General features: G+C 69.2%; 107 protein-coding genes, 3 tRNA genes and 2 pseudogenes (1 of these 112 cut by a window edge). 63 read left to right on the plus strand and 49 right to left on the minus strand.

Annotated features, from left to right (window positions below):
- Positions 1 to 705: 705 nt before the first annotated feature.
- Positions 706 to 798 (minus strand) — tRNA-Sec (locus tag WEF05_04150).
- Between the two features lie 93 nt (positions 799 to 891).
- Between WEF05_04150 and WEF05_04155 the strand changes: the two genes are divergently transcribed.
- Positions 892 to 1,716, plus strand: coding sequence for a prolipoprotein diacylglyceryl transferase family protein (locus tag WEF05_04155; GenBank protein MEX1101089.1), 825 nt, complete (start codon positions 892 to 894; stop codon positions 1,714 to 1,716).
- Between the two features lie 3 nt (positions 1,717 to 1,719).
- On the opposite strand, the gene WEF05_04160 is transcribed toward WEF05_04155, so the two are convergent.
- The gene (locus WEF05_04160; protein MEX1101090.1) at positions 1,720 to 2,475 is read right to left on the minus strand and encodes a DUF2071 domain-containing protein; all 756 of its coding nucleotides are present in this window, start codon (positions 2,473 to 2,475) and stop codon (positions 1,720 to 1,722) included.
- A 98-nt stretch (positions 2,476 to 2,573) separates the two neighbouring features.
- Here WEF05_04160 and WEF05_04165 point away from each other — a divergent pair, with 98 nt between their 5' ends.
- The gene (locus WEF05_04165) at positions 2,574 to 3,377 is read left to right on the plus strand and encodes an HAD-IB family hydrolase (protein ID MEX1101091.1); all 804 of its coding nucleotides are present in this window, start codon (positions 2,574 to 2,576) and stop codon (positions 3,375 to 3,377) included.
- Between the two features lie 249 nt (positions 3,378 to 3,626).
- Here WEF05_04165 and WEF05_04170 read toward each other — a convergent pair whose 3' ends face one another.
- The 4 genes from WEF05_04170 to WEF05_04185 form a co-directional block, all read right to left on the minus strand.
- Positions 3,627 to 4,931, minus strand: coding sequence for a M15 family metallopeptidase (locus tag WEF05_04170; GenBank protein ID MEX1101092.1), 1,305 nt, complete (start codon positions 4,929 to 4,931; stop codon positions 3,627 to 3,629).
- Positions 4,928 to 6,844 carry a hypothetical protein gene (locus WEF05_04175; GenBank protein ID MEX1101093.1) on the minus strand — a complete coding sequence of 639 codons (1,917 nt, stop codon included), beginning with the start codon at positions 6,842 to 6,844 and terminating at the stop codon, positions 4,928 to 4,930. Before WEF05_04175 ends, WEF05_04170 begins: the two co-directional genes overlap by 4 nt.
- Positions 6,834 to 7,430: a sigma-70 family RNA polymerase sigma factor gene (locus tag WEF05_04180; protein MEX1101094.1), complete on the minus strand. Its 597-nt coding sequence runs from the start codon at positions 7,428 to 7,430 to the stop codon at positions 6,834 to 6,836. The genes WEF05_04175 and WEF05_04180 overlap by 11 nt, the downstream gene beginning before the upstream one ends.
- A 139-nt stretch (positions 7,431 to 7,569) precedes the next feature.
- Positions 7,570 to 7,851 (minus strand): hypothetical protein, encoded by a 282-nt coding sequence (locus WEF05_04185; protein MEX1101095.1) that lies wholly within the window; start codon positions 7,849 to 7,851, stop codon positions 7,570 to 7,572.
- A gap of 107 nt (positions 7,852 to 7,958) precedes the next feature.
- Here WEF05_04185 and WEF05_04190 point away from each other — a divergent pair, with 107 nt between their 5' ends.
- From WEF05_04190 to WEF05_04245, 12 genes are all read left to right on the plus strand, one after another.
- Complete coding sequence (locus WEF05_04190) at positions 7,959 to 8,819, plus strand: hypothetical protein (protein ID MEX1101096.1); 861 nt, start codon at positions 7,959 to 7,961, stop codon at positions 8,817 to 8,819.
- A gap of 85 nt (positions 8,820 to 8,904) precedes the next feature.
- The gene (locus WEF05_04195) at positions 8,905 to 9,981 is read left to right on the plus strand and encodes a hypothetical protein (protein MEX1101097.1); all 1,077 of its coding nucleotides are present in this window, start codon (positions 8,905 to 8,907) and stop codon (positions 9,979 to 9,981) included.
- Positions 9,982 to 10,082: 101 nt separating this feature from the next.
- On the plus strand, positions 10,083 to 11,102 hold the full coding sequence (locus WEF05_04200) for a glycosyl hydrolase (GenBank protein ID MEX1101098.1): 1,020 nt from the start codon (positions 10,083 to 10,085) through the stop codon (positions 11,100 to 11,102).
- A 284-nt stretch (positions 11,103 to 11,386) separates the two neighbouring features.
- Positions 11,387 to 12,649, plus strand: a complete 1,263-nt coding sequence (locus tag WEF05_04205) for a CpaF family protein (GenBank protein ID MEX1101099.1) — start codon at positions 11,387 to 11,389, stop codon at positions 12,647 to 12,649.
- Positions 12,646 to 13,500 (plus strand): type II secretion system F family protein, encoded by an 855-nt coding sequence (locus tag WEF05_04210; GenBank protein MEX1101100.1) that lies wholly within the window; start codon positions 12,646 to 12,648, stop codon positions 13,498 to 13,500. Before WEF05_04205 ends, WEF05_04210 begins: the two co-directional genes overlap by 4 nt.
- Complete coding sequence (locus WEF05_04215) at positions 13,500 to 14,363, plus strand: type II secretion system F family protein (GenBank protein MEX1101101.1); 864 nt, start codon at positions 13,500 to 13,502, stop codon at positions 14,361 to 14,363. Before WEF05_04210 ends, WEF05_04215 begins: the two co-directional genes overlap by 1 nt.
- Positions 14,364 to 14,381: 18 nt before the next feature.
- Positions 14,382 to 14,600: a DUF4244 domain-containing protein gene (locus WEF05_04220; protein ID MEX1101102.1), complete on the plus strand. Its 219-nt coding sequence runs from the start codon at positions 14,382 to 14,384 to the stop codon at positions 14,598 to 14,600.
- Positions 14,593 to 14,988 carry a TadE family protein gene (locus tag WEF05_04225; protein ID MEX1101103.1) on the plus strand — a complete coding sequence of 132 codons (396 nt, stop codon included), beginning with the start codon at positions 14,593 to 14,595 and terminating at the stop codon, positions 14,986 to 14,988. Before WEF05_04220 ends, WEF05_04225 begins: the two co-directional genes overlap by 8 nt.
- Entirely contained in the window at positions 14,985 to 15,374 is a 390-nt protein-coding gene (locus tag WEF05_04230) for an Rv3654c family TadE-like protein (protein ID MEX1101104.1), read from the plus strand. Before WEF05_04225 ends, WEF05_04230 begins: the two co-directional genes overlap by 4 nt.
- Before the next feature lie 63 nt (positions 15,375 to 15,437).
- Positions 15,438 to 15,836 (plus strand): DUF5318 family protein, encoded by a 399-nt coding sequence (locus tag WEF05_04235; protein ID MEX1101105.1) that lies wholly within the window; start codon positions 15,438 to 15,440, stop codon positions 15,834 to 15,836.
- Between the two features lie 86 nt (positions 15,837 to 15,922).
- A complete protein-coding gene (locus WEF05_04240) occupies positions 15,923 to 18,154 on the plus strand; it encodes a transglycosylase domain-containing protein (GenBank protein MEX1101106.1) in 2,232 nt (743 codons plus the stop codon).
- The gene (locus WEF05_04245) at positions 18,151 to 18,546 is read left to right on the plus strand and encodes a GNAT family N-acetyltransferase (GenBank protein ID MEX1101107.1); all 396 of its coding nucleotides are present in this window, start codon (positions 18,151 to 18,153) and stop codon (positions 18,544 to 18,546) included. Before WEF05_04240 ends, WEF05_04245 begins: the two co-directional genes overlap by 4 nt.
- Before the next feature lie 423 nt (positions 18,547 to 18,969).
- Here WEF05_04245 and WEF05_04250 read toward each other — a convergent pair whose 3' ends face one another.
- The 5 genes from WEF05_04250 to WEF05_04270 form a co-directional block, all read right to left on the minus strand.
- Positions 18,970 to 21,078 carry an ATP-binding protein gene (locus WEF05_04250; GenBank protein ID MEX1101108.1) on the minus strand — a complete coding sequence of 703 codons (2,109 nt, stop codon included), beginning with the start codon at positions 21,076 to 21,078 and terminating at the stop codon, positions 18,970 to 18,972.
- 114 nt (positions 21,079 to 21,192) lie between these two features.
- The gene (locus WEF05_04255; protein ID MEX1101109.1) at positions 21,193 to 21,831 is read right to left on the minus strand and encodes a response regulator transcription factor; all 639 of its coding nucleotides are present in this window, start codon (positions 21,829 to 21,831) and stop codon (positions 21,193 to 21,195) included.
- A 67-nt stretch (positions 21,832 to 21,898) separates the two neighbouring features.
- Positions 21,899 to 22,060 carry a hypothetical protein gene (locus WEF05_04260; protein MEX1101110.1) on the minus strand — a complete coding sequence of 54 codons (162 nt, stop codon included), beginning with the start codon at positions 22,058 to 22,060 and terminating at the stop codon, positions 21,899 to 21,901.
- Positions 22,061 to 22,155: 95 nt separating this feature from the next.
- Positions 22,156 to 23,568, minus strand: coding sequence for a glycosyltransferase 87 family protein (locus tag WEF05_04265; protein MEX1101111.1), 1,413 nt, complete (start codon positions 23,566 to 23,568; stop codon positions 22,156 to 22,158).
- A gap of 53 nt (positions 23,569 to 23,621) precedes the next feature.
- Positions 23,622 to 23,993: a VOC family protein gene (locus WEF05_04270; protein ID MEX1101112.1), complete on the minus strand. Its 372-nt coding sequence runs from the start codon at positions 23,991 to 23,993 to the stop codon at positions 23,622 to 23,624.
- Positions 23,994 to 24,089: 96 nt separating this feature from the next.
- Here WEF05_04270 and WEF05_04275 point away from each other — a divergent pair, with 96 nt between their 5' ends.
- From WEF05_04275 to WEF05_04285, 3 genes are read left to right on the plus strand one after another with little or no spacing between them, the layout of a single operon-like run.
- Positions 24,090 to 24,872, plus strand: coding sequence for a MerR family transcriptional regulator (locus WEF05_04275; GenBank protein MEX1101113.1), 783 nt, complete (start codon positions 24,090 to 24,092; stop codon positions 24,870 to 24,872).
- Positions 24,869 to 25,570 carry a ubiquinone/menaquinone biosynthesis methyltransferase gene (locus WEF05_04280; protein ID MEX1101114.1) on the plus strand — a complete coding sequence of 234 codons (702 nt, stop codon included), beginning with the start codon at positions 24,869 to 24,871 and terminating at the stop codon, positions 25,568 to 25,570. Before WEF05_04275 ends, WEF05_04280 begins: the two co-directional genes overlap by 4 nt.
- An 8-nt stretch (positions 25,571 to 25,578) precedes the next feature.
- On the plus strand, positions 25,579 to 26,802 hold the full coding sequence (locus WEF05_04285) for an isochorismate synthase (protein ID MEX1101115.1): 1,224 nt from the start codon (positions 25,579 to 25,581) through the stop codon (positions 26,800 to 26,802).
- Positions 26,803 to 26,812: 10 nt separating this feature from the next.
- Here the strand turns inward: WEF05_04285 and WEF05_04290 are convergent, their stop codons facing one another.
- From WEF05_04290 to menB, 8 genes are read right to left on the minus strand one after another with little or no spacing between them, the layout of a single operon-like run.
- A complete protein-coding gene (locus WEF05_04290; GenBank protein MEX1101116.1) occupies positions 26,813 to 28,033 on the minus strand; it encodes a spermidine/putrescine ABC transporter substrate-binding protein in 1,221 nt (406 codons plus the stop codon).
- 23 nt (positions 28,034 to 28,056) lie between these two features.
- Positions 28,057 to 28,635: an XRE family transcriptional regulator gene (locus tag WEF05_04295; protein ID MEX1101117.1), complete on the minus strand. Its 579-nt coding sequence runs from the start codon at positions 28,633 to 28,635 to the stop codon at positions 28,057 to 28,059.
- Positions 28,635 to 29,105 (minus strand): VOC family protein, encoded by a 471-nt coding sequence (locus WEF05_04300; GenBank protein MEX1101118.1) that lies wholly within the window; start codon positions 29,103 to 29,105, stop codon positions 28,635 to 28,637. Before WEF05_04300 ends, WEF05_04295 begins: the two co-directional genes overlap by 1 nt.
- Entirely contained in the window at positions 29,102 to 29,845 is a 744-nt protein-coding gene (locus WEF05_04305) for a glucose 1-dehydrogenase (GenBank protein MEX1101119.1), read from the minus strand. Before WEF05_04305 ends, WEF05_04300 begins: the two co-directional genes overlap by 4 nt.
- Entirely contained in the window at positions 29,846 to 31,255 is a 1,410-nt protein-coding gene (locus WEF05_04310) for a hypothetical protein (GenBank protein MEX1101120.1), read from the minus strand.
- Positions 31,256 to 31,283: 28 nt separating this feature from the next.
- Complete coding sequence (gene menD / locus WEF05_04315) at positions 31,284 to 33,032, minus strand: 2-succinyl-5-enolpyruvyl-6-hydroxy-3-cyclohexene-1-carboxylic-acid synthase (protein ID MEX1101121.1); 1,749 nt, start codon at positions 33,030 to 33,032, stop codon at positions 31,284 to 31,286.
- A 1-nt stretch (position 33,033) separates the two neighbouring features.
- Positions 33,034 to 33,963 carry a 1,4-dihydroxy-2-naphthoate polyprenyltransferase gene (locus WEF05_04320; GenBank protein MEX1101122.1) on the minus strand — a complete coding sequence of 310 codons (930 nt, stop codon included), beginning with the start codon at positions 33,961 to 33,963 and terminating at the stop codon, positions 33,034 to 33,036.
- Complete coding sequence (gene menB, locus WEF05_04325) at positions 33,960 to 34,772, minus strand: 1,4-dihydroxy-2-naphthoyl-CoA synthase (GenBank protein ID MEX1101123.1); 813 nt, start codon at positions 34,770 to 34,772, stop codon at positions 33,960 to 33,962. The genes WEF05_04320 and menB overlap by 4 nt, the downstream gene beginning before the upstream one ends.
- 53 nt (positions 34,773 to 34,825) lie before the next feature.
- On the opposite strand from menB, the gene WEF05_04330 reads away from it, so the two are divergent.
- Positions 34,826 to 36,013, plus strand: a complete 1,188-nt coding sequence (locus WEF05_04330) for a fatty acid--CoA ligase family protein (protein ID MEX1101124.1) — start codon at positions 34,826 to 34,828, stop codon at positions 36,011 to 36,013.
- Positions 36,014 to 36,033: 20 nt separating this feature from the next.
- On the opposite strand, the gene WEF05_04335 is transcribed toward WEF05_04330, so the two are convergent.
- The 10 genes from WEF05_04335 to WEF05_04380 all read right to left on the minus strand — a co-directional run bounded on the left by WEF05_04335 (position 36,034) and on the right by WEF05_04380 (position 43,929).
- Entirely contained in the window at positions 36,034 to 37,347 is a 1,314-nt protein-coding gene (locus WEF05_04335) for a hypothetical protein (GenBank protein MEX1101125.1), read from the minus strand.
- Positions 37,344 to 38,219 carry a signal peptidase I gene (locus tag WEF05_04340; protein MEX1101126.1) on the minus strand — a complete coding sequence of 292 codons (876 nt, stop codon included), beginning with the start codon at positions 38,217 to 38,219 and terminating at the stop codon, positions 37,344 to 37,346. The genes WEF05_04335 and WEF05_04340 overlap by 4 nt, the downstream gene beginning before the upstream one ends.
- A complete protein-coding gene (locus WEF05_04345; protein ID MEX1101127.1) occupies positions 38,216 to 38,800 on the minus strand; it encodes a TasA family protein in 585 nt (194 codons plus the stop codon). The genes WEF05_04340 and WEF05_04345 overlap by 4 nt, the downstream gene beginning before the upstream one ends.
- Positions 38,797 to 39,321 (minus strand): hypothetical protein, encoded by a 525-nt coding sequence (locus tag WEF05_04350; GenBank protein ID MEX1101128.1) that lies wholly within the window; start codon positions 39,319 to 39,321, stop codon positions 38,797 to 38,799. The genes WEF05_04345 and WEF05_04350 overlap by 4 nt, the downstream gene beginning before the upstream one ends.
- A gap of 99 nt (positions 39,322 to 39,420) precedes the next feature.
- Positions 39,421 to 40,005 carry a TasA family protein gene (locus WEF05_04355; GenBank protein MEX1101129.1) on the minus strand — a complete coding sequence of 195 codons (585 nt, stop codon included), beginning with the start codon at positions 40,003 to 40,005 and terminating at the stop codon, positions 39,421 to 39,423.
- A gap of 396 nt (positions 40,006 to 40,401) precedes the next feature.
- On the minus strand, positions 40,402 to 40,986 hold the full coding sequence (locus WEF05_04360; GenBank protein MEX1101130.1) for a TasA family protein: 585 nt from the start codon (positions 40,984 to 40,986) through the stop codon (positions 40,402 to 40,404).
- Between the two features lie 201 nt (positions 40,987 to 41,187).
- Entirely contained in the window at positions 41,188 to 41,862 is a 675-nt protein-coding gene (locus WEF05_04365; protein ID MEX1101131.1) for a response regulator transcription factor, read from the minus strand.
- The gene (locus WEF05_04370; protein ID MEX1101132.1) at positions 41,859 to 42,623 is read right to left on the minus strand and encodes a HAMP domain-containing sensor histidine kinase; all 765 of its coding nucleotides are present in this window, start codon (positions 42,621 to 42,623) and stop codon (positions 41,859 to 41,861) included. Before WEF05_04370 ends, WEF05_04365 begins: the two co-directional genes overlap by 4 nt.
- A gap of 75 nt (positions 42,624 to 42,698) precedes the next feature.
- Complete coding sequence (gene panB, locus WEF05_04375; protein ID MEX1101133.1) at positions 42,699 to 43,490, minus strand: 3-methyl-2-oxobutanoate hydroxymethyltransferase; 792 nt, start codon at positions 43,488 to 43,490, stop codon at positions 42,699 to 42,701.
- 82 nt (positions 43,491 to 43,572) lie between these two features.
- On the minus strand, positions 43,573 to 43,929 hold the full coding sequence (locus WEF05_04380; protein ID MEX1101134.1) for a hypothetical protein: 357 nt from the start codon (positions 43,927 to 43,929) through the stop codon (positions 43,573 to 43,575).
- Positions 43,930 to 44,269: 340 nt separating this feature from the next.
- Between WEF05_04380 and rpsF the strand changes: the two genes are divergently transcribed.
- The 5 genes from rpsF to WEF05_04405 all read left to right on the plus strand — a co-directional run bounded on the left by rpsF (position 44,270) and on the right by WEF05_04405 (position 46,661).
- On the plus strand, positions 44,270 to 44,557 hold the full coding sequence (gene rpsF, locus WEF05_04385; GenBank protein ID MEX1101135.1) for a 30S ribosomal protein S6: 288 nt from the start codon (positions 44,270 to 44,272) through the stop codon (positions 44,555 to 44,557).
- Positions 44,558 to 44,626: 69 nt separating this feature from the next.
- Complete coding sequence (gene ssb / locus WEF05_04390) at positions 44,627 to 45,073, plus strand: single-stranded DNA-binding protein (protein MEX1101136.1); 447 nt, start codon at positions 44,627 to 44,629, stop codon at positions 45,071 to 45,073.
- Positions 45,063 to 45,341, plus strand: a complete 279-nt coding sequence (gene rpsR / locus WEF05_04395) for a 30S ribosomal protein S18 (GenBank protein MEX1101137.1) — start codon at positions 45,063 to 45,065, stop codon at positions 45,339 to 45,341. Before ssb ends, rpsR begins: the two co-directional genes overlap by 11 nt.
- Positions 45,338 to 45,793, plus strand: a complete 456-nt coding sequence (rplI, locus tag WEF05_04400) for a 50S ribosomal protein L9 (GenBank protein MEX1101138.1) — start codon at positions 45,338 to 45,340, stop codon at positions 45,791 to 45,793. Before rpsR ends, rplI begins: the two co-directional genes overlap by 4 nt.
- A gap of 112 nt (positions 45,794 to 45,905) precedes the next feature.
- A complete protein-coding gene (locus tag WEF05_04405; protein ID MEX1101139.1) occupies positions 45,906 to 46,661 on the plus strand; it encodes a class I SAM-dependent methyltransferase in 756 nt (251 codons plus the stop codon).
- Here WEF05_04405 and WEF05_04410 read toward each other — a convergent pair.
- The gene (locus WEF05_04410; GenBank protein MEX1101140.1) at positions 46,658 to 46,930 is read right to left on the minus strand and encodes a hypothetical protein; all 273 of its coding nucleotides are present in this window, start codon (positions 46,928 to 46,930) and stop codon (positions 46,658 to 46,660) included. The genes WEF05_04405 and WEF05_04410 overlap by 4 nt on opposite strands.
- Positions 46,931 to 47,151: 221 nt before the next feature.
- Here WEF05_04410 and WEF05_04415 point away from each other — a divergent pair, with 221 nt between their 5' ends.
- The 5 genes from WEF05_04415 (at position 47,152) to WEF05_04435 (ending at position 56,381) form a co-directional block, all read left to right on the plus strand.
- Positions 47,152 to 48,270 carry a PilT/PilU family type 4a pilus ATPase gene (locus tag WEF05_04415; protein ID MEX1101141.1) on the plus strand — a complete coding sequence of 373 codons (1,119 nt, stop codon included), beginning with the start codon at positions 47,152 to 47,154 and terminating at the stop codon, positions 48,268 to 48,270.
- Positions 48,267 to 52,247 carry an AAA family ATPase gene (locus WEF05_04420; protein ID MEX1101142.1) on the plus strand — a complete coding sequence of 1,327 codons (3,981 nt, stop codon included), beginning with the start codon at positions 48,267 to 48,269 and terminating at the stop codon, positions 52,245 to 52,247. Before WEF05_04415 ends, WEF05_04420 begins: the two co-directional genes overlap by 4 nt.
- A 262-nt stretch (positions 52,248 to 52,509) precedes the next feature.
- A complete protein-coding gene (locus tag WEF05_04425; GenBank protein MEX1101143.1) occupies positions 52,510 to 55,122 on the plus strand; it encodes a replicative DNA helicase in 2,613 nt (870 codons plus the stop codon).
- 37 nt (positions 55,123 to 55,159) lie between these two features.
- Positions 55,160 to 55,888 carry an endonuclease III gene (gene nth / locus WEF05_04430; GenBank protein ID MEX1101144.1) on the plus strand — a complete coding sequence of 243 codons (729 nt, stop codon included), beginning with the start codon at positions 55,160 to 55,162 and terminating at the stop codon, positions 55,886 to 55,888.
- A gap of 64 nt (positions 55,889 to 55,952) precedes the next feature.
- Entirely contained in the window at positions 55,953 to 56,381 is a 429-nt protein-coding gene (locus tag WEF05_04435; GenBank protein ID MEX1101145.1) for a DUF5684 domain-containing protein, read from the plus strand.
- Between the two features lie 14 nt (positions 56,382 to 56,395).
- On the opposite strand, the gene WEF05_04440 is transcribed toward WEF05_04435, so the two are convergent.
- A tRNA-Gly gene (locus WEF05_04440) sits at positions 56,396 to 56,469 on the minus strand.
- A 144-nt stretch (positions 56,470 to 56,613) separates the two neighbouring features.
- Here WEF05_04440 and trpD point away from each other — a divergent pair.
- Together trpD and dcd are read left to right on the plus strand one after the other, a co-directional pair.
- Positions 56,614 to 57,684, plus strand: coding sequence for an anthranilate phosphoribosyltransferase (gene trpD, locus WEF05_04445; GenBank protein ID MEX1101146.1), 1,071 nt, complete (start codon positions 56,614 to 56,616; stop codon positions 57,682 to 57,684).
- Between the two features lie 11 nt (positions 57,685 to 57,695).
- A complete protein-coding gene (dcd, locus tag WEF05_04450) occupies positions 57,696 to 58,262 on the plus strand; it encodes a dCTP deaminase (protein MEX1101147.1) in 567 nt (188 codons plus the stop codon).
- 21 nt (positions 58,263 to 58,283) lie between these two features.
- Here the strand turns inward: dcd and WEF05_04455 are convergent, their stop codons facing one another.
- From WEF05_04455 to WEF05_04465, 3 genes are read right to left on the minus strand one after another with little or no spacing between them, the layout of a single operon-like run.
- Entirely contained in the window at positions 58,284 to 61,211 is a 2,928-nt protein-coding gene (locus WEF05_04455) for a HEAT repeat domain-containing protein (protein ID MEX1101148.1), read from the minus strand.
- A gap of 28 nt (positions 61,212 to 61,239) precedes the next feature.
- On the minus strand, positions 61,240 to 61,944 hold the full coding sequence (locus WEF05_04460; GenBank protein ID MEX1101149.1) for a response regulator transcription factor: 705 nt from the start codon (positions 61,942 to 61,944) through the stop codon (positions 61,240 to 61,242).
- 11 nt (positions 61,945 to 61,955) lie between these two features.
- Positions 61,956 to 63,227: an ATP-binding protein gene (locus tag WEF05_04465; protein MEX1101150.1), complete on the minus strand. Its 1,272-nt coding sequence runs from the start codon at positions 63,225 to 63,227 to the stop codon at positions 61,956 to 61,958.
- 380 nt (positions 63,228 to 63,607) lie between these two features.
- Here WEF05_04465 and dnaK point away from each other — a divergent pair, with 380 nt between their 5' ends.
- The 6 genes from dnaK to WEF05_04495 all read left to right on the plus strand — a co-directional run bounded on the left by dnaK (position 63,608) and on the right by WEF05_04495 (position 71,077).
- A complete protein-coding gene (gene dnaK / locus WEF05_04470; GenBank protein ID MEX1101151.1) occupies positions 63,608 to 65,461 on the plus strand; it encodes a molecular chaperone DnaK in 1,854 nt (617 codons plus the stop codon).
- Complete coding sequence (locus tag WEF05_04475) at positions 65,458 to 66,060, plus strand: nucleotide exchange factor GrpE (protein ID MEX1101152.1); 603 nt, start codon at positions 65,458 to 65,460, stop codon at positions 66,058 to 66,060. The genes dnaK and WEF05_04475 overlap by 4 nt, the downstream gene beginning before the upstream one ends.
- 16 nt (positions 66,061 to 66,076) lie before the next feature.
- A complete protein-coding gene (dnaJ, locus tag WEF05_04480) occupies positions 66,077 to 67,252 on the plus strand; it encodes a molecular chaperone DnaJ (GenBank protein ID MEX1101153.1) in 1,176 nt (391 codons plus the stop codon).
- Positions 67,253 to 67,271: 19 nt separating this feature from the next.
- Complete coding sequence (locus tag WEF05_04485) at positions 67,272 to 67,712, plus strand: helix-turn-helix transcriptional regulator (GenBank protein ID MEX1101154.1); 441 nt, start codon at positions 67,272 to 67,274, stop codon at positions 67,710 to 67,712.
- Position 67,713: 1 nt separating this feature from the next.
- Entirely contained in the window at positions 67,714 to 70,311 is a 2,598-nt protein-coding gene (gene clpB, locus WEF05_04490; GenBank protein ID MEX1101155.1) for an ATP-dependent chaperone ClpB, read from the plus strand.
- 64 nt (positions 70,312 to 70,375) lie between these two features.
- Positions 70,376 to 71,077, plus strand: coding sequence for a LemA family protein (locus tag WEF05_04495; GenBank protein ID MEX1101156.1), 702 nt, complete (start codon positions 70,376 to 70,378; stop codon positions 71,075 to 71,077).
- Positions 71,078 to 71,084: 7 nt separating this feature from the next.
- Here the strand turns inward: WEF05_04495 and WEF05_04500 are convergent, their stop codons facing one another.
- Both WEF05_04500 and WEF05_04505 read right to left on the minus strand, forming a co-directional pair.
- The gene (locus tag WEF05_04500) at positions 71,085 to 72,053 is read right to left on the minus strand and encodes a hypothetical protein (GenBank protein ID MEX1101157.1); all 969 of its coding nucleotides are present in this window, start codon (positions 72,051 to 72,053) and stop codon (positions 71,085 to 71,087) included.
- Between the two features lie 88 nt (positions 72,054 to 72,141).
- Positions 72,142 to 73,443 carry an MFS transporter gene (locus WEF05_04505; GenBank protein ID MEX1101158.1) on the minus strand — a complete coding sequence of 434 codons (1,302 nt, stop codon included), beginning with the start codon at positions 73,441 to 73,443 and terminating at the stop codon, positions 72,142 to 72,144.
- 127 nt (positions 73,444 to 73,570) lie between these two features.
- On the opposite strand from WEF05_04505, the gene WEF05_04510 reads away from it, so the two are divergent.
- The 18 genes from WEF05_04510 (at position 73,571) to WEF05_04595 (ending at position 91,679) form a co-directional block, all read left to right on the plus strand.
- Positions 73,571 to 74,485 carry a DUF2090 domain-containing protein gene (locus tag WEF05_04510; protein MEX1101159.1) on the plus strand — a complete coding sequence of 305 codons (915 nt, stop codon included), beginning with the start codon at positions 73,571 to 73,573 and terminating at the stop codon, positions 74,483 to 74,485.
- Positions 74,486 to 74,513: 28 nt separating this feature from the next.
- A complete protein-coding gene (locus WEF05_04515) occupies positions 74,514 to 74,717 on the plus strand; it encodes a dodecin family protein (protein MEX1101160.1) in 204 nt (67 codons plus the stop codon).
- The gene (locus tag WEF05_04520) at positions 74,718 to 75,707 is read left to right on the plus strand and encodes an NAD-dependent epimerase/dehydratase family protein (protein MEX1101161.1); all 990 of its coding nucleotides are present in this window, start codon (positions 74,718 to 74,720) and stop codon (positions 75,705 to 75,707) included.
- Between the two features lie 116 nt (positions 75,708 to 75,823).
- Positions 75,824 to 76,984, plus strand: coding sequence for a phospholipase D-like domain-containing protein (locus tag WEF05_04525; GenBank protein ID MEX1101162.1), 1,161 nt, complete (start codon positions 75,824 to 75,826; stop codon positions 76,982 to 76,984).
- Positions 76,985 to 77,031: 47 nt separating this feature from the next.
- Positions 77,032 to 78,306, plus strand: coding sequence for an adenylosuccinate synthase (locus WEF05_04530; protein ID MEX1101163.1), 1,275 nt, complete (start codon positions 77,032 to 77,034; stop codon positions 78,304 to 78,306).
- A gap of 4 nt (positions 78,307 to 78,310) precedes the next feature.
- Positions 78,311 to 79,600, plus strand: a complete 1,290-nt coding sequence (purD, locus tag WEF05_04535) for a phosphoribosylamine--glycine ligase (protein MEX1101164.1) — start codon at positions 78,311 to 78,313, stop codon at positions 79,598 to 79,600.
- Positions 79,597 to 80,073: an AIR carboxylase family protein gene (locus WEF05_04540; protein ID MEX1101165.1), complete on the plus strand. Its 477-nt coding sequence runs from the start codon at positions 79,597 to 79,599 to the stop codon at positions 80,071 to 80,073. Before purD ends, WEF05_04540 begins: the two co-directional genes overlap by 4 nt.
- 82 nt (positions 80,074 to 80,155) lie before the next feature.
- The gene (gene purB / locus WEF05_04545) at positions 80,156 to 81,475 is read left to right on the plus strand and encodes an adenylosuccinate lyase (GenBank protein ID MEX1101166.1); all 1,320 of its coding nucleotides are present in this window, start codon (positions 80,156 to 80,158) and stop codon (positions 81,473 to 81,475) included.
- Between the two features lie 2 nt (positions 81,476 to 81,477).
- Complete coding sequence (locus WEF05_04550) at positions 81,478 to 82,422, plus strand: phosphoribosylaminoimidazolesuccinocarboxamide synthase (GenBank protein MEX1101167.1); 945 nt, start codon at positions 81,478 to 81,480, stop codon at positions 82,420 to 82,422.
- Positions 82,419 to 82,679, plus strand: a complete 261-nt coding sequence (gene purS, locus WEF05_04555) for a phosphoribosylformylglycinamidine synthase subunit PurS (protein MEX1101168.1) — start codon at positions 82,419 to 82,421, stop codon at positions 82,677 to 82,679. Before WEF05_04550 ends, purS begins: the two co-directional genes overlap by 4 nt.
- Positions 82,680 to 82,689: 10 nt before the next feature.
- Positions 82,690 to 83,391: a phosphoribosylformylglycinamidine synthase subunit PurQ gene (gene purQ / locus WEF05_04560; GenBank protein ID MEX1101169.1), complete on the plus strand. Its 702-nt coding sequence runs from the start codon at positions 82,690 to 82,692 to the stop codon at positions 83,389 to 83,391.
- 2 nt (positions 83,392 to 83,393) lie between these two features.
- Complete coding sequence (gene purL, locus WEF05_04565) at positions 83,394 to 85,601, plus strand: phosphoribosylformylglycinamidine synthase subunit PurL (GenBank protein ID MEX1101170.1); 2,208 nt, start codon at positions 83,394 to 83,396, stop codon at positions 85,599 to 85,601.
- Positions 85,602 to 85,689: 88 nt separating this feature from the next.
- The gene (locus WEF05_04570) at positions 85,690 to 86,196 is read left to right on the plus strand and encodes an RNA polymerase sigma factor (GenBank protein ID MEX1101171.1); all 507 of its coding nucleotides are present in this window, start codon (positions 85,690 to 85,692) and stop codon (positions 86,194 to 86,196) included.
- The gene (locus tag WEF05_04575) at positions 86,193 to 86,816 is read left to right on the plus strand and encodes a methylated-DNA--[protein]-cysteine S-methyltransferase (protein MEX1101172.1); all 624 of its coding nucleotides are present in this window, start codon (positions 86,193 to 86,195) and stop codon (positions 86,814 to 86,816) included. Before WEF05_04570 ends, WEF05_04575 begins: the two co-directional genes overlap by 4 nt.
- A gap of 67 nt (positions 86,817 to 86,883) precedes the next feature.
- Positions 86,884 to 88,602, plus strand: coding sequence for a PAS domain-containing protein (locus tag WEF05_04580; GenBank protein MEX1101173.1), 1,719 nt, complete (start codon positions 86,884 to 86,886; stop codon positions 88,600 to 88,602).
- 33 nt (positions 88,603 to 88,635) lie between these two features.
- Positions 88,636 to 90,093: an amidophosphoribosyltransferase gene (purF, locus tag WEF05_04585; protein ID MEX1101174.1), complete on the plus strand. Its 1,458-nt coding sequence runs from the start codon at positions 88,636 to 88,638 to the stop codon at positions 90,091 to 90,093.
- A 22-nt stretch (positions 90,094 to 90,115) separates the two neighbouring features.
- The gene (gene purM / locus WEF05_04590) at positions 90,116 to 91,129 is read left to right on the plus strand and encodes a phosphoribosylformylglycinamidine cyclo-ligase (GenBank protein MEX1101175.1); all 1,014 of its coding nucleotides are present in this window, start codon (positions 90,116 to 90,118) and stop codon (positions 91,127 to 91,129) included.
- 151 nt (positions 91,130 to 91,280) lie between these two features.
- Positions 91,281 to 91,679, plus strand: coding sequence for a response regulator (locus WEF05_04595; protein MEX1101176.1), 399 nt, complete (start codon positions 91,281 to 91,283; stop codon positions 91,677 to 91,679).
- A gap of 21 nt (positions 91,680 to 91,700) precedes the next feature.
- Here the strand turns inward: WEF05_04595 and WEF05_04600 are convergent, their stop codons facing one another.
- The 5 genes from WEF05_04600 to WEF05_04620 are packed head-to-tail and all read right to left on the minus strand — an operon-like array spanning position 91,701 to position 95,214.
- Complete coding sequence (locus WEF05_04600) at positions 91,701 to 92,105, minus strand: hotdog domain-containing protein (GenBank protein MEX1101177.1); 405 nt, start codon at positions 92,103 to 92,105, stop codon at positions 91,701 to 91,703.
- 13 nt (positions 92,106 to 92,118) lie between these two features.
- Entirely contained in the window at positions 92,119 to 92,340 is a 222-nt protein-coding gene (locus WEF05_04605) for a hypothetical protein (GenBank protein MEX1101178.1), read from the minus strand.
- Between the two features lie 24 nt (positions 92,341 to 92,364).
- Entirely contained in the window at positions 92,365 to 93,282 is a 918-nt protein-coding gene (locus WEF05_04610) for a cobalamin-binding protein (GenBank protein MEX1101179.1), read from the minus strand.
- Positions 93,279 to 94,250, minus strand: coding sequence for an alpha-ketoacid dehydrogenase subunit beta (locus tag WEF05_04615; GenBank protein MEX1101180.1), 972 nt, complete (start codon positions 94,248 to 94,250; stop codon positions 93,279 to 93,281). The genes WEF05_04610 and WEF05_04615 overlap by 4 nt, the downstream gene beginning before the upstream one ends.
- Positions 94,243 to 95,214: a thiamine pyrophosphate-dependent enzyme gene (locus tag WEF05_04620; protein MEX1101181.1), complete on the minus strand. Its 972-nt coding sequence runs from the start codon at positions 95,212 to 95,214 to the stop codon at positions 94,243 to 94,245. The genes WEF05_04615 and WEF05_04620 overlap by 8 nt, the downstream gene beginning before the upstream one ends.
- Before the next feature lie 196 nt (positions 95,215 to 95,410).
- Here WEF05_04620 and WEF05_04625 point away from each other — a divergent pair, with 196 nt between their 5' ends.
- Entirely contained in the window at positions 95,411 to 96,217 is an 807-nt protein-coding gene (locus tag WEF05_04625) for a hypothetical protein (protein MEX1101182.1), read from the plus strand.
- Between the two features lies 1 nt (position 96,218).
- Here the strand turns inward: WEF05_04625 and WEF05_04630 are convergent.
- A tRNA-Phe gene (locus WEF05_04630) sits at positions 96,219 to 96,294 on the minus strand.
- Between the two features lie 383 nt (positions 96,295 to 96,677).
- Between WEF05_04630 and WEF05_04635 the strand changes: the two genes are divergently transcribed.
- Positions 96,678 to 100,904 carry a hypothetical protein gene (locus WEF05_04635; GenBank protein ID MEX1101183.1) on the plus strand — a complete coding sequence of 1,409 codons (4,227 nt, stop codon included), beginning with the start codon at positions 96,678 to 96,680 and terminating at the stop codon, positions 100,902 to 100,904.
- A gap of 382 nt (positions 100,905 to 101,286) precedes the next feature.
- On the opposite strand, the gene WEF05_04640 is transcribed toward WEF05_04635, so the two are convergent.
- Positions 101,287 to 102,153, minus strand: a complete 867-nt coding sequence (locus WEF05_04640) for a hypothetical protein (GenBank protein ID MEX1101184.1) — start codon at positions 102,151 to 102,153, stop codon at positions 101,287 to 101,289.
- Positions 102,154 to 102,228: 75 nt separating this feature from the next.
- Positions 102,229 to 102,654 carry a maleylpyruvate isomerase N-terminal domain-containing protein gene (locus tag WEF05_04645; protein ID MEX1101185.1) on the minus strand — a complete coding sequence of 142 codons (426 nt, stop codon included), beginning with the start codon at positions 102,652 to 102,654 and terminating at the stop codon, positions 102,229 to 102,231.
- Between the two features lie 694 nt (positions 102,655 to 103,348).
- Between WEF05_04645 and WEF05_04650 the strand changes: the two genes are divergently transcribed.
- The 4 genes and pseudogenes from WEF05_04650 (at position 103,349) to WEF05_04665 (ending at position 106,043) form a co-directional block, all read left to right on the plus strand.
- Complete coding sequence (locus WEF05_04650) at positions 103,349 to 103,717, plus strand: hypothetical protein (protein ID MEX1101186.1); 369 nt, start codon at positions 103,349 to 103,351, stop codon at positions 103,715 to 103,717.
- A gap of 418 nt (positions 103,718 to 104,135) precedes the next feature.
- Positions 104,136 to 104,484 (plus strand): annotated as a pseudogene (locus WEF05_04655) (spermidine/putrescine ABC transporter ATP-binding protein).
- A gap of 128 nt (positions 104,485 to 104,612) precedes the next feature.
- Positions 104,613 to 105,713: a Zn-dependent alcohol dehydrogenase gene (locus WEF05_04660; protein MEX1101187.1), complete on the plus strand. Its 1,101-nt coding sequence runs from the start codon at positions 104,613 to 104,615 to the stop codon at positions 105,711 to 105,713.
- A gap of 18 nt (positions 105,714 to 105,731) precedes the next feature.
- Positions 105,732 to 106,043 carry an aldehyde dehydrogenase family protein gene (locus WEF05_04665; GenBank protein MEX1101188.1) on the plus strand — a complete coding sequence of 104 codons (312 nt, stop codon included), beginning with the start codon at positions 105,732 to 105,734 and terminating at the stop codon, positions 106,041 to 106,043.
- 62 nt (positions 106,044 to 106,105) lie between these two features.
- Here the strand turns inward: WEF05_04665 and WEF05_04670 are convergent, their stop codons facing one another.
- Both WEF05_04670 and WEF05_04675 read right to left on the minus strand, forming a co-directional pair.
- On the minus strand, positions 106,106 to 107,737 hold the full coding sequence (locus WEF05_04670; protein ID MEX1101189.1) for an NAD(P)/FAD-dependent oxidoreductase: 1,632 nt from the start codon (positions 107,735 to 107,737) through the stop codon (positions 106,106 to 106,108).
- Positions 107,738 to 108,020: 283 nt separating this feature from the next.
- Positions 108,021 to 108,488, minus strand: coding sequence for an Lrp/AsnC family transcriptional regulator (locus WEF05_04675; GenBank protein ID MEX1101190.1), 468 nt, complete (start codon positions 108,486 to 108,488; stop codon positions 108,021 to 108,023).
- Between the two features lie 152 nt (positions 108,489 to 108,640).
- Between WEF05_04675 and WEF05_04680 the strand changes: the two genes are divergently transcribed.
- From WEF05_04680 to WEF05_04690, 3 genes are all read left to right on the plus strand, one after another.
- Positions 108,641 to 110,278 carry an NAD(P)/FAD-dependent oxidoreductase gene (locus WEF05_04680; protein MEX1101191.1) on the plus strand — a complete coding sequence of 546 codons (1,638 nt, stop codon included), beginning with the start codon at positions 108,641 to 108,643 and terminating at the stop codon, positions 110,276 to 110,278.
- 57 nt (positions 110,279 to 110,335) lie between these two features.
- The gene (locus WEF05_04685) at positions 110,336 to 110,716 is read left to right on the plus strand and encodes a VOC family protein (protein ID MEX1101192.1); all 381 of its coding nucleotides are present in this window, start codon (positions 110,336 to 110,338) and stop codon (positions 110,714 to 110,716) included.
- Positions 110,717 to 110,791: 75 nt separating this feature from the next.
- The gene (locus tag WEF05_04690; protein ID MEX1101193.1) at positions 110,792 to 111,967 is read left to right on the plus strand and encodes an aminomethyltransferase family protein; all 1,176 of its coding nucleotides are present in this window, start codon (positions 110,792 to 110,794) and stop codon (positions 111,965 to 111,967) included.
- 94 nt (positions 111,968 to 112,061) lie between these two features.
- Here the strand turns inward: WEF05_04690 and WEF05_04695 are convergent.
- From WEF05_04695 to WEF05_04705, 3 genes and pseudogenes are all read right to left on the minus strand, one after another.
- A pseudogene (locus tag WEF05_04695) lies at positions 112,062 to 112,472 on the minus strand (FAD-dependent oxidoreductase).
- Between the two features lie 438 nt (positions 112,473 to 112,910).
- Complete coding sequence (locus WEF05_04700) at positions 112,911 to 114,275, minus strand: NAD-dependent succinate-semialdehyde dehydrogenase (GenBank protein ID MEX1101194.1); 1,365 nt, start codon at positions 114,273 to 114,275, stop codon at positions 112,911 to 112,913.
- Positions 114,276 to 114,623: 348 nt separating this feature from the next.
- On the minus strand, positions 114,624 to 114,814 hold the final stretch of the coding sequence (locus tag WEF05_04705; protein MEX1101195.1) for an FAD-dependent oxidoreductase. 961 nt of this gene lie beyond the right edge of the window; only the last 191 of its 1,152 coding nucleotides appear in the window; the start codon falls outside the window, past its right edge; the stop codon is at positions 114,624 to 114,626.

The following is a 114,814-nucleotide window of genomic DNA, read 5'->3' on the forward strand; positions in this document are numbered from 1 at the left end:
CACGTGCGCTGTCCGATGGAGGTCGTCTCATCGCTTCGGCGCGTGATGCGCGCGCTACCGCGAGCCCGGCGGATCTTGGATACATGCGAAGGAACCGCAGTCGGGGGCGGATGCCGGGCCAGTTCCGCATCCGGGTCAGATACCTGGACCGTTGTACGCCTTGGTTCGATCAGCTCACCTGCTCGCGGGAGGAGGTGAGACAGCTGCTCGCTGGATCGGGGCTCGGACTCGTGAAGTTCATCCCCGGTCCCGATGGTCGATTCACGATCGTCTGCGAAAAGGATGCATGAACGAGACCAGGGGTTGACCCAATCGCCATCAGCGAGACGCGTCGTCGCATCACCCAGCGATCCTTCAGAAGGCCGGGGGCTTACCAGGAACCCTTAAGGCCAGTCGGGGATCGCCTCGGACCGCCTCCAGCTGTTGAAGCCAGCGCTACTTCGTGATCACGGTGTGGAGTTCGCGGAACGTCCGCCGCGGCGTTATGCCTTCAGGTAGCATCGGCGCGACGTTGTTGGCGAACCAAGTACCTTCAGGCGCGGGAGGGGATCACCGCTTCCGGGACCGACATCTCCCCGACAAGTGCTTCGGCGAGCGCAGCCCCGGCGGGAGACTTCGCCGGGGAATCGCCACTGGCCCTTGATCCGCCCGGGCAGGAGTGGAGTCCCGCGCGGGACTCCACATCCTCATATTCGATTTCTCCCCGCGGAGGCGGACGGGAATCGAACCCGCCGGGGAGCTTTCGCCCCCTCACCGGTTTTGAAGACCGGGGGGCCCACCAGGAACCCTGACGCCTCCGCGGGCAGACTACCCGCCGGCCGTCGAGCCTCGTTCGCGCGTGGCCGCGTACCATGAGTGGCGCTCGGTCCGAGTCCGGGCGCCTTCGCATCGATGATCCCCTATAGGACGTTCCCGGAGATCGACCTAGGCCCGTTCTCGATCAAGACGTTCGGGCTGTTCGTCGGCGTGGGCATCGCGGTCGGGGTCTGGGTCTTCCTCCGGTTCGCTCGGCGCAAGGGCCTCGACACCGAGGCGCTGACCTCGCTCGCCTGGCGCGTGGTCGTGTTCGCGCTGATCGGCTCGCGGCTGCTGTTCGTCCTCACGCACCTGGATCAGTTCACCGACGATCCGCTCTCGGTGTTCGCGGTCTGGGAGGGAGGCCTGCAGTTCTCCGGCGGGTTCCTTGCCGCGCTCGTCGTGATCTGGCTGTGGCTCCGCAAGCATCCCGAGGTGCAGGCGCTGGTTCTCACCGACGGGATGGTGCTCGGTCTCGTCCCGGGGCTGATGCTGGGCCGCTGCGGCTGCTATGCCGTGGGGGAGCACTTCGGGGGCGAGACGTCGTTCTTCCTCGGCACGGAGTACCGAGGCGGCGAGACTCGAGAGGGGCCGATCGTCCCCGGCACGACGATCCACAACACCGCGCTCTACGAGATCCTGTTGCTGATTCCCCTATTGATCCTGCTGTGGCAGATGAACAAGCGCGGGGTGAAAGAGGGCTGGATCACGGCGACGTTCCTGGTCTGGTACGGGACGCAGCGGTTCCTGACCGACTTCCTGCGCGCCTACGACAAGACGGTGCTCGGACTGACCGGCGCGCAGTACATGTGCGTCGGGCTGGTCGCGGTCGGTGTCGGCTTGATGGTCAACCTTCGGCGCAAGGGCCGCGACGAGTCCGTGACCCCGGACCCCGTCGACCCGAGCGCCGCCACGGTCTGACGCTCAGGCCGGGGAGGGGAGCGCGTCGTCGCGGCGGTGCGCCTTCCGCGCGAGGAACGGGCGGCTGACCGCGACCTGGATCCCGGGCGAGTGATGCACGAGCGGGTCCCCGTCGGGTGAGGGCAGACCGGCGACGGTGACGAGGTCGTCGCGGAGCTCGAGGACCTTGGCGCTGCGCAGTCGCCACGAAGGATGATCGGCCAGCGCGTACGAGAGCCCGAGCGGCGACAAGGTGTACAGGCGGAACCGTGCGGTGAGGAACCGGTCGAGGTCGCTCTCGACGATCCGGTCGCCCAGCTCGACGTCGACGATCGTCTGCGCGCCGACAGGTCCCGGCCACCGACGCCGCGACTCGTACCGGACGCGATGCGGCTCGCGGTGCACGTCCATCTTCGCCCACATGTACGGCAGGCGGTAGCCGACGCGCGCCGACAGCACGGCCGCGAGCCGCGAGGCCTCCAGAGAGAAGAACCAGATCCCGCGTTCACCCTCGGGACCGACGACGTAGGTGCGCACGTTCGTCTCGGGGAACGTCGAGAGCCACGGCAGCGCACCGAACCGTGGCGCCTTGACCACCATCGTGAAGGGAACGAGCGAGACCCACGCCGAGCCGTCGAACGTGTCCACCTCGAGTCCCTCGGGTAGCAGCGCCTGGACGATCTCCGGCTCGTAAGGCCAGTGGAGGAACGTCAGCCGGTTCCACTCCATCTCCATGACGGGACGCCGCACAGGGATGGGCTCGGGTGTCCGATAGGCCATGGGGGCAGTCTAGGGGGGTGGGTCCGAGGGGTGAACGGCGAGGTCGCGGGGGGTGAACCTGCACGGGTTCGTCGCCGATACCCCCTACCATGGGAATGATGGAGGCGGCGTTCTTCGATCTCGACAAGACGATCATCTCCACGTCCAGCTCGCTCGCGCTGTCGCGACCGATGTACCGGGCGGGGATGGTCTCTCGCTCCGCGCTCGTGCGCGGGGCGTACGCCCAGCTGGCCTACCTGCTCGTCGGCGCCGACGAGAAGAAGGTCGACAAGCTGAAGGACAGCCTGCTCGCGATGACCCGCGGGTGGAACCGGGCCGAGGTGGAGCGCCTCGTGCACGACGTGATCATCGACGTGATCGACCCGTTCGTGTACATGGAGGCCCTCGACCTGATGGAGCTCCACCGCGCGCAGGGCCGCAAGATCTACATCGTCTCCAGCTCGCCGGAAGAGATCGTCCGTCCACTCGCGCGTCACTTCGGCGTCACCGGCGTGATCGCGACCCGGGCCGAGGTCGGTGAGGACGGTACCTACACCGGCGAGCTCGCTTTCTACTCCTACGGGGCGAGCAAGGGCGAGGCGATCCGAGAGTTGGCCGAGAGCACGGGGCTCGATCTCGAGGGCTCGTACGCCTACTCCGACTCCAGCACCGACATCCCGATGCTCGAAGCGGTCGGCAATCCGGTCGCGGTCAACCCCGATCGCGAGCTGCGTCGCACCGCCGAGGCGAGGGGCTGGAAGATCCGCGACTTCCGCCGTCCGGTCCGCCTGCGGACGCGGATCGCGTCGCGCGTTCCCCGGCCGAACCCGCCGATCGCCGCCGTCGTCGGCGTTGCCGCCGTTGCCGCGATCCTCGGCTGGGTCGTGCTGCGACAGCGGCTCACGTCCCGCCGCACCGCCTGACGGCGTCGCGGCCTGTTCACCCACGCGCGTACGCGTTCGCGCCCTCGGGCAGACGGGTGTATAACGGGATCAGGCCGTGAAAGCGGTCAGCGAAGGGAGCAGAAACCCACGCGCGTCCTGCCGCGGGAGGCATGCTCGGGTTCCCGGAGGACCTCGGTCTGGCCGGCGCCCGAGCAAGTGCAGATAAGCGCATGATCGCTGCTCCCTTCGCGCACGTCGGGGCTCGTCCACGTGCGTGGACGTCAGGGCTCAGCCGTTCTCCGTCGGGTCCACGTCGTCGTGCCATTCGAAGTGGTTCCCGTCCGGCGTGATCCACCGGCCACCCCACGTGAATCCCCACTTCTCCATGATGCGGACGAGCGCCGTGGGCTGGTGCGGTGTGGTTCCGAACTCGTTCCCCGCGAGGTTGAGGTCGACGGCAACCCCCCAGGAGTGATGCGAGATCGCGGAGTTGGCGACGTTGAGCATGAACTTGGGCACGAAGCATCCGTGCTCGGTGCGGATCAGATCCTGGAGACCGCGACGTTGCAGTTCCTCGAGCACGCCGATCAGCTGGGGGAACACGTCCTCATGGCACTGGATGTTGCCGACGATCGGCAGGCGACGCTGCTCGATGTGTTCCTTCGACCATCGGCCGTCGATGTCGAGAGACCCGGGCGCACCGGGAAGTGGGCGCGCCGCGAACTCCCCGAACTCGAGCTTGAACATGACCGGTGGCAACACCGCGTCTCCGTGGCGCGGGTAGAGGGTGTCGCCGAACTCCCTGACGAGCAGAGCGGCCGAGGATCCGACCACGGGACGGATCGCGCGCTCGATCGTCGGCACGGAGGGGGAGCCCTTCGGGTCCAGCAGCGCGTACCGCTCCTGGATCGCGCCGATCCGCATGCCCACGTCCTCGGCGACCATCAGCTCGGTCGCACCGACGAGATCGTCGGGGAGCACCGCGGCGATCCGGACGGGGATCTGACCGGTCGAACTCGGTCCCGTGTGCTCCTCGTACGGGCGCATCTCGATCGTTCCGCCCACCCCGATCCCGCGGACACGCGCGCTGCTCTCGCTGATCACGCCCTCACCCGCCTCCAGACGCGCGACGACCGGTTTGTACGCGACCGGGAGGAACGCCCCGAAGTCGGCGGGGTCGACCGCGCTCGCCTCGAGCGGGATGTCGAAGGGCGCACGCGGGTCGTCAACGAGCTTCCCGTCGGCGTCGAACGAACGGGCCATCCAGGTGGTGTCGCTGCGGACCACGGCGACGGCGTCGATGCGGCGGATGTCGCGCACGCCGGTTTCGAACCCACCGGGCAGGCCCCCCGAGGTCCAGGCGAAGAACAACGACGCCGGCAAGGGAGAGGTCTTCGTCGCGCGCTTGGGGGCCGCCGGAACCGTGATCCCCGGGTGCGTGTCGCTCTCCGGCGAGGTGACCGCCCGAGAGGAGGGGTCATCCGGCGCTGTTCCGGTGCTCTGCACAGCGAGCGAACCCGTGGCTCCGACGACGAGTCCGGCCACACCGGCGGCTGCGACGATCGTCCACAGGCGGGATCGACGACCGGTCATGCGATCGGTCCCGGCTCGAACGCCTCGGCCAGCCCGACGAGCCTGGGCAGCGGCTCGTCCGGCGCGGACACCGAGTAGCGATACCCGTCGCGCACCCACTCGACGAGGTCGAGCGAGGCCGTGTAGCGGCCGGGCAGGGAACTCACCCGCTGCGCGTCGAGCAGTGCGGGGGGCAGGGTTCCTCCACGTTCGATCGTGACGTCGATCGGGGGACCGGTCAGCGCGTCGTCGGGGCGATAGAAGAAGGTGGCACCGGTCCCGGTCCGTGCCGCGCCGGTGACGCGGTAGCCGCCGGGCAACGCGTCGAGGGGGAGCACCGCCGGCGTGCCACCGAGTTCGTCGAGGGCCCGTTCGGGACGCAGCCTCGTCAGCTCGAGCCAGTCCTGCGGGACGGGCCGCCCGCTCACGCCCAGCGCCGTGGCGGCGCGCAACAGCCGTTCGCGAGGCAGGTTCGTCTCGAGCACGAGGTCTCCCTCGTCGGTGTGCACCGCGAGACGGCGCCCGATCGGATCCGAGCCGGGCTCGAAGTAGCCAACGCCGGCGCCCTCCATCTCGACGAGCTCGGCCTCAACGGCGTCGACTCCGCCGAAGAGGTCGGGACCGTTCCAGTCCTGCGTGTGGGCGACGGTCAGCCAGGAGAGCCCACGGGAGTAGGCGACGACGAGCTGACGGCCATCGCCGGTCGGCCCCGCGGGTGCGGTCGCCGCGCGGTAGGGCTCCGGCTCGAGCCCGGCCGCCTCGGCCACGTCGTCGACGCCGACGCGCAGCAGGCCGCCGAGCTCGTCGGTCGCGACCGGCTGCGCGCGCTCGCTCGAGCGGTCGCCGCGCGGCTCGACGTCGAAGCGGGTGGGGTCGACCTCGGTACCCACCGACCGAAGCGCGAGGATGAGGATCGCCTCGTTGGGCCGGTCGTTCGCGACCCCCGCGCGCTGCGCCCAGATCTCGCGGTCGGATCCGCGCGAGGGGAACACCTCGATCCGCACGGGGAACCACCCCGTCCGGTCGAGCCAGATCCGCACCCGGTCGGCCGGGTAGAAGGGCCGCCAGCGGAACGCTCCCGTGGCCTCACGGAAGGCGAACAGCGGCTCGGCGCGCTCGAAGGGTACCTCGACGAGCACGGCGTCGCGGCCCTCGACGGTTCCGCTCCGCAGGACCCGGAGCCCCTCCGTCCCTCCCAGGGCGTTGACCGGCAGCACGATGTCGGACGGGAGCGTCGATGCGGTCGAGAACGGCGGACGGTCGGTGACGACGGTCGTGACGTCCTCGCACTCGGGGAACCCGCTCGCGCAGTCGTAGGTGGACGTGATCGACGCATCGGGCGTTCCGACGTAGGTGAGATCGTTCGGTGGGATCTGCGCGTCCGTCAGGAGGCCCGGCCTGGTCGTCTCGTCGACCTCGAGGCGGAACCGATCCGGCGCGATCAGCCAGGTACGAAGTCCGAAGGTCCGTACCTGGGGCGACGCGGCCCGGTCGACCTGAACGACGCGGTACCGGGCACGGAGCTGCTCGAGTCGTGCCGCGCGTGCGAGGACCTCGGTCCGGACGTCGAGTGCGGCTGCCGCGGGCTGTCCTCCACCCTCGCGGGGAAGGGGACCGCCGACGACGAGGCTGCCGGCGATCAGACCGATCACGAGCGCCGCCGCGATCGCCGGAAGGAGCCGCGCGCGCGGAGCCGAAGGCCGCCGCGGGACCTCGGTGGTGGTGATCCGTTCCATGATCGGATCGACGAGATCGGGAACCGGCTCGACCGCGTGGATCCGCATCGCCGAACGCAACCGCTCGGCGCGGGTCGCGAACGCCTGGCACTTCCCGCAGGCCGCGAGATGCCGCTCGAGGTCGTCGATCTCGGGGACGGGCAGGTGCTCGCCGTCCATCCGCTCGGAGAGCGCGGTCTGCGCGCGGTCACACCGCACCGGTGTCTCCTTCGTCGGGTTCGTCCAGGGTCAGCGCCTCGCACATCGCCTTGCGCGCGCGGTGCATCCTGCTCTTCACGGTTCCCACGCGCACCTGCAACACGTCGGCGGTCTCGCGGTAGCTGAGCCCGTAGACCTCGATCAGCAGGAACGGCTCGCGGTGCTCCTCAGAGACCGCGTCGAGCGCCGTCTGCAGCTCGACCCGCGCGGCAGCGTCGCCGGTGGCGACCGGCGCCGAGCCGGAGACCGACGCGGGGTCGGGATCCAGCAGGTCACGCTCGGCGCGCTGGCTGCGTGCGCGCAGCGCGTCCATCGAGCAGTTGCGGCAGATCCGCAGCAACCAGCTCGAGAAGCGGCAGTCGCCGCGGAACGAGGAGAGGAAGCGGAACGCCCGCAGGTAGGTCTCCTGCGTCACGTCCTCGGCCATCGGCCGTTCGCGGGTCAGGTGCAGGGCGAACCGGTAGACCTCGGCCTGGCTGGCGCGCACGAGCTCCTCGAACGCGCCGAGGTCACCCTCGCGGGCACGGTCGAGCACTCGTGGGTCGGGATCTCGCACGGGGGACGTCACCTTTGGCCGGTCGTGCACGCCAAGCCTAGTGGGGCTCGCTCTCCATGAGTACCTGCATGAGTACCTGCATCGGCATCGAACGAACGACCCTTCGTGCCTCGGAAAGGTTCCCACAGGGGTGCCGGCGATGACCGTCCCGCCCGGGGGACCAGGCTGCTCAGCGCTGGTGGCGCCGGGATGCGGGGTGTTCGAGCAGGTCGGCGAGCCGTTCTGCGCGCACGAGCGCCTCGTCGGCGCGGCCCTGGTGGACCGCCCCGGTGATCGCCAGGAGCTCGGTTTCGACGCGCGGGTCGACCGAGCCGTCGTCTCCGGCAGCCTTCCGGACCGCCGGATCGAGCCGGCGGACCGTGCGCTCGAGCCTGGCCAGGGCCTCGGAGAGGGCGGCGCCCGCGCGCCCGCGCCGCTGCAGCCACTCGTCGATGCGTACGACCTGACCCATGAGCCGAATCGTAGACCGCCTCTGTGACACGCCCGTGCAGGCCGGACGGAACCGGGGCGGGGCCCGGTGGGTCGTTCCTGCGAGCCGTCGTCCGAGGAGGCACCGTCGTGCGTGGACCCGTCCGAGACACTGTTCGAGCAGCGGTCCGCGCCGCCGTCGCGGCGGCCGTCGCGGGAGCCGTCCTGGCACACGCGGGGCCGGCGGTCGCCGGAGGCTCGTTGCTCGAGACCGGATCGACCTCGCACGCGGTGGGAGAGACCGTCACCGCCCGGGCGGAGTTCTGCCGACGCGGGCAGTACCACGGCACGCTCGCCGACGGACCGTTCTTCACCTACCTCGTCCCCGAGGACGCTCGATCGGGTCGTGACCCCTCACCCGACGCGATCGCCGTGGGGGAGCTCGTGATCTCCGAGGGCGGGGAGTGCACCCACATCGCGCAGACGACCTTCACGGTTCCGGACGTGGCGGCCGGCTGGTACGCGATCGACTACTGCAACGACCCGTGCACGATCGACGGGATCTACGAGGTGGTGCACGCCACCGGGTTCTGGATCGCCGACACGCCGGCGCAGGCCGCGATCCTGATGCGGGTGGATCGGCTGCGCACCCAGGTCGACAGCCTGCGGCTCCGGGCTCGGCGCAACCGTCAGGCGGCGGTCGAGCTGAGCGCCACCCGGCGCGAGCTCACCGACGTGCGTTCGCGACTCGAGGAGGCGCAGTCCGAAGCGACCTTCGTCGAGCAGCAACTCTCCGATGTCCGACGTCGCAACATCGAGCTGCGATCCAAGCTCGACGGGTCCCTCGTCGCTCCGAACGGCCTCGCCTCGGGCCTCGCGATCGCGCTCGTGGTGTTGCTCGTGGTCGCGCTCGTCCTGCTCGTGCGCCGTCGCGGCGGGAGGAGCGGGTCGGACGGTCACGACAGAGAATCGGCCGGTTCGGGGATGGTTCCGTCGCCTCGTTCGGGCTAGCGTTCTCCCCGCGCCGGGTTCGGCCCGGCGTTCCTCTCCCGACGAGTGGTACGCGCACGTCCGCCGTGCGCCGTGAGGGGGAGGCATGGACGAGGTCGCACGGGTCGTGCTTGCGGTCGAGACGCACGACGTCGCCGAACAGGTGATGCACTACCTCGATCGCACCGGAAGAGCGCGGGTCGTCGCGACCGCGACGGACGAACGACAGCTCGAAGACGCTCTGCGCCAAACCGATCCCGACGCGGTCGTCGCGTCCCCCTCGCTCGCGCGCAAGGGGACGGGCGCCGGTCCTCCGGTGTTCGCGCTCGACACGCGCGAATCGGTTGCGTCGCTGCGCGCGGCGATCCGCGCGGGTGCGGCCGGCTATTTCCTGTGGCCCGACGAGCGGGACGGTCTCGCGGGCGCGACCGCCCGGTTGCGGTCGACGGGCGGCAACGAGGGCTCGCGCGCGACGGTCCTGGCGGTGCACGGGCCGCGTGGTGGCGCCGGTGCGACGTTCCTGGCGACCCACCTCGCTGCGGCGTACGCGCGGGCCGGCAGCGACTGCGTCCTCGTCGACGCGGATCCGCTGTTCGCCGACGTGACGACGGCCCTCGGCGTTCCCGACGACCCACCGCCGCGGACGATCGCCGACCTGCTGCCGATCGTGGACGAGCTCACGCCCGAGCACGTGGGGGAGGCGCTGTGGCGTCACGACGCGGGGTTCCGGGCGTTGCTGGCGCCCGACATCGAGACGGCGCTGCGGATCGCTCCTCGCGAGCTCCGGGCGATCGCCTGGTCGGCGGCGCACACGGGCGAAGTGGTCGTGCTCCACCTGTCGCGCGAGCTGGGTGAGACGGCACGCGCCGCGCTCGAGCACGCGGATCGCGTGCTGCTGACGATCTCGCTCGACGTGCTCTCGTTCCGTGCGGGCCGACGCGCGATCCAGGCGCTCGACGAGCTCGGCTTCCACGGACGGTGCGACGTGGTGGTCAACCGTGCCCGGCGCGGCGACCTCACGCCCGCCGACGTCGAGCGCGCGTTCGGCTGCGCTCCCCTGGCGGTGCTGCCCGCCGACCCCGCCGTGCCCGGCCTGCAGGATCGCGGCGAGCTGCTGCCCGCCCGGACACGTCTGTCCCGGGCCCTCGACGGGCTCGTGGCCACGATGATCGAGGATCGATGAAACAGAGGTGCAGGTCAGAGCCCTTCATGTGCCGAACACCCAGGGCCGCATCCGCCGAAGGTCCGATGCGGGATGTCCCCCGGGCGCAGTAGTCTGCCCGGATGCGCCCCCGTGCTCTGCTCGCCGCCATCTTGTCCCTCGCCCTGCTCGCCGCAGCGCTGTTGCTGCCCACGAGCGCGGGTGCCGGCGTCGTCGAGCCGCACGTGATGTTCGGGACGAACTCGAAGCGCTCGGACGTGGACGACATCAAGGGGAGCATCCTCAAGAGCGAACAGCAGCTCGGACGCACCTTGGCGGCCGTCCGGATCTACGACAACTGGGACACGAAGTTCCCCAAGGGGATCCACAAGTGGATGCGCGACGGCGGCCGCACGATGTACCTGTCGGTCAAGTCCGAGAAGGAGAACGGTGTCGACGTTCCGTGGCGTCAGGTGGCCGACGCACCGAACGGCTCGGAGATCCACCTGAACATCGTCCGATGGGCCCGCAAGATCCGCAACTTCGGCGACGTGGTACACGTCACGTTCAACCACGAGCCCGAGACCCGCCACAACGACCACCTCGGGGACCAGGACGACTACATCGATGCGTGGCGCCGGTGGGTGAAGGTGTTCCGCAACCAGAACGCGGACGACAACGTCGTGTTCACCTGGATCATGACCGACCACGCCTTCCGCGTGCCGCAGACCGACAACCGGTTCGCGAAGAAGTGGTACCCCGGGAACAAGTGGGTGGAGGAGATCGGCGCCGACGTCTACAACTGGCACGAGTGCCGCCCCGAAGAGGACATTCCCTGGCGCACCCCCCAGCACGTCGCTGAAGGCTTGCGGTTGTTCGGTCTGCAGCACCCGAACATCCCGATCTCGATGCCGGAGTTCGCCACCGTCGAGGACCCGGCCACCCCCGGGCGCAAGGCGCAGTGGATCCGCGACTTCGAGGACATGCTGCAGACGCCCGAGTGGAGTCAGCTCACCACCGCGATCTACTTCAACCGCAAGGGAACGGCCTACCCGACGTGCGACTGGTCGTTCGATTCGTCGCCGAGCTCCCTCACCGCGATCACCGAGCTGGCCAACGACCCGTTCTTCGGCCGCTCGGAGAGCATCAACTACCCGGGCTGAACCGCGATCACGCGGACGCTCGGAGCAGCACGCCGAGATGGTCGCGCATCACGCGTTCGAGTTCTTCCGCGCGAATGGGGCTCGAACGATCTGATCCATCCCCCGAGCGCCGTCGCGAATCGGTCACCTTGGTGATTGTCCGCCGGCGGGCCGGGCCGGTAGCGTTCCGCCTGCGAACGGATCGTGCAGCGGCGACCCGTTCCGCTTCCCTCCCTCTCGCTTCCCCGTTCGATCTACTCGTGGACGGCCCGCACGATCGCGGGGTGGATGAGGAGGGGTTCTGAGTGGCGCAGCGCCTGGTCGATGTTCGACGCGACCTGCACGGCTTGTTGCTCGAGCGCATCGACGTCGGGCAGCTCGAGCACCTGTCGCGCGCCGAGCGACGGCTGACGGTGCGGGAGCAGGCGCTCACGATCCTGCGCGGCGCCGGACACATCCTTCCGCACCGGGAACTGACCCGGGTCGTCAACGAGGTCTCCGACGAAGTCGTCGGGTTCGGTCCGATCGAGGCGCTGCTGCGCGATCCGGACGTGACCGAGGTCATGGTCAACGGGCCCAACGACGTCTACGTGGAGCGGAAGGGGCGGCTCGAGAGGGCGCCGGATGGACTATTCGAGGGGGAGGAGTCCGTCCTGCACCTGATCGAACGCATCGTGGGACCCCTGGGCGTCCGGGTCGACGAATCGTCGCCGTGGGCTGACGCGCGACTGCCGGACGGCAGCCGGGTTCATGCGATCGTGCCGCCTCTTTCGCTCCGCGGTCCGTGTGTGACCGTTCGGAAGTTCACAGCCGTTCCACTCGAGGCCGATGAGCTCGTTCGCATGGGAGCGATGGGACCGCGGATGCTCGCGTTCCTTTCCGCCTGCGTGCGGGGACGGATGAACGTCATCGTATCCGGAGGGACGAGTTCCGGGAAGACGACCCTGCTCGGCGTGCTCTCGTCGTTCATCCCGGACGACGAGCGGCTGATCACGATCGAGGACGCCGCCGAGCTGCGCCTCGCGCAGCCTCACGTCGTCGCGCTGGAAGCTCGGTCGGCGAACGTCGAGGGCAAGGGCGCCGTGACGATCCGGGATCTCGTTCGCAACGCGCTTCGGATGCGTCCGGATCGGATCGTCGTCGGCGAGGTCCGGGGTGGCGAAGCGCTCGACATGCTGCAGGCGATGAACACCGGACACGAGGGTTCCCTGTCAACCGCGCACGCGAATTCTCCGCGTCACCTGCTCTGGCGCCTCGAGACGATGGCGATGATGTCCGACGTAGACCTGCCGGTCGCGCATATCCGGGCGCAGGTGGCGTCGGCGATCGACGTCATCGTCCACCTCGCCCGGCTTCGGGACGGGCGCAGAGTGGTGCTTCGGGTCGCCTGTGTCGAGGGACTGGTCGACGGCGAGCCGGACCTGTGCGAGCTGTTCTCGTTCGAGCCGCGACGCGGTCCGCGCGGAGGGTTCGTCGCCACGGGAGCGGTTCCCACCCTCTCGCGGACCCTGCTCGAGCGTGGGCAGACCGTCGACGGGTGGATGTTCGGGGCGGGGGTCGACGCGTGATCGCTGCTGCCGGCGCCGCGGTGCTCGCCGGGTCGTCGGTGCTGTGCATCCGGGCGGCGTTCCGCGCCGGCGAGCGAGCGCGTCTCATCGATCGCGCCCATGCCGGCCGGTCGGTCGGCGTCCGTGAAGGAGCCGTTCCCGGATCGGTCATGAGCGTAGTGCGGGATCGCGCCGACACGTGGGCGCCTGCGCTGTCGTGCCTCCTCGGCCTCGCCGTCGGGGTGGTGCTCGCCGGGGTGCCGGGGGCGATCGTGGGTGCCGGTGGGGGCCTCGCGTTCACGGTCGCCCTCCGGCACCGGCGAACCGCTCGGAACCGGTCGCGGCTCGAGGAACAGCTCGTGGACGGTGTCGTTGCCCTCACCGCAGGGCTGCGGGCCGGGATGTCGGTCCCCCAGTCGCTCGAGTACGCGGCCGACGAGTGCGACGCCCCGCTCGGGCCGAGTTTGCGTGCCGTCGTCGATCGCGCATCGATGGGCGAGCCGTTCGGGACCGCGCTCGCGGCATGGGGCCGCGAGCACGGCGGTGGGGACGCGCGATTGGTCGTCGGCGTCCTCGGGATGCACCGGCGTTCGGGTGGGGACCTCCCCGGCGTCCTCGATCGTCTGGCCGCCACGCTCCGCGATCGTCGCGCGGCCGCTCGGGAGCTGCGGTCCCTCACCGCGCAGGCGAGGATGTCGGGTGCGATCCTCGGGCTGCTCCCGATCGGTTTCTTCGGGTTCCTCGCCCTCACGGCGCCCGACGACCTGTCGGTGGCGCTGGCTGCTCCCGCAGGCCGCGCCGCGATCGCGGTCGGGTTCGTCCTTCAGGGGGCCGCGTTCGTCTGGATCCGGCGACTGCTGCGGGTGGCCTGATGGGGATCGTGATCGTCGCCGCATCGATGCTGGCCGTGATCGCCGGCGTGTCGCTCGCCGCGGCGCTGATGACCGCACGCGAGCCGGCGATCCTCGCACGAGCGATCGGCTCCCCGGCCGAGGCGACGGCATCGCTCGAGCCCGCGCCTCGTCTGGACCCGGTCGGCCTGCTGCGACGGCTCGGAGACGCTCCCGGCGCGGCGTTCCTGCGGGTCTCGCCGGGTCTCCAGCGGTCGCTCGACCTCCTCGGTGAGGCGATCGATCCCGCGCTGATCCGCGGAGCGCGCGTCGCGGGCCTGGTTGCCGGCGTGGTCCTGATGATCGGAACGGGCGATCCGTTGCTCGGCGCCTCGGTGGCCATCCTCGGGGTGGCCGCTCCGCCGCTCGTCGTTGCCCGCATCGCGCGCTCGCGTATCCGAAGGATCGACCTCGAGGTTCCACAGTTGCTCGACCTCCTGGCCGCCGCCTCGCATGCCGGGCTGGCAGGGCCGCTCGCCCTCCGTCGTGCGGTGGACGCGATCGAGGGCCCGCTGGCGGACGAGCTGCAGCGGGTGCTCCGGGGGGTCGAGCTCGGCGGCCGTTGGCGCGACGAGCTCGCGTCGCTCGCGGCGCACACGGGGCTGCCGGACCTCCAGCGCGCCGTGGCTGCTCTGACCCGCACCGAACGGTTGGGGGCCTCGCTGGCCGATGCGGTTACCGACCTCGCTGCCCGCGTACGCGAGTCCCGGCGTGCGGAGACAACGCAGCGAGCTCGCACCGCACCCGTGAAGATGCTGTTCCCGCTCGTGTTCCTGGTCCTGCCTGCGTTCCTCCTCCTCACCGTGGTGCCCGTGCTCTTCAGCACGGTGCGTTCTATCGGCTGACTAGAAGGAGGGATCCGCATGCTCGCAGCGTTCGTGATCGCCGTGCTCGCTCGTCTCCATACGCTCGTGGTGCCGCGCGAGGTGGGCGGAGAAGATGGGCAGACCACCGCTGAGTACGCGCTGGTGATCCTGGCGGCCGCCGCGGTCGCCGTCGTGTTGATCGTGTGGGCGCGCTCGTCGGGCAAGCTGCCAGCGTTCTTCGACGGCATCATCGATCAGGTGGCGGGGAGTGCCTGACCGCCACATCCGCCGGGGGCGCGAGCGCGGGTCGGCCACGGTCGAGTTCGCGCTCGTGCTCCCGATCGTCCTGGCGATGGTGCTCGCCCTCGCACAGATCGGCCTCCTCGCGCGCGATCGCCTCACGCTGGAGTACGCCGCGAGGGCGGGGGCGCGCGAAGCAGCGGTCTCGGTCGACGAAGCGAGTGTTCGCGCGGCCGTCGACGGGGCCGCTCCGGACCTCGGAACGAGCGTTTCGATGACGATCCGACGGCCCGGATCGGTGGGTGATCCCGTAACGGTCGACATCACCACCGATCGAGCGATCCTGGTTCCGCTCGTGGGGTGGCTCTTCCCTTCGTCGGTCGCCATGACGGCGAGCGCGACGATGCGTCAGGAGGTTCCGTGAGCGCGAACGGCGAGCGCGGCTCGGTGACGGTCGTCGTTGCCGCGATCCTCACCGGCGTGCTCGTCCTCGGCCTCGGGGCCGCTGACCTCGCCCGCGTGCTCGCCACCGCCGGCCGAGCGCGCACCGCGGCGGACGCGTCGGCGCTCGCGGCCGCCCAGGAGCTCGTGTTCCCGAGCGGACCGGCCCCCGGCGAGATCGCGGCGACCTATGCCAACCACAACGGTGCGGGCCTCGACGCCTGTTCGTGCGAGCCGGGATCGGCCGAGGTCACGGTGCGAGTGTGGGTCCCGGTGGGCCCCCTCCTGTTGTTCGGCGACGACCGGGTCGTGCATCGAACGGCCCGGGCGGAAGTAGTGCTTCCGCCCCCTGAGGAGGTCGTTCCCTGAGGGCGCATATCGGGCGGACGGCGGACGCGCGAGTCACCGATCGCGCGTACAATCGCCCCCACGATGGGCACGAAGAGATGGAGCCCGAAGCGCACCGGCAACGCCCGCCCCCTGGGCGTCGTCGACTACACGTTGGCCAAGCGCGCCCTGCTGCGCGACGCGGCGCGCGGGCTGCTGGGGCTCACCGACCTGACCGACGCCCACCCCGAGCTGATCCGGGCGGCCAAGCACGTCGGCGAACCGACACGTCACGACTGTCCCGTGTGCGGCAAGGAGAAGCTCGTCCTGCTCGCTTACGTCTACGGCGACGATCTCAAGCACAACAACGGACGCGTCTGGAGCCTGCAGACCGCGCTGCGCATGGCGGCGGCGCACGTCGGCTCGTGCTGCTACGTGGTCGAGGTCTGCAAGAACTGCCGCTGGAACCATCTCTCCGAGGCCTACACGGCTTCTGTCGGCTGACCTCGATCGTCCCCCCGCCACCGGAACGCCACACCCGTGTTCCCAGGATGCGACCCGTCCTCGCAGGTCGCCGGTAGGATGGGTGCGTGGCAGCGGAGACCCCAGTTTCCCGCGCGCCCTCGCGCAAGGGCAAGCACGCCGCCCCCCGGACCTCGCGGAAGACCAAGACCGCTCGCAAGCGTGGGTTCTTCCGCCGGTTCTGGTGGGTGTTCGTCGCCGTTCCCCTCGCCGGCGTGCTCTCGGTGGCCGGGGCCCTCTGGTACACCTACGGCCAGATCCAGCTCCCCGAGGCTCCGCCGCCCCTGCAGACCTCCTATGTCCGTTACGACGACGGCACGCTGCTGACGACCCTGCACGACGAGCAGAACCGGACGATCGTCGGGTTCGGGCAGATGCCGCAGGCGCTGCGTGAGGCGGTCATCGCGACCGAGGACCAGGACTTCTACGAACACTCGGGGTTCGATCCGATCGGGATCGCTCGCGCGGCCTGGCGGGACATCGTGCTGCGCGAGGCGGCCCAGGGCGCATCGACGATCACCCAGCAGCTCGTGAAGAACGTGTACGCCGGCACCTACGTCCAGAAGGGCGACCGGCGCGTCTACCGGATCCCCGAGCGCACGCCGCAGCAGAAGGTCCGCGAGGTGCTGCTCGCGATCAAGCTCGAGCAGGAGATGGACAAGGACGAGATCCTCGCGACGTACCTGAACACGATCTATTTCGGCAACGGCGCGTACGGGGTCGAGGCCGCCGCGCAGACCTACTGGAACACCTCCGTGAGCCGCCTCGGGATCCTCGAGTCGGCCCAGCTCGCGGGGATGATCGCGAGCCCCGAACGGTTCGATCCTATCGACCACCCGAACGATTCGGCGGTCCGGCGCGACTACGTGCTCGACCGCATGGCCGCCGAGGGCTACCTGACCGAGGCGCGCGCCGCGCAGCTCCAGAACAAGGAGCTGCGGATCAACCAGTCTCGCCGCGCCGCGTATCCGCGCCCGTGGTTCGTCGACTACGTGAAGCACTACCTGGAGTCCGAGGCGGGGATCGACGGCTTCGGCGGGGGCTACGAGATCACCACGACCCTCGACCAAAGCATGCAGGAGGCCGCGGAGGATGCGATCGCCGACAACCTGCCCGACGATCGCGACCCGCAGGCCGCGCTCGTGGCGATCGAGCCCTCGACCGGCGCGGTGAAGGCGTTCGTCGGCGGCCGCACCTACGAGGAGTTCAAGACCGGGCCCGCGCCGGGTCTCGGCGGGTTCGCCCGCTCCCCGGGCTCGACGTTCAAGTCGGTGGTGCTCGCGGCCGCGCTCGACGAGAGGATCTCCCTGAACTCGACCTGGTCGGGTCCCTCCACGATCACGATCCCCGATGAGGAGTGCTACACGGACGGCGGCCCGTGGCAGCCTTCGAACGCAGGCGACAGCACGGCGGGAACGTTCTCCCTGGCGACCGCGACGAAATACTCGGTCAACACCGTGTTCGCGCAGGTCGGTCTCGAGGTCGGCCTCGACAAAGTCGCCCAGATGGCGAACGACCTCGGGATCCGTTGGTCGAAGATCGGCCAGGAGTGCTCGCTCAGCCTGGGCGCGCTCGACATCACGCCGCTGGAGATGACGAGCGTGTACGCGACGCTGGCCGCGCGCGGCGTCTACCGGACGCCGACTCCCGTCGCGCAGGTTGCCGATCCCGGCGGCAAGACCTTGTGGGGTGGCAAGCAGGCCGCGGAGAAGGAGCGCCTCGACGGGGAGCGGGTGCTCTCTGGCAACGACGCGGCGCTCGTCTCCTACGCCCTCGAGGGCGTGGTCGAGGACGGCACGGGAACCGCAGCGGCGTTGGTCGATCGCCCGGTCGCCGGCAAGACCGGCACGGGACAGGACTACAAGAACGCTTGGTTCTGCGGCTACACGCCCCAGCTCGCCGCGTGCGTGTGGGTCGGCTACCCCAAGACCGAGGAGCCGTTGCTGAACGTCGAGGGATACGCGCAGGTCTACGGCGGCACGATCCCCGCGAACATCTGGCAGGACTTCATGACCGAGGCGACGGACGGGATGCCGGTGCGCGCGTTCCCGGAGCCGGACTTCGGCGGTTATGGCGAGCCGGACACCGATCCCATCGTCCCCGAGCCCACCGAAGATCCGGAGCCCACCGAAGAGCCCGAGCCCACGGAGGAACCCGAACCGACCGAGGAGCCCGAGCCCACGGAGGAGCCCGAGCCCACGGAGGAGCCGACCGAGGAACCCACGGACGAGGAACAACGCCTAGCGCTCGTCCCGGGGTGGTTCGTCCTCCCGGAGTCCTGGACCCCGTTCGCCGCGTGACGATCGTCTATGAATGGCGCGGCGCGTTCGACAGCCCCGAGGTCGACGTGCTCCACGCGGAGGGGTTCGAGCACCCGATCCTGAACTACGACTGGAGAGGCCAGGTCGAGCGCCACAGCCTCGGGTGGGTGTGCGCCCGCGACGGCGACGATCTGGTCGGCTGGGTGAACGTGGCCTGGGACGGCGCGACCCATGCCTTCGTGCTCGACACGCTCGTCACCGCACGGGCGCGACGACAGGGCGTCGGCACCCGTCTCGTCGATGCCACCGTCCCCGAAGCGCGCGCCGCCGGTTGCGAATGGCTCCACGTCGACTTCGAAGACCACCTTCGCTCGTTCTACTTCGAGGCGTGCAGCTTCACGCCAACTAACGCTGGGCTGATCGCCCTGTAGCGTCGGAGAGTGCCTCGAGATCCTCGGTGATCGTGATCGGTGCATCCATTCGTCCGGTAAAGCAGTCGTGGAACGATTCCTCAACCGGGTCGGGGTCGCCGGGAGTCAGGAGCCAATCGAACGCCTCACCGAGGACTGATTGCGCCTCCTGAACCCTGCCCGCCTCGGCGTAGGGTCGCGCCAGCGCCTTGCGACACGTAACCCGACGCCGGTGACTTGTCGATCGCCAGCTCAAGGAGAGTGAAGGCATCGTCGGGCTGGAGTTCCCCTATTTGGTCATGCGCGACGTACGTGAGGTGCAAGGCTGCCGCGCCGACCTCACTGGTTTCCTCGACGACCGGACTTAGGAGATCTACGGCTTCGCGGATCGCCGTCTCCGTCATGTCTTCTGTGCCCTGTGTCCTCCATGAGTCCGAGAACGGGCTAGACCGCGACTTCGCGAGCGCCGGCGCGATGCAGGGGCAGAGTGGCGAGGATCGTCGTTCCCTTGCCGGGGGTGGAGTGCACCATGAAGGTGCCGTTCGCGAGCTCGACGCGTTCGCGCATCGAGGCGAGTCCGACCCGGCCCTGGCGCAGGTAGTCGCGGGCCTTGGCCGCGTCGAACCCGATGCCGTCGTCGACGACCTCGAGCCGGAGTTGGCCGGCGTCGGCCTCGATCTGCACCGCGAGCTTCGACGCTCCCGCGTGCTTGCCGGCGTTCGACAGGGCCTCCTGCACGATCCGGTAGGCGAGCGTCTCGAGGTCGGTCGGGACCTCGGCCTGCACGTTGCCGTTGAAGACCGTCTCGACGTCCTGCTCGTCGCCGAACCTCGAGAGGGTCTCGCGGATCGCCGGGACCAGGCCGCGCTCCTCCAGCAGCGGGGGCCGCAACCCGGACATCAGACGCCGGAGGTTGTCCGCCTCCTCCGACAGCTCCACGCGGACCTTCATCAGGATGTCGACGCCGTCCTCGAACTCCCCGGCCTTGATCATCAGCAGCGCCGCCTCGAGCGACAGCGATGCGGCCGACACACCCTGCACCGGGCCGTCGTGCAGATCGCGGGCGATCCGGTTGCGCTCGGACTCGATCGCTGTGTTCGTTCGACGCATGATGCGCGTGCGGTCCTCGTCCCGGTCCTGCAGGAACTGGAACAGCGAGCGGATCGTCTGGTCGGCAACCCGCGCCGCGGTCACGTCGCGCACCAGCAGCAGGCGCACCGGCGGGTCGCTCGGGATCTCGGACACACGCGCCTCCAGGTACAGGGGCTGGCCCTCCCGTTGGAGCAGACCCTGGCCGGTCACGAGCAGCTGGGTGAAGGAGTCGTCTGCGCCGTCGACGGCCGCTGCGACGGCCGTCCACGGCTGGCCCTCGATCACGTCGCGGGGCAGCTTCACCATGCGGCAGAACGCGTCGTTGCAGCGCAGGATCGCGTCGCGCCCGTCGAGCTCGACGATACCGTCCACCGCGGCCTCGAACACCAGTCGCAGGTGTTCCTCGGAGGTTCGCAGGGTTTCGTTCGCCTCGCGCACGCGTTCGAGCGCGAGGTCGGTCTCGGCGAGCGCCGCCTCCTTCTGTTCGAGCGCGGTGCTCGCCTCGCGCCGCGCCCGGGTGCTCCGCACCTGGTTCACGAGGATCCGCAGAGCGATCGCCGCGGCGAGCAGCCCGATCAGCACTCGCGTCTGCGTGGCGTCGACCTGGTTGTCGAGCGCAGCGACGGTGACGCTCGCGAGCGCCGCGCACGCGGCGGCGACCGCGATCGAGGTCAGCAGCGGACGGCCCCACCGTGCGGAGACGCCGGCGTGCGGCCCTCCGCTCTGGGGGAGGAACGCGACGAGCCCGCCGAGCACCAGCCCGCCGAGGGCGAAGGCGAGCGGCACCCCCGCCTCACTCGCGACGTGGGTGCCGTCGACCCACCGGTCGCCGAGGAACAGGGTGGCTCCCGCGAGCAGCACGAACACCGTGGCCATCCCGATGTGGGCCGGACTCGGGACCCACAGCGCGAGGGCTCCGTACCCGGTGAACACGGCCGCCGCAGAGATCGCGAACACGGCCGCGGAGAGCGTCGTCGCGGTGTTCGCGTCCGCGGGAACGATCTGCAGGTAGGCGATGCACGCGAGGGCGGCGGTGATGAGCGCCACGTCCGTCACGATCTCCCGGCGGTCCGTGTGTTCGAAGTGCGCCCGGTACTCGTCGCGCAGCGGCAGCAGGAACAGTCCGGCGATCACGAGGAACCCGATGTCCCACGTGCTCGGGGCGAAGTCCGGTGTCGGGGTCTGGATCTCGATGATGAAGAAGACGGCCCCCACGATCGCGACCGAGAACACCGCGAGGGCGAGCGGACCCGCGGCTCGCCACTGGCCCTCGGACCCGCGGCTGCGGGAGATGATCCCGGCACCGACCAGGCCGCACAGGATCGTCAGCGCGTCCCAGGTGACCGCGAGCGATCGTGGGGTCTGTGGAACGACCGACGGCAGGATCAGCAGTGCCGCGACCGCGATGCCGAGCGCGGCCACCGCCGGGAGCGCACGGGGACGAGGGGTGACGGAAGACATCTGCGCGTTCGATGATGTGCCGTACGAGGCATTCATCACATCACCTGTCCGGGCCGTCCCGGCTGACTCGTCCGACCTAGGCCGGACGAACCACCGAACCGGCGCCGCCCTCGGTCACTCGATCAGGCGACGGCGAAGCGCCTCGGCCACGGCGGCCGTACGGTCGGATGCACCCAGCTTCTCGAAGATGTGCTCGAGGTGGGTCTTGACCGTGTCCGGGGAGATGTAGAGGCGCTCGGCGATATCCCGGTTCGTGTGCCCGAACGCGAGCAGTTGGAGGACCTCGATCTCCCTGGCCGTCAGGGTCTCGGCGCGCCGGTCGCGCTCCTTGGCCTGTGAGAGCTCCTCCGCGAGGGCGACCACGAGTTGCGGATCGATCACCATGTTGCCGCCGGCCACGAGCCGAACCGTCTGGATCAGGTGTTCCGCGTCGCGCGCCTTGAGGACGTACCCTCGTGCGCCCGAGCGGACTGCCTCGACGACGAACTGCCGATCGTCGTAGGCGGTCAGCATGATCACGCCGACGGTGGGGAACTGTTCCCGGATCAAGCGGGCGGCCTCGAGGCCGTCCATCTCCGGCATCCGGATGTCGACGAGGGCGATGTCGGGGGTGCTCTCACCGATGAGGGTGAGCAGCTCCTTGCCGTTCGCCGCCTCACCGACGACCTCGATCCCGTCCGCGAGCTCCAAGTACCGCCGGAGTCCCTGCCGCACGAGCGAGTGGTCGTCCGCGATGGCTACCTTGATCGTCACCCGTCCCTCCCTACCTGGTCGGCCCCCGGTGGGGGTGCTCTCAATCCTAATTGGTCGGCACCCCGGGTCAGAAGATGTAGTACCAGTTCACGAAAAGCAAGGTCAGTGTGCCGAGGCCCGCGGCGGACACCGCCACCAGGCCGGATCGGCCGATCGCGTGCTTGGCGACCAGATCGGCCTCGACCCAGAACAGGGGGAACAGCACGAGCGCGAAGCGGGGCAGCGACATCAACGGCCGTCCGCGTACGCATACGTCAGGGGGACCAGGAGGCCGAGCCACACGTACACAACGTAGGTCGGTCGGAGGACGCGGACGGCCCACGTTCACGCCGGAGCGCTCAGCGGGGCCGCGGTTCCGAGAACGGCCGGATCGGGCTGCTCCGCGGGGAGCCGCTCGGTCGGGCGCCGCACCCAGCGGGCCACGCACCAGACGAGCACGCCGGCGCGGAGCAGCACCGCGAGCTGGAACCACCCGATCGTGAACGCGTCGACCCATCCGTCGATCCCCGGGTCGGTCTGGCCGAAGAACGCGAAGCGGGTCACGAACACGGCGACGTCGGCGACCGAGAAGGCGGCGAAGGCGCGAAGGTCCGGCAGCACGAGCGCGAACCACGGCAGCAGCCACAAACCGTACTGGGGCGAATAGACCTTGTTCGTAAGCAGGAACACCACGAGGAGCGCGAACCCGAACGTCCAGCGCGGGAAGTCCGGTTGGCGCCGCGCCTTGGCGCGCCACACCAGCACCGAGACGACGACGAACAGCAGCAACGAGAGCGCGTTGACCGCCGACACGCGTTCGCATAACCCGGCCGCTCCGGGGATCCGCTCGCAGCCGATGTACCAGAGGCTGTCCCAGTCGGGGGGACGTCGCGAGTTGAAGCGGAAGAACTCCCACCACCCGGAGGTCGCGAGCAGCATGAACGGCAGGTTCACCGCGAGCCAGGTTCCCGCCGTCGCCCACGCGAGCTTCGTTCCTCCGACCGGGCGCCGGTCACGGAAGCGTCCCACCACGAACGGGATCGCCACCAGCGCCGGGTAGGCCTTCATCGCCGCGCCCAGTCCGAGCATCGTGCCCGACCACCCGTCCCGCCGTTCGATGTAGGCGAGCGTGCCGAGCGTGGCGAACGCGACCGCGAGCAGGTCCCAGTTCACGAACCCGTAGATCAGCAGGGTCGGCGACAGGGCGAAGAACAAGGCGCGCCGGCCACCCACGAGCAGGTAGAGCGCCACGGCGATCGCGACCGCCGCGAGGGCCAGTATCGCGGCGTTCCAATAGAAGAACCCGGCGTAGCTGCGCGACGAGGCTGCTCCCTCGAGAGCGGGGCCGGTCGAGGGAGCGAGCCACGCCGCCACGCGCATCGCATACATCGATCCGACCGGATACTCGTCGCACGCCGTCTCGCGAACCACACACGGGTCGAGGTACGGCAGGCGACTCCCGGTGACGAGCTGTTCGGTCCCCAGGAGCGCGACGATGTCGGAGTAGCACAGGCGTGTGTACTGGCGGCCGTCGCTCCAGACGCCGTCGGCGCAGGGCTCCTTCGCGGCGGCGCCGATCGCGAGGGTGGCGCAGAGGCACGCGAGCACCAGTCCGAGCCCGATCCCGTGGCGAGCGGGGCCTGTCTGGGCGCGTGGGTGGCCGGACGCGGGCTCGGGATCGTCGGGGTCGGGGTCGGACTGCGGGCCGGGTTCGTTCCCGTGAGGGTCGCGCGCGTCGTCGGGAGGGGAGGGTCGCATGTCGCGCGATTATCCCCCGCCGCCGAAGCGGGGATCGCCGGAGGGAGACGGGTCTACGGGTTCTCGGGGATCTGCTGGACGTTCCAGCCGTTCCCGTCGGGATCGCTGAAGAACACGAACAAGCCCCAGGGGAACTCCTGGACCTCGCTCACCTCGACCCCTCCCTCGACGAGAGCTGCGCGCGCGGCGCCGACGTCGTCGACGACGAGCTGGAGGCCCTGTGCCGATCCCGGCTGCGCGTCGGTGAGGCCGCGCAAGATCGAGATCGAGCAGGCCGACCCGGGCGGGGTCAGCTGGACGAAGCGGATCTCGTCGTTGACGGTGACGTCGTTGTCCTCGAGGAACCCCACGCGCCGCGTGTAGAACTCCTTCGCCCGGTCGACGTCGGAGACGGGCACGTTCACCAGTTCGAGTCGCAGATCCATGGTCGCGAGCCTACGCCGCAGCTCCGACGGTCGCAGCGAGCGCCGTGGAAGGTTCGAGCGAACACTCGTAGAGTGACTGGTCATGAGGTCTCGGCCGTGAGGTACCGCGTGGAACAGCTGGCCGCGGCCTGCGAGGTATCCGTGGACACGGTGCGGTACTACCAGTCGCGCGGGCTGCTCCCGCCGCCGGAGCGCGAGGGGCGAGTGGCGTGGTACGGCCCCGAGCACGCCGACCGGATCCGGCAGGTTCGGTGGCTGCAGAAGAAGGGCCTGACGCTCGCCGCGATCCGGCGCGTCGTGACCGGCGAGCTCGGGCCGGCCGACGCCGACCTCGCCGCCGCGGTCGCCGTCGCGCGCGACGCGGGGGGCGTGAGCGAGAGCGACGACGACGCCGAGCTGCTCGATCTCGAGGCGTTCTCCGCTCGCAGTGGGGTACCGGCGTCGCTGATCCAGGCGGTGGAACGCGAGGGGATCCGGTTCGGGCGCACGGTCGGCGGCGAGCCCCGGTACACCACGGCCGACATCGAGATGGTGCGTACCGCGCTCAAGCTGCTCGAGTTCGGGCTCCCGCTCGGAGACCTGCTCGCCCTCGCACGGAGCGCCGACGACGCGATGCGCGGGCTCGCCGAGCGCGCGGTCGAGCTGTTCGACGAGAGCGTACGCAAGCCGATCCGCGACACGGCCTCGTCCGACGATGCGGCGGCCGAGCACCTGGTCGAGGCGTTCCGCTCGCTGCTGCCCGCCGTAACCGAACTCGTCGCGCGACATTTCCGCCGGGTGCTGCTCGAGACCGCGCTCGCACACATCGAGAAGGTCGGCGACGCCGCCGAGGTCGAGGCGACCCGCGCCGAGTCGCTGCGATTGGAACGCTCCCCGTGAGCTCCCCGCTGCCCGGTGGCAAGCTGCCGGAGGGAACGGACAAGGCGCGGCGCGTCCGTGGCATGTTCGACACGATCGCCGGGCGGTACGACCTCGTGAACCGGGTGATGACGTTCGGGATGGACGTGGGGTGGCGCCGCCGGGCGATCCGCGATCTGCGGCTGCCGGGTGGCGCTCTCGTTGCCGACCTGGCATGCGGCACGGGGGACCTGTGCCGCGAGCTCGACACCGCCGGGTACCGGGCGGTGGGATTCGATTTCTCGTTCGGCATGCTCGCCGAGGCACGGACCAGGGTTCCGTTGGTGCAGGCCGACGCGCTCGCCCTTCCGCTCGCAGACGGACGGATCGACGGGGTCACGTGCGGCTTCGCACTGCGTAACGTCGTCTCGCTCGAGACGCTGTTCGCCGAGCTCGCCCGCGTCGTGCGTCCCGGCGGGAGGATCGCGCTGCTCGACGCGTCCGTTCCCGACAACCCCGCGTTACGGATCGGCCACGGCGTCTATTTCAACCGGGTCGTTCCCCTCGTGGGAGGGCTGCTGTCCGATCGCGAGGCGTATCGCTACCTGCCACGTTCCCTCGCCTACCTCCCACCGGGCCCGGACCTGGTCACGATGCTCGGAGTCGCGGGGTTCGACGACGCAGTGCGGACACAGCTCGGCGGAGGCGCGGCGCAGCTGCTCACCGGAACCCGGCGTTGAGCTCTGTCGTGCCCCGTTCCGAGCGCCTGGGGCCCGCGTTCGACCTCTTGGGCGCTTACCGACCCGATGGGTTCTTCCTGGAACGGGCCGGGGTCGGGCTCTGCACGTGGGGCGCGGTGGACCGTGTCGCGGCCGACGGCGGAGCCCGTCGCACGACTCGGCTCGCCGACGCCGTGGCCGACCGGCTCGCCGCGATCGGGGAGGTCCCCGACGGGCCGGGTCCGGTGGCCGTCGGGGCCTTGCCGTTCGCACCGGACGTCCCCGCGCACCTGACCGTCGCGTCGCACGTGGTGTCGCGCGGCGACGACGGGGTGGCCTCGCGCCTCGATCTCGCCGACAAGGACGATGCAGTCTCGTCGGATCGATGGGTCGGCCGGGCGTTCCCTCACGAGGCGTTCTCCGCCCCGCACGTGACGGCCGTTCCCGAGCCGAGCGTGTACGCGTCCATGATCGCCCGCGCGGTCGAACGGATCGGTGATCGGGCGCTGGACAAGGTCGTCCTCGCTCGCACGTTGACGGTCGATGCGAACCGTGAGCTCGATCCCCGGCAGCTCCTCCAGCGCGCGCGGTCGGTCGATCCCGAGTGCTACGCGTTCGCCGCCCCGGTCGCCGGCGGTGCGATTCTCGTCGGCGCCTCGCCCGAACTGCTCGTGCGCAAGGACGGACCGATCGTGTCACTGAACCCGCTGGCCGGTTCCGCCCCGCGCGCGGGGGATCCGGCAGCCGACCGGCGCAACGCGGACGGGTTGCTCGCCTCGGACAAGGAACGAGAGGAACACGGGATCGTCGTGCGCTCGCTCGCCGCCGCCCTCGCGCCTCTGTGCGACGACCTCGACGTGCCCGACGAGCCGGAGCTGCTCGCCACCGCGAACGTCTGGCACCTCTCGACGCGGATCGGAGGACGGGTGCGCTCGGACGTGGACAGCGTGCTCCGTCTCGTCGACGCGATCCATCCGACGGCAGCGGTCGGGGGCGAGCCGACACCCGCCGCGCTCGCGACGATCACCGAGCTCGAGCCGTTCGATCGCGGCTGCTACGCAGGCCCGATCGGCTGGGTCGACGCGGCGGGCGACGGCGCGTGGGCGATCGCGCTCCGCTGCGCCGAGCTGTCGGGGTCGACCGCTCGGTTGTTCGCCGGGGCCGGTATCGTGGCAGGCTCCGATCCCATCCAGGAGGTCGAGGAGACCGAGCGGAAGTTCCGCGCCCTGCTCGATGCTCTCCGATGGGGATAGGTGAGCGACGTCACGACTGCACGACGGGGACGAAGAGGTCGTTCCACGTCTCCTGTTGTTCCGCGTCGAGCACGCGATAGCCGTGCAGTCGGGAATACATCTCGTCGGTCGGGAACACGAGCGGGTCTCTCGCCACGTCTTCCATCCCTTCCCGGATCAACACGTCCTGCGCCTCGGGCACGGGGGGAACCGTCTGCACCCAGGCCGTGATCTGCGCGGCGACCTCCGGTTGGTACAGGAAATCGATGAACGTCATCGCGTCGAGCGGCGATCGAGCGCCGACGGGGATCATCAGGCTGTCGGTCCACAGGAGCCCGCCTTCCTCCGGCACGACGAACTCGAGTTCCGGGTAGCCGGAGTTCTGCGAGATCAGCACGTCGGGGGCCCAGGCCATGGTGAGCGCGACGTCACCGCTCTGCAGGGCGCCGATGTAACCCTGGCCGAAGTATTGGCGCACGATCCCGGCATCGCGCTGGTCGATCAACCGGTTGGCGGCCTCCGTCCAGTCGGCTTCTGTGGAGGTCTCAGGGTCGACCCCGATGCTGAGGAGCGTGAGGTTGGGAAGGTCCTCGGTGTCGCCGAACATGCCGACCTTCCCGGCGAACGCCGGGTCGAACAGATCGTTCAAGCTCGTGATCTCCCGTCCCGTCAGCTCCGGGTTGTAGCCGATCCCCGTGATCCCCGACTGATACGGGATGCTGAACCGATTGCCGGGATCGTAGGAACGTTCCGTGTAGCTCGGCGCCGCGTATCTGTAGAAGTTCGTCAACGCGTCCTGGTCGAGCTCGAGCGCGTAGTCCAGCGCCATCATCAACGGCAGCCACCGCGGGTAGCCCATCGTGATCAGGTCGTAGCCGGGGTCGTCGCCGGCAGCGAGGAGCGGCTCGATCTTCGCGAAGAAGCTCGCGTAGTCGTTGATCACGGTGTCGTAGATGACCTCGCTCCCGGTCTTCTCCTGGAAGTCGTCCAGCGTCGGGTAGGTGACCTCCCCGCCGACGCGCTCCTGATCCATGTACAGCGGCCAGTTCGCCCATCGGAACGATCCGGTCTCGCGCTGCGCCGCCCAGTCGAACCCGCCGCCGGAGCCGGTCGCGCTGGGCGCGGGGGTGTCGTCGTTGCCGCATGCCGCGAGGATCTGCGCGAGCGTGATCCCGGCGAGTCCTCTACCCGCAGTTCGGAACAGATCCCGTCGGGAAAGGCCGTTGCGCGTGGTGCCCTGCTCGTTATCCATCCTGCACCCCTCTCTCTGCGCCGCTAAAGAGACGCCGGCGTGATGATCCACAGTACGGTTGCCGATGCGCTCGTCGATGGGTTCTCCCAGGTATGTGGTTCCTTCGGGTCGAGGAGGAAGACGTCGCCGGCTCGGAGCCGCTCGGTGGTCCCCCCGATCGTGAGGCTGAGCGATCCGCGGAGCACGTAGATCAACTCCGCGTCGGCGTCGAAGGCGTGCGGTTCGTCGCCGCTGCGGCCTCGTGGCTCGATCTGCGATTCCAGCACCTGAAGACGCCGCTCCCATCGCGGAGTGAGAACGACGTCCTGGATCCCGAAGCCGCCGAAATTGGCGGCCTCTCGCTCCGCCTTGCGCAGCAGGTTGGTACGCGGTTCGTCGAACAACGATCCGATGCGAACGCCGAGGATCGAACACAGCCGGAGCAGGGTGGGCACCGAGGCGTTCGTCTCGTCTCGCTCGAGCAAGCTGATGAATCCGTTCGACAGTCCGGCGGCGCCGGCCAGCACCGCGATCGTCATCCCTCGTGCCTGGCGCGCGGCACGGAGCTTCGTGCCGATCCGCGGCTCGGCATGTTCCTCGGCAGGGCGCTCGGTGTCGACCATCAGGCGCCCCGCGGTCGTTGCACGAGTTCGATCCAGGTGCCGTCGGGATCGACCGCGTAGAGGACCCGCACCCCGTTCCAGTCGCCTTCTTCGGTGAGGGTGACCGGTCCGCTCCGCGTCTCGATCCCTGCCGAAGCGCACCGAGCGTGCACGGCCTCGATGTCGTCGACACCGATGCCGATATGGGTGGCTCCCGGCTCCCACAGCGGTCCTCGTCTCGTCCGACCGGTCGGGTGGTCGAAGCGGATCAGTTCCAGCACCTGGTTCCTGCCCAGATCGCATTCCGCCCACTCGAGGTGCGCCCCCTCGGCGCCCATTATCTCCCCGATCTCGGGCTCGTCGGCGACGCCTCGCCCGAGGAGTGCGAGCCCGAGGACATCGCGATAGAAGGCGATCGAGGCGTCGAGGTCGGTCGTGGTGACCGACACGTGATCCAGGGAACGCGCGCGATGGGTAACGGTGTCGCTCATTGCGCGAGATACCCCCCGTCGACGTAGAGCTCGGCGCCCGTGATGAACGAGGCCTCGTCCGACGCGAGGAACAGGACCGCGTTCGAGACTTCCTCCGGCGCGCCCGCCCTTCCCATGGGGGTCATGCCGATGTCGTGCTCGTGGATCTCGTCGTCGAGGGCGTCGGTCATCGGAGTCCGGATGAACCCCGGGCAGATCGTGTTCACGCGGATCCCGTCCCCGACGTAGGACAGGGCCGCCGACTTCGTCATCTGACGGACGGCTCCCTTCGTCGCCTGGTACGCGATGTACTCCTCGGCTCCGACCACACCGAGCGTCGAGGAGATGTTCACGATCGCCCCGCCCCCGGCGCGTCGCATCGCGGGGACCGCGTGCTTCATCCCGAGGAAAACGCCGGTCTGATTGACGCCGAGCACACGATGCCAGTCCTCCTCGGGCTCGTCGACCGCCCCGCCCTCGCTGATGATCCCTGCGTTGTTCACCAGTACGTCGAGTTTGCCGAACCGCTCCTCGGCGGTGGCGATCGCTCGTTCCCACGACGCCGCGTCGGTGACGTCGAGATGGAGATGCTCGGCCTCGCCGTGGTGGCGAACGCTCGTGGCCGTGTCGGCGGCGCCTGCCTCGTCGATGTCTCCGACGACGACGTGCGCGCCCTCCTCGGCGAACCGGTGTGCATGCGCGTGCCCCATCCCTCCGCCGGCGCCGGAGATCAGGGCGACCTTCCCGTCCAGGCGACCCATCTATCCCTCCTCGTTCATCCGAGCGGGGATCACGTCGCGCGCGAACACGTCATCGATCGTCTCGGCGCGCTTCACGACCTCCGCCTCGTCGCCGTGCACCAGAACGGTGGCCGGTCGGGGGAGTGCGTTGAAGTTCGACGCACTGGCGTCCTGGTACGCCCCGGTGTCCAGGAAGGCGAGCACGTCCCCGTCCTCCAGCTCTGGGAGCGGCTCCTGCGGGACCATCAGATCGAACCCGCAGCTCATGCCCACGATGTCGGCGGGGCCGACGGGATCGTCGTCCGCCCTGTTCGCGACCACGACCGGCCAGCGGTTGTGTTCGATCATCGAGTCGGGCAGGAACATCTCCGTCGTGTCGGTCTCGACCCACCGCCAGGGAACCGGCTCCGACTCGCGTTTGCTGTTGGCCACGCGTGCCAGGTGGATCCCGGTGTCCGCGTGGAGGCTGCGCCCGGGTTCGATCTCGAGGGCGAGTCCATCGGCGGCCAGATCGTGGGCGGCCAAAGCTTCGCGGAGGGTGCTCGTCACGATCCGCGCGTAGTCCTCGATCGGCGGCGCTTCGAGATCCCGACCGGCAAGACGCTCGATCAGTCGGCCGGTGGGATCGCGCGGTGCGGCGTAGCCTCCGCCGAGGTCCAGCTCGCGTGGCATCCATCCGCCCCATGCCTTGGAGAGCTCGGCGAGGAGGTCGACCACGCCCACGATGACCTCTCGCCAGACCTCGAGCTCGCGGCGATGGCGTGGCACATGCACGTGGATGCCGGAGAGATCGACGACGTCGGAGGCGAGCGCTCGTGGTCCGAGTTCGAGCGCGTCCGCGGTCGGGATCCCCGCCTTGTAGACGCGGATCGCCTCGGCGGTGGAGAGCGCCCCGTCGACGAAGTCCGTGGGCTGCTCCAACGTCGGGAACGCGGGCCGCACACGCAGGCGTACGGTGCCGCGTCGGCCGAGGCGCCGGGCGGCGTCCTCGACGAGGGCGAGTTCGCGAGTCGCGTCGAGCGTGATCCGCGCTCCGGCGCCGACGGCCGCCTCGATCAGCTCCGGCGACTTCACCGATCCGTTGACCGACAGGAGAGCGGGGTCGACCCCGGTCGAGAGCGCCGCGGTGAGCTCGGCCATCCCGAACGTGTCGCAACCGAGCCCTTCGGACGAGAGCACTCGACGCACCGCGAGGACGAAGTTCGCCTTGAGTGAGGGGAGCACGTGCACGGGCCCTTCGCTCCAGCGATCGGCGAACGCTCGCGTGAAGCGACGAGCGTTACGCCGGAGCTGATCCTCCGAGACGACGTAGAGAGGGGTTCCGAACCGCCGCGCGAGGTCGACCGTGCTGCGGTCCTCGATGAACAGCACGCCGTCCCGAACGCTGAGGGCGTCGTCGATCTTGCGGGTCGTGGCGGTGCCCGGTGCCATCGAGTGTTTCTACACCACAAATATGGATTCAGTCCAGCAAACTCGCCTGCGCCGCCGCTTGTATCTCTGCATGACGTCGGACGTTGTTCTCTCGATCGACGGCCACTTCGACCACCTGAACGCCGCCTTGCGTGCCTGCGCGCCGGAGCACGGTGGCGAACTCGAGCCCCCGAGACACCGATCCGCGTGTCACGCCGACGGCGGCGCAGATCGCGCCGAGGTCGAGGCCGTGCGGCGTGGTGAACAGGCGCTCGTGTTCGGGGAGCGTGGCTTGGTCGAGGAACGAGAAGATCATGCCGCCGTCGTTGTTCGGCACGACGATCACGACGTTCAGATCCTCCCGACGTCCGCTCCATGTGAGGGCTCCGAGGTCGTAGACGAAGGACAGATCGCCGCAGAGCGCGTACGTCGTCGTATCCGGCTCCGTCGCGGCGACCCCGAGGACGGTTGACACGAAGCCGTCGATCCCGCTCGCTCCTCGGTTCGCGAGCACGCGAAGGCCGTCGCGGGGAGCTGCGTACGCGTCGAGGTCGCGGATCGGCATGCTCGACGCCGCGACGAGCGTTCCCGAGGGGATCGACGCGGCCAGATCGCGCGCGATCCTTCCTTCGAACGGTTCGTCCCATCCGTCGAGAAGCTCGTCGACCGTGGTTCGGACCGCCGCGTCGGCCCGTCGCCACTCCTCCAGCCAGGCAGGGTCGCTGGGGACGGTCGGGATCCGTTCGAGCAGCTGCCCGCTGTGGGGTGCGCGGGCGGCGGCGCGGCCGAGTGGATCGGGGTCGAGGTGCCCGCGCGGAACGACGACGAGCTCGGTCGCCTCGGCGGCCAGCGATCGCGCCGCACGTGTGAGCGGGGTCGCGCCGATCTGGAGGACGACCTCGGGAGGATGAGCCGCGACCCAGCGTTCCGCGCCGAGGAGCAGCGTCCCGGCGGTCAGCGCCACCCACGGGAGCCGTGCGCCGGAGGTCGGCTCGGCGATCACCGGCCATTCGAGCCGGCGTGCGAGCTCGATGTCGTCCTCGGTTGAGCCCTCGGACCCCTCGGTGCCGAGCAGCACGACGCCCCGCCGGGCGCCGAGGATCACCTCGGCGGCGCGATCGGCACCGTCGGCGTCGGCGTCGGCGTCGGTTTCGGCCTCGGCTACGGACCCGCTTGGCGCGGCGCGACCGACGGGACGCGGTCCCCGATCCTCGACCTCGACCGGTGTCTCGGTCGGCGTCAGTCGTTCCCGGAACGGCAGGTTGGCGTGGACGGGCCCGGGCGGAGCGCGCAAGGCCTCGCGGGCAAGCACCGCTCCGGCCTGGCGGAAGTCGGCGCCGAGGTCCGGTGTCGGGAGCGGGGTCGCGATCTCGGCGCGCACGTACGAGCCGTAGAGGTGTTCCTGGACGATCGTCTGGTTCGCACCCGAACCCTGCAACGATGGAGGGCGGTCGGCCGTGAGGACCACCAGCGGGGTTCGCGACTGCGACGCCTCGACGACCGCCGGGAGGAACTCCGCGGCCGCCGTTCCGCTGGTGCACGCGACGGCGACGAGCGCGCCGGTTGCCTTCGCGATGCCGAGCGCGAAGAAGGCCGACGAGCGCTCGTCGAGATGGACATGGACGGTCAGCTCCGGACGGCGCGCGAGGGCGAGTGCGATCGGGGTCGAGCGCGAACCCGGTGACAGGCACGCGTGCCGCATCCCCCCGCGGACCAGCTCGTCTACGAGCAGCGATGTGCAGGCGAGGGCGATGTCGCCTTCGAGCTCACCGCCGATCAGATCGTCCGGGCCGTGCATCTCACACCGTCCGTTCAAGGAATAGGCCCAGCGCGAGCGCGACGCCGAAGGCCGCGTGCAGCGCGGCGGTTCCGGTCAGGACGGGGACGAGGTCCCTTCCGGAGGCGGTTCCGACGCGTTCCATCGGACGGATCGCGAGCGGCCACGAGACGAGCGCGATCAGCGCCCACGGCGTGAGCCCGGCGTCGAGGTCGAGGAGGTGGACGACGGTGCCGGCGACGATCGTCGCGTACGCGAGCGCGACGACCCCGCGGTACAGGCGACGCGTCGCCATGTCGCCGATCCGGACGGCGAGGGTGCGCTTGCCCGACGCGGCGTCGGTGGGGATGTCTCGGAGGTTGTTCGCGACGAGGATCGCCACCGCGAGCCAGCCGATCGCGCCCCCGCTCCACCACGCGGAGGCGGGGATCGTCTTGGCCAGCACGTACGCCGTCCCGCACACCGCCATCAACCCGAAGAAGCAGAACACGATCACCTCGCCGAGCCCCAGCCCCGCGTAGGGGCGGGGACCGCCCGAGTACAGGAGGGCGGCGACGAGCGCGAGCGCGCCGACGAGCAGGATCAACACGGGCGCGGTCGCCAGCGCGAGCCCGAGCCCCGCGATCGCCGCGACAACGAGGGCGCCGAGGGCCGCGGTCAGCACCGCCCGGGGACTCGCTGCGCCGCTCGCCGTGAGGCGTACAGGTCCGACGCGTTCGGCGGTGTCGACGCCGCGGACCCCGTCGAAGTAGTCGTTCGCGTAGTTCACGCCGATCTGCAGACCGAGAGCGACCACGAGCGCGGCGGCGAACCGCCACCAGATCATCTCGCCGGCCGCCGCCGCACCCACCAGGACCGGAACGAGCCCCGCTCCCAACGTTCGCGGCCGGGCGCCGGCGATCCAGATACCGGGTCCCGCCCCACCCGCGGGGGCGGAGGCGCCGGTGCTCACGGTCGCTTCGGGAAGCGGGAGAAGTCGGGGTCGCGCTTCTCCTGGAACGCGTTCCGCCCCTCCTGAGCCTCCTCGCTCATGTAGTAGAGGAGCGTCGCGTCGCCGGCGAGCTGCTGAACCCCCGCGAGGCCGTCCGTGCCCGCGTTCGCGCCGGCCTTGAGCAGACGGAGCGCGAGCGGGCTCATCCGGAGCAGCTCACGCGCCCACTCGAGGGTCGTGTCCTCGAGCGCGTCGAGCGGGACGACTGCGTTCACCAGCCCCCAGTCGAGCGCGGTCTCGGCGTCGTACTGGCGGCAGAGGAACCAGACCTCCTTCGCGCGCTTCTCACCGATCTGACGGGCGAGCAGGTTGATGCCGTAGCCGGCGTCGAACGAACCCACGCGCGGGCCCGTCTGTCCGAACCGCGCGTTGTCGGCGGCGATCGTCAGGTCGCAGCACACGTGCAGGACGTGGCCGCCCCCGATCGCGTATCCGGCCACCATCGCGATCACCGGCTTGGGCAGGCGGCGGATCTGGACCTGGAGGTCGAGGACGTTGAGGCGTCCGACGCCCTGCTCGTCGACGTAACCGTCGTCGCCGCGGATCTTCTGATCCCCGCCCGAACAGAACGCCTCGGTCCCTTCGCCGGTGAGGATCACGACGCCGATCTCGGGATCGTCCCGCGCCGCGTCGAACGCGCGGATCAGTTCCTTCACGGTCAGGGGGCGGAAGGCGTTGCGAACCTCGGGCCGCGCGATCGTGATCTTGGCGACGTGGTCCGCTGTCTCGTACCGGATGTCGGTGTAGTCGCCGGCGCCGATCCAATCCATATGACCATTCACTCCTAGAGCGTGGACTCGCAGGGTTGGTAGCCTATCGCACGATGTGGAGCTCGGACATCCCCGTGCTCCGTCCCGGCGACGTCGTCGCCGTCCGGCTGGAGCCCGGCCCGACCTGGCGCGGGCTCGTCGAGCTCGTCTGGGGCGCCGGCGCGGCCCTGTTCCCTCTGGATCACCGGCTGCCCGCCGCCGAAGCGGACGCCCTGCTCGCGCTCGCTCGTCCCACGGTGCTCGTCGACGCCCGGCAAGGACGGCGGCTCGAGGGCGGTGTCGAGGCACCCGAGGGTGACGCGGTGCTCGTCGCTACGTCGGGCACGTCGGGGTCCTCCAGGATCGTGCGACTGTCACGGTCGGCGATCGACGCGGCGGCAGCCTCGTCGGCGCTCGCGCTCGAAGCCGACCCTCACGACGAGTGGCTGTGCTGCCTGCCGCTCGGCCACATCGGAGGCTTGCTGGTGCTGCTGCGGTCGGTGCTCCTAGGGGCCCCCGCCGCGGTGCATGCACGGTTCGATCCCACAGCGGTGGCGGCCCTGCCGAACGTTCGCTTCGTGTCGGTCGTGCCGACGATGCTCGCGCGGATGCTCGACCACGGGGACGACGTCGCGCGGTATCGGGCGATCCTCGTGGGCGGGAGCCCCATGCCGGCCGAGATGCGCGATCGGGCGCGCGCGGCCGGCGCGCGGGTGGTCGCGACCTACGGACTCACCGAGAGCTGTGGCGGGGTGGTCTACGACGGCGTCGCGTTGCCCGGCGTCGGCGTGCGGATCGGACCCCGCGGTGGCGTTCAGCTGTCGGGGCCGACCCTGATGCGCGGGTACCGCTTCGACGACGCCGCGACGACCGCCGCGCTCACTCCCGACGGCTGGCTGAAGACGCGAGACGCGGGCGACCTCGGTCCCGACGGCCGGTTGCGCGTGCTCGGGAGGATGGACGACGTGATCCTTACGGGGGGGGAGAAGGTGTGGCCCGAAGAGGTCGAGAACGTCCTGCGCATCCACCCCTCCGTGTCCGATGCCCTGGTGGCCGGGCGCGACGACGAGGGATGGGGGCAGCGGGTCGTGGCCTGGATCGAGCTCGCACCCGGCGCGACGGCTCCCGATCTCGAGGCGATCCGCGACTTCGTCGGGAACCGTCTGCCACGGTTCCGCGCTCCACGCGAGCTCCATGTGGTGGTGGAACTGCCCCGCACGCCGCTCGGCAAGATCCGCCGGAGCGCGATCGAGCCGGATTGACCGATCGCGGCGAGCGGCTCCTAGAAGTTGACCTTCGGCGCCCCGACCTGGGTGACGTTCGCGGTCGACATCCCGTTCCATGCCCGATCGCGTGCGTTCGCGGACGGTGTCCATACAGGGGTCACCGCGCCGGCCGTCTCCGTCGGGCCGGAGGGGTTGCCGAGCGTGATCGTGATCGCATTCCCGCTCATCACCATCGTCGAGTTCGTGAAGCTCCGGGTCGCGCCGTTCACGAAGTTCCCGCCGAGCGCGACGTCGTTGAACGGCAGCTGGGTGGTGTTCGCGGAGTCCCAGACCTGCAGGCGGTCGTTGCTCGCGTTCTGGGTGATCCGGGCGGTCACCGTCGTGCTCGATCCGTCCCAGCCCGCGAGGAACGAGATCGGTTCCATCGGCTCGCTGAAGGAGTAGGTCGCGGTGTCGCCGGCCTCAGGCTTGCCTGCCGTTCCGCCACCGTTCGTCGTCTGGAAGTCCGTCCCGGTCGGCACGGTGTTGTCGACGGTCACGCTTCCGGTGTTCGAGGTGCCGCTGTTGCCGAGGGTGTCGATCGCGGTGATCGAATAGCTCTTCGCGCCCGCGGACAGTGGGTTGCTCGCCGTCTGAGCGGCGCTGCGCCAGGTGTAGGAGACGCCGCCGACGCTGAAGGGTCCGCCGGCCGTGGTGAGCGCGACCGCTCCCGCCCCGCTGCCGCTGACGTTCGTGAGGTTCGCGGTCGCGCTCGTCACACCGACGGCGTCGGCCAGGTTCGCGTACACGCGGTAGGAGCCGTTCTGCCGGATGAAGCCGACGACGCCGCCCTCGTTCTTCTGGATCACGGTCGCGGTGACACTGGGTCCGGCGTTGTCGACCGTCACCGAGTACGGGCCGTCGTTGCCCGAGTTCCCGGCGTTGTCGGTCAGCGTGAACGAGTAGTTCACGCTCCCCGAGGCGAGGCCGCCGTTCGCCGTCTGCTGTGCCGAGCGCCAGGCATAGCTCGTGCCGTCGACGGTCCACGGGCCGCCGGCCGTCGAGAGGTTCGTCGTTCCGGCTCCGGTGGTGATGTTCGACAGGTCGGCCACGACGGAGGCCACGCCGCTCGGGGGACTGCCGAGGTCGGTCACGTTCGCGAACACGCGGTAGGTGCCGCCCGCGCGGATCGAGCCGGCCACGTTCCCGCCGCCTTCGATCACGGTGTCGTCGATCACAGGCGGGCGAAGGTCGTCGGCCGCCTCGAAGGTGTTGTTCGGGTTCTGCGCGGTGTCGAAGAACGCCGCGTAGGTCGCACCCCCGCCGATCCCGACGGCGAGCCCGAACGCGACGAGCAGCACGAGCGCCTTGATGCCGTGGGGCCGCCTCATCCCGTTGCCTCCCCGGGCTGGGTGGCGCCCTCGTCGGTGCTCTCGTCGGAGGTCGGTCGCCAGATCCGCCACAGCTCGTAGGCCCCGAGAAGCAGCGCCGGGAACACGATCAACAGCAGCCGCCCGAGCGAGCCCCGCAGGTAGAACAGGACGTAGCCGATCTTCGGGACGCGGAACACGACACGGCCGATCTGCCCGTCGGGTGTGATCCGCCACTGTTCCACGGAGGTGTTCGCGTCGCCCTTCGTCACGAACGTCACCTCGTTGTCCCCAACCTCCATCGCCCGCACTCGGTGAGTGATCAGGCGCGAGGGATCCTCGGGGTCGCGGAACGACACGATGTCACCGATGCGCGCGTCCAGTGGCGGGATCTGCTCGACGACGACGACGTCGCCGGTGGTGATCGCCGGTTCCATACTGCCCGACAGCACCGTCAGGCTCCGGTTGCCCTGGACGATCGGAACGGTGATCGCGAGGACGAACCCCGCGGCCAGTCCGAAGACGATCCACAGTCCGACCATCGCGGCCCAACGGGCGAGCCGTCGGGGGACCCTCCGGTGATCCTGGGGCTGGGGGCCCGAGGGGAGGTTCGTCTGCGCTTGCAGTTCGGCGACCAGGGAAGTCTCTCGGGGCAACTGGGGCGACGCCTCCGGGAGGGTCTCGCGTGCGGCCAGCTCTGTGAACGTCTCGCGTGCCGGCTGCTCCGGGACGTTCTCCAGGTCGTCGTGCCGCGAGGGGGTCAGCAGGTCGATAGCGCCGGCGGGGACGTTGGACGAAGCGGTCTTCGCGCCGTCGAAACCGAGCGCGTGGAGGCGCTCCAGCAGCTCCTTGCTGGGGATCCCGAGCTCGCGCGCGAGTTCGTAGGTCCTCACTGGTTGCGCGCCTCCCACACGAAGTCGGCGCCGGCGGACAGCGCCTCGGCGTTCGGGTTGTCCTGCAGCGTGACCTCGAACCGGTAGGCGTGGGCGTCGTTGGTCGACCACGTCTGTGGGTCGATGACGCCGCCGCCCCAGCCCGCCGGGAACGCGTCGAGGTCGCCCTCGTAGATCACGCCGGGTCCGTCGCCGTTGTAGTCGGTCGGGTCCGGGGTGAACCCGCCACAGCCGGGGAACGAGGGCGAGGCGTCCGTGCCGCGCGTGACCTTCAGCGTCAGGTACTGGCCGAGTGAGCCCGTCACGTTGGCGTACAGGCGCACGTCGGCGTCGAGCGATCCCGAGTAGGTGACGAGGATGCAGCCCTGGACCGAGTCGTTCGGGTAGGCATCGGTCAGCGTCATCATCGCGCTGCCGCTGTCGTTGTCGGCGATCCGCACCGTTCCTGCGGCGAACGCGTTCGCCGGGTTGCCGGTCGTGTCCGAGAAGGCCGCCCACGTGCCGGTCCCGGACACGACGGCGACGATCCCGACGACGAGCGCCGAGATCGCGATCCGCCGGAAGCGGCCCAGGCCCTTCACGAGCGCACCCCCCGCGGGAGAACCTCGAGGTCGATCGATTCGATCCGCCCGCGGAAGTCCTCCGCGGCGTCCTCCGGGATCCACACCGACACCGTGAGCGTCCGTGTTTGCCCCGACGCGATCGTCACGCTTCCCGGCGATGCGGACCGCAGGTCCCCGAGGGGACCGCGGAACACGCGGTGACCGGCAGCATCGACCTCGACCCACAGCACCTCGTCGAGGTCCACACCGGTTGGGAGCGCGCGGACCTGCACGACCTGCGGCAGGGCGGAGATGTTCGTGAGGGACAGCTCCTCGCTCGCGGCGCGGCCCTCGGTACCGGGCTGGAGTCCGGTCGCGGACAGGAACGGACCGACGGGATCGGCGTGGACGACCCCGGTATTGGCGGCCGCGACGATCACGTCTGCGCCGAGGACACCCTCGCCGGGCGGAACGCGCCAGGCCACGACGGCGGAGAACGCGATCGCGAGCCCGAGGATGAACGCTGCTCCTCGGACCGCCATGTCGCCTCGGACCTTCATGTGATGCTCCCGCTTCGGGTGTCGTCGATCGGATGCGCGGCGGCGACGGCGGGAGCCCTCGAGGGGGAGAGGGCCCCCGCCATCACCGACCGTGCAGCTCTAGTTGTTCTGTGCCTCCCAGGTGTAGGAGTGCGCCCCGGTGGACAGGGCCACGGCCCCGCCGTTCGCGGCGTTGTCGTCCTGCAGGGTGAGGGTGAACCGGAACACGACCGCGTCGTTCTGGACCCACTCGGTCTGGGCGCCGGGGTTCACGGCGAGCCCGTTGCCCCAGCCCGTGTGGGCTGCGGCGAAGTTCCCGAGCGTGTCGTTGTAGATCGTGCCGTCCGAGGAGAAGCCCGCGCAGCCCGCGCCGAAGGCAACCGCACCGGTGCCCTTCTCGATCTCCAGGTCCACGTAGTCGCCGAGCGCGCCGACCGCCGAGGCGTACAGCTTCACGTCGGCATCCAGCGATCCGGTGTAGGTCACGGTGATGCATCGCACGAGCGCGTCGCCGGGCGCCTGGCCCGAGACGTTGTACATCGCCGAGCCGGCGTCGTTGTCGGTCAGGTAGACCGTGCCGGCCGTGAAGTCGTTACCGCTGTTGACCGTGGTCGCCGAGAACGCCGAGAAGGTTCCGACCCCGGCCAGGGCTCCCACGATCCCGATCACCAGAACCGTGAGGAGCAGCTTGCGCGTCTTGCTCATGTGGTGCCCTCCTTGTCGTCCGCCTGAGATAGCGCTTGTGCCACGCATCCAATGTCGGCCCCGAAGGGGTCCCGCGACATTCCCTGCGTGCGGGAATCTCCCCTACCGTTCGGACACCGGTCGGCCTACCCCGCATCGGGTACGGCTCCGGACCACCCGGATCGGTGGTGCGGGGCTCCGACCTGCGGAGACGGCGGCGCATGGGAGGAACGGATCACCGACGGAACGTCTCATCGCTCCCCAGAACGGACCATGAGGGCCGGGTGCGGATCGGCCCCCGGGACGGCCCGGGATTGACAACGACCCGGGGCCGACGAGTGCGGACCCGGGTCGTTCGTGGAGCTGGCGGGAGCCCTCGAGGGGGAGAGGGCCCCCGCCATCACCGACCGTGCAGCTCTAGTTGTTCTGTGCCTCCCAGGTGTAGGAGTGCGCCCCGGTGGACAGGGCCACGGCCCCGCCGTTCGCGGCGTTGTCGTCCTGCAGGGTGAGGGTGAACCGGAACACGACCGCGTCGTTCTGGACCCACTCGGTCTGGGCGCCGGGGTTCACGGCGAGCCCGTTGCCCCAGCCCGTGTGGGCTGCGGCGAAGTTCCCGAGCGTGTCGTTGTAGATCGTGCCGTCCGAGGAGAAGCCCGCGCAGCCCGCGCCGAAGGCAACCGCACCGGTGCCCTTCTCGATCTCCAGGTCCACGTAGTCGCCGAGCGCGCCGACCGCCGAGGCGTACAGCTTCACGTCGGCATCCAGCGATCCGGTGTAGGTCACGGTGATGCATCGCACGAGCGCGTCGCCGGGCGCCTGGCCCGAGACGTTGTACATCGCCGAGCCGGCGTCGTTGTCGGTCAGGTAGACCGTGCCGGCCGTGAAGTCGTTACCGCTGTTGACCGTGGTCGCCGAGAACGCCGAGAAGGTTCCGACCCCGGCCAGGGCTCCCACGATCCCGATCACCAGAACCGTGAGGAGCAGCTTGCGCGTCTTGCTCATGTGGGTCCGTCCTCCTGTGTCGCGTCCGTCCGCTTCGCCGGGTAGCAGGCTCCCGGTCACAGAACGAGGCATCGGCACGAGGGCGGTCCATTTCGATTCCCGCGTGTGGGGAGATGCGCTTACCCGCGTTCGGGTAGCGAGGCGGGAGAAGGGCTGCACCGCGACCGATCCGCCTCGGTGGCTGTGTTCGCAGGGGCCGCGTCAGACGGTGATCGCGCCGTGTTTCACGGCGAACGCGACGGCTTCGAGCTTCGAGTGCACCCGGAGCTTGGCGAGGATGTTGCGCACGTGTGTCTGCACGGTCTGCGGGCTGATGAACAGTTCGGCCGCGATGTCGTCGTTGCGCTTGCCCTCGGCGAGCAACGACAGGATCTCGCGCTCGCGGTCGGTCAGCTCGGCGAGCAGCATCTGCGCGTCGCGCTGTTCCTCGCGCTCGCGGGCGACCTGATGCAACAGCCGCGTGAGGGTCGTGGGATCGATCAGCACCTCACCGGCGGCGGCCGACTTGGCGGCGTCGAGGACCTGGTCGGCCGCCTCCTCCTTGCCGAGGAACCCCGAGGCGCCCGCTTCGACGGCTTCGACGAGCAGTCGCTCGTCGTCGTGCGCGGTCATCACGACCACCCGGGTCGAGGGGGAGATCTCCTTGATCCGCCGGGTCGCATCGATCCCGTTCATGTGGTCGCCCTTGAAGACGATGTCCATCAACACCACGTCCGGTGGCGAATCGGTCACCATCGCGATCGCCTCCTCGGGCGTGTGCACCGGGGGGGAGATCATCTCCAAGCCGTCCGAGCGGTCCACGACCATCGCCAGGGCGTCGGTCAGGATCTTGTGGTCGTCGCAGATCAGCAGGGTGAAGCCTTCATGGTCCGTCACGGGATTGCCTCTCCAGGGTCGGTTCCAGGGGTCTGATCGGGGACGGTGACGAGGGGGAGCGTGACGCGCAGCATCGTACCCCCCGAGGGGCGGTCCTCGACGGAGATCGTCCCTCCGTGTGCCGCGGCGATCCCTCGGCTGATGTGCAGGCCGAGCCCGGCGCCGGGAACGTCCTCGTAGCCCCGGGGCCGGAACCGCACGAAGCGGCCGAACGCCTCCTCCCGGCGCTCGGGGGGGATGCCCGGACCGGAGTCGAGGACCTCGATCAGCGCCGTGCCGTCCTCGGCCCGAAGCCGGACCTCGATCGGGCCCACGGGCGGTGAGAACTTGACCGCGTTCTCGACGAGGTGCCCGACGAGCTCGTGCAGCCGTCCTCGGTCGACCGTCCCGTGGATCCCTTCGTCGAGTTCGAGTGACACCGGGTGCCCACCGTGCCCGATCGCCTCGGCTCCCTCGCGGACCACCTCGGCGAGCGGCTCGTCTCGCGGCTCCGATGTGAGCACGCCCGCGTCGAGCTTCATCGCGGTGGAGATCTCCTCGGCCATACGTCCGAGCCGCCGCGCCTCGTGGTCGATCAGCTCGAAGAACTCCAGGCGTTCGGCGTCCGAGAGCTTGTCGTAGAGCTGGGCGCCGGTGGACGCGAGACCCCGGATCGACGCGATCGGATTGCGGACCTCGTGGACGATCATCGAGGCCATCTCGGCCTGCTCGCGGCGAACGCGGTCCTCGTCGACGGGTCCCGTCTCGTCGGGTGCGGTCATCGCGCCGAGTCTAGGCCCGGGGCGTGCGCGGTTCGACCACTCGAGAACCTGGCGCCCGTGGCGGAACGACGATGCTCAGCGATAGCTGTGCTCGGCGTCGGGGAAGGTTCCTCGCTCGACCTCGTCGGCGAACGCCGTCACGGCTCGGCTGATCTCCGCCCTCAGATCCGTGTACGCCTTCGCGAAGCGGGGAGCCGGTCCCTCGTTCAGACCGAGGAGGTCGTTGATCACCAGCACCTGTCCGTCGGTACCCGGTCCGGCGCCGATCCCGATCGTGGGGATCGACAACGCGGTGGAGATGTCGGCTCCGACGTCGGACGGAACGCCCTCGATCACGGTCGCGAAGGCGCCGGCCTTCTCGATCGCGAGCGCGTCGTCCTGCAGCCGGCGCGCTGCCTCGGCCGTGCGTCCCTGGACCCGGTAGCCGCCCATCTCGTGGACGGCCTGCGGCGTCAGGCCGAGATGTCCCATCACCGGGATCCCCGCCCGGGTCAGCGCCTCGGTCAATTGCAGCTGAGCGCCCTCGAGCTTGACGGCCCCGGCCCCCGCCTCCTTGAGGAAGCGCGCTGCGTTGCGGACGCCGTCGTCGACCGATGCCTGGTACGAGCCGAACGGCATGTCCGCGACGACGAGGGCGTTGCGTGCCCCGCGCACGACCGCCTTCGTGTGGTGGAGCATCTCCTCCATCGTCACCGGCAGGGTGGAGTCGTAGCCGAGGACGTTGTTGCCCACCGAGTCCCCGACGAGCAGCACCGGGATACCGGCGGCGTCCAGGATCTTCGCGGTGGGGTGGTCGTAGGCGGTCAGCATCGCGAACCGCCGTCGTTCCTGCTTGAAAGAACGCAGATCGTGCGTGGTCACGGACATCGCTCGCGCCTCCTCAGAAGTGCACGGCAGTGGGAGCGTCGATTCTAGAGCGTCAGGGCGTTCGCGAACAGTCCCGCGTCGATCAGGCCGGGGTGGCGCCGGCGGCGGTACCGGGGACGTCCGGGACGAGGCGGTCGATCCGCTGGACCATCGGGCGGGGGATGTGGGTCACGGCCCGGAATCCCTCGCCGTCGGGGAGGATCTCCTGGGCGATCGAGACCACGTGGCCCTCGTCGCGGACGAGATAGCCGACCGTCTGGATCGCGTACTCCTCGCGCCAGTCCTCGGCCTTCTGCTCGTCCGGGTCGTACCAGGCGTCGAGCCAGTGGACCACGACAAGGGGGTGGGTGGGCCCGGGCTGATCCGGGACGAGGTCGAGCGCGTCCGCCGGAAGCTGCGTGACCTGGCCATCAGGGGGTTCGAGGACCCGCACCGTCATCACCTCGTTGTCCTTGTTCCGTCGGTATCGGATCGAAGGTCCTGGTGGAACAGATGCCGTCCGGATCATTTCGCCGTGGGCCGGGGTTAGGCCGCTCGGCCCCGGTCGGGGCACCGCAACCTCCGACCGGGTGACCCTATCCGGGGGCGCCGACACGAAGCGTCCATCGTCCGGCCCGGAGAGCCATCCGCGAACATCCAAGGGCCGTTCCTCTGCAGGAGATCTGGCACGTTTCGGACGGTCATGTCGGTGGCCGCTGCTACGGTTCGCCCGACGTCGGTACACTCTGTGCGTCCATCCCTGCTCCCCCGGGGGGCCGTCCAGTCCAGAGGAGGTGGATTTGAGGGAGTACGAAGTCATGCTCATCCTGCCCGCCGAGGCCGACGAGTCGGTTGTCGGTGCGGCCGTCGACCGCATCACGAAGGTCATCTCCGACGGTGGCGGCGACGTCGCCAACATCGATCGGTGGGGCCGCAGGCGGTTCGCCTACGAGATCGAGAAACAGACCGAGGGCTACTACGCGGTCGTCACGTTCAAGGCCGAGCCCGATGCCCTGGCCGACCTCGACCGCGTGCTGCACCTGGCCGACGAGGTCGTGCGGCACAAGGTCGTCGTTCGAGCGGCATGAAGCTCCTTCCCCCTCTCCGGGCTCGCCATCCAGCCCCGAGAGCGGACAGATGCGAGGTAGGTGATCGAGATGGCCGTTGAGAATCAGCTCACGATCGTCGGCAACCTGACCGACGACCCGGAACTGCGTTACACCCCCAACGGGGCGGCGGTCGCGAAGTTCCGCGTCGCCGTCAGCCGTCGCGTCAAGGATGACGCCACCGGACAGTGGAAGGACGCCGATACGTCCTTCTTCTCCGTCAACGCGTGGCGCAGCCTCGGCGAGAACGCCGCCGAGTCGCTCACGCGCGGTACGCGCGTCGTGGTGACCGGGCGGCTGCTGCAGCGCTCCTGGGAGACCCAGGAGGGAGACAAGCGCACCGTGATCGAGATCGAGGCCGACGAGGTCGCCCCGTCCTTGCGATGGGCGACCGCGAAGGTCGAGCGCCAGAGCCGCGGTGGCGGCGACTGGTCCTCCCCCACGGTTTCGGTCGGTGCCGGTGGAGCACAGGAGGATTCCCCACTCGATGCCGGCTAGAGGAAGCAACACGAAGAAGCGCGGCCCGAAGAAAGAGAAAGACGACAAGGGCTGGAAGAAAACCAAGAAGAAGGTCTGCTTCTTCTGCAAGGAGAAGATCGACTACGTCGACTTCAAGGACACGGGCATGCTCCGCAAGTTCGTCTCCGATCGCGGCAAGATCCGCGCGCGCCGGGTCACGGGTAACTGCGCCCAACACCAGCGCGACGTGGCCGCGGCGGTGAAGAACGCTCGGGAGATGGCGTTGTTGCCATTCTCGGCTCGATGAGCACCAAGGTCGTTCTCCAGAAGCAGGTCGACAAGCTCGGCAGCCCTGGCGACGTGGTCGACGTGGCCGACGGGTACGCGCGCAACTACCTGTTGCCACGCGGGCTCGCGGTCCGGGCGACGAAGGGCATGGTCCGTCACCAGGACAGCCTCAAGCGGGCGCACGAGGTTCGCGTCGTCAAGCAGAAGGGTGAGTTCGAGTCGATCGCCTCGATGCTCGCGGGCACACCGGTCAAGGTGAAGGCGCGCGCCGGCGACGAGGGCAAGCTGTTCGGCAGCGTCACGGCCGACAACATCGCCGACGCCCTCCGTGCCCAGCTCGAGGTCGACGTCGACAAGCGCTCGGTCCACCTCGACGAGCCGATCCGCAGCCTCGGAACGCACGAGGTCAAGGTGCGCCTGTTCGCCGATGTCGAACCGATCGTGCACGTCGAAGTCGTCGCGGCCGACTAGCAACACGGTGCCCTTCACGACAGCAGCGTTCCCATATCGGGATGCTGCTGTCGTGCGTTCGGTGGGAGCTGCGCCCCGGCAAGCTCGCGGGATCTCCAACTAGGCTGATGCGATGAACGAGGAAGGGCTACCCAAGCTCTACGGGGAGTTGGCGGGGTGGTACTACCTGCTGACCGCGCCGGAGGAGTACGCGGAGGAAGCGGCGATCTATCGCGACCTGCTCACCCAGGGGTCACATCGACCGGTTGAGGACGTTCTCGAGCTGGGGAGTGGAGGCGGCGCGAACGCGTCGTTCCTCAAGGAGCGGTTCCGGATGACCCTCGTCGATCTGTCGCCCGAGATGCTCGACAACAGCCGATCGCTCAATCCGGAGTGCGAGCACGTGGTCGGCGATATGCGCACCGTGCGGCTGGAACGAGACTTCGACGCGGTCTTCGTGCACGACGCGATCGACTACATCCTGACCGAGGACGACCTCGCCGCGACGGTGCGAACTGCGTTCGAACATTGCCGGCCGGGAGGTGCGGCGCTGTTCGTTCCCGACTACGTGCGGGAGACCTTCGTGGCACGTGCAGAGGCAGGCGGCCACGACGGCCGGGATGGGGACGAGCGGGCGCTACGCTACCTCGAATGGGATCGGGATCCGGACCCCGACGACGCCGAGTACGTATCCGACTTCGCCTATCTGTTGAAGGAGGCAGACGGAACGGTTCGCGTCGTGCACGACCGGCACCGATGCGGGCTCTTCTCCCGCGACACCTGGCGCCGGATCATCGAAACGGCTGGGTTCCGTGCCGAGCCCCACGAGACACACATCGACGACCGCGAGGGCGTCGCTTTCCTCGCCGCTCGACCCGAAGAGCGCTAGGACGCGAGGCGTTCTGACGCGGCGATGGGGAGCCACTCGGGCTTGATCGTGCCGAGGTGCTCGATCGCCGCGGGGTCCATCCGTTCCTCGAGCCAGTCGAGCAGGTACGAGCGGCTCGGGACCTCGGTCTGGCCTCGATCCTCGCCCGCAGGGCCGATCACGCGCACGGTGTCGTCGTAGGCCCGGCCGTACCAGTCCATGTGCGCGGCCCGGCGACGGACCTGCCAGATGCGGCCCATCCGGTCGGTCAGCTTCAGCGTCTCGGTCACCTGTTCCCCCTCGTTCGCCGTCGTGCGTGGGTCGTGCCTGCGGCCGGCCCCCGGGGAAGTCGGTCGCCGAGGGCGGCCCGGGCCGGAACCACAGCAGTGTAATTCATGCGCGGCCACCTGCGTGGACGCATCCGGTCGTCACCCGGGCGGCCGAAGCCTCAAGCCTGAGCACGGGAGGCCGAAAGTCCTCCTAGGAGCCCTTCCGTGAGGGAACGACCTGCATGGACGTAACCGATCTGCTCAGCTACGCCGTGGAACGCCGCGCCAGCGACCTGCATCTGTCGGCCGGCAACGTCCCGTTCATCCGCGTGGACGGAGAGCTGCTGCCCGCGCCGTTCCCGGTCCTGGAGCCGAACGACACGCGCGCCGCGGCCGAGGACCTGATGCCGCAGCACAAAGCCGCAGAGTTCGCCGACACGAAAGAGTGCGACTTCGCCTACACGCTCGAGGGCGTGGGTCGGTTCCGCGTGAACGTGCTCCGCGATCGGGGGACGGTGGGGCTGGCGATCCGCTGGGTCAGCGGTGAGGGGCTCACGTTCGAGGAACTCCACCTGCCGGCCGTGATCCAGAGCTTCGCCGAGGCGAGGCGCGGGCTCGTGCTCGTCACGGGGCCGACCGGCGCCGGCAAGACGACGACGATCGCTTCGATGATCGGTTTCGTGAATCGCACCCGCCGCGCGCACATCGTCACGATCGAGGATCCGATCGAGGTCGTGCACAACGACGACCTGTCCGTCGTCCGCCAGCGCGAGATCGGTCCGGACACGCACTCGTACGCCGCGGGGCTGCGCCATGTGCTCCGCCAGGACCCCGATGTGATCTTCCTCGGGGAGATCCGCGACGGCGACTCGGCGATGGCGGCGATCCAGGCCGCGCAGACCGGTCATCTCGTCTTCTCGACGATGCACACGATCGACGCCGCGGAGACGCTCGCGCGCATCCTCGAGCTGTTCCCCGCGAAGCAGCATCAACAGGTGCGCGCCTCGTTCGCAGGGGCGTTGCGGGGCATCGTGTCGCAGCGACTGCTCGAGCGGTTGGACGGATCGGGGCGCGTCCCCGCCGTGGAGGTGCTGTCCAACACCGGGCGCGTCACCGACCGGATCCTCGACCCGGAGGCGACCGGTGAGCTCACGGATGTGATCGCGGACAGCGCCTTCGACGGGATGCAGACCTTCGATCAACACCTGCTGACGCTCGTCACCGAGGGCCTCGTGTCCGAGGAGGACGCGCGCGCCGTCGCCACGAACCCGCACGACTTCGGCTTGGCTCTGACCGCCGCCTCGGCCGAGTCCAACGTCGGCGCGACCGAGTCGGCCTACGCGGGCGAGGGAGCTCGATGAGCCAACCCGGAAAGCAGATCGAGACCGGAGGCGCGCCCACCGGCTCCGTGAGCGACTGCCCGTCCTGCGGGACGCCCAACCCTGAGCCGGCGCGCTTCTGCTCGAGCTGTGGGATCGAGCTGCCCGACGGCGTCGACCTCGAGCCGCCCGCGGCGCCCGAACCGCGTGCGGTCGCCGTGGTCGCGGTGCTCCTCGACGCGACCGGGGACGGGGCGGAACGCGCCCGCCGACGCGCGGAGGTTCGGATCCGAGCGACGCTGCAACGACACGGTGGCGCCACGATCGCGGTGGAGGGAGGATCGGCCGCGGTGTTCGGGCTCCATCCCACTCACGGGGACGGCGCGCTTCGGGCGGCCCGAGCCGCCGAAGAGGTGCGCGACGCGCTCGCCCGCGAGAGCGAGACGCGCGTCTCCGGCGGGTCTCTCGCGCCGGCAACGGGACGCATCTCCGTGACGATCGAACAGACCGTGACCACCGATGTGAGCGAGGTTCCTCTCGAGAACGCGGTGGCGCTCGCCGAGCGAGCCGAGCCCGGGGAGGTTCTGCTCGGCCCCGAGGCGCATCGACGCGCCGGTCCCGCCTCGGTCGAGGCCGAGCCGACGACGACGCCGACGCCGAGCGACGCCCCGGCGGTCGCCGAGCGAGCGGATGCCGACACCGAGGGGACGGTTCCCGACGACGTGCCCGACCCGGCCTCGGACGACGCCGAGGAGGGAGCGACCCTCGCCGACCCGGACGAGGCCGATCCGTTGGAAGCGCTCGAGAGCGCGCTCGAGGACGAGGATGACGATCACGGCGAAGGTGGCGACGAGAACGACGAGAACCGGGAACGCGACGAAGACGCAGCCACCCCGGGGGACGCCGACGATCTGGGGCACGCCGACGATCTCGTGGATGCAGGCGTCGATGACGAAGAGGCCGAGGTCCCCATGCGCCTCGTACGGGTCGTCGAGGCAGGCGCGGGACAGGCGCCGACGCCACGAGCGCCACTCGTCGGACGGGATGCGGAGCGGGTCGCACTTCGCGAGCTGTTCGAGCGAGCGGTCGAGAGCCGTTCGTGCGTCGCGGTGACCGTGGTCGGGAGTCCCGGGATCGGCAAGTCGCGACTCGCGGAAGCGCTGATCGCGTGGGCCGAGTCCTCGCACGATGCGACGGCGATCCGTGTTCGGTGCCGTGACGCCGCCGAGGGCGGAGCCGCGTGGCCGGTCGCCGAGCTGATCGAACAAGCGATCGGGGTCGTCCTCGGCGACGGCGTCGACGATGCCCGGGCGGACCTGGAACGGGTCCTATCCGGCGCGCACGATGCTTCCGTCGTCATCGAGCGGCTCGCGCACATGCTCGCGTTGCCCGGAGGCCGCGCGCTCGAGGAGGAGACGCCGTGGGCGCTGCGCAGGCTCCTCGAGGTGATCGCGAGCGAACGCCCGATCGTCCTACTCGTCGACGACGCGGACGGAACGGATCCCTCGTTCGCGCGGTTGCTCCGATCGGTCGCCGACCGCATGAGCGCGCCGATGCTGCTTCTCGCCACGGGACGCTCGGATCCCCTGCACGGCACCGCGGAGGAGAACATCGTCGCGGCGATCACCCTCGAGCCGCTCGACGGCGGGACCGTGGCGGAACTGCTCGAGCAGCTCGTGGGGCGTACCGCGCTCGGCGAGCGCGCCCAGCAGCGCGTGGCGACCGCGACGGGGGGGAATCCGTTCCTGATCGAGCAGCTGACATGCATGCTGATCGAGGAAGGACTGCTGCGGTGGGACGAGGGGCGATGGCTGCCGACGACGGACCTGTCGGCGATGCCCACGCCACCCAACGTCGCCGCGCTGCTCGACGCCCGATTGCAGGGGATCACGACGGAGGAGCGAACCGTCCTCGAACGGATCGCCGTCGTCGGCGAGCGACCGCGGTGGGACGCGGTGCTCGCAGCTGTTCCCGACGAGCTCCGGCTCGCGGCGGGCGATCATGTCGCGGCCTTGCGCCACAAGCAGCTGCTTCGATCCACCGACGTCCCGGGCGATGACATCGTCCGGTTCCACCACCCCTTCGTGCGCGACGCGGCCGTTCGCGGGGCGACGGGAGTGGTTCGTGCGCAGGTGCATGCGGCGATCGCCTCCTGGCTCGTGGTGGCGGCCGGCGATCGCTCCGACCGATTCGATGAGCTCCTCGGGGCGCACCTCGAGCGCGCCTACCGCACCGCGAGTGCGAACGGATCCGACGCGCACGTGGTGGAGGCCGCGCGCAGCGCTGCCGCCCACCTGGAGGGTGCCGGCGAACGCGCAGGCCAACTCGGCGACGCGCAGGGAGCGTTCCAACTCGCCCAGCGCGCGGCGTCCCTGGTTGCGCGCGACGATCCGCACCGACCGGAGCTGTTGCTGCGCGCAGCGATCGCGTTGGCCGACCTCGATCAGCTGCCGCGCGCCGATGCGCTGTTGACCGAGACCGCCCACGCCGCGCGCGCGGCGGGGGAGCGCGCGGTCGAGTGGCGGGCGAAGATCCTCCGTGCCCGGCTGGCCGCCGCCGGCGGGCAGGATCACCGCGCCCTCGAGAACGCGCGCCGGCGAGCGGACCGCAGTGTGGTCGTGTTCCGTGACCTCGGTGATGACTGGGGCCTCGCGTGGGCGTGGTCCCTCTCCGCGTACGTCAGCCTGTGCCGGGGCCATGCGTCCGCTTACGCCGCAGCGGCAGGGCGGGCGGCCGAGGCGGCCCGTCGCGCCGGCCGCAAACGCGAGGAGGCCGCCGCGCTGCGCGACCTGGCGCGCGCGCTCGGCGAGGGCCCGGCCCCGCTGGACGAGGTCGCGGCACGGCTCGCGTCGATCGTCGATCGCGTCGGCGACGAACTTCGCCCGGTCGCGCAGGAGGCGCTGGGCGTGCTTGCGACGGTGCACGCGGATCGGGGACATCCGGACGAGGCACGGGCGGCGGACGAACGGGCGGCGTCGATCGCGGCCGACCTCGGCTTGGAACGCGAGTTCGCACTCCGCGCCGAACGCTCGGGCGCGGTGCAGCTGCTGACCGGCGACGTCGAGGGCGCGCAGGTGACGCTGCGCGAGGGGCTCGAGATCGCGGAGCGCGCGGGTGATGGGGCGGCAGCCGCGCGGATCGCCGCGACCCTGGCCCACGTTCTGGAGGATGCCGGGAACTACGGGGAGGCCGTCCGGCTCACCGAGGTCGCCGAGCAAGGCGGCGCTCCGCACGACGTGACGACCCGCGTCCGGTGGCGGACGGCGCGGGCCCGGGCCCTGGCCCACGGCGGGAACCTCGCGCAGGCCAACGCGCTGGCGCGCGAGGCCGTTCGGCTCGCCGATCAAACCGACGCCGTGGAACTGCGGGCGACCGCACTGATCGAGCTCGCCGAGGTGCTCCGCCTCTCCGGGCGCAGGAACGAAGCGATGCCCCTCGTCCGCAGAGCACTCCGAGCCTTCTCCCGCAAGGGTGCGTCCGTCCGTGCGGCTCGCGCGCGTCGGTTGCTCGCCGAGCTCGACCCGGCGAGCGAGCCCGTCGACGACACGCCCGCCGTTCCGGGAACCGGACCTTCCGCAGGGTCACCGGGCCCGGCGACGGCGTCCACAGCGAGCTCTGGCGAGGTGGCGTACGCGAGCGTCGCGCCGGGAGTCGCTCCCGTCGAGGCCGCGGTTCCCGCCGTTCCGAACGGCACGACGATGGGGACGCAGGTGGTCGAACCGACCGGGGTCCCCGCGCAACCGCAGGGAGCTGCTCCATCGCCTGGAGCCGGGGCGGCCGCGCCGGTCGTCCGGGCCTCGAACGGAGACCCTGCCGAGCCGTTCGGAGCATCGATCGAGCAGGAGTTCGCCGCATTGCAGGAAGATGCCCCGGGCCCCGACCCCAGGTCCGGGTCCATGCCTACATCGGACGGAGCGACCCTGAACGAGGAGTCCGAGCAGGTGGCACCGGCCCCGACGGAGTCGCCGGACGCGGGCGCGGACAAGGGGAAGGGCCGCAAGGGCCTGCGGTTCTGGTAGACCCGGTCCAGACCCGGGCGTCGATCCGGCCAACGACGCGCACGGGTATGTCACACCCATGTGATTCACATGTCTCCACAGGGTTTCCCACATCCGTCGACCCTGGTGGAGGCTGGAGTGACAGGAAACTTCGACACCCGACCGGCGCGGTTGGATTTCCCCAGCGTTCTCCGATGCGCCACCCGCGCCGGCGCCGCTAGCCTCACGCGGTCATCAGCGTCGGACCGGCCGTCGCATCGCTCGGCCGAAGGGGGGAGTGCGCGTGGCTCGAACCGCTGACGACGTCACCCGCCTGCGTCCCGAGCGCGTGCCGCCCCAGAACCTCGAGGCCGAGCAGTCGGTCCTCGGGGCCATGATGCTCTCGTCCGAGGCGATCGCCGACGCCGTCGAGGAACTCCACCCCGACGACTTCTACCGCAGCGCGCACCGCACCGTTTACGACGCGATCCGCGGGATCTACGCGCACGGCGAGCCCGTCGACGTGATCACGGTCACCGAGGAGCTTAAGCGCCGGGGCGATCTCGACCAGATCGGCGGCCCGCTGTACGTCCGCGACCTCGTCGATCAGGTGCCGACCCCGGCGGGGGCGGCGCACTACGCACGCATCGTCGCCCAGTCCGCGCTGCTGCGCCGGTTGATCTCGGCGGCCGCCGACATCATGGAGCTGGGCTACTCGAGTCCCGACGATCCCGAAGGGGTTGCCGACGAGGCCGAGCAGCGGATCTACGACGTCGCTCGCCGTGAGGACAAGGATCAGGTCGCCCACGTCCGCGATCTGATCGATCAAGCGATGGTCGACCTGGAGTCGATCCAGAACCGGGACGAGCAGTTCGCCGGAGTTCCCACGGGGTTCCGCGATCTCGACTCCCTCATGTCGGGCCTGCAGCCCGGAAACCTGATCGTCGTCGCGGCGCGACCGGGCGTCGGCAAGTCCTCGTTCGTGACGAACCTCGCCCGCAACGTCTCGGTCGACGCGCACGCACCGACCGCGATCTTCTCGCTCGAGATGTCGCGCTGGGAGATCGGCATGCGGCTGCTGTGTGGTGAGGCGCGTGTTCCCTGGGACCGAATCCGCAACAAGCGCGTCGGCGCCGAAGACTGGCAGAACATCGTCCGTGCGGCGGAGAACCTACACGAAGCCCCCCTGTCGATCGTCGACGCAGGCAACGTGACGATCGTCGACATCCGCGCTCGGGCGCGGCGACTCGCGACCCGCAAGTCCGGCCTCGGGCTGATCATCGTCGACTACCTGCAGCTGATGTCCTCGCCGAACCGGCGCATCGACAACCGCCAGCAGGAGATCGCCGAGATCAGCCGCAGCCTGAAGCTCCTCGCGAAGGAGCTGCGGATCCCGGTGATCGCGGTCTCCCAGCTCAACCGCGACCCGGAGCGCCGCCAGGACAAGCGTCCTCAGCTCTCCGACTTGCGGGAGTGTGTGACCGGCGACACCCTCGTGCAGATGGCAGACGGCCGGCGGGTACCGATCGAGGGTCTCGTCGGCACCACTCCAGAGGTCCTTGCGATGGCTCCCGACGGACGGATCGTGACGGCGCGGAGCGACCGTGTCTGGCGGGTCGGACGCCGTTCGGTCCGGACGGTCCGGTTGGCCAGCGGCCGGGCGATCCGCTGTACGTCCAAGCACCGGCTCTACGGCGCGGACGGATGGGTCCGTGCGGGCAACGTGTCGGTTGGCGATCGGCTGGCGATCGCACGGACCGTGCCGGAGCCAGCGGATCCGGTCGTGTGGTCCGACGAGCACGTCGCTCTCCTCGGTCAGCTGATCGGCGACGGCAGTTACCTCTCCGGCCAGCCGATGCGCTACACGACCGCCTCCGAGGAGAACAGCCGGGTCGTCGCGGACGGTGCCCGGTCGCTGGGATCGCGCGTGACACGATACGCGGGACGGGGAGCCTGGCACCAATTGTTGATCAGCGGGAACGGCAACCGCTGGTATCCCAAGGGTGTGAACGCGTGGCTGCGCGAGCTCGGCATCTTCGGCCAGCGTTCCCACGTGAAGCGGGTACCCGGATCCGCGTTCCGCCTGTCGGACCGGCAGATCGCTCTGTTGTTGCGCCACCTGTGGGCGACCGACGGATGCATCTTCGTCCGGCCGCCCGGAACCAGGGGCAGTCACTCGGTCTCCTTCGCGACCGCCAGCGCAGGTCTGGCCTCCGATGTGGGAGCGCTCCTGCTGCGGTTGGGAATCGTCGGCAGGATCGCCCGCGTGCGTCAGCGTGGCAGCGCGTGGTACACGGTGGTGGTTTCCGGAGCCGAACCGCAGCGTCGGTTCTTGGACGTCGTCGGGGCGGTCGGACCGCGCGTCGACGTCGCGCATCGGCTCGGGCTACGCCTCGGGCCCGTCCAGTCGGGTACGAACGTCGACACGATTCCTCCCGCGGTGTTCGGGTTGTTGACCGAAGAGATGGAAGCCGCCGGCCTCACTCCGCGGCAGGTGGCCGAACGCCGGGGGATGAGCTTCGGAGGGTTCGCGACGGGGTTCTCACCGTCCCGGACGCTCGTGAAGGAGTGGTCGGAGGTCCTCGGGAGTTCATTGCTACAAGAGATAGCATCCGATGATCTGTTCTGGGATCGTGTCGTGGCGGTCGACGATGTGCTCGAAGAGCAGGAAGTGTTCGACCTTACGGTTCCGGGACTGTCCAGCTGGTTGGCAGATTCTGTCATTTCACATAACAGTGGAGCGATCGAACAGGACGCAGACGTGGTGATGTTCATCCACCGGGACGACTCGGACGTGACGACGAAGGGAACGGCCGACCTGATCGTGGCCAAGCACCGCAACGGGCCGACCGACACGATCCGGCTCGCCTTCCTGCCGAACCTCACCCAGTTCCGCAACTACGCGCCGGGACCGTAGCGGGCGACCCTCGCAAGGACGCGGCTATCGTGCGCACGTGGCTCGCGCGTCCGCCTCCGAAGCTCCGCTCCCGGCCGCAGAACGGCGCCGGCTGCGCACGATCCTCGGACGTCTGCGCAAGCGGTTCGGCGCGTTGGAGCCACCCCGGCGCGTCGATCCGCTCGAGGAGCTCGTACTCACGGTCCTCTCCCAGCACACGAGCGACCTGAACGCCGAGCGGGCGTTCGGTGCACTGCGCGAGCGCTACCCGACGTGGGACCGGGTCCTGGCGGCTCCGTCCGCCGCGCTCGCCGATGCGATCCGGTCGGGAGGTCTGGCGGACACGAAGGCGCCGCGTATCCAGGCGATCCTGCGTGAGATCCACGACCGCGAGGGTTCCTGGGATCTCTCGTGGACCGCCGACGCGAGCGACGGTGAGATCCGCGACTACCTCACGTCGCTCCCGGGTGTGGGCCCCAAGACCGCGGCCGTGGTGCTCTCGTTCGCGCTCGGCCGCGACGCGTTGCCGGTCGACACCCACGTTCATCGCGTGACACGCCGGCTCGGGTTGATCGGTCCGAAGACGAGCGCCGAGGCGGCAGATCGACTGCTGCACGAGCTGGTTCCGGAGGGCTCCCGGGTGCCGCTCCACGTCGGCTTGATCCGCCTGGGCCGCGAGATCTGCAAGGCGGGAACGCCCCGCTGCACCGTGTGTCCCCTCCAGGATCTGTGCCCGAGCGCCGATCCACCCGCACGCCGTCCCGCACGGCACGCCACGGGTGCTTGAGGGGGTCTCTCCCGCGTGGAACCATCGCCGAGAGGCCCGACCGGGCTGACACGGGGGGATGACGATGCTCGCGCAGAGCACGGATGGCTGGGGCGGTCTCGGTTTTACCTTCTGGTTGATCTACGCGATCGTCTTGGTCGTGTACCTGGCGTCGCTCTGGGTCGTCTTCACGAAGGCGGGACGCCCGGGATGGGCCGCGATCATCCCCATCTACAACATCTGGGTGTTGCTCGAGATCGTCGGCCGGCCTGGCTGGTGGTTGATCCTCTACCTGATCCCGATCGTGAACATCGTCGTGCACATCATCGTGCTCGTGGATCTATCGAAGAGCTTCGGCCACGGAGCCGGTTTCGCGATCGGTCTGCTGCTGATCCCGATCATCTTCTTCCCGGTCCTGGCGTGGGGGGACTCCACCTATCGGGGACCGTCCGCACCCGGCGCCCCCGGAGCGGCCCCGGTACCTCCGCCCCCGCCACCACCTGCACCAGCCTGATCGACCCAGTCGTGTGGAGCGGGTGAGGGGAATCGGACCCCCGTCTCGAGCTTGGGAAGCTCGCATTCTGCCATTGAACTACACCCGCAGGACGCTCCTTGCGGAGCGTGTCGAGCCGCGATTCTAGCGCGGCTCGCGCGACGCGGACCCTGGAGCCGACCGGCCACGACCTGCGGGTCTCGTGCTGCCGACCTCGCGGTATCCGCGATCGACGGCTATCCTTCCGTCCCTCATGGCCTCCCTGACGGATCGACACGACGCGGACTTCTGGCCCTCCGTGCTCGCACGCGTGTCGGGGGGGGCTTCGCTCTCGGCCGACGAAGCGGCCGAGGCGATGCGCGCGATCATGGAGGGCGATGCGACGCCCGCCCAGGTCGGTGGGTTGCTCATGGCGCTGCGCACCAAGGGCGAATCGGTCGAGGAGATCGCCGGGTTCGCCGACGTGATGCTCGAGTTCGCCAGCCCCGTCACCGCTCCCGATCCTCTCCCCGGCTTGGTCGTCGTCGACACGTGCGGAACGGGAGGCGACCGATCGGGCACCTTCAACATCTCGACCGTCGGTGCGATCGTGGCGGCCGGCGCCGGCGCGACCGTGGCCAAACACGGGAACCGCGCCGCGACGTCGGACTGCGGGTCCGCCGACCTGCTCGAGGCGCTCGGTGTGCGGATCGATCTCGACGCGGCCGGTGTGCAGCGCTGTCTGACCGAGGCGGGCATCGGGTTCATGTTCGCTCCTGCGTTCCACCCCGCCACCGCGTACGCGGTGGGGATCCGGCGCGAGCTGCGCGTCCCGACGGCGTTCAACTTCCTCGGACCGCTCACGAACCCCGCACGTCCCGGGGCTCAGGTCGTGGGGGTCTCCGACGCTCGGATGCTGCCGCTCGTGGCCGAGGTGCTCGCTCGTCGCGGGGTGCGGGCGAAGGTGTTCCGCGGTGAGGACGGCTTGGACGAGCTGACCACGACGGGACTGTCAACCGTGTACGAGGTCGTGGACGGGAACCTGCACGAGCGCACCCTCGATCCGACCGACCTCGGGTTCGCGAAGGCCTCACCCGACGCACTCCTCGGTGGAGACGTTGATCGCAACGTCGAGATCGCGCGTGAGGTGCTGGCCGGCGCGCCCGGCCCGACCCGCGACGTCGTTATGCTGAACGCGGGCGCCGCCCTCGAGGTGGCCGGGGTCGCCGCGTCGCTCGCGGAGGGGATCGTCGCCGCGGCCGCGTCGATCGACGAGGGCAGGGCGTCGGCGGTGCTCGATCGCTGGGTCGCGTGCTCCGCGGCCGCCACTTCGGCGAACGGGTAGCATCCGCGCCGATGATCCTCTCCGACCGCACGATCCGCGAGGAGCTCGCCGCCGGACGGGTCGTGATCGACCCGCTCGACGAGGCGTGCATCCAGCCGTCGTCGGTCGATCTGCACGTCGACTCGCAGTTCCGCGTGTTCGCGAACTCGCGCTATCCCTACATCGACGTGCAGCGCGAGATGCCCGACCTCACCGAGCTCGTGGAGGTCCCCGGCGAGGAGCCGTTCATCCTGCACCCCGGGGAGTTCGTCCTCGGTTCGACCCTCGAGCGCGTCGCCCTGCCCGACGATCTCGTCGCCCGGCTGGAGGGGAAGTCCTCGCTCGGCCGGTTGGGTCTGCTGATCCACTCGACGGCCGGCTACGTCGACCCCGGTTGGGACGGCTACCTCACGCTCGAGCTCTCGAACGTGGCGAACCTGCCCATCACGATCTACCCGAAGATGAAGATCGGGCAGATCTCGTTCTTCCGGCTCACGACCCCGGCCGACGTCCCGTACGGTTCCTCCGAGGCGGGATCGAAGTACCAGGGACAGCGTGGTCCCACGCCCAGCCGGTTCTTCCGAGACTTCTCGAGTTGAGACTGCGGCGGCTCGAGACCGTCAGGCGGGACGCAGCGCCGTCAAGACGCCCCGCGCGGCCTCGGCGACCTCGGGGATCGGGTCGGAATCCGCGACGTGTGCCACGGCTTCGGCGGTCCGCGGGTCGCCAAGCGCGCCGAGCGCCTTGACGGCGGCCGTCCGCACGTGCTGGTCGGGGTCGCCGAGTGCGGCGAGCGCGTGCTCGACAGCGGCCGGGCCGCCGATCGCGGCCAGCGCCGTCATCGCACGTCGACGCTGCTTGGGGTCCATCGCGTGCAGCCGTTCGACGAAGTGGTCCGCACCGACGAGCTGATCGAGCAGCGAACCGACCGTGGGCACCATCTCGGGGGTCGAGTGCAGCAACACGTCGACGAGGAGCTCGGTCGCCGATGCTCCCATCTTCGTCAGCAGGTCGATCGCCTGATCGCGCAGCGCCGGCGTCGCGAGGACACCGGCCAGTCGCCGGGCGACGGCGGGTGAGCTCCACTCGGTCAACACCTGGCTCGCGGTTTCGCGCACGTCCTTGCTCGGATCCTGCAGAGCCTGCACGAGGAACCCGAGCACCGCTTCGGAGTCGATCACTCCGAGCGCACGGACGACCTGTTCGCGCACGGAGGGATCGGGGTCGGACAAGGAACCACCGAGTGCGGAGGCGGCCTGCGGGCTCTTGATCCGGCCGAGCGAGGCGGCTGCTTGACGGCGCACATCTGCGACCGGGTCCTGCAGGGCCTGTACGCATGCCTGCACGCTCGCTTCCGTCCCCCCCTGTCCGGCGAGCGCCACGGCGAGGCGGCGTTCGTCGGGGTCGGGCGCCTGAGCGTGCTGCAACGCGAGGTCGGCGACGCGGACGGCGTCGGCCCGCGCCATCGCGTCGATCAGCTCGGCGCGCTGTTCGGGACGGGCTTTGGTCAACGCACCCCACACCGTGTCCAGGTCCTCAGACGCGAGCGAGGCCAGGTGCGGGAGGGCGGCACGCCACACGCGGTCGTCGAGATCGTCGAGCGCGCGCGTCAGCAGATCGCTCGCGGCGCGGCCCGCGCCGGCCGGAAGCGCGGTGACCGCCGCCGCCCGAACCGACGGATCGGGGTCGGCGATCGCCTGCGACAGCGCCTGGATCCGTTCGTCGGCGGATCCGCGCACCACGACCCCGATCGCCGCGGCCCGGACGACCGGCGACGAATCCGAGGTGAGCGAACGCATCGAAGCCTGGACGCCGCTCGGCTCGCCGGACGTGGCGAGCACATCGAGCACGGCGGTGCGAACGTCCGGGTCGGGATCGCCGAGCCGCTGTTCCAACGCGGGGAGTGCGGCGCGACCGGCGACCTCCCAGAGGAACCCGACCGCGGCGGGCTTGCGGTCCTGGGCGACGGCGTCGAGCGCTCGCACGAGCTGATCGGTCTCGATCGGGATCGAGGACAACGCCCGCCGGAACGGTTCCTGTCGTTCCCCCGCCAGCGCCGCGCCCTGGTCGAGCAGCACGGGCGCCGACTCGGTCAGCCCGCGGAGCTGCGCGACCTCGGCGGCGATCCGCGGCAGCTCGGGATCGTCGGAACGCGCGGCGTCGTCGACCCACTCCGCCATCACCGTTCGTTCCACATCGGTCAGGGCCGCGGTCGCGCGTTGCCGGACACCCTCGTCGGGGTCGGCCAGAGCGCGCGCGAGCGCGGTGATCATCTCGCTCTCGGCCGCCTGCTCCACCTGCGACGAGCCGTCGGCTGGCGGCGGTGGCGGCGGCGGAGCCGCGGCGCGGTCGAGCTCGGCGATGTGATTCGCTGCCAGCTCGGCCGTGGTCCGGATCTCCTCGAGCGGGTCGGCGGTGAGCTCGGCGAGCGCGCGCGTTGCCGCGGCCGAGCCCTCGAGGCTCAGCAGGCGCGCCGCGCCCAGCCGCCGATCGTCGGTCGCCGTGAGTTGTTCGGTGACGTGCCCGACCCCGAGGCCTCGTGCGAGTTCGGCGAGCGGACCGGACTCGCTCGGATCGGGCTTGGAGTCCATGCGCGCGACCGCGTTCAGCGCCGTCGTCAGATGCTCGTCGTCGGGGCCCCCGCCCCGGGAGACCAGGTCCGGGAGCACCTCGAGGGCGGCGCGTTGGGTGGCCGGGGAATGCCGCGCACCGAGCAAGGGGAGCAGCGCCGCGACATCGCGATCGCCACGCGCCGCTGCGAGCCGGACCGCCTGGGCGCGAACATCGTCGTCGGGATCCTGGAGGGCTTGCTGGATCGACGCGTTGGGCAACAGGTCGGCTTGCGCCTCCAGCGCCTGCAACGCCTGGGACCGAACCTGCTGGTCGGGATCCTTCGCCAATGCGAGGACCCGTTCGACATCGGACGCCGCTAGGCCGCGATCGGTGAGCGCGACCAGCGCCTCCCGTCGCAGGTCCGGATCGGGCGCGTCGAGCGACGGCTGCGGGACCTCGGGCTCCGGTTCGGGCTCCGGTTCGGGTTCCGGTTCGGGTTCCGGTTCCGGTTCGGGTTCCGGTTCCGGTTCGGGCTCCGGCTCGGGTTCGGGTTCGGGTTCGGGTTCGGGTTCGGGGGTCTCCGCGACCGGTTCCGAGGTGGCTTCGGCCTTCTTCTTGCGTCCGGCCTTCGGCTTCGTGTCGGGCTCGGGTGGGGACGAGGCGGGCGTCTCTGGGGGCTCCTCGTCGGCCGCTTGGGCCCCGGCGGTGGTGTCGGCCGCTTCCGCGCCGGCGTCTCCGTCGGGGTCGTCGGGGCCGAGGTCGATCACCGCGGCGTCGTCGTCTGCGTCATCGGGCGCGTCCGAAGGTCGTTCCTCGGTTGCGATCGGAGAGGCGTCCCGCTGCTCGTCGTCGCCGTCGTCCCCGTCGTCACCGGCGAGCGCGGCCTGACGCTCGGCGAGCGCCTTCAGGCTTCGGTACCAGTCGGACTCGTACGCGTCGACTCCGTCCCCTGCGGGACCCATCACGCCTCCGGCACGGCCGTCGTCTGCATCCACCACGGTCTTCCTCCCAGGCTACTCAGCGTCAGCGGCGCTGGGCCTTGGGACGCGGACCGTCCTCGCCGTTCTCCTCTGAGTCCTTGTGGTGCGTGGGGCCGATCCCCATCGCGACCGCGGCCATCGCGGCCTGCGTGCGGTTCGTGACGCCGAGCTTGCGGAACACGGCAGCGAGGTGCGCCTTGACCGTCTTCTCCGACAGGTACAGGGTCTGCGCGATGTCGCGGTTGCTGCGTCCTTCGGACAGCAATCCGAGGATGTCGCGCTCCCGGCTCGTCAGGTTGTACTCCTGGCGGGCGGTGTCTGCGCTTTCGCTCGCCTCGACGTCCTCGAACAGGTTCTGGATCACCTTCGGTGACAGAACGTTGCCGCTGCCCGAGAGCGCGACGCGGATCGCCTGTCCGAGATCGTCGGGTGTCGCATCCTTCAGCAGGTACCCGGCCGCCCCGTCTGCGAGGGCGCGCTTCACGTAGACCGCCTGGTCGTAGGTCGAGAGCATGATCACCGGGACGTCGCTCCAGCCGGCCTTCAGCGTCCGGAGCAGTTCGAGTCCGTCCAGGCCCGGCATCCGGACGTCGACGAGTGCGACCTCGATCCCACCCTGCTCCATCACGGCGACGGCCTCGTCGGCCCCGCCGGACTCGGCCACCTCGGCGTCGGGGAAGCACTCGCGGACCACGTGCGCCATCCCCCGACGGACGAGCGCATGGTCGTCGACGATCAAGACCTTCATCTGTTGTCTCCTTACGTCCGGGAGGGTGCCGTCGGCAACCCCGCGACCACCCGGGTGCCTGCCCCGGGTGCGGTCTCGATCCCGAAGGTGCCGCCTGCTTCGGCGACCCGCTCGCGGATCAAGCTGAGCCCCATGTGGCCCGGTGCATCCCGGACCGACGCTGGGTCGTACCCCCTCCCGTCGTCGAGGATCTCGACGACGAACGTTCCTGGTTCGGTGCGCAGCGCGACACGGATCGTGCTCGCGTCGGCGTGCTTCGCGGTATTCGCGATCGCCTCGCGGATCACCTGTCGCGCGACCTCGATCGTGGCGTCGTCCACCTCGTCGAGGTCGTCGACGTCGATCGTGGCTTCGACCGGGAGCTTCCATCGCTCGGCGACGCCGCGGACGTAGCCGCGAATACGTTCGTCGGCCGTCGCGTCGAGCTGCTCGGACCGCGTGAGATCGAACAGGAGCCCGCGCAGGTCGAACAGGGTCCGTCGCACGTCGGTGGCTGCCTCGGTGACCGCGTCGGCGAGCGGCGGATCGAGGTCGTCGCGAGCGCCGAGCCGGCGCAGCTCGAGGAAGGCAGCCGTCACGGCCTGGGTCACACCGTCGTGGATCTGCGCGGCCCATCGCTCGCGTTCGGCCGCGGAGCCGCTCGTCGCGGTGCGCCGGCGATCCTGCATCGCCTCGCGCGCGGCCATGAGCGCGCGACCGACGATCGCCAGCGTGACGGGGTGCGGAGGCGTCTGTTCGCTCCCCGCCAGGAGCAGCTCGACGCGATCGGAGGCGGCGAACCCCCCCGCCAGATGGGGAAGTCGTGCACCCGTTACGACGCCGAGCTGGTGGACGGTCGCCTCGGTCAAGGGGGAGGAGCGATCGAGCGCGCCGAGTTCGGCTCGCACGCCGCGCGCCACGGTGCGGGGACGGTCACCGGGTCCGACCCCGTCGATCTGGAGCCGGCCGCCCCGCTCGTACAGACAGATCAGCTCCTCGACGCCGAGTCGCTCGGCCGCCGCCGCGAGAACATCGGCGAATTCCGACTCGGGCTCGCGGACGACCCTGCGGATCGTGTCGAGCACGTCGAGCTCAGGTGGGAGCGCGGACCGCCCGTCGCCGGCAATGTCTTCGCCGATCGGGAACACGATCAGACCCTCGGCCCGGCCTTCGACCACATCCTCGAGGGCCGCCGAGCCGTCTCCGACGGCCGCGACCGCGTCGGCGCCGAGCAGGCGCGCCAGCTTGCGGCAGGCGTCGGTGCTTCCTGCGCCGGGCACGTCCCGGCTCTGGGTCTCCTGCACGTTCCTGCCTCTCCGAGGGACTTTCGGTCTAGTTCCTTTTCGGTCGAACGGCCCTTGGGCTTGACCCCTCCCGTGCGGAGACAGGCGCAGCGCCCGAGGCCCAGGAGGCGGAGGGCTCGCGGATGCCGACGCCGGAGGGGAGCGCCCTCCGGCCCCTGCCGGCGGCTCTTCGGTCAGCATCGGGAGGGGTGGGGCGGGACCGAAGCCCCCAGGCGGTTGGACCCCCCGATCCGCAGGTAGGTGAGTTGTTGATGCCATGGAGTGCAACAGGTGAGGGGAGACAAGTTGACAGCCTCACACTCAACTTCTAGACTCATCACGCAGTCAACTTCGAAACACACGATCCAGTCCGAGCCGACACCCAAGAGAGGAAGGCACCGATGGCACGAGCTGTGGGCATCGACCTGGGAACGACGAACTCGGTGGTCTCGACACTCGAGGCCGGCGAGCCTGTCGTGATCCCGAACGCGGAGGGCGCCCGGACCACCCCGTCGGTGGTCGGTTTCTCCAAGAACGGCGAGATCCTCGTCGGCGAGGTCGCCAAGCGTCAGGCGATCACGAACCCCGACCGCACGATCCGGTCGGTCAAACGGCACATGGGACGCGACTGGTCCGTCGACATCGACGGGAAGAAGTGGACACCGCAAGAGGTGTCCGCGCAGATCCTCGGCAAGCTGAAGCGCGACGCCGAGTCCTACCTGTCGGACTCGGTATCCGAGGCGGTCATCACCGTTCCCGCCTACTTCGACGACGCACAGCGTCAGGCGACGAAGGAAGCCGGGCAGATCGCCGGCCTCGAGGTGTTGCGGATCGTGAACGAGCCGACCGCGGCCGCGCTCGCCTACGGGCTGGACAAGCAGCACGACCAGACGATCCTCGTCTTCGACCTCGGCGGCGGCACCTTCGATGTGTCCCTGCTCGAGATCGGCGACGGCGTCTTCGAGGTGAAGGCGACGCACGGCGACACCGAGCTCGGTGGCGACGACTGGGATCAGCGGATCGTCGATTGGCTCGTGAAGAACTTCTCCGATGAGCACGGCATCGACCTGTCGTCGGATCGCATGGCGATGCAGCGCCTGCAGGAGGCGGCGGAGAAGGCGAAGACCGAGTTGTCGCAGGTGACCGAAGCCGCGATCAACCTTCCGTTCATCGCCGAAGGCCCACTGCACATCGAGACGAAGCTCACCCGCGCGGAGTTCGAGCGGATGACCGAGGACCTCGTGCAGCGCACGCGCGTTCCCTTCGAGCAGGCGATCGCCGACTGGGGCAAGCCCGTGTCGAACATCGATCACGTGATCCTGGTGGGCGGTTCCACCCGCATGCCGATGATCACCGCCCTGGTGAAGGAGCTGACCGGAGGCAAGGAGCCGCACAAGGGGGTCAACCCCGACGAGGTCGTCTCGGTCGGCGCCGCGATCCAGGCGGGCGTGCTGAAGGGCGACGTGAAGGACATCCTGTTGCTCGACGTCACGCCTCTGTCGCTCGGTGTCGAGACGAAAGGCGGCATCTTCCAGAAGATGATCGAGCGCAATACGACGATCCCGACCCGCAAGGCAGAGACGTTCACGACCGCCGACGACAACCAGACTACGGTCGAGATCCACGTCCTGCAGGGCGAGGCCGAGACGGTGTACTCCCCGGCGATGCGCTCGCTCGGGAAGTTCCACCTGATGGGGATCCCACCCGCGCCGCGCGGTATGCCGCAGATCGAGGTCGCCTTCGACATCGACGCGAACGGCATCGTCAACGTGAGCGCGAAGGACCTGGCCACCGGCAAGGAACAGCAGATGACGATCACCGGTGGAACGGCCCTGGGCAAGGAGGAGATCGACCGGATGGTCGCCGACGCGGAGCAGTTCGCCTCCGAGGATCACGAACGGCGCGAGGCCGCCGAGGCACGCAACCAAGCCGACCAGGTCGCCTACCAGGTCGACAAGAGCCTCGAGGAGTGGGGCGACAAGCTCCCCGAGTCCGAGCGCGACGAGCTGAAGAAGCTGAACGACGAGTTGAAGGAGGCCCTGAAGGGCGACGACCTCGAGGCGATCAAGAGCTCCTCGGAGACCGTGGTGCAGAAGTGGCAGCAGGCCGGAGCGTCGATCCAACAGGCCGCGCAGGCCGAGGGCCAGCAGGCTCCCGGTGCGCCGGCGGACGGGGGCGACGCGTCTCAGCCGCCTTCCGATGGTGAGGGCGACGTGGTCGAGGGCGAGATCGTCGACGAGGGCGAGGCGTCGTGACCGACGTGGGTGAGCCCGAGGGCGACGAACGGGAACGTCCGCGGGTCAAGGTGACCGATCGGCGGCGGATCCGTCCGGGCGACGTGCCCGCCGCCGCAGGACCCCTCGCGCAGGATCCCCCCGAGCCCGACGACGCCGGGGAACCCGACGAGCTCGCGGTCGCACTCCGGCAGGCACAGGAATACCGCGAGCTGGCACAGCGGCTGCAGGCCGACTTCGACAACTACCGCAAGCGCGTCGTGAAGGAGCAGACGCGCGCGGTCGAGATGGCGGCCGAGCCGTTCGTCCGGCGGTTGCTCGAGGTGCTCGACGACTTCGACCTGGCGTTGCTGTCGGTCGGGGAGGACGACGCGACCGACGCCGATCGGTTCGTCAAGGGCGTCGAGCTGGTGTACGCGAAGCTGATCGACGCGTTACGGGGCGAGGGTCTCGAGCGGATCGAGGCCGAGGGAAAGCTCTTCGATCCGAACGAGCACGAGGCTCTGATGCAGACCGGCGACGGCGATTCGGAACCGGTCGTGACGGAGGTGTTCCGTCAGGGCTACCGGCTGAACGGCAAGGTGCTGCGGCCCGCGCAGGTGCGCGTGACGCGCGAGTAAGAAGGGATACACACCGATGGCGGACGAGGTACGCAGGGAGTGGTTCGACGAGGACTACTACCAGGTGCTCGGCGTGCCCAAGAACGCCTCGGCCGACGAGATCAAGAAGGCCTATCGCAAGCTCGCGCGCAAGTTCCACCCGGATCGCAACCAAGGCGACAAGGCGGCCGAGGAACGGTTCAAGGAGATCTCGTCCGCGAACGATGTCCTGTCCGACCCCGAGACGCGCACGCGCTACGACCGAGTGCGCGACATGGCGGCGGCCGGCTTCGGCGCGGGCGGTTACCCCGGCGGCGGTCCCGGCGGGGGGCAACGTGTTCGGTCCGAGGACATCCCGTGGAGCACCGAGGGCACCGCCGACTTCGGGGACGTCTCGGATCTGTTCGCCGGCCTGTTCGGTGGCGGTGGGCGCGGGCGCGGGGCTGGGCGAACCGGCCGTGGCCGGGCGCAGCGACGCGGCGCCGATCTCGAGACCGAGGTCACGATCCCCTTCGACGATGCGATGGCCGGCACCACGGTGCCGGTGCGGATCGACGGTCCCGCCCAGTGCGATCGTTGCCACGGGTCGGGCGCCGAACCCGGGACGAGCCCGATCGCGTGCCCGACGTGTGGCGGTGCCGGTCAGGTCAACGTGAGTCAGGGGCTGTTCCAGATGGCGCAGCCGTGCCCCGAGTGCGGCGGTCGCGGCGTTCGGATCGAGCACCCCTGCACGAAGTGCAAGGGACAGGGCGCCGTCCGCAAGACGCGGAGCTTCTCGGTGAAGATCCCGGCGGCCGTGAAGGACGGCGCCACGATCCGGCTGAAGGGTCGAGGTGAGCCCGGCCCCGCGGGCGGCGTACCCGGCGACCTGTTCGTGCGCGTGCGCGTGCGTTCTCATCGCATGTTCGGGCGCAAGGGGAACAACCTCACACTCGAGCTGCCACTCACCTACGAGGAGGCCGCTCTCGGTGCGAACGTTCCCGTTCCCACGCTGAACGGGGCGGTCACGCTGAAGGTTCCGTCGGGGACCCAGTCTGGGAGCACGTTCCGCATCAAGGGCAAGGGCGCACCGATGCAGGGAGGCGGCACCGGCGACCTGATGGTCACGGCCAAGGTCGATGTCCCGACCAAGCTGAGCAAGAAGGAGAAAGACCTGCTCAGCCAACTCCGAGACGAACGGAAGGAGTCGCCGCGCGAGCACCTGGGCGTGTGAGTGACGGAAAGGGAGCGGCATGAGCGACGAGCGCATCAACGAGTCCCGCGACCGGCGCCCCCGGTACGTGCGCAGTGCGCCGTCCGACGAGCAGGAGCGCGCCGTCTACATCATCAGCGTCGCGGCGGAGCTCGCGGGGGTCCATCCGCAGACGCTGCGGATCTACGAGCGCAAGGGATTGGTGGCGCCGAAGCGCACGGCGGGGAACACACGCCGCTATTCCGACGCGGATATCGCGCGGCTGCGGATGATCCAGGCGTTGACCCAGGAGGAAGGCATCAACCTCGCCGGAGTGAGGATGATCATGCAGATGCGCGAGCAGCTGGCCCAACTGCAGCGCGCCGCGGCGCAGATGCAACGCGAGCTCGAGCGCCAGCGCGAACGGCGCGAGCGCGAGGGTGGATCCGGAGAGATCGTGCCGCTACGAACGTGGCTGCATACGTCGCTACGCGAGCCGTGAGATGGATCCGAACAAGCTGACACTGAAGTCACAGGCCGCGCTCGAAGCCGCGCGCCAGCAGGCGGTCGCCCGCTCGCAGCAGGCGATCGAACCCGAGCACGTGCTCTTCGCCCTGCTCTCCGATCCCGACGGGGTCGTGTACCCGTTGCTGCACACCCTCGATGTCGTGCCACGCCGCCTGCGCGATCAGGTGGCCGAGGCCCAGGATCGGCTGCCGAAGGTGTTCCAGCCCGGCGCCGCGGCCGAAGCGCGCCTGTCGCCCGCGGCCATTTCGATCCTCGAACGTGCCTTCGAGGAGGCCTCGGCACTCGGGGACGAGTACGTCTCCACCGAGCACCTGTTCCTCGCGATGCTGGGAAGCGACGGGACCTCCGCCCGTTTGCTCTCCGAGGCCGGTATCGATCGCGAGGCCACGATGGCCGCCCTCGAGCAGGTGCGCGGCAACCGGCGCGTGACCTCGCAGAATCCCGAGGACACCTATCAGACCCTCGAGAAGTACGCGCGCGATCTCACCGACGCGGCGCGATCGGGCAAACTCGATCCGGTGATCGGCCGCGACGACGAGGTCCGGAGGGTGATCCAGGTCCTTTCGCGCAAGACGAAGAACAACCCGGTGCTGATCGGCGAGCCCGGCGTCGGAAAGACGGCGATCGTCGAGGGGCTCGCGCAGCGGATCGTCGCCGGTGATGTTCCCGAGGGACTGAAGAACAAGCGGGTCGTCGCGCTCGACCTCGGTTCGATGCTCGCGGGCGCGAAATACCGGGGCGAGTTCGAGGAGCGGCTGAAGGCGGTCCTCGAGGAGATCGCCGAGTCCGAGGGCGAGATCATCACGTTCATCGACGAGCTGCACACGATCGTCGGCGCCGGCGCCGCCGAGGGCGCGATGGACGCCGGCAACATGCTCAAGCCGATGCTCGCCCGTGGCGAACTGCGCGCGATCGGCGCGACGACCCTCGACGAGTACCGCCAACACATCGAGAAGGACCCCGCCCTCGAGCGGCGGTTCCAGCCGGTGCTCGTCGCCGAGCCGAGTGTTGAGGACACGATCGGGATCCTGCGCGGACTGAAGGAGCGGTACGAGGTCCACCACGGTGTGCGAATCCAGGACGCCGCCCTCGTCGCGGCCGCGGTCCTGTCCGATCGCTACATCACCGGGCGGTTCCTGCCCGACAAGGCGATCGACCTGGTCGACGAGGCGGCGAGCCGGTTGCGGATCGAGATCGATTCGATGCCGATCGAGATCGACGAGGTCGACCGGCGGGTGAAGCAGCTCGAGATCGAGCGCGCCGCGCTGCGCAAGGAGACCGATGAGGCCTCGAAGGACCGGCTCGACAAGATCGAGAAGGAGCTCGCCGACCTGCAAGAACGGTTCGCCTCGATGCAGACGCACTGGCAACAGGAGAAGGAACGGATCGACGCGATCCGTGCCCTGAAGACCCAGCTCGAGGAGGTGCGCGGCGAAGCGGAGCGGGCCGAGCGCGACGGCGACCTCGAACGCGCTGCCGAGCTGCGGTACGGACGCCTCGTCGAGCTCGACGCGCAGCTCGAGGAGGAGAACGCGAAGCTGGACGAGGTGCAGGCCGAGCGCAAGATGCTGAAGGAGGAGGTCGACGAGGAAGACATCGCCGAAGTCGTCTCGACCTGGACGGGCATCCCGGTCGCTCGGCTGATGCAGGGGGAGATGGCCAAGCTGGTCCACCTCGAGGACGCGATCCACGATCGGATGGTCGACCAGGCCGAGGCCGTCCAGGCCGTCGCGAACGCGATCCGGCGTTCCCGCGCGGGGCTCAGCGACCCGCACCGGCCGATCGGTTCGTTCCTGTTCCTGGGGCCGACCGGTGTCGGCAAGACCGAACTGGCACGCGCGCTCGCGGAGTTCCTGTTCGACGACGAGCGGGCGATGATCCGCATCGACATGAGCGAGTACCAGGAACGGCACACGGTCTCGCGGCTGATCGGCGCACCGCCGGGCTACGTGGGCTACGAGGCAGGCGGACAGCTCACCGAGGCGGTGCGACGCCGTCCGTATTCGGTCGTGCTGCTCGACGAGGTGGAGAAGGCGCATGCCGACGCGTTCAACGTGTTGCTCCAACTGCTGGACGACGGGCGACTGACCGATGGCCAGGGTCGCACGGTCGACTTCCGGAACACGATCATCATCATGACCTCCAACATCGGGAGCTACGTCTACGACGACCCGCAGCTCACGCCCGAGGACAGGCGCTCGAAGGTACTCGACGAGGTCCGTGCGAGCCTGCGGCCCGAGTTCGTGAACCGGATCGACGAGATCCTCGTCTTCCAGCCGCTCGATCGCGAACAGATCGCCGAGATCGTGGGTCTCCAGCTGGAGCTGCTCCAGCTGCGCCTTGACGAACGCAAGCTCACGCTGGCCGTGAGCGACGAAGCGAAGGAGCTCCTGGCGAACCGTGGCTACGATCCCGCGTTCGGCGCGCGCCCGCTGAAGCGCGTGATCCAGCGCGAGGTCCAGGACAAGCTCGCGATGGAGCTGCTCTCGGGCACGATCACCGACGGCGACACCGTGAACGTCGCGGTGGAGGACGGCGAGCTGGTGTTCCGACCGGTCACTGCGACCGCCTGACCGCGCCTGTACGGTCTCTCGGGCTCGGGCTAGGCTGTCGGGCAATCGACGAAAGGAACCCACGGTGATCGTGGTCTGGATCGTGCTCGGGCTGGCGGTGCTCCTCCTCCTGTGGGGGGTCGTCAGCTACAACCGGTTCGTCTCGCAGCGCAACCTGATCAAGGACGCGTGGTCGAACATCTCGACCGAGCTCCAGCGCCGCTACGACCTGATCCCGAACCTCGTCGAGACGGTCAAGGGATACGCGCAGCACGAGCGCGGGACGTTCGAGGCCGTCACGCAGGCGCGCGCCGCCGCGACGGCCGCGGGCGGTTCGCCGGCCGAACAGGCCGCTGCCGAGGGACCGCTGATCGCCGCGCTCCGGCAGCTGTTGGCGGTCGCCGAGGCCTACCCCGATCTGAAGGCGAATCAGAACTTCCTCTCCCTGCAGGCCGAGCTCGCGAACACCGAGGACCGCCTGCAGACGTCGCGCCGCTTCTACAACGCGAACGTTCGGCAGTACAACGAGCGTGTGCAGTCGGTTCCCTCGAACGTGATCGCGAACGCGTTCAAGTTCCACGTCGAGGAGTACTTCGAGGTCGAGGAGTCGATCCGCGAGGGGGGCGTGCCCCAGGTGAACTTCACGCAGGAAGGACCGGGGGTCAGTTACGGCAACACCGGCAGCGGCGCGAATCGCCCCCCGGGCGGGGAGCCGCCCTCAGGCGGTGGTCCGGCCGCATCACCGGGGTCCCCCCCACCGCCCGCCGCTCCACCGCCACCCGGTTGAGTCGCCCTCAGGGCTGCACGACGAGCGAGTGGATGTCGAAGTTGTCCGTCCTGCAGTTGACTCGATCGAAGTACACGACGGGGTCGGAGCCTGAAGCGTCGACGTAGGCGTCGAACGCTTCACGACCGTCCGGAAGTTGAAGCAGCGGGACGGCCGGGCCGATCAGCGGTTGCGCGAGCAGACGGACGTTGTTCCCACATCCGGTCGCGCTGCGGAAGAAGTACACGGTTCCGTCCGGATCGACCGCAGGTGTGTACTGCCAACGCACGTTCGAGGGACGGGGGATCACGGTTCGGGTTTCGGCGGCGATGTCGTAGCGGTAGACATCGCAACTCCGGGCGCCGCAGCGTTCGTACACCGCGTAGTTCCCTGCGACTTGCCCTGAGCGAAGGAATCGGGAGCTCTCTGCGAGCTGGATCTGTGCCCCGCTCGACCGATCGAACAGGATCACCCGGGAGGTGCGACCGATGCGCCCAAACAGCAGATGATCGGCCGAGATCGTCGGGGCCCATTCCCACCGTTCGGTGTTCACGCCGGCCGGCGTCGGCACGAACTGCTCAGACGCCAGGTCGAACATCCGAAGGTCGGAACGGCTCTTTCGCTTGACCTGGAACACGAGATCATCCCCGAAGATGCCGCCGCTGAATGATTCGGTGCCTGCGATGTTCAGTCTCTGCCTGGACGACCCTGAGACCTTCAGGAACGTGTCGAAGTGACGAGGGTGACGACGCGAGTTCTGTGCCCACATGAACGTGCTGCCGAGAACGGCGGGGTTGATCTCAGACGAACGAGCACTCAACACGGCATCACGCAGATGTGGACCGCCGCCCGAGGCACGTCCCGCGACCGGCAGACCGGACTCGCCACCCGGACGAGCCCGATCCGGGACCGCGGCCGCAGCCCCCGTCGTGATCACGACGAGGGCGAGCGCGGCCGCGACGACGCCGGCGACGGTGCACCACGAAGGTCTTGTCATGTCAGGCTCCTCGTCGGACGGCTGGTCAAGCGTTTGCAAGGGAGCGAAGGCTGCCACAGGGTGGACTTCCTGTGCAACCCCTCGACGGTCAGGCCCCGTTTCGGGAATCGGGGAAGGATGGCGCCGACAGCCCGCCGCCCCGGCGGATGTCGCCCGTCAGGAACCACCAGGTGATCGCCCAGGCCAGCGCCACCGCGCCGAGCCCGATCGCGGCGGGACGTGGGCCGAACCGATCCGCAGCCCATCCGGTGACCAGACTCGAGATCGCGATCGAAAGCGTCACGAGCGCGAAGTCGAACGAGAAGATGCGGCCGCGCAGCCGGTCGGGGACCAGGCGCTGCAGCCCGTAGGTCGACAGGGTCCACTGGCCGCCGCCACCCAGATGCGCGCAGAACACGACCGGAAGCGCGACGGCGATCGTCGGGGTGAAGCCGAAGGCGACGTAGCTGATGCCGAACGTGGCCAAGGCGATGCCGATCGCAGCGAACAGACGCCGATCGTCGTCCCCTGCGATCGCGCGTCCCAGGAACGGACCGACGAGTGCGCCGGCGCCTCTGGCCCCCATCAGCAGGCCGATCCCGACGGCACCGGCGAGGAAGATCCGCTCGGCGAACACCGACAGCAGCACCAACACGCCGGCGCCGAGACCGAACCCGCCCTTGACGACGAGCAATGCGAGCACACGGTGGTCGCGGCGCGCGTAGGTCACTGTTTCCAGCGTTGCTTCGACGAGCCGGGGATGCTCCCCCTCGTGAGGTTCGGCGAAGGGGCTGCGGATCGAGAAGATCATCGCCGCCGACAGGGCGAACGAGGCTGCATCGATCGCGAAGGCGGCCGTGCTCCCCAGCCCCGCGACGACGAGGCCGCCGATCGCGGCCCCGACGGCCAGCATCGTTCCCCACGCGGAACCCACGAGCGAGTAGGCGGGCCCCAGGTCCTCGCTGGGAACCAGGTTGGGCATCGCCGCCTCCATCGCCGGGTCGAAGGCCGTCGAGAACACCGTGATGAACGGAAGGAGCACGTACACGAGCCACAGATCGCTCTCACCACCGATCAGCAGGAAGCCGAGGACCAGCACGGCGCGGGCCAGGTCGCACACGACCATCAACCGGCGCCGGTCCAGGCGGTCGACGAGGTAGCCGGCGGCCGGGGCCGCCAGGAACGAGGGAAGTTCCTGGGCGATGATCACGAGTGCCACCGACGTCGCGGTTCCTTCCAGCCGCAGCACGACATCGAACAGGGCCACCGTCAGGAACCAGTCGCCGCCGAGCGAGATCAGGCTCGCGATGTACAGACGACGGAAGTCCCGGTGCCGTCGCAGGACGCCGAGGCTGGCGCGCAAGCCGGTCGAGCGGGCGGCGGGAGCGGTGGACGATGTCGGATCGGACACGGCGCGCCAGCGTACCCTCGCCGCGCCCGTGGTTCGGTGCGCCTGAGGGCCACGGGCCGGCTCGGGTAGCATCGGGCCTGCGAACCGATGACCAGGCGCGTTCCACCTCTAGGAGGCGAAGCACACGATGGCACTGGGCTATGAAGGACAGCTCTACATCCTCGCGTTCGATCACCGGGGCTCGTTCCAGAAGAAGTTCTTCGGCGTCGCGGGTGATCCCACCCCGGAGGAGGCGCAGCGGATCTCCGACGCGAAGTCGGTGATCTACGAAGGAGCCCTCGCCGCCGCCGACCGGACACCCGAGCAGGCGATCCGCGAGTCGATGGGGGTCCTGGTCGACGAGCAGTTCGGGGCGGATGTCGCGCGTGACGCGCACAAGCGGGGGATCAAGCTCGCGATGCCGGTGGAAAAGAGCGGGCAGAACGAGTTCGACTTCCAGTACGGGGACGAGTTCGGCGCCCACATCCTCGACTTCGACCCCACGTTCTCCAAGGTGCTGGTCCGCTACAACCCCGAAGGCGACGGGGTGATGAACGCCCGGCAGTCGGCGAAGCTGAAGCAGCTGGGGGAGTGGCTCCACGCCAACGACCGGACCTATCTGTTCGAGATGCTCGTGCCCGCCGAGCCCCATCAGCTCGAGGCCGTGGGCGGTGACGAGGAGCGCTTCGACCGCGAGGTACGCCCGGCGCTGATGCGCAGGGCGATCGCCGAGCTCCAGCAGTCCGGGATCGAGCCGGACATCTGGAAGATCGAGGGGCTCGACGCACGCGAGGACTGCGAGGCCATCGCGGCGCAATGCCGGATCGGTGGGCGCGACGGGGTCGTGTGCATCGTGCTCGGTCGCGGCGCCGACGATTCGGCCTGCGACACCTGGTTGCGGACCGCGTCGGGCGTTCCCGGCTACGTCGGTCTCGCGATCGGTCGTTCGATCTGGTGGGATCCGCTCAAGGCCTACGTCGGCGGGCAGCTTCCCCGCGAGCAGGCCGCCGACCGGATCGCGGAGAACTACCTGCGGTTCGTGTCCGTGTACCGCGCCGGCTGAGCGACGAACACGAGAGAGAGGAAGCACGATGGCCGTGATCAAGACGATCGACCTGGTGGGCGTCTCGACCGTTTCGTGGCGCGACGCCGCGGAGCGAGCTCTCGACGAGGCGGCGAAGACGATCCGGGGGATCGAGGCGATGGACATCCTTGAGACGAGCGCGAAGGTGGAGGACGGGAAGATCTCCGAGTACAACACGCACGTCTCGATCCGGTTCCGCATCGAGCGTTGAGTGCGGATCCTCGTCATCGGCGGGACGGAATTCGTCGGCCGTACGTTCGTCGAGGCGGGGCTCGCGCAGGGCCACGAGCTCACCCTGTTCCACCGGGGTCGGACCGGGCGGGACCTGTTCCCCGACGCCGAGCGCCTGCTGGGCGACCGCGACGGCGGACTCGATGCTCTCCGGGGGCGTCGTTGGGACATGGTGCTCGACACGTGCGGATACGTCCCACGGCTCGTGCGCGACGCGGCCGAGATGCTCGCGGACGCCACCGAGCGCTACCTGTTCGTCTCGACGACGTCGGTCTACGCGGACGAGTCGCATCCGGGGATTGACGAAGGGGCGGCGCTCGCCGACCCGGAGCCCTTCGCCGACAGCGAAGAGGTGTCCGAGGAGAGCTACGGTCCCCTGAAGGTGCTGTGTGAACGGGCGGCTATGGACGCGTTCGGCGCCGAACGGACGCTGATCGTGCGCCCCGGCTACATCGTCGGCCCCTACGATCCCACCGATCGATTCACCGCTCATCTCGTGCGGGTCTGGCGGGGAGGGACGTTCCTCGCTCCGGGGCCACCGGACCTCGCGATGCAGGGGATCGATGTCCGCGACCTCGCCTCGTGGATGCTCGCCTGCGCCCCGCAGCAAACCACCGGGGTTTTCAACGCGGTTGGTCCGGCGACCTCGATCGCCGACATCCTCGATTGCGCGCGTCGCGAGAGCCGGAGCGACGCGGAGCCCGTGTGGGTCGACGCCGCGTTCCTGCTCGAGGCCGGGGTGGCGGACGAGATTCCCATGTGGCATCCGCGCCCCGACGAGGCCGGCGCGATGCGGTTCGACCCCGCGAGAGCGATCGGCGCGGGTCTGAACCTCCGCCCGATCGCGGAGACGATCCGCGACACGCTCGCCTGGCGGACCCCCCTGCTGCACGAGCGTCCGCTTGTGGCGGGCCTGACACCGCAGCGGGAGAAGGAGCTCCTGTACGCGTGGGCATCGCGGATCGGCTGAGGCGCCACCGAAGGGCCGTAGCTGCGGGTGCGGCCGGCGCCGGTCTGGCAGCGTACGGCGCCCGTGAGCTGGCCCGCTTCCGGTCGGAGGCCGCTCGAGGCTACCGGCTCGATGGCGTGCCGCAGCCGGGAACCGACGACTTCGCCCGACTGGTCGAAGCCTTGACCGCAGCTCCGCTCCGTCAGGGCAACCGAGTCACGTGCCTTCGCAACGGCGACGAGATCTTTCCCGCGATGCTGGACTGCATCCGAGCGGCCGAGCGCACGATCAACCTGCAAACGTTCGTCTACTGGACCGGGGACATCGCCGTGGAGTTCGCGACCACCTTGGCACGACGGGCGGCCGAGGGGGTCTCCGTGAAGGTGCTGCTCGACGCCGTCGGAGCGAACAAGATGGATCAAGGGTTGGTCGACCAGATGGAACGCGCGGGCGTGGAGGTGGCTTGGTTCCGGCCGGTGCGGCTCCGAAGCATCGCCCGCGCCAACAACCGGACCCACCGCAAGATCCTCGTCTGCGATGCGAAGGTCGGATTCACCGGAGGCGTCGGCATCGCCGAGGAATGGACCGGGAACGCACAGGACCCCGGCCACTGGCGCGAGACGCACGCGCGCGTTGAGGGTCCGGCCGGACGGGATCTGCTCGGCGGCTTCATCGAGAACTGGGCGGAGGCGACCGGGGAGGTCCTCACGGGCGATCACCTCGCGCTGGTCGACCCGTTCGACGACGGCGTCGACGCCCAGGTAACTCGGAGTTCGGCAACGAAGGGGCACACCGAGGCCGAGGAGCTGTTCTTCGCGGCGATCGAGGGGTCGCGGGAACGGCTGTGGCTGACGACCGCGTATTTCGCTCCCCGGCGCGCCTTCGTAGATGCGCTGACCCGGGCGAGTGATCGCGGCGTCGACGTGCGCCTGCTCGTGAACGGCCCGCACATCGACAAGAGGATCGTCCGGCGCGCCGGCCATGCGAGCTATTCGACCCTCCTCGAGCATGACATCCGGATCTTCGAGTTCCAGCCGACGATGCTCCACGCGAAGATCCTGCTGATCGACGGCCGGTGGGCGACGATCGGGTCGATCAACTTCGACGACCGATCGTTCCGACTCCATGAGGAGCTGAACCTTTCGATCTCCGATCCCGGCTGCACCGACCGATTGGCGGGTCACTTCGAGGAGGACCTGGGCCGGGCCGAGGAGATGACCCTCGAGGCGTGGCACGCTCGTCCCGCACACCGGCGTGCGCTCGAGACCGGCTCGGCGTTGGTTCGTCGCCAGCTGTAGAGGGTGGCTGACCTGCGGCGCAACCGCCACGGATAGACTGAGGTCCTATGCCGGCTTCGATCGTGCTCGGGACCCAGTGGGGGGACGAAGGCAAAGGGAAGGCGACGGACTACCTCGCCGACCGGATGGACCTGTGCGTCCGCTACCAGGGAGGGAACAACGCCGGGCACACGGTGATCGCCGAGGGACGCGAGCTGAAGCTGAACCTGATCCCCTCGGGCATCCTGTACGAGCACGTCACTTCGGTGCTGGCGGACGGCGTCGTGATCGATCCAGGCGTGCTGCTACACGAGATCGACGAGCTCGAGGCCGACGGGATCGACACCTCCCGCTTGAAGATCTCGGGCAACGCGCATCTGATCATGCCCTACCACCTCGAGCTCGAGAAGGTGACGCAGCGGTTCCTCGGGCAGAACGCCCTCGGCACGACCAAGCGCGGGATCGGACCGAGCTACGGCGACAAGGCCGCCCGGATCGGTCTGCGCGTGCAGGACCTGTTCGACGAGAAGATCTTCCGCGAGAAGCTCGACGTCGTCCTCGACGAGAAGAACAAGATCCTGACGAAGATCTACAACCGCCTGCCGTTGGATGCCGACGCGATCGTCGACGAGACGATGGCGTATGCGCCCCGGCTCGAACCGCACGTCGCCGACACCGGCAAACTCGTGCACGACGCGCTGCGTGAGGGACGCAACGTGCTGCTCGAAGGCGCGCAGGGAACGCTGCTGGACCTCGATCACGGCACGTACCCGTTCGTCACGTCGTCGAACCCGGTCGCCGGCTACGCGCTCGCCTCGGTCGGCATCGGCCCGCGGGAGGTCGATCGGGTGATCGGGATCGTGAAGGCGTACGTGACGCGCGTCGGTGCGGGGCCCTTCCCGACCGAGGACACCGGGGAGCAGGGCGAGCGGCTCGGGGAGCGCGGGGCGGAGTTCGGGACCACGACCGGCCGCAAGCGCCGCTGCGGTTGGTACGACGCGTGCATCCTCCGGTACGCGGCCCGGCTGAACGGCCTGACCGAGCTGATCCTCACCAAGCTCGATGTGCTGTCCGGGTTCGAGACCGTGAAGGTCTGCACGGGGTACCGCGCCGAGGGCGAGCTGTTCGAGGACTTCCCGCCGCACCAGTCGCTGTTCCACAAGGCCGAGCCCGTGTACGAGGAGCTCGAGGGGTGGGGCGAGGAGATCAGCGACGCGCGGTCGATCGACGATCTTCCGGCCGCAGCCCGAAAGTACGTCGACCGGCTCGAGGAGCTGGCCGACGTTCCGATCAAGCTCGTCTCGGTCGGCCCCGACCGCGAGCAGAGCCTGCCAGCGGGGTGAGTCGATGAGGGTGCTGGTCGTCGGGGGAGGCGGCCGCGAGCACGCCCTTGCGTGGAGGCTCGCGCAGAACGCGACGATCGACCGTCTCTACGCCGCGCCCGGCAACGCGGGCATCGCTCGGGAAGCCCAGTGCGTCGACATCGCGGCCGACGATGTTCCCGGGTTGCTCGCGCTGATCGAGCGGGAGCAGATCGACCTGACGGTCGTCGGCCCCGAGGCCCCGCTGGTGCTCGGCCTCGTCGACGAGCTCGAGGCGATCGGGGCGCCCGTATTCGGTCCCACCTCGGATGCGGCGCGGATCGAGGGATCGAAGGCGTGGACCAAAGACCTGTGCGAGCGGTACGGCATCCCCGCGGCCCGGTCGCGTTCGTTCTCGGACCCGGACGAGGCGATCGCCTACCTCGACGCGGTCGGGTCGCCGTACGTCGTGAAGGTCGACGGGCTCGCCGCCGGCAAGGGTGTCACCGTGACCGAGGACCGCGCCGAGGCGATGCTCGCGATCCGCGAGGCGCTCGTGGACCGGGTGTTCGGCGCCGCCGGCGACACGGTCGTGATCGAGGAGTTCCTCGATGGGTACGAGGTCTCGGCGTTCGCGGTCACCGACGGGCGGGAGATCCTGCCCCTCGACCTCGCGCAGGACTTCAAGCGGGCCGGCGACGGCGACACAGGGCCGAACACGGGGGGGATGGGCGCGTTCAGCCCGCTCCCGGACGTTCCCGACGACGTCCGCGCGCGGATCTTCGACGAGATCGTCGCGTGGGGTGTGCGCGCGATGGAGGCCGAGGGCGTCCGGTTCCGCGGCGTGCTCTACGCGGGTTGCATCGTGACCGCCGACGGTCCCAAGCTCGTCGAGTTCAACTGCCGGATGGGCGATCCCGAAACCCAGGTCGTCGTGCCGCGGCTGCGCTCGGACCTCGGGGAGCTGATCCTCGGGTGCATCGAGGGGAACCTGAAGAACTACCGGGCGCGATGGCGTCCGGAGGCCTGCGTGACCGTCGTGGCGGCCTCGGGCGGCTATCCCGGTCACTACGAGACCGGGGTTCCGATCACCGGGATCGAACAGGCCGAGGAGGTCGACGGGGTGCTCGTGTTCCACGCGGGCACGATCGAGCGCTCCGGTAGACTCCTGACCGCCGGCGGGCGTGTGCTCGCGGTGAGTGGCCTCGGCCCCACCGTCGAGGATGCCCGCGAACGGGCATACGAGGCGCTCGACCGGATCTCGTTCCCGGGCATGACGTATCGGACCGACATCGCTTCGGTTCCGGGACCGACCACAGGAGAGGGGAACGGGTGACCGAGCCGACGCCGCAGGTGGGGGTGCTCGCCGCGTCGCCCGCAGAGCTGGGGGTGCTCCAGCAGGCGGGCGCGATCCTCGAGAAGTTCGACATCCCCCACGAGATCCGCGTGATGTCCTCGTCGCGGAACCCCGACCTTGTCGACGAATACGCGCGCACGGCGTTCGAGCGCGGCATGCAGGTGATCATCTGTACGACCGGCATCTCCGGGCACCTGGCGGCCGCGATCGCCGCGCGCACAGTGCTCCCCGTGATCGGTGTTCCGATCGTCTCGCCCCCGCAGATGGACGGCCGCGAGGCGCTCGCGATCACCGCGCAGATGCCCTCGGGTGTTCCGGTCGCGACGGTCGGCGTCGATGCGGGCGTGAACGCGGCCGTGCTCGCCGTGCAGATCATCGCGGTCGGTGATCCGGACGTGCAGCAGCGGATGTGGAAGTTCAAGGACGACCTTGCGGAGGGCCTGCGGCTGTGAGGCCGGGGCCCGACCCGACCGCTCGACCTCCCGCCACCACCGGTCCATGCTCCCGGCGACCGACCCTGCCCGGGGCGGCGCCGTGATCCCGCGTTACTCCCAGCCGGAGATGGCCGAGGTCTGGACCGACGCCTCCCGGATGGAGCGCTGGCTCGAGATCGAGATCTGCGCCGTGGAGGCCCGTGCCGCGCTCGGCGACGTGCCCGCCTCCGACGCGGTGGCGATCCGCGAACACGCCTCGGTCGACGTGCACCGGGCCCTCGAGCTCGAGCGCATCACCCGCCACGACGTCGCCGCTTTCGTCCAGGCGGTCGGGGAGACGAGCCCCGAGGCGGCGCGCTGGCTGCACTTCGGGATGACCTCCTCGGACGTGCTCGACACGGGGTTCGCGCTGCAGCTGCGCGACGCGGCCGACATCCTGCTGCGGCGCCTCGAGCGGCTGCTCGGCGTGACGACGCGGCTTGCGCTGGAGCACCGCACGACCGTGATGGCCGGGCGCAGCCACGGGATCCACGCCGAGCCGACGAGCTTCGGGCACAAGGTCGCGATCTGGGCCTTCGAGCTTGCCCGCGATCGCGAACGGATCCGGCGGGGGCGAGAGATCGTGAGCGTCGGCAAGCTCTCGGGAGCCGTCGGCTCCTACTCCCAACTCGACTCCCGTGTCGAGGAGCTGGTCATGGGACGCCTCGGGCTGCGCGCCGCCGAGGCGTCGAACCAGATCGTGCAGCGTGACCGGCACGCCGAATACCTCGGAGCATTGGCGATCACCGCCTCGACGCTCGACAAGATCGCGACCGAGATCCGCCACCTCGCGCGGACCGAGGTCCGCGAGGTGGCGGAGCCGTTCGCCGAAGGGCAGAAGGGCTCGTCGGCGATGCCGCACAAGCGGAACCCGGTCGCCAGCGAGCGCATCAGCGGACTCGCGCGCGTGATCCGCGCGAACCAGCACGCCGCGCTGGAGAATGTCGCGTTGTGGCACGAACGCGACATCTCCCATTCGTCGGCCGAGCGCGTGATCTTCCCGGACTCGACGGGCCTGCTCGACTTCATGCTCCTCGAGATGACGAAGGTGCTCGAGGGACTCCGGATCCATCCGGAGCGCATGCGGGAGAACCTCGCGTCCGACGGTGGGCTCGCGTTCAGCCAGAGCGTGCTGCTCGCGCTCGTCGACGCGGGCCTGCCGCGTGACGATGCGTACCGGATCGTGCAGACCGCGGCGGCCACGGCGTGGGACGAGGGGGGAGACTTCCGCGCGGACCTCGGATCGAACCCGGAGGTCGCGCGGCTGCTGTCGCCCGAGGAGCTGAACGCGCTGTTCGACCCGGCGCGGTTCCTGCGCAACCTCGATGTCGTCTTCGACCGCCTCCAGCGGTTGCCGGTCGAGGCGGGGACGGAGGACTGACCGTGGCGACCGCGGGCGACCTGCTCGCGCGGGGGAAGGTCCGCGACATCTACGACGCGGGAGACGATCGCCTGCTGCTGGTCGCCAGCGATCGGCTCAGCGCGTTCGACGTGATCCTGCCCAACCCGATCCCGGACAAGGGGCGGGTGCTCACCGGGCTCGCGCTGTTCTGGTTCGAACGCACGGCCGACCTCGTCGCCAACCATGTGCTCACGGCCGAACGCTGGCGCTTCCCCGAACCGTTCGCGCACGACACGGACCTATCGGGGCGTGCCACGCTCGTCCTACGCGCCGACGTGATCCCGGTCGAATGCGTCGCACGCGGCTACCTGTCCGGATCGGGATGGATCCAGTACCGCGCGTCCGGCGAGGTCTGCGGCGTCTCGCTGCCGAACGGACTCGCGGAGTCCGAACGGCTGCCCGAGCCGATCTTCACGCCGACCACGAAGGCCGAGGAGGGTCACGACCTTCCGATCACCCTCGAGCAGACCGAGGAGCTGGTCGGACGCGGGCTGGCGCGCAAGCTCCAGGAGGTCACCCTGACCCTCTACGAGCGGCTCGCGGCGCTGGCGTCCGAACGCGGCGTCATCCTGGCCGACACGAAGTTCGAGTTCGGCTTCCGCAACGGCGAGCTGATCCTCGTCGACGAGATCGGAACGCCGGACTCCTCGCGCTTCTGGCCGGCCGACGCGTACCGCCCCGGCGGACCGCAGCCGAGCTTCGACAAGCAGTACGTCCGCGACTGGCTCGACGCGAGCGGATGGGACCACGAACCGCCGCCGCCCGAGCTTCCTCCCGAGGTCGTCGAGCAGACTGCGGCTCGGTACCGTGAAGCCTATGAGCGGCTCACCGGTGAACGGTTCGATCACTACCGCCACCGGATGGGCGTGATCGACGAGGCGCAGTGGGACGCGAAGAACACCGGTCGAGCGCAGGAGGGTCCATGAGGTACGGCTTCGAGGTCCTGGTGTCGCTGAAGCCGGGACTGCTCGACCCGCAGGGCAAGGCCGTCGAGGGATCGCTGCCCGCGTTGGGGTGGACGAACGTGGCGGGGGTGCGTGTCGGCAAGCACATCGCGCTCACCGTCGAAGCCGCCGATGCGGCATCCGCGCGCGCGCAGGTCGAACAGATGGCCGAGCGGCTGCTGTCGAACCCGGTGATCGAGGATTTCCAGATCCTCGCGGCGGAGGAGCTCGTCGAGTGAAGGTGGGGTCGTGAGCTCCCGGATCGGCGTCGTCACCTTCCCGGGCTCGCTCGATGATCGCGACGCGCTGCGCGCGGTCACCACGATGGGGGGAGACGCGGTTCCGCTGTGGCACGGCGCGCACGACCTTCGGGGGGTCGACGCCGTGATCCTCCCGGGAGGCTTCAGCTACGGTGACTACCTGCGCACGGGAGCGCTCGCGCGCTTCGCCGACGTGATGGACGAGGTCCGCGACTTCGCTCGCGGGGGCGGTCCCGTGCTGGGGATCTGCAACGGGTTCCAGATCCTGTGCGAGGCCGGGTTGCTACCCGGCGCCCTGTCCCGGAACGCGTCGTTGCGGTTCCTGTGCCGCACCGTTCCGCTGCGGGTAGAGACGTCCGCGACCCCGGTCACCGGCCGGCTCGTGCCGGGCGAGGTGGTCGAGATCCCGATCAAGCACGGGGAGGGACGGTACGTCGCGGACGGCGACCTGCTCGCGCGGCTCGAGGACGAGGGACAGGTCGTGTTCCGGTACGCGCACGCCGACGGCACGGTGGACGAGCGCGCCAACCCGAACGGGAGCGCCGCCTCGATCGCCGGTGTTCGCAACGACGCCGGCAACGTCGTCGGCTTGATGCCCCACCCCGAGCACGCCGTCGACCCCGACGTCGGGCCGGTGGGAGGCCAGCCCCTGTTCGCCTCCCTGCTCGAGCACGTCGGCGCGAGGGTCTGACCGTGGGGGCCGACGGCCGCGAGCCGCTGTTCCGCAGCCTCGGTCTCACCGACGAGGAGTACGGAGAGATCCGCGAGACGCTCGGGCGGGAGCCCGAGCGCGCCGAGCTGGCGATGTACGCGGCGATGTGGTCCGAGCACTGCTCCTACAAGTCCAGCAAGGTCCATCTGCGCACCCTGCCCACCGAAGGAGACGCGGTGCTGGTCGGTCCCGGACAGGACGCGGGCGCCGTGGACATCGGCGACGGGCAGGCCGTCGTGTTCAAGATCGAGAGCCACTCGCACCCGAGCGCGATCGAGCCCTACCAGGGCGCGGCGACCGGTGTGGGTGGCATCGTGCGCGACATCATCTCGATGGGCGCCCGGCCGGTCGCCTTGATGGATCCGCTCCGGTTCGGTCCGCTCGAGGATCCACGCAACCGCTGGCTGGTCGCGGGTGTCGTCGCGGGCATCGGCGGCTACGGCAACTGCATCGGCGTGCCGACGGTCGGCGGCGAGATCGCCTTCGCGCAGCCGCACACGAAGAACCCGACCGTCAACGTGCTCTGCGCGGGGATCGCCCCGGCCGATCGCCTCGTGACCTCCGCGATGCAGGTGCACGAGGGATCGCTCATGGTCCTGTTCGGGGCGGCGACCGGCCGCGACGGGATCGGTGGGGTATCGGTCCTGGCCAGCGCCACCCTCGAGGAAGGCGCCGAGGGTGCGCGCCCGAGGGTGCAGATCGGGGACCCGTTCGCCGAGAAGCTGTTGATCGAAGCCTCGCTCGAGCTCGTGGAGCGCGGCCTGCTCGAGGGACTCCAGGATCTCGGTGGCGCCGGGCTCACCTGTGCGGTCAGCGAGTCGGCGGCGCGCGCCGGCCTCGGCGCCGAGCTCGACCTGGACGCGGTGCCGCTGCGTGAGGCCGGCATGGAGGACTTCGAGATCCTCACGAGCGAGTCGCAGGAGCGGATGCTCGCGATCGTCGCGCCCGAGCGACTCGACGAGGTCCGGACCGTCTGCGAGAAGTGGGGCCTGAACGGCGTCGTCGTCGCGCGAACGGTCGCGGGCGGTGAGCTGACGGCGCGGTTCGGGGGCGAGGTCGTAGCGAGGGTGCCCGCGCGATCGCTGACCGACGACGCGCCCGAGTACGAACGGCGAAAGTCCGCGCCGGCCGATCTCGGGGAGCGACACGAGGACGACCCGACCTTCGCGACCGTTACCGTCAAGGCGGAGGAGGCGTTCTTCACGATCCTCGGCGCTCCGAACATCGCGAGCAAGCGCTGGGCCTTCGAGCAGTACGACTCGCTCGTGCAGGGCAACACGATCGCGGGACCGGGTGGTGACGCGGCGTTGATCCGCGTGCCGGGAACCCTCAAGGCGCTCGCACTCTCGACGGACGGGAAGGGGCGGTTCGGCCAGCTCGACCCCTACCTGGGTGCCGCGCACTCGGTCGCCGAGGCCGCGCGGAACGTCGCCTGCGCCGGAGCGCGCCCGCTCGCGATCACGAACTGCCTCAACTTCGGCAACCCGGAGCGCCCGGAGGTGATGTGGCAGTTCGCGGAGTCGATCCGCGGGATCGCCGACGCGTGCCGCGCGTTCGACACGCCGGTGACCGGCGGGAACGTGAGCTTCTACAACGAGTCGGGCGACTCGACGATCTGGCCGACCCCGGTGATCGGGATGCTCGGGCTGCTCGAGGATCACCGCCTGCGCGTGCGGACGGGGTTCCGCGGGCCGGGCACGTTCGTCTACCTGTTGGGCGAGACCCTCCCCGAGCTCGGGGGGTCCGAGTTCGCCGAGGCCGTCCTCGGACGCCGGTCGGGGCGCCCCCCGGCGCTCGACTTCGCGCGGGAGCGCTCCCTCCACGATCTGCTGATCCGGGCCGCCGCCGGTGACCTGCTCGTGTCGGCGCACGACTGCGGTGACGGCGGGCTCGCGGTCGCGCTCGCCGAGTCGGCGATCGCGGGGGACGCGGGGTTCGCGGTGACACTGCCCGACGACGTTCCGTGGTACGTGTCGCTGTTCTCCGAGAGCGCGTCCCGCGCGGTCGTCTCGGTCGACGAGGCCAAGGCGGGGGTCTTCGAGACGCTCTCCTCCGAGGTGGGCGTTCCGGCGTTGCGGATCGGAGAGACCGGTGGACCGAGGATCTCGATCGATCAGATCCTCGAGACCACCGTCGAAGCGGCCCGGGACGCGCACATCTCCACGTTGCCGGACCTGCTCGGCGCCTGACGCTCGTGGCGGTCCCGGCCGGCTTTCACGTTCCGCGGGCCCGGCGCGTTGTTCCTTCGATGGACCCGAAGAGCAAGCGCAGAGGCGGATGAGCGGCCGGGTAGCCGTTCCACCGTTCACCGAGCTCGTGGAGGAGCACCGGGCGATGGTGCACCGGTTCCTGACGGTCGCGGTCGGCCCGCTCGAGGCCGACGACTGCTTCCAGGAGACCTTCCTCGCCGCGCTCCGCGCCTACCCACGGCTGGAGCACGCCGACGCGCTCGATCGATGGCTGCTGCGGATCGCGACGCGCAAGGCGCTCGATCACCACCGCGGACGACGGCGTCGTCCGGAGCCGTCCGAGACCGTCGATGCCGCCGATGCCGCGCTCGCCGGCCGGCCGGAGAGCGGTGCGTCGGCCTCGCCCGATCTCGGCGACCCCCTCTGGTCCGCGGTCGCGAGCCTGCCGCCTCGCCAGCGCGCCGCGGTGGTGCATCGCTACGTGCTCGATCTGCCGTACGCGGAGATCGGACGTCTGATGGAAAGCTCGACCGAAGCGGCCCGCGCGAACGTCGCGGCTGCGATGCGAACCCTGCGATCGGAGGTATCCCGATGAACGGAGCGACCGAACCCCGCGGACGCGACCTGCGTCGCCTGGCTGCCGGCGCGGATGCGCGCTCGGCCGAGCTCACCGACGCTCTCGCCGACGCGGCCGACGAGCGAGGTCTGGTCGACGTCGGCATCGGCTGGGTGGACTCTCCCCTCGGGCGGCTGGCCGTCGCCGTCACGCGTCGCGGCGTGCTGGAGATCGTCTTCCCCGACCGGGATCGCGACGACTGGCTGAGCTCGCTCGCGCGCGACGTGTCGCCGCGGATCCTCGAGTCGCCCACACGGGCCGAGCCCGTCCGACGCCAGCTCGACGAGTACTTCGCGCAGCGGCGAACGCGCTTCGACCTGCCGGTCGACCGCCGCTTGATCCGCGGATTCCAGGCGGCGACGCTGCGAGCGCTCGAGCGCGTTCCCTACGGCTCGACCTCGACTTACGGCGATCTGGCGCGCCGGGCGGGCAGTCCGAAGGCATCGCGTGCGATCGGGAGTGCGCTCGGGAGGAACCCGATCCCGATCGTGATCCCGTGCCATCGGGTGGTGCGCACGGGGGGTGCGCTCGGCGGATACGCCGGGGGCTTGGACCGCAAGCGGTTCCTGTTGGAGCTGGAGGGGTCGCTCAAGTCCTAGGCTCCAGGCACCCGGATCGCGTGTCGATGGGCATCGGGTACGACCCCGACCCGAATCGATCGCGACCGTGGATCCTCAGACTGCTCAGCAGAGCCCGCCAGAGGCGGGCGCGGCAGCCGCGCCGCGTCTGGACGTCGAGCGTGAGCTCCGTCGACGCGAAGCGATCCTGCACGCGGTGTCCGTCGCGGCGGAGCGGTTCCTCGCGGCGGAGTCCTGGACCGAGGTGATCGACGAGATCCTCGGGCAGCTCGGCACCGCCGCCGAGGTCAGCCGGGTCTACGTCTTCGAGAATCGGCGGACCGACGACCAGCGGGTGGTCTCCGACCAGCGCGCCGAGTGGGTCGCCCCCGGAGTCTCGGTACAGCTCGGGAACCCGGTCCTGCAGGGATTCGACTACGGCGCCGACGGCTACGGCGAGTGGGCTGCTCGGATGTCCCAGGGAGAGGCGGTGCAGGGCCACCTCGACGAGGTCGGTCCTCGCCAACGCGAGCTGTTCGCCGAACAGGACATCCTCTCGTTGCTGATGGTCCCGGTGTCGACCGACGCCGGTTGGTGGGGGTTCCTGGGTTTCGACGACTGTGTGGAGGGTCGCCGATTCCCCGCCGTCGAGGTCGAGGCCCTGCGTGCTGCTGCGAGCATCCTCGGGGCGGCGCTGCACCGGGAGAGGGCGCAGCGGGAGCTGTCCGAGGCCGAGGCCCGCTATCGCACCCTCGTCGAGCAGATCCCCGCCGCGATCCACATCTCTCGTCTCGACGTGAACGCCTCGACGATCTACATCAGCCCCCAGATCGAGCAGCTCTTCGGGTACACCCCCCAGGAATGGATCGCGAACCCGCGGCTGTGGTCCGAGCTGCTCCACGAGGACGATCGGGAGAGCGTCCTGGCCGCGAACGAGGGGTTCGTGCGGACCGGCGAGCCGTTCCGCATGACGTACCGGATGCACGCGCGCGACGGTCGGACGCTGTGGATCCGCGACGAGGCGGTGATGATCCGCGACGCCGACGGAGCGCCGGTCTCGATGCAGGGTCTGCTGATGGACGTGTCCGAAACCCGCAAGGTGGAGGAGGACCTTCAGCACAGTCTTGCCCTGCTCGAGCACGGAGACGCCGAGCGACGTGAGCTGCTGGCGCACCTGGTCAGCGCTCAGGAGCAGGAACGCGTCCGGATCGCCTCGGACATCCACGACGATCCGCTCCAGAAGCTCACCGCGGTCGGCATGCGCCTCGGCGGGCTGCGCCGAGAGCTCGGGGAGTCCGCGCCCGAAATGGTCCTGCAGCTCGAACGGACGATCTCGGGGGCGATCGCGAGCCTGCGCAACCTGTTGTTCGAGGTCCGCCCGCCCTCGCTCGACCGGGAGGGGATCGCGATCGCCCTCGCGCAGTACCTGCGGGAAGGAGCGACCCCCGAGGCGGAGCTGACGTGGGAGCTGGATGACCGGCTCACGGTCGAGCCTCCGCCGGAGGTCCGTGCGATCTGCTACCGGATCTGCCAGGAGGCGATCACCAACGTCCGTAAGCACGCGCGGGCCACCCATCTGAAGGTGGAGCTCGGCGATGACGGGGACTCGTTCCGCGTGCGGATCCACGACGATGGCATCGGGATCCGAACCGACGACCCGGGCACGGGGATCGGTCACCTCGGGATCCCCTCGATGCGCGAGCGAGCGGGCCTGGCGGGCGGCCGCCTGGACATCCGTGCGCGTCCCGGCGGCGGGACGACCGTCGAGGTCGTCATCCCGATCGCGGGTCCGTCCGCGGCCGGATCGGTCGGAGCCACCACGCCGTAGCGTTCCTCCGCACCGAGGTGGTCGGACAGGCCGGTGCTAGCATCGGAGGTCGTGGGAGCGGAGAGTCCCAAAGAGGAGTGCGGCCTGTTCGGGGTGTGGGCCCCGGGTGAGGACGTGGCTCGCCTGGCCTACTTCGGACTCTTCGCCCAGCAGCATCGCGGCCAGGAGAGCGCCGGGATCGCGGTCTCCGACGGCCACAACATCCTCGTCTACAAGGAGCTCGGTCTCGTCTCGCAGGTGTTCAACGAGGCGACGCTGTCCACCCTCCAGGGCGACCTCGGGATCGGTCACACGCGGTACTCCACCACGGGATCGACGACGTGGGAGAACGCCCAGCCCGCGTTCAAGACCGATGGAACGCACACACTCGCACTCGGCCACAACGGCAACCTCGTGAACACCGCCGAGCTCGCCGAGCGCGTCGGCTCGAAGGGTCGGGCGAGCACCGACTCCGACCTCGTAGCGACGCTGCTCGCTCGCCGGATGAACGGCGGCGGGCTGGGCGACGCCGCGATGGATGTGCTGCCGACGCTCCAGGGGGCGTTCTCGTTCGTGCTGATGGACGAGCGGAGCATCTACGCGGCGCGGGATCCCTGGGGTGTGCGTCCGCTGTCGATCGGCCGTCTGGCGAGCGGGTTCTGCGTCGCGTCGGAGACCTGCGCGCTCGACATCGTCGGGGCGACCCTCGTCCGCGACGTCGAGCCCGGAGAGCTGATCCGGATCGACGACCGGGGGATCCACTCCGAGCGGTTCGCGGCGTCGCCGCGCAAGGCGCTGTGCATCTTCGAGTACGTCTACCTCGCACGGCCCGACTCGCGGATCGGCGACACGCTCGTGCTCGAGGCGCGGCGCGAGATGGGCCGCCGCCTGGCGGTGGAGGCGCCTGCCGAGGCCGACCTCGTGATCCCGGTGCCCGACACGGGGCATGCCGCCGCGCAGGGCTTCGCCGAGGTCTCGGGACTTCCCTACGGCGAGGGCCTGATGAAGAACCGCTACGTGGGGCGCACCTTCATCCAGCCCTCCCAGTCGCTGCGCGAGCGCGGGGTGAAACTCAAGCTCAACGTGATGCCCGACGCGGTGCGGGGCAAGCGGCTCGTCGTCGTGGACGACTCGATCGTTCGCGGGACCACGACGCGGCAGATCGTCCAGGCGTTGCGCGAGGCCGGCGCCACGGAGGTCCACACCCGCATCACCTGCCCGCCGATCAAGTGGCCGTGCTTCTACGGGATCGACTTCTCCACGCGTCAGGAGCTCGTCGCGTCGGACCTCGACGTCGACGAGATCCGCTCGTTCGTCGGGGCCGACACCCTCGGGTATCTCTCTCTGGACGGGATGGTCGAGGCGACCGGCGGCCGCAAGGAGGACTTCTGCCGGGCGTGCTTCGACGGCGAGTACGCGATCCCGATCCCGGAAGGGGCGGGGAAGTTCCTGCTCGAGGAGCAGCTCTCGCTGCCGTCGCAGCCCGAGCCGGCCGACGCCGGCGTCGAGTGAGCCTCCGGGGGTTCCCGGCGCGATGAGCGACGCGTACGCGCGGGCCGGGGTGGATCTCGACGCGGGGGCGAAGGCCGTCGCGTTGATCGGAGACCTCGCCCGTGCCGCACGCCGGCCGGAGATGCGCGAGGACCTGAAGGGGTTCGCGGGGCTGATGGACCTCGGCGACGGACGCTTGCTCGCCGCCGGTACCGACGGCGTCGGGACGAAGCTCGAGATCGCCCGGCAGGCCGGACGGCTCGGCACGGTCGGCATCGACCTCGTGGCGATGTGCGCGGACGACGTCGTGTGCACCGGGGCGGAGCCGTTGCTGTTCCTGGACTACCTCGCGGTCGGGGCGGTCGATCCCGAACGCGTCGCGGCGATCGTGGCCGGCGTCGCGGAGGGCTGTCGCCGCGCCAACTGCGCGCTGCTCGGGGGCGAGACCGCGGAGCATCCCGGAACGATGGAACCCAACGCGTTCGACCTCGCGGGCTTCTGCGTCGGGATCGTCCGGGAGGACGAGCTCCTCGGGGCGCACCGGGTCCGGGAGGGTGACGCGCTGGTCGGCCTGGCCTCGAGCGGACTGCACTCCAATGGTTACTCGTTGGTCCGCCGCGCGATGCTCGAGTCGGGAACGTTCCTGCTCGACGAGACTCCCGAGGGGCTCGATCGTCCGCTGGTCGACGAGCTCCTCGAGCCCACGACGATCTACGCTCCGCTGGTGCTCGACCTGGCGCATGGGGGACTGCTCCGCGCGGCGGCGCACGTCACCGGGGGAGGCATCGAAGAGAACCTGCCGCGGGTGTTTCCCGACGGGCTCGGTGCCCAGGTCGACGAGACGGCGTGGTCGCCGCCGCCGATCTTCGATCTCGTCCGTCGCGCCGCCGAGGCGTCGGCCGACGACATGCGAGCCACCTTCAACATGGGTGTCGGCATGATCCTCGTGGTCGCGCCCGAGGACGCCGATCGTGTCGCCGGCCTCGCGCGCGCGAAGGGGGTACCGGCGTCCACGATCGGCCGGGTCGTGCCCGGCTCCGGCGCGCGGTACACGTAGTCCCCGGCCTGCGCAGGTATCCGGGCTAGGTAGTCACCGCATCCCCCGGGGTCTCGGACGAAAGTCCCAGGTGCTAGGGCCACCGCCAGGAACGAAACCGTCCCAACGGCCGATTATCCGCAGGCGGTTCCCGGCCGTAGTTAGTAGGGACATGGACGCGACCCGGCAGGCTCCTCCCGCCTCCCACAGCGTGCTCGTCGTCGACGACGAGCCCCAAGTGGTGTGGGTGCTGCAGTTCTCCCTCGAGGCCGAGGGCTACGAGACGTTCTCGGCCCGGGACGGACGCGCGGCGATGAGCGCGATCGCGGAGAACCACCCGCACCTGCTCGTGCTCGACATCATGATGCCGACGATGGACGGCTGGAGCGTGCTCGAGGAGCTCCGACAGCTTCCCGAGGATCAGCGTCCGCGGGTCGTCGTCGTCTCCGCCCTCGCGAGCCTCCGCGATCGCGCGAAGGCTGCGGAGCTCGGAGCGGACGCCTTCGTGCCGAAGCCTTTCAACGTCGACGATCTGATCGGCGTGCTGCACGAGCTCGAACGAGCCAGCTGATCCGGCGCCGGCCGGTGTCGATCAGTGCCCGTAGCGCTGGTGGTCGGTGGGAACGACCGTGGTGCCGGTCGCTCTGCATGTGAGCACGGGCTCCGCGAGCATCTCGGCGGCGGACTCGGAGATGTCGGTGCGCGCCTGTGCCACCTTCCACACCTCGAACGCGCACGTGCGGCTCGTCGTGCCGACCTTCACGATGCGGCCCTTCGCCTCGATGAAGTCCCCCGCGTACAACGGCGCCAGGAACTCGACCGAGTCGTAGGCGCGGAACAGTCCCTCGTCGCCGTCGAACTTGATCGCCAGCTCGGTGATCAGATCGCCGATCAGCTGCAGCTGCGTCGCGCCGGCGACGAGATTGCCACCGTAGTGAGCGTCCTCCTGGCCGAGGCGAAGCCGGATCAGGGCGGTGGGCAGTTCTCGTTCGGACATGTCGGGACGCTCCTTACGGGCTGGCGGGGACGACCTTGCCGTGGCGCACGCCGCGGAGCGGAACCCGGGCGAGCTCGCCGGCCTTCGTGCGCACGAGGTAGGTCTGTGCGTCATCGTCGTAGTACTCGAAGGTGCCGACCACCTCGGTGATGTACCCGTTCGGCAGCTCGTACTGGAACGAGACGCGCTTGCCGACATCGGTGGTCGCGACGCGGTTGCTCGTTGAGGAAGCCATGGCGCCGCGAGGATACCGGACGGGTCAGCGCCCGGCCCGCGAGATGCGTCCGGGCGGCGGCTCCGGGAAGTCGTCGGGGTGGCCGGCCCAGGCGAGGATCTCCAACCCGTCCACCAGGCGCGGGCCCGGGCGGGAGAAGTAGGAGGTCGCGTCGGTCGCGTATATCGCGCCTTCGCGCGCCGCGTTCGTGTCGGCGAAGTCGGGGTTGGACAGCAGCCGAGGGGCTTCCTCCTCGGCCTCCTCGAGGTAGTAGCCGCACGGCATGAACACGACGATCTCCGGCATCGCATCGGCGATCTCGCGCCAGGTGACCTCCTTCGATCGCTGCCCTTTCTCGTTGAGCAGGTTCGTGGCGCCCGCCAGCTCGATCAGCTCGGGGATCCAGTGACCGCCCACCATCGGGGGATCGGACCACTCGAGGGCGAACATCCGAACGGTCGGCAGGCGCAGCGCTCGCCGCTTGATCGTCTCGACCCGCTCGCGGAGACCTTCGGCCAGCTCCTTCGCCCGTTCCTCCCGGTCGAGGAGCGTGCCCACGATCTCGAGCTGACCGATCGCCTCGCCCAAGGACTGCGGGTCGAGCGACACGACCTGGGCGTCGGGCAGTCCGAGCTCGTCGAGGGCTCGCTGGACCTGCCCGGTCGGGACGGCGCACACGCGGCACAGATCCTGGGTCAGGATCACGTCCGGCTGTTCGCGCGCGAGCAGTTCGCGGTCGAGCACGTACAGGGGCTGCTTGGCCGCCATCCGCTCACGAACGGCGGCATCGACGCGGCCCGGCGACAGCGGACGGTCCTGGGGCAGCGCCGTCCGGGACACCACGGGCTTGGTCGTCGCCTCGGCGGGGAAGTCGCACTCGTCGGTGACGCCGACGAGCTCGTCGCCCAGCTCCAGCGCGTAGACGATCTCGGTGGCCGAGGGCAGCAGCGAGACGATCTTCACGCGAGTACCTCCTGCACGGCGGCGCAGATCCGGTCGACGCCGGGCAGCCAGGCCTGCTCCAGCTGTCCCGGAGGATACGGGGTGTCCCAGCCGGTGACGCGCCGAACCGGGGCGAGGAGCTCGTCGAACGCGTGCTCCTGCACGAGTGCCGCGATCTCGGCGCCGATCCCGAGGGTGCGGGGCGCCTCGTGCACGACGACGACCCGGTGCGTCGTCCGCGCGGCGCCCACGATCGCCTCGACATCGAGCGGCGCGAGCGAACGCAGGTCGAGCACGTGTGCCTCGACCCCGGTCTCGGCGAGTCGGTCGGCGGCCTCGAGCGCCCGCTGGGTCATCGCGCCGTATGCAACGATCGCGACGTCCGCGCCGGCGCGCAGCTCTCGTGCCGCGCCGATCGCCGGACCGGCGGTCGTCAGCTCCCCGGACTCGCTCGAGCGGTAGCTCGCCTTCGGCTCGAGCACGACGACCGGGTCGGGGTCCTCGATCGCCAGGCGCAGCAGCCGATAGGCGTCGAGCGCCGACGACGGGACGACGACCTTGAGTCCCGGCGTGCTCGCGTAGATCGACTCGGGGCTCTCGCCGTGGTGCTCCTTGCCCCCGAGACCGCCGAAGGCCGGCATCCGCAGCACGATCGGCATGTCGGCGACACCGCGGATCCGGTTCCGATACTTCGCGACGTGCGACAGGATCTGCTCGAGCGCGGGGTGGGCGAACCCGTCGAACTGCAGCTCGACGACCGGACGGTAGCCGCGCAGGGCCAGCCCGATCGCAGCACCGACGAACCCGGCCTCGGAGACCGGAACGTCGAACACGCGCTCGCGTCCGAACTCGTCCTGCAGCCCCGCGGTGACGCCGAAGATGCCACCCGCGGCACCGACGTCCTCCCCGTAGACCAGCACCATGTCGTCGGCGGCCAGCGCGTCGCGCATCGCCGCGTTGAGCGCCTGGACCATCGTGACCTCAGGCACGGGGCGGCTCCCCGGCCTGACGCGTGGCCTCCCGTCGCTGCGCCTCGAACGACGAGGGGGGCTCCACGTAGACGAACGCGAACAGGTCGTCGACCGGCGGCGGCGGTGTCGCGACGAGCGCCTCGCGGACCCGCATCGCGAGCGCCTCGGCCTCCCGCTCGCAGGCGAGGACGAACCCCTCGTCCGCCACCCGCTCTGCCAGCAGGAACGCGCGGAACCGCGTGATCGGATCGAGCTCCCGCGCGAGCTCGACCTCGCGCGCGTCCCGGTAGCGGCTCGCGTCGTCGTTCGTCGAGTGCGGGCCGATCCGGTAGGTGATCGCCTCGATCAAGGTCGGTCCGTCCCCGCCGCGGGCACGCCGCACGGCGTCTCGTGTCACCTGGTGCACGGCGAGCACGTCATTGCCGTCGACGCGGATCCCCGGAAACCCGTAGCCGTCGGCGCGCCGCACGATCTCCCCCCGGAGCTGCTCCGCGAGCGGCGTCGTGATCGCCCACCCGTTGTTCTGGCACAGGATCACGAGCGGCGCGTCCCAGACGGCGGCCAGGTTCGCCGCCTCGTGGAAGTCGCCCTCCGAGGTCGCTCCGTCGCCGATGCAGCCGATCGCGACGGCGTCGCTGCCGTCGAGCTTGGCGCCGAGCGCCCATCCGACCGCGTGCGGCAGTTGCGTTCCCGTCGGGACGCAGATCGGCGCGAACCCCGACACGATCGGGTCGTAGGGCGCGCCGTGCCACGTTCCCCGGTGATAGCGCAGGTACGCGACCGGGTCGACGCCGCGCACGATCGCCATCGCGAGCTCGCGGAACGTCGGGAACACGATGTCGTCGGTCCCGAGAGCGAAGGCGGCACCGACCTGCGCGCCCTCCTGACCCTCGAACCCGGGGTAGGTGATCAGCTCGCCCTCGTTGGCCAACGTGATGCACTCGGCGTCGAGCCGGCGGGCCAGGACCATCCATCGCAGCAACGCGCGCTGGTCATCGGGCGCGACGTCGATCTCGCCCTCGCCGGTGCGCGAACCGTCGGGAGCGACGAGTCGCAGCGGGTGGGAGCCGTCGTGGATCGTGCGCGCCAGTGCTCTGCCCTCCCTCGCCGCGGTGGCGAGAGCATACCGAGGGCCCCACTGGAGCCGCGCCGGGGGCTGCGTCTACACTGACCGGGCGATGGTGCCCACCGGCTACTTGCGGCTGTTCCAGCCCCTTGAGGCGTTCCGACCGGAGGAACGCCGACGGTGGGAGCGCTACATCGACGAGGGCGGCCTGCCCGCCTCGGTCCCGACCCGCTACGTCCAGCGCGTGACCACTGGGCGACTCGGCGTGCTGGCGCCGGCGGGCGGAGAGCATGCCGACCTGCGCGTGGTCGACGGCGAGTGGTACGTGTGCCCGTGGCGAACGCGTCTTCGCGTGCTCGCCGGACTGCTCGGGTTCCGAGAGGCCAAGCCGATCGAGCTGGCCGACCAGTTCGTTCCCGCCGCCGAGGCGAAGCGGGCGTCGAAGGAACTGGCGCGGATGCGCCGCCGCAATCCGGACGCGGTGTCGTTCATCCACGAGAGTCCGTGGCACGTGCCGGTGCGGTGGTTCCTGCTGTTCCGAGACGAGGAGAAGCGTCTCGTCGAACGTCCGGAGGGCGGGTGGTACCTGCGGTACGCGACGCTCCAACGCAAGGCGACGCGCCGGGCGCAGGACGCCTATCCCGTGCTGCGCCGCGCCGAGCTCGGACCGATCGCCGACAACGTGCTCGAACTGCACGAGTGGCTGACCCAGTTCGACCCGCGCTCGCTGCTCGAGCTGGACTACGACGGGCTGTGCGACCTGATGACGTGGGACGAGCTGGACGACGACCACAGCGCCCGGGAGATCCACGAGGCGATGACGACCCTCGCCGCCGGCGAGTACCCGCGGGCGGCGGACCAGTACCAGAGCGTGCTCGGCCGCTGGGCCGAGGTCCGCAGCCGCGAGCAATTCAACTAGCTGGTGGCCAGGGGCAGAATCGAACTGCCGACACCGCGGTTTTCAGCCGCGTGCTCTGCCAACTGAGCTACCTGGCCCGGGCCGGTAGAAAACCTGGCAGAAATCGCCACCGAGGTCAGCACCAGCGCGTTTGAGTGTAGCGAGTGGAGGCGGGTATGGCCTTGGCAACGCCAACCTGGCCGGAAGGGTGCGTTCGGGACAGCCCTGCGTTGCTGTCCGTCACCGCGAAGACCATCCTGGCGCTTCCCTCTCTTCCACGTCCTGACTGCGATCCGAACCCACAATCCACGACCCCCTCGCGGCCTAGCCACGCAGGCTCGGCTGTGATTCCCGACGTTCGGCACCTAGGCAGCAGCCTCGGCCTGCGTGTATAAGGATGCGTCCGTCATAAACAGACCTGCGGACCCCGGCCGGGGTCAGCCTACGCCGCTCACCGGTATCGAGGAAAGGAGCAGCCCCCTTGCGCGTCCGCTGGATCCTCCTGATCGTCGTCGCGGCGGCCACCGCGTGGCTGCTTGCTACGCCCGCTCCCGCGGGCGCGGGAACGGCCTCGGTCCAGGTGACTCGCGGAAGCAGGCTCGTCTACACGGCGCCGGCAGGCGAGACCAACGCCGTGGTCATCACGGTCGCCGGCAGCACCTACTCGATCTTCGACGACGCTCCCGTCGTGGCTGGCAGCGGGTGCGTCCAGGTCACCGCCAACCAGGCGAACTGCACGGCAACTGTCACCTCTATCGTCATCAATCTCAACGACGGAAACGACTTCGTCCAGAGCGAGCCGGCGCTCACAACCACGATCAACGGTGGGACCGGGAACGACACGCTCATCTCAGGCAACGGAACCGGCACCCTCAACGGAGAGGACGGGGACGACTCCCTGCGCGGCCGGCTGGGCGCCGACATCTACAACGGCGGCGCGGGCGTCGACACAGCCTCCTACCAGGGTCACAACGTCTCCACCACGGTCAGTTACGACGGTGTGGCCAACGATGGAGCGAGTGGCGAGGGTGACAACGTGCAACCCGACGTGGAGAACTTCATCGGGGGCGACGGCAACGACGTCGTTACGGCAGATGCGGACGCCAACGTCCTCGACGGCAAGCTCGGCAACGACACCCTCAACGGAGTCGGTGGTGCCGACTCGCTCGAGGGGGGCGGGGGAAACGACACGCTGAACGGGGGCGACCAGCCCGACACGCTAGACGGTGGCGTCGGGGCGGACGCGATGAACGGAGGGGCACACTCCCTCATCATCCCGTGCGCCGTGTGTCCCGGCGGTGACACCGTCGACTACTCGTCTCGAACCAATGCCGTGGCGGTTGTCATCAATGGGATCGCCAACGACGGGGAGAACCTGGGCGCAGAGGGCGACAACGTCGGGACCGACGTTGAGGATCTGCTCGGGGGAAGCGGGAACGACACGTTCATCGGATCCCCCAGTGCGAACCGGTTCGACGGGAAGGCCGGCGATGACACGTTGAGCACGGGCGCCGGCAACGACGACCTGATCGGTGGGCCCGGAGCGGATGCCATGAACGGCGGCGACGACACCGACACCGTCGACTACGCATCCCGGACAGCCGGTGTGTCGATCAGCCAGAACGAGGTGGCCGACGACGGAGCACCCGGGGAGGGCGACAATGTGCGCGACACCGTTGAGGTCCTGATCGGTGGAGCGGGCGCCGACACGATCGCCGGAGGCGCAGCCGACAACGTGATCAAGGGCGGGCCCCTTCCCGATTCTCTCTCTGGCGGGAATGGATCCGACACGCTCGACTACACCCAGCGGACCACGGATGTCTCTGCTCAACTCGGCACGACCGACTGCGGCGGGATCGAGGATGACGACCCGGGGAGCCCGGTCAGCGAAGAGTTCGACAGTTGCGTGGGTTTCGAGCGACTCGACACGGGCTCGGGGAACGACTTCCTCGGAGGCGCGCGGGAGATGAACGGGGGGATCGGGAACGACTCTTTCAATCCGTTCCACGATGGAGCGATCTCCAACGGAGGGCCGGGAGACGATTCGTTCATCGGCCAGGGCAGCGGCATGGTCTACAACGGTGGCACCGGCATCGATGAGGTCGAGTTCCTCACGTTCTCCGCGAACTATGGGCCGCTGTCGATCACGATCGACGGAGTTGCGAACGACGGGGCGGCCGGGCAGAACCAGAACGTCGGGACAGATATCGAGAACATCGTCGGAGGTGTCAACAACGACACGATCACAGGCGATGGTGACTCGAACTCCATCGAGGGTGGCGGCGGCTTGGACATCATCGTCGGCGGTGACGGGAACGACGATCTGAGGGGAGGCGACGGGAACGACACGGTGAACGGCGGGGCCGGGGACGACACCCTGAACGGTGGCAGGGGGTCCGGCTTCCTCGGCAACGACGTCGACACGATCGTCGGGGGCATCGGTCACGACGTTGCCAGCTACGCAGACCACCTCGTCTCCCCGAACGACATCGGGCTGGAGATCTCGCTGGATGGTGTGGCCAACGACGGCTTCGAAACGGGCGAAGGCGACAACGTCGATCCCGACGTCGAAGACATCCTCGGGAGCGACGGACCTGACCACCTGATCGGTGACGCAGACGCCAATCGACTCTCGGGCAACGGAGGCGCGGACGTCCTCGACGGAGGGTGGGGTACGGACGTCCTGGAGGGCGGAGCAGACGAGGACACCGCCGATTACTCGAGCCGGAGTGCAGCTGTCGATCTTTCACTGGACGGCGCGGCGAACGACGGGGAAGGAGGAGGGGCCGAGGGCGACACGATATCGCCCGACGTCGAGAACCTCATCGGCGGTGCAGGAGGAGACGCACTGACCGGGGACGGCGCGGACAATGTCCTCACGGGCGGGGCCGGCAACGATGCGCTCGCGGGCGGCGGGGGGGTCGACGTTGTGTCCTACGCCGATCACTCCTCTGCCGTCGAGGCCAGCCTGTCCGCGGGAACCGGCGGATCCGCGGCCGAGAACGATGTTTTCTCCGACGCCGAAGCCCTTCGTGGCGGGTCGAATACAGACACGCTGACCGGGGACGCGGGACCGAACGAGCTCATGGGCGGCCCGGGAGGGGACACGTTGAACGGTCTCGGAGGGGACGACATGGAGGTAGGTGGCCCGGGAGGAGATCTCTTCAACGGCGGAGGCGGCATCGACACCGCCGACTACTCCGAGCATGAATTCGCCGGCTCCCCGTTGGGTCTCAACGTTTCGATCGACGATGCAGCGAACGATGGGGAGTCGGGCGAAGGCGACAACGTCCGCTCCAACATCGAGGTCGTGATCGGGTCGGTGCGAAACGACACGCTCCAGGGAAGCGAGCAGGCCGACACTCTGTTGGGTGGGGGTGGCAACGACACGCTGCTCGGGATGGGCGCTGACGACATCCTCGACGGTGGATCGAGCAACGACACGCTGGATGGAGGTCCGGGCGCGGACCGATTGGTCGGCGGTTCCGGTGCCGATACCGCGAGCTATGTGGGCCGAACGCAGTCCATCGAGGTCCGGCTTGACGGAGTCCCCAACGACGGGGAGGCCGGCGAGAACGACGACATCGGCCCCGACGTGGAAGGGGCGATCGGCGGGTCGAGTGACGACTCGCTGATCGGCGACGACGCTGCCAACGCTCTAAGTGGAGGGCCCGGCGAGGATCGACTCGAGGGCGCCGGAGGGGTCGACACGCTGGTCGGAGGCGATGCGGACGACAGGCTCGACGGAGGAGGCGCGGCCGACTCACTGATCGGTGGTGCGGGGTTCGACACGGCGGACTACTCGCTGCGCTCGACCGATCTGGCGATCACGATCGGGGCGGGCGCCAACGACGGGGAGGCAGGCGAGAACGACAACGTACAGGCGGATATCGAGCGGGTGGTGGGGGGATCGGGCGAAGACCAGCTGACGGGAGGCAGTGGCGACGACACGCTCGACGGAGGGCTCGGATCCGATGAGCTGACCGGAGGGGATGGCGACGACGCGCTCGACGGAGGGCTCGGATCCGATGGGCTGACAGGCGGCGGCGGCGTCGACGCTGCGGACTACTCGTCGCGCTCCGGACCTCTCGACGTGACCCTGGACGGCGTGGCGGGCGATGGAGAAGCAGGTGAGAACGACACGGTCGGCGCGGACGTGGAGTCGGTCGTCGGTGGATCGGGCGCCGACGTCATCGTCGGAAACTCGGGGGACAACGCGCTGACGGGCGGAGGCGGCAACGACTCGCTCATGGGATCGGGCGGGGCTGACACCATGGACGGTGGCAAGGGCGCAGACACCATGGACGGCGGCATGGGTGCGGACAGCTTCGCCGGTGGCGCCGGGAAGGATCTCGTGTCCTACGCTGCTCGCACGGCGCCGGTCGCAGCTTCACTTAACGGGACGGCCGACGACGGTCAGAGCGGGGAGGGCGACGATCTCGCTGCGGACGTCGAGAAGATCACGACGGGCAGCGGTGCCGACATCCTCCTCGGGAACGCGAAGGCCAACGTACTCACCGGCGGCAACGGTGCCGACCAGCTCACCGGTGCAGGTGGCAGGGACTCGTTCTCGGGCGGCGGCGGCGGGGATTCGATCGACGCTGAGGACGGAGTGGCCGACAAGGTGAAGTGCGGCGGCGGCACCGATGAGGTTCAGGCAGACTTGAGTCTGGACACGGTCGCGTCCGACTGCGAGAACGTGACCTGACGAGGCTGTTTGCCCCGAAGAGTATCCGCCATTTCCACTGCGGTTCGCTCGCGGCCACACGCAGGGAGGTCTTTCGAAGGACGTTGGTTTGCGCCTGAGGCGTTACCGAATCGGCGAAATCCGTTACGAGCAGGGTCCGTTACGAGCAGGGGATGGGCGGGCGGCCTGGCCCCTGGCCCCCTGGCCCTGGCCCTGGCCTTGGCCACCTGGCCAACCTGGCCCCGGACCGGTTGAATTGGTGGAAGAAATCCTCACCAAGCCATCTACCGGGGATTCTGATTGTAGCGACTCGGGAGGGTCGGGTCGCGGTAACGTTCGGATGCGCTGAGCTGTGCGCCTTGGATGTGCTGAAGGAGACTAGGCGTTCTCGGGGGTGGGGTGCCTATGCGGCGGCTGGGACGCCGCCGGCAGCCGCGTGGCGCGCGAGTGTCAGGGCGTTGACCATGAGCGCCCAGCCCAGGATTTCGACCTGCTGGCGTCGCCAGCCCAAGCTGTGTGCTCGCCCGAGGTAGAGTGTGTCCTCCAAACCCCTGTTCAGCGACTCGGCGTCGTTGCGTCGGCCGTAGAGGCGCGGGAAGTCTGGATCCGATGGAGGGATCGGACGGACGTTCTCGGTCCGATTGAATCTGCGGTCCCGGTCTTCGTCGTTTTGGTGAAGCCGGACCGTGACCTGACCCTCGCCGAGGTGCTCGGGGAGTCGGTAATCGTTGTACCAGCGGTAGAGGCCGTTCTTGTCGAGGTTTCGATGGGTTCGGATGCGCGTCAGCGCTTGGAAGACCTGCTCGCCCGCCTCCGTGGCGCGCAGGAGCCCAATCGCGCCAGCCTTCGCGAAGAGGCGAAGCGTCGTCGAGCTTCCGTCTGCGAGCTTCACCATCTTGTCCTCAACGTGGACCGTCTTCTCGCGTCGCTTGATCTTGCGCTTGAGGCTCCGTGAGCCCCACGTCTCCGCTGCAGCGACCATGTTGACCGGCACAATGCCGAGTTCCCTGAGGATCTTCTGGTGGTGGACCCCTCGAAGGGCAGTGTCATAGACGATGGCCTGTGCACCTGGCACGTGGGAGGCTAGCCGCTCGAAACAACCGACGGCCGTCGCTGCTTCGGATCCAGGTTCCGGGGCTCGATCTACATCCAGGATGATCCGACCGATCGGGGCGCGGGTCGCCACCATTACGAACTTTGTTCCCCAAACCGCCTCGCCCGTTCCCTCGAAGTGCAGTCCCGCGTCACCTTCGTAGCGGACGGGAATCACCTCACCTGTCTCGGTGTCGACGCGGGTGTCAGCGGCTAGGTTGAGGAGCTCTGCGGGTGTGCGCAGGCGACACCTTCAGGCGACGAACGCGCTGATCTCGGCCGTGTGCTCGTCGTAATGGTCGAACGTGTCGTCCCGGAACCATTCGACGGCGGTGTCGCCGGGATCGGGCGACGACGAGAAGGCGGCCCGCACTCGTGCGTGCCCCTGCTCCGCGCGCCCGACAACCTCGTCCCAGCTCATGCCGCGACCCGTGGCGAGGATCTCCGCCTCCTCGAGCTCTGAGTCCGCCGGCTCCAGGTCGGTGTCACCGGCCCGGTCCCGTTCGATCACGTCGGCGGCGTAGCCCGCCCAGTAGCCGACGTGCCACACCAGATCGTGGACGGTCCAGCCCGGGACGACACCCTCGACATCCCGGCGGTCGGCGGGGACGGCGCGAACGATCTCCGCGAACCGCCGCCACGCCTCGTCCTCGCGTCCCAGCATCTCCTCACGGTCCATCAATCACTCCTCCGCGCTCGCGAACCCCGGGAGGATACCGGTTGACGGCTCGGTCAGCGACGGCCGGATCGACGGGCACTCAGCGCTCTCTCTCCGGCAGCATCGAAGTTTCGGCCACGGATCGTCGTCCGCCACTCAATCCAGGAGGGGAAGGGGAAGGTCGCCGCAAGAGGAGGTAGCGCCCCAACCTGATCACCTTCGTGTCCTCCTCGGCCGAAGCGTCGCGACGTTCCGGTGGATCGAGTACCAGCGATGAGGGAACTCCCTGCTTGAACGCCTTTTGGGCGTCCGGTGGATCGGCGGACAGGAACAGGTCGCACCTGAAGGCGCGGAGGTACCCCGCTCGGGTACGGCACGCCGAGATCCGGCGGAGCGATTCGGGTGGGACGTGACCCGACGCCTGCAGTAGGTTGTGTCGAACATGCGATGTGTCCATCCTCGCGGCAACGAGTTCGGGGCGGCTGCGATGGCGTGGCTCGGTGAAGTGCGCAGCCACATCTGGCCCCGTCATGGAAGGGAGTAGGCGATGAAGGCGACTCGCTCCGTCCGAGTTGGCTTGGTGGTGTTCTCACTCTTGCTCTGGGTACCGGGAACGGTTTCTGCCGCTCCGAACGGGGGCTCGGGAGATGCGACCTCGATGTCGGTGACCTGTGTCGATTGGTTCCTGGGCGGTGGGCATCAGGATCACATCCACGTGGAGCTCCATGTCGAGGATGAGGCGGGCAACGGGGTTATCGGGGCCACGGTGACGTTCGCGAACTCCTACGACCGCCACGATGGAGCGGAGCCCTACGTCTATCAGATGCCCACGTCGACAACGACGAAGAGCGACGGCAAGAACCACGGCGCCGGATGCGCGGATCCCAGTGGCACCGGGGTGACCAGCTGGTTCTGCTGCATAGGCGCAGGCAAACACGATGGCGAAACCCCGGGCAAGCGAGCGTGCCCTGCCGGCTTCTACAGCACGCACGTGCTCAGTGTGACGCCGCCCGAAGGTTCGAATCTCATCTGGGATGGTGTGACGCCACCGAACGGTAGAGAGTTTCTCCCGAGTCACGCGTAGCGCAACTCGGGAGGTCACTCATTGGCTGTATCGCGCAGGCCTTAGTGGTAGGCGTCCGGACGCGGAGGAAAGCGCCAGTCGGTCCAAGTTCCGCATCGACGCATCGACGAGGACCTTGGCTCCGAAGCCCGGTATTGGCCGCTGGGACCCGAGCGCGGGCCGTCGTGTCGGCGATGCCCTTCGCCGTTCTCACAAGCGGGGGGCGAGCACGCACAAGCTGAACGTGAACACGGTGTTCCAGAACTACGCGCTCTTCCCGCACCTCTCGGTCGAGAAGAACGTCGCGTTCGGGCTGAAATACCGCGACGTCTCGAAGGCCGAACAGAGCGAGCGCGTCGGCCACGCGCTCGAGCTCGTGCGCCTGACCGGGGTTCGAGGCGCGGCGCCCGAACCAGCTTTCCGGCGGGCAGCAGCAGCGCGTCGCGCTCGCCCGTGCGCTGATGCTCCATCCCGCGGTGCGCTCCTGCTCGACGAAACTCCTCGGCGCCCTCGACGCGAAGCTGCGCAAGGCCCCCAAATCGAGCCGAAGACGATTCAGGAGGAGGTCGGCATCAACGTTCATCTACGTGCCGCACGACCAGGAAGAAGCGCTGACGATTTCGGACCGCATTGCGGTGATGTCGAACGGCTCCATCGAGCAGGTCGGCCCACCGCGAACATCGCGGTTCAGATCTCGAACCGCGCGAAGTCCTCGACCGCCAGCGTCTGCCGCCTTCCGGCCGCTGGATAAAGACCCGCTGCACGAGGATCGCCATCGTGATTGCTAGGAGGGACGCGGAGAGCATGATCGTCGCGACCGCGCTGAGGCTCGGGTTGCCGTCGAACTAGCCGCTCCCCATGCGTTCTTGGCAACGGAACGCCCACCGTCGATCGATCGGAGGAACAGATGAGAAGCATGAAGGCAGCCATCTTCGATGCACCGGGGCGCCAGCTCGCGATCGAACACCTCGAGATCGATCAGCCTCACGCGGGCGAGATTCTCGTCAAGTTGGCGGCTAGCGGCGTGTGCCACAGCGACTACCACGTCGTGCTCGGCGAATGGGCATCGCCGACGCCGATCGTCCTTGGTCATGAAGGCGCCGGCATGGTAGAGGCGGTCGGTGACGGCGTGACCGGTGTCGTCCCCGGGGACCACGTGATCCTTTCGTGGACGCCTTACTGCGGACGATGTTCCTACTGTTTGCGTGGACGACCTAGCCTCTGTGAAGTCGCGGCAAAAACAACTTACGAAAGCGTGCTCTTCGACGGAACCACGCGCATCCGCCGCGGCGAAGAGAACGTCCACGCCTACCTCTCGGTTGGTTCGTTCGCAGAGTACGCCGTCGTTCCTGAGACGGGCTCGGTCGTGATCGCGAAGGATGTACCACTCGACCTAGCTTCGATCGTTGGCTGTGCGGTCACCACGGGGATCGGAGCGGCGATCAACACCGCCTCGGTGGAACCGGGAAGCAGCGTTGTGGTGATCGGTTGTGGCGGCGTCGGGCTCTCTATCGTCATGGGTGCTGCCCTCGTCTCCGCTCATCCGATCATCGCGGTGGACGTCGTCGACTCGAAGCTCGCGCTTGCGGAGCGGGTCGGTGCGACCGAAGTGGTGAACAGCCGCCGTCAGGACATGTCGGACGTCGTGCGTCAGCTGACCCACGGGCGGGGTGTCGATTACGCCTTCGAAGCGATCGGTCTCGCATCGACGATCGAATCGGCGTACGAGGCGCTGGCGCCCGGTGGAACAGCCGTCGTCGTCGGGCAGGCGGCAGAAGGGGTCAAGGCATCGTTCGATCCGCAAGTCATGTCGGATAGGGAGAAGCGCTTGATCGGCTGCAATTACGGCTCGGCACGGCCGCCGCTCGATTTCCAGCGGATCATCGACTTGTCCATGGCTGGCAAGATCGACCTCGAGGCGCTCGTCAGCCAGCGGATCGGCTTAGAAGAGGTCAACGACGCTTTCGCTGCGATGGGGCGCGGTGAGGTCGCTCGCAGCATCATCTGCTACAGCTAAATCGACAACGGCGCAGGCATCGCACGCGAGGAGATCTTCGGGCCCGTGATGTCGGTGATCCCGTTCGAGACGCCGGACGACGTGCTCGCGATGTCGAACGACAACGACTACGGCCTCGCGGCGGCGATCTGGACGAACGACATCAAGAAGACGATGCGCACCGCGCAGGCGATCCGCACCGGCATCGTGTGGATCAACGACACGCAGCCCGCGCCGACCGAGATGCCGTGGGGCGGCTACAAGCAATCGGGGGTCGGACGCGAGCTCGGCAAGCACGGCTCGATGACTACCTCGAGGAGAAGGCCGTCTACCCTGAACCTCGCGGACTGACCGATGTAGAGACGCCTTCGGTGGGGCACCTTCGGGTGTCCCACCCGAAGGAGCACCGCCGCCTACCTCCGCTCGATCGCCTTGTCCCTCAGGATCTCGCGGACGCAATGGTGGCCAGGAAGCCCGGTCACGCCGCCGCCAGCGTGGGTCGCGCTCGACGCCTGATAGAGGCCGCGGATCGGGGTGCGGTAGTCGGCGTATCCGACGGCCGGCCGCATGTGGAACAGCTGATCGACGCTGAGCTCCCCGTGGAAGATGTTCCCGCCGATCAGATCCCAGCCCTCCTGCATCTGCTTCGGGCCGATCACCTGCTTCGCGAGCACCGAGCTGCGGAACCCCGGCGCCACGGCCTCCATGTGGTCGATCAACCGGTCCGCGTAGGCGTCGAGGTCGGCGGCATGGTCGTCCTCGTCGTCGGCCCAGTCGGCGGGCACCCACTGCGTGAACATCGACATGGTGTGGATGCCTTCGGGCGCCAAGGTCGTGTCTTTCACCGTCGGGATCTCGGTATCGCTGAAGGGAAGCGTCGACGCCGTGCCCGCACGCGCCTCCTGGTAGGCCATCTCGAGCTGATCGATGTCGTCGAGCAGCTCGATCGCGCCGCCGTGGATCTCCGGGTCATAGTCGGGATCGGCCGTGAACGTCGGCAAGCGGTCGATCGCGAGGTTCACCTTCGCGGTGCCGCTGCGGGTCTTCAAGTGCTCGATGTCGTGAACGAAGTCGCTCGGGAGCTCCTCGCGGTCGAGCTGCTGCAGGAACGTGATCTTCGGGTGGCACGCGGTGACCACGACCGGCGCGTGCAGCTCCTCGCCGCCGTCGAGGACGACTCCCGTGACGCGACCGCCGGATGTCGAGATGCGCGCGACCGGGGCGTTGACTCGGACCTCGGCACCGAAGAACCTCGCGGACCCCTCGCACGCCGCCGCCACGGCGCCCATTCCGCCTTCCATGAAACCCCAGATGCCGGCCTGCCCGGAGCCGATGTCGCCGCCTGAGTTATGCATCAGAACGTACGCGGTCCCGGGCGCGTCGGGACCGGCCCACGTGCCCATGATGCCGTTCACGCCCATGAATCCCTTCATCTGCGGCGTCTCGAACCACCGCTCGAGGAGATCCGTCACGCTCATCGTGAACAACCGGGTGACGTCGGCGACGGTCCGCTCGTCGACGTGCTTGCGGAGCTTCGAGCCGAGCTTGCCGAGGTCCCACAGGTCGCGCGGCCTCTTCGACCCGACGTGCGGCGGCGTCTCCATCAGCAGCGGCCACAGGATGTTCGAGATCCGCGAGATCCAGTCGAAGAACTCGAAGTACGCGTCGGCGTCGCGTTTCGAAAGCTTCGTGATCGAGTCACGCGTCGTCTGCTCGTTCTCGGACTGGATGATCGAGCCGCCGTCGCGCATCGGCATGTACCCGTGACCGAGCGGGAGAAGCTTGAACCCGAACCGCTCGAGCTGGAGGTCCCGTCGGACCGACGGCGGCATCAGCGCCATCGTGTGGCTGAGCGTGTTCACCTTGACGCCCGGAAGCTCGTCTGGCCACGGCTCGCTCGTGTCGGCCGCTCCTCCCGTCTTGAGGCGCTTCTCGAGCACGATGGTCCTCGCCCCATGCTTTGCGAGGTACGCGGCGGCGACGAGCCCGTTGTGCCCTCCGCCAACGACGATCGCGTCGTACCGGTTCGTTTGCAGCTCATGCATCGTCGACTCTCCGTTGGCGCGAGACCAGCGTGCAGAGTACACCGGACGGGCTGGCCAGACGGCGGCACGATGGCGTCGCATACCGGCGCCGCCATCGCTCGCGGTCGCGAAGACCCCCGAACGACGTCAAGGGCAGCCATCTCGTATCCGGCATGCGCTTCCCCTCACCGTCGTCGTTCCTGTCGAAGTCGGCACCATTTTGGCGAGCAGCGGCTCCGGTGGGCCTGAACACGCTCGCGACAACTGAGCGTCGGCGGACGCGCCGCGGCGCCACGGCGATGACTCACGGGCTGGGTGTCTGGGCGAACCGACTGAAGCGGAAATCTTCCTTCTCGACGCGCAGCACGATGAAGGTGTCGATGTGGGTGATTCCGGGGATGGCACGGACATCGTCGAGCATCCTCATCAGGTCCTCGTTGTCGCGGCATATGACTTCAGCCATGAGGTCGTATCCCCCCGTGGTGCGCGAAAGGAAGACGACCTGCTGCTGGCACGCGAGTCGTTCGACGGCCTTCCCCAGCGAGGGACCCTGGATCCGTAGTCCCATGTTCAGGTACAGCAGCCCGAGCGAGTTTGGGTCGACGTCCACGACGAATTTCAAGCCGAAGCGTCTGGTCAGTCGTCGGACTCTGGCACGAACCGTCGTATCCGATACGCCCAGCCGCTCGGCGATCTTGATGAACGGCATCCGTCCGTCGACCTGAAGTAGGTCGACGATCCGGATATCGAGCTCATCGAACGGGCGTCTCATCCTCGCATCTTCGCAGTCGTGAGGGCTGCTGTCGTCGATATCCGAACCAAAAGGGGGCTTCGGTCCCCGGGTTCGGACTCCAGGCTAACGTACTGTGTCGCGACTAGCTACTGCTCCGCCCACCAACTCCGGAGACAAGAGGGACACGGTTGATGAAGGCTGATAGCTACGATGTCATCGTCGTCGGGGGGGGTCACAACGGGCTCGTCGCTGCTGCGTACCTCGCCAAGATGGGGGCGAGGGTTCTGGTGCTCGAGTCCCGGCACAAGACGGGTGGTGCCGCCGACACGTCTTCACCCTTCCCTGAGCACCCCGACGTGAAGGTCACGACCCTGTCCTACGTGATGAGTCTCATGCCGCAGACGCTCGTCCGCGACCTGCGTCTGGAAGCGTTCGGCTACGAGGTCGTGCCCATGGCAGGCTCCTACGCTCCGCAACCGGGTTCGGGCGGTATCCGCGATGACCAAGGGAAGCGCGACCGGTTCCGCGAAACCTTATCCTGCTTCTCGAAGGCTGACGTGGGCGCCTACGAAGACTGGTCGGCCTGGCTCGAACGTAGTGCGTCCTTCCTCGGCCCGATCTTGATGGAAACACCGCCGGATCTGGGATCGGTCACCCTCGGAGATCTCGCGGAACAGGTGCGCTTCGCGCTTCGGCATCGTTCCGGCATGAGCTCCCGCCTCGCGGCCGACATCACCAAGCTGTTCACGATGAGCGCTGCGGACCTGCTCGACGAGTGGTTCGAGTCGTCGGAGCTCAAGGCCCTCATTGCCACCGGCGGCATCATCGGAACATGGGCCGGACCGGAGGAACCGGGAACGGCCTATGTTTTGATGCATCACGCCGTCGGGGACCTCGGCGACGGCACACTCTCTGAGTGGGGATACCCCATCGGCGGCATGGGCGCCGTGACCGGCGCGTTGCGGGCGAGCGCAGAGTCCTTCGGCGCCGAGATCCGAGTCGATAGTCCGGTCGAACGCATCGTGGTCGAGGGCGGCGCGGTGCGCGGCGCGGTGACCCGGGCAGGCGAGGAATACCGAGCAACGTTGGTCATCTCGGCCTGTCACCCGAAGATCACGTTCTTGAAGCAGATCGACCGCGAGGAGCTGCCCGGCGAGTTCGTTCGTGACATCGAGAACTGGAAGACGCGGAGCGGGACCGTCAAGATCAACCTGGCGCTGTCGCACATGCCTGCCTTCCGCGACGACCCGGACGGTGAGGATCCGGAGATCGCCGGCTCCTCGATCATGGTCGCACCCAACATCCGGTACCTCGAGAAGGCGTTCGAGGAGGCGCGCGATGGCAGGGCCTCCACCGCGCCGTTCTCGGAGACCTGCATCCCGAGTTACTACGACCCAACGCTCGCGCCCGAAGGCATGCACGTGATGTCGATGTTCACGCAGTGGGTGCCTCATGAGTGGGCGCAGGACCGCAACCAAGACGAGCTCGAGGCGTATGCGGACCGGCTGGTTGATATCCACGACGACTTCATGCCGGGCTTCAAGGACACGATCGTGGGCCGCCAGGTCATCGGGTCGTGGCAGATGGAGAACGAATGGGGCCTCATCGGAGGCAACATCTTCCACGGCGAGCTGTCGACGAACCAGCTGTTCCACATGCGGCCCGCGGTGGGCTACGCGGACTACCGCACGCCGATCCACGGGCTCTATCAGGCATCCTCGGGCACGCACGCAGGCGGTGGCGTGACCGGGCTGCCCGGCCATCACGTCGTCCGCGAGATCGTCAAGGATCGCAAGCGGAACCGGTTCCGGCGGCGAGGCTCGGGTTGAATCAAGGGCCACGGCGCCGGGTGATGGCTCGAAAAGGGAGCAGGCGAGCGGCAGAAGATGGCGAACGAGGGACAGAAAGCCGCTCGACTCGACTCGGTGACGATCGACTGTCATGACCCCGAGCGCCTCGCGAGTTTTTGGGCTTCGATCTTCGGAGCCGTGGAACAGTGGCGCGGCGGCGATCCGGTGCAATACGTGGATCTGGGTGAGACCGAAGGATCTCCGGTGCTTCGATTCCAGCGGGTGCCTGAGCGGAAGACAGTCAAGAACAGGATCCATCTCGACCTGCACGTGGACGACATCGAGGAGGCGTGCGGGCAGATCATCGCGTTGGGTGGTGCGAGAGTGGCGCAAAACGACCTCAACGAATACGACGTCGCATTCAGGGTGATGCTCGACCCTGAGAGCAACGAGTTCTGCTTGATATCCGAAGGGTAGATCCGTGAACGCGCCGAGGAACGGCGCGACCAGGCCTGGACTCGCTCCCGATGGATGAGAGATGGGGAGAACCAAGTGGAACCGATCGCGATTGAGGACATTCCGCCAGACGTCTACGTCGGCCCGTTCCACGAGAAGCAGCGTGCGCTGGGTGGGACTTTCTACGAGGACTACGGAACGCTATGGACGGCCACATTCGGAGATCCTGAGTCGGAATACTGGTCGGTCCGCAGGGGCGCGGCACTGTGGGACACGTACGCCCTGGTCAAGTTCCGGCTCACAGGGCGGGACACACTCCCGGCGCTGGACCGGCTGTTCACGCGGCGACTCGCAGACGCCGAGTCCGGCGTCGTGCGCTATGGGATGCTCCTCGATGAGCAAGGCCGGATGCTTGACGAGGCGACGGTCGTCGTCCTGTCTCCCGAGGAGGCATACCTTTTCGGGAACGATGGGGGAGCGACCTTCACGGCTCACATGGCCGCGCATACCGTGGGGCTGCAGCTCGACATCGAGGATGTCAGCCGAGCGCTCCCATGCCTCGCCGTGCAGGGGCCTCGTTCGTTCGAAGTGCTCGCGAAACTGTCTGGCACGGACTTCGGATCACTACGCTGGTTCCGTTGTCTGCCGGACCCGGTCGAGATCGCGGGAGTGAGGGGGCTCTTAGTGCGCGCCGGCTTCACGGGTGAGCTCGGCTACGAGTTCTACCTGCTGGATGGGGATGACGGTGCTGAGCGTCTTTGGGAAGCGATCGCCGGTGCAGGTGCGGCGCCTATCGGCTTGGATGCCATCGAGAAGCTTCGGATCGAAGCGGGTCTGCTCATCGCCGAGGAGGACTACGTGCCCGGTGAGACCGACCCTCTGGACCTCGGGATGGAACGGTTCATCGACTTTGATGGCCACGACTTCGTCGGTCGCGATGCGGTGATGGAGCGGACGCAAGATCCGCCGCGACGGTTCGTGACGCTGGCGCTGGAGGGTGAAGTGGCGCCCCATCATGGAGCGCCGGTGAACGTCGGGGGCAGAATCGTCGGCGATGTCCGAAGCGCTGACGTTTCGCCTCGTTTCGGAACCCTTGCGCTGGCCGTTGTGGAAACTGCGCACGCCGCGCCCGGAGGCCGCGTGATGGTCGGTGGTTCGGCCGGTCGCGTCCATCCGGTCCCTATCGACGACCCTGAGAAGCTCCGGCCACGTAGTGACCCTCGAGATCCGGTGACGGTCGACGGGCTGGACGCGAAGCAACGGCAACGCTAGACGCGAGACCGACGGTCGATGCGGCGGACCGTCGGGTTCCTGGATCAGCCCGAAGACCGCGACGGTGGCTCGATGAACGACCCGCTCTACGAGTGAACCCCAGACCGGCCGCGTCGAGCAGCTTCAGCCCGTGCCCTCGCCTGCCCCGTCGGTCCGCCCGGTCAGCGCTCTTCGGGTCAGCTGGATCCCGGGTATCGAAGGGCTCGGGGGAGAACGGGATCGGGTTCCTGCGCACCATCTGCAGCCTGGTCCGCTGCGTGTCCCTCCCGTGCACCAGGTCGAGAGCCACACGGGCGCCGAAGCGAGTGGCTCCCACGCTGCTCAGGCAGGTGTAGCCAGCAGCGTACGCTACCCGACCGTTCCGGGCGGTCCCGAAGAAGACGCTGAAGCGGCTGCACGTATCGATCGCTCCCGCCGATCGGTGCGAGAATCGCAACCCTTCGAGCTGAGGGAAGGTCTGGAAGAAGTGGGTCGCCAGCAGGTCGAACGTATCCGGGCGCTCTTCCAACCTGGGATCGAGGCCCGTTGCGCGGGACGGAACGTCTCGTCGCCGGGATCGTTGGCGGTGTCGTAGTAGAAGTCGCCGACCCAAATCGGACGGGAAAGTGATCCCGAGCTCTACCCACCGATCCACCACTCGTCACCCCATAGGCCGGTGTCGCTGTAGTACCGCTCGACCGTGCCGAGGAGCTCGCGCACCGGAAGCCCGGGCGCAGCTTCCCGGCCACGACGTCGACCGCTCCGGTCACGTGGTCGATCGGCTCCCACGGGTTCGCCGAGGGCTCCCGATCGAGAAGCAGTGCGCCATGTTCGCGTGCGGCCCGACCTGGTCCGGGCCGGTAGAAATCCTGGCAGAAATCATAGCCCGGCTTGGTTCCGGGGCACTTGATACTAGCGATTCGAGGAGAGTTGGTCTCGGTATCGGCTAGCTCTCGTCCCGACCTCAGCCGGCGCGGATCAGTTTCTTGTTCACGAACTCGTCGGCGCCGAGGCGGCCGAGCTCGCGGCCCCAGCCCGAGTTCTTGACGCCACCGAAGGGCAGCTCGACGCCATCGGCAAGCACGCAGTTCACGTACACCATGCCGGCCTCGATGCGGTCGGCGACACGGTTGGCCTGCGCCTCGTCCGTCGTGTACAGGTAAGAGCCGAGGCCGAACGGTGTGTCGTTCGCGATACGGACAGCCTCGGTCTCATCCTTCGCCCGGTAGACCTGGGCGACGGGACCGAAGAACTCCTCCTTGGAGGCGGGGTTCTCGGGGGCGACGTCCGTCAGCACGGTCGTCTGGAAGTACGCCCCGTCACGGGCGCCGCCGTGCGCGAGCGTCGCGCCGTTGGCGACCGCACGCTTCACCTGCTCGTCGAGGCCCTCGGCGGCCCCGCGCGAGGACAACGGGCCGAGTGAAGAGTCTTCCGACTTCGGGTCGGTCGCCTCGATCTCGGCGAGCTTCGCGGTGAACTTCTCGAGGAAGGACTCGTACAGGTCGTCGGCGACGATGAACCGCTTGGCCGCGTTGCAGGACTGGCCGCTGTTGTCGAGGCGCGCGTCGACCGCGTTCTGCACGGTGGCGTCGAGGTCGTCGGTCGACAGCAGGATGAAGGGGTCCGAGCCTCCGAGCTCGAGGACGACCTTCTTGAGGTGCCGGCCGGCGATCTCGGCGACCTGAGCGCCGGCTCGCTCGGAGCCGGTAAGCGAGACACCCTGCACGCGCGGATCCGCGATGATCCGCTCGATCTGGTCGTGTCCGGCGTAGAGGTTCTGGTATGCGCCGGGCGGGAAGCCGGCTTCCAGGAAGATCTGCTGCTGTGCAGCGGCGGACTCGGGGCATTGCGCGGCGTGCTTCAGCAGGATGGTGTTGCCGATGATGAGGTTCGGTCCCGCGAAGCGGGCGACCTGGTAGTAGGGGAAGTTCCACGGCATGATGCCGAGCAGCACCCCGAGCGACGAACTGCGAACGACTGCCGAGCCCTCGCCGTCCAGGAGTTGGATCGGCTCATCCTGAAGGAAGCCCGCCGAGTGATCGGCGTAGTACCCGTAGATCGCCCCGGCGAAGTCTGCCTCGCCGAGTGCCTGCTCGATCGGCTTGCCCATCTCGCGAACGATGAGCTCCGCCAGCTCCTGGCGACGCTCGACGTGGAGTTCGCCAACGCGGCGGATGAGGGCCGCGCGCTCTTCGGCCGTCGTCGACTTTGACCATGTGCGGTGCGCATCGTCGGCCGCGGCGATCGCCCCGTCGAGTTCGGCGTCCGTGATGGTGTCGAAGGTCTTGACCGTCTCGCCTGTTGCGGGGTTGGTCACGGCATAGGCCATGGTGCGGTCTCCTTGTCAGTTGGCCACCACAGGTGGTGGCGATCCTCTGGTCATCATGACAGTGTTGGACCAAGCCAACATCCTGCCGATCCGGAGAAACACACCGGCGTTACCAAAAATCCGTTACCAGCGGGAGATCAGCACCGCGTGTGAACTGGGGCGGAACCGATTTCTACCACCCCGACCTGGCCACCTGGCCACCTGGCCCGGACCGGTGGAGAACCTGACAGAAATCACCGCCTAGGTCATCACCAGCGTGTTCGAGTGTAGCGAGTGGAGGAGGGGGGCCTGAGCGTGGTAACGCCATCTTGGCCTCAAGGGTGCTTCGGGCAAGGATCTGGGCTGTCGCTAGCGCGAGATGGGCGTCATCGGTGACGCTTGGCCCGTCTTCAGTGCCGGCCTTTCGAGAGAGAACAACTCGAGGTCCTCACGCGGGACGCCGTCGGCGACATCGGCCACGAGTTCCCCGAGCGCAGGACCGAACTTGAACGCATGGCCGGAGCACCCGGCCGCGACGACGATCGGATCCCGTCGGCCGA

The organism is Actinomycetota bacterium (assembly GCA_040881665.1).
Classification (GTDB): domain Bacteria; phylum Actinomycetota; class UBA4738; order UBA4738; family HRBIN12; genus JBBDWR01.

What these genes read in the sequence shown, in the direction of transcription:
- WEF05_04155 (MEX1101089.1), top strand. Translation starts at nt 892, where the DNA reads ATGATCCCCTATAGGACGTTCCCGGAGATCGACCTAGGCCCGTTCTCG.
- WEF05_04570 (MEX1101171.1), top strand. Translation starts at nt 85,690, where the DNA reads ATGAGCGGCCGGGTAGCCGTTCCACCGTTCACCGAGCTCGTGGAGGAG.
- WEF05_04680 (MEX1101191.1), top strand. Translation starts at nt 108,641, where the DNA reads ATGAAGGCTGATAGCTACGATGTCATCGTCGTCGGGGGGGGTCACAAC.
- WEF05_04625 (MEX1101182.1), top strand. Translation starts at nt 95,411, where the DNA reads ATGGTGCCCACCGGCTACTTGCGGCTGTTCCAGCCCCTTGAGGCGTTC.
- purD (MEX1101164.1), top strand. Translation starts at nt 78,311, where the DNA reads ATGAGGGTGCTGGTCGTCGGGGGAGGCGGCCGCGAGCACGCCCTTGCG.
- ssb (MEX1101136.1), top strand. Translation starts at nt 44,627, where the DNA reads ATGGCCGTTGAGAATCAGCTCACGATCGTCGGCAACCTGACCGACGAC.
- WEF05_04600 (MEX1101177.1), bottom strand. Translation starts at nt 92,105, where the DNA reads ATGTCCGAACGAGAACTGCCCACCGCCCTGATCCGGCTTCGCCTCGGC.
- WEF05_04510 (MEX1101159.1), top strand. Translation starts at nt 73,571, where the DNA reads ATGGCACTGGGCTATGAAGGACAGCTCTACATCCTCGCGTTCGATCAC.
- WEF05_04330 (MEX1101124.1), top strand. Translation starts at nt 34,826, where the DNA reads ATGTGGAGCTCGGACATCCCCGTGCTCCGTCCCGGCGACGTCGTCGCC.
- WEF05_04165 (MEX1101091.1), top strand. Translation starts at nt 2,574, where the DNA reads ATGGAGGCGGCGTTCTTCGATCTCGACAAGACGATCATCTCCACGTCC.
- dnaK (MEX1101151.1), top strand. Translation starts at nt 63,608, where the DNA reads ATGGCACGAGCTGTGGGCATCGACCTGGGAACGACGAACTCGGTGGTC.
- WEF05_04270 (MEX1101112.1), bottom strand. Translation starts at nt 23,993, where the DNA reads ATGGATCTGCGACTCGAACTGGTGAACGTGCCCGTCTCCGACGTCGAC.
- WEF05_04235 (MEX1101105.1), top strand. Translation starts at nt 15,438, where the DNA reads ATGGGCACGAAGAGATGGAGCCCGAAGCGCACCGGCAACGCCCGCCCC.
- WEF05_04360 (MEX1101130.1), bottom strand. Translation starts at nt 40,986, where the DNA reads ATGAGCAAGACGCGCAAGCTGCTCCTCACGGTTCTGGTGATCGGGATC.
- WEF05_04415 (MEX1101141.1), top strand. Translation starts at nt 47,152, where the DNA reads ATGGACGTAACCGATCTGCTCAGCTACGCCGTGGAACGCCGCGCCAGC.
- WEF05_04370 (MEX1101132.1), bottom strand. Translation starts at nt 42,623, where the DNA reads ATGACCGCACCCGACGAGACGGGACCCGTCGACGAGGACCGCGTTCGC.
- WEF05_04300 (MEX1101118.1), bottom strand. Translation starts at nt 29,105, where the DNA reads ATGAGCGACACCGTTACCCATCGCGCGCGTTCCCTGGATCACGTGTCG.
- rplI (MEX1101138.1), top strand. Translation starts at nt 45,338, where the DNA reads ATGAGCACCAAGGTCGTTCTCCAGAAGCAGGTCGACAAGCTCGGCAGC.
- WEF05_04200 (MEX1101098.1), top strand. Translation starts at nt 10,083, where the DNA reads ATGCGCCCCCGTGCTCTGCTCGCCGCCATCTTGTCCCTCGCCCTGCTC.
- trpD (MEX1101146.1), top strand. Translation starts at nt 56,614, where the DNA reads ATGGCCTCCCTGACGGATCGACACGACGCGGACTTCTGGCCCTCCGTG.
- clpB (MEX1101155.1), top strand. Translation starts at nt 67,714, where the DNA reads ATGGATCCGAACAAGCTGACACTGAAGTCACAGGCCGCGCTCGAAGCC.
- panB (MEX1101133.1), bottom strand. Translation starts at nt 43,490, where the DNA reads ATGTCCGTGACCACGCACGATCTGCGTTCTTTCAAGCAGGAACGACGG.
- WEF05_04185 (MEX1101095.1), bottom strand. Translation starts at nt 7,851, where the DNA reads ATGGGTCAGGTCGTACGCATCGACGAGTGGCTGCAGCGGCGCGGGCGC.
- purM (MEX1101175.1), top strand. Translation starts at nt 90,116, where the DNA reads ATGAGCGACGCGTACGCGCGGGCCGGGGTGGATCTCGACGCGGGGGCG.
- WEF05_04435 (MEX1101145.1), top strand. Translation starts at nt 55,953, where the DNA reads ATGCTCGCGCAGAGCACGGATGGCTGGGGCGGTCTCGGTTTTACCTTC.
- WEF05_04195 (MEX1101097.1), top strand. Translation starts at nt 8,905, where the DNA reads ATGGACGAGGTCGCACGGGTCGTGCTTGCGGTCGAGACGCACGACGTC.
- WEF05_04405 (MEX1101139.1), top strand. Translation starts at nt 45,906, where the DNA reads ATGAACGAGGAAGGGCTACCCAAGCTCTACGGGGAGTTGGCGGGGTGG.
- dcd (MEX1101147.1), top strand. Translation starts at nt 57,696, where the DNA reads ATGATCCTCTCCGACCGCACGATCCGCGAGGAGCTCGCCGCCGGACGG.
- WEF05_04675 (MEX1101190.1), bottom strand. Translation starts at nt 108,488, where the DNA reads ATGAGACGCCCGTTCGATGAGCTCGATATCCGGATCGTCGACCTACTT.
- dnaJ (MEX1101153.1), top strand. Translation starts at nt 66,077, where the DNA reads ATGGCGGACGAGGTACGCAGGGAGTGGTTCGACGAGGACTACTACCAG.
- menB (MEX1101123.1), bottom strand. Translation starts at nt 34,772, where the DNA reads ATGGATTGGATCGGCGCCGGCGACTACACCGACATCCGGTACGAGACA.
- WEF05_04170 (MEX1101092.1), bottom strand. Translation starts at nt 4,931, where the DNA reads ATGACCGGTCGTCGATCCCGCCTGTGGACGATCGTCGCAGCCGCCGGT.
- WEF05_04685 (MEX1101192.1), top strand. Translation starts at nt 110,336, where the DNA reads ATGGCGAACGAGGGACAGAAAGCCGCTCGACTCGACTCGGTGACGATC.
- WEF05_04700 (MEX1101194.1), bottom strand. Translation starts at nt 114,275, where the DNA reads ATGGCCTATGCCGTGACCAACCCCGCAACAGGCGAGACGGTCAAGACC.
- WEF05_04160 (MEX1101090.1), bottom strand. Translation starts at nt 2,475, where the DNA reads ATGGCCTATCGGACACCCGAGCCCATCCCTGTGCGGCGTCCCGTCATG.
- WEF05_04660 (MEX1101187.1), top strand. Translation starts at nt 104,613, where the DNA reads ATGAAGGCAGCCATCTTCGATGCACCGGGGCGCCAGCTCGCGATCGAA.
- WEF05_04250 (MEX1101108.1), bottom strand. Translation starts at nt 21,078, where the DNA reads ATGTCTTCCGTCACCCCTCGTCCCCGTGCGCTCCCGGCGGTGGCCGCG.
- WEF05_04460 (MEX1101149.1), bottom strand. Translation starts at nt 61,944, where the DNA reads ATGAAGGTCTTGATCGTCGACGACCATGCGCTCGTCCGTCGGGGGATG.
- WEF05_04310 (MEX1101120.1), bottom strand. Translation starts at nt 31,255, where the DNA reads ATGGCACCGGGCACCGCCACGACCCGCAAGATCGACGACGCCCTCAGC.
- WEF05_04355 (MEX1101129.1), bottom strand. Translation starts at nt 40,005, where the DNA reads ATGAGCAAGACGCGCAAGCTGCTCCTCACGGTTCTGGTGATCGGGATC.
- WEF05_04220 (MEX1101102.1), top strand. Translation starts at nt 14,382, where the DNA reads ATGCTCGCAGCGTTCGTGATCGCCGTGCTCGCTCGTCTCCATACGCTC.
- WEF05_04380 (MEX1101134.1), bottom strand. Translation starts at nt 43,929, where the DNA reads ATGACGGTGCGGGTCCTCGAACCCCCTGATGGCCAGGTCACGCAGCTT.
- WEF05_04605 (MEX1101178.1), bottom strand. Translation starts at nt 92,340, where the DNA reads ATGGCTTCCTCAACGAGCAACCGCGTCGCGACCACCGATGTCGGCAAG.
- WEF05_04295 (MEX1101117.1), bottom strand. Translation starts at nt 28,635, where the DNA reads ATGGTCGACACCGAGCGCCCTGCCGAGGAACATGCCGAGCCGCGGATC.
- purS (MEX1101168.1), top strand. Translation starts at nt 82,419, where the DNA reads ATGAGGTACGGCTTCGAGGTCCTGGTGTCGCTGAAGCCGGGACTGCTC.
- WEF05_04350 (MEX1101128.1), bottom strand. Translation starts at nt 39,321, where the DNA reads ATGAAGGTCCGAGGCGACATGGCGGTCCGAGGAGCAGCGTTCATCCTC.
- menD (MEX1101121.1), bottom strand. Translation starts at nt 33,032, where the DNA reads ATGCACGGCCCGGACGATCTGATCGGCGGTGAGCTCGAAGGCGACATC.
- WEF05_04420 (MEX1101142.1), top strand. Translation starts at nt 48,267, where the DNA reads ATGAGCCAACCCGGAAAGCAGATCGAGACCGGAGGCGCGCCCACCGGC.
- WEF05_04335 (MEX1101125.1), bottom strand. Translation starts at nt 37,347, where the DNA reads ATGAGGCGGCCCCACGGCATCAAGGCGCTCGTGCTGCTCGTCGCGTTC.
- WEF05_04305 (MEX1101119.1), bottom strand. Translation starts at nt 29,845, where the DNA reads ATGGGTCGCCTGGACGGGAAGGTCGCCCTGATCTCCGGCGCCGGCGGA.
- WEF05_04575 (MEX1101172.1), top strand. Translation starts at nt 86,193, where the DNA reads ATGAACGGAGCGACCGAACCCCGCGGACGCGACCTGCGTCGCCTGGCT.
- WEF05_04530 (MEX1101163.1), top strand. Translation starts at nt 77,032, where the DNA reads ATGCCGGCTTCGATCGTGCTCGGGACCCAGTGGGGGGACGAAGGCAAA.
- WEF05_04500 (MEX1101157.1), bottom strand. Translation starts at nt 72,053, where the DNA reads ATGACAAGACCTTCGTGGTGCACCGTCGCCGGCGTCGTCGCGGCCGCG.
- WEF05_04260 (MEX1101110.1), bottom strand. Translation starts at nt 22,060, where the DNA reads ATGTCGCTGCCCCGCTTCGCGCTCGTGCTGTTCCCCCTGTTCTGGGTC.
- WEF05_04265 (MEX1101111.1), bottom strand. Translation starts at nt 23,568, where the DNA reads ATGCGACCCTCCCCTCCCGACGACGCGCGCGACCCTCACGGGAACGAA.
- WEF05_04290 (MEX1101116.1), bottom strand. Translation starts at nt 28,033, where the DNA reads ATGGATAACGAGCAGGGCACCACGCGCAACGGCCTTTCCCGACGGGAT.
- rpsR (MEX1101137.1), top strand. Translation starts at nt 45,063, where the DNA reads ATGCCGGCTAGAGGAAGCAACACGAAGAAGCGCGGCCCGAAGAAAGAG.
- WEF05_04670 (MEX1101189.1), bottom strand. Translation starts at nt 107,737, where the DNA reads ATGCATGAGCTGCAAACGAACCGGTACGACGCGATCGTCGTTGGCGGA.
- WEF05_04515 (MEX1101160.1), top strand. Translation starts at nt 74,514, where the DNA reads ATGGCCGTGATCAAGACGATCGACCTGGTGGGCGTCTCGACCGTTTCG.
- WEF05_04485 (MEX1101154.1), top strand. Translation starts at nt 67,272, where the DNA reads ATGAGCGACGAGCGCATCAACGAGTCCCGCGACCGGCGCCCCCGGTAC.
- WEF05_04645 (MEX1101185.1), bottom strand. Translation starts at nt 102,654, where the DNA reads ATGGACCGTGAGGAGATGCTGGGACGCGAGGACGAGGCGTGGCGGCGG.
- WEF05_04595 (MEX1101176.1), top strand. Translation starts at nt 91,281, where the DNA reads ATGGACGCGACCCGGCAGGCTCCTCCCGCCTCCCACAGCGTGCTCGTC.
- WEF05_04215 (MEX1101101.1), top strand. Translation starts at nt 13,500, where the DNA reads ATGGGGATCGTGATCGTCGCCGCATCGATGCTGGCCGTGATCGCCGGC.